This is a genomic window from Escherichia sp. WS33 (genome assembly GCF_046486385.1).
Taxonomy (GTDB): Bacteria; Pseudomonadota; Gammaproteobacteria; order Enterobacterales; family Enterobacteriaceae; genus ECMA0423.
Genome location: NZ_JBJQLJ010000002.1, coordinates 1 through 115,343 on the forward strand (window position 1 = coordinate 1; position 115,343 = coordinate 115,343).

The 115,343-nt window shown below is 48.0% G+C and carries 99 protein-coding genes and 4 pseudogenes (1 of these 103 running past the window's edge); 44 read left to right on the top strand and 59 right to left on the bottom strand.

The features are described 5' to 3' along the window. The 4 genes from ACJHXA_RS02100 to ACJHXA_RS02115 form a co-directional block, all read right to left on the bottom strand. The coding region (locus ACJHXA_RS02100; protein ID WP_001681264.1) for a pyridoxal-dependent decarboxylase at nucleotides 1-421 on the bottom strand (421 nt) is incomplete at its 3' end. Between the two features lie 361 nt (nucleotides 422-782). Beyond that, a complete protein-coding gene (locus tag ACJHXA_RS02105) occupies nucleotides 783-3,566 on the bottom strand; it encodes a M16 family metallopeptidase (protein ID WP_001245018.1) in 2,784 nt (927 codons plus the stop codon). A 56-nt stretch (nucleotides 3,567-3,622) separates the two neighbouring features. Beyond that, entirely contained in the window at nucleotides 3,623-5,995 is a 2,373-nt protein-coding gene (locus ACJHXA_RS02110) for a TonB-dependent receptor plug domain-containing protein (protein ID WP_000832498.1), read from the bottom strand. A gap of 37 nt (nucleotides 5,996-6,032) precedes the next feature. Next, a complete protein-coding gene (locus ACJHXA_RS02115; RefSeq protein WP_283512250.1) occupies nucleotides 6,033-7,718 on the bottom strand; it encodes an ABC transporter ATP-binding protein/permease in 1,686 nt (561 codons plus the stop codon). Between the two features lie 202 nt (nucleotides 7,719-7,920). Here ACJHXA_RS02115 and ACJHXA_RS02120 point away from each other — a divergent pair, with 202 nt between their 5' ends. Beyond that, a complete protein-coding gene (locus ACJHXA_RS02120) occupies nucleotides 7,921-8,043 on the top strand; it encodes a protein YneP (protein WP_120795387.1) in 123 nt (40 codons plus the stop codon). On the opposite strand, the gene ACJHXA_RS02125 is transcribed toward ACJHXA_RS02120, so the two are convergent. From ACJHXA_RS02125 to lsrR, 17 genes and pseudogenes are all read right to left on the bottom strand, one after another. After that, entirely contained in the window at nucleotides 8,009-9,166 is a 1,158-nt protein-coding gene (locus ACJHXA_RS02125) for an anaerobic sulfatase maturase (RefSeq protein ID WP_001299007.1), read from the bottom strand. The genes ACJHXA_RS02120 and ACJHXA_RS02125 overlap by 35 nt on opposite strands. A 51-nt stretch (nucleotides 9,167-9,217) precedes the next feature. Then, nucleotides 9,218-10,900, bottom strand: coding sequence for a sulfatase-like hydrolase/transferase (locus ACJHXA_RS02130; protein ID WP_001295684.1), 1,683 nt, complete (start codon nucleotides 10,898-10,900; stop codon nucleotides 9,218-9,220). A 401-nt stretch (nucleotides 10,901-11,301) separates the two neighbouring features. Further along, nucleotides 11,302-12,063: an acid stress response transcriptional regulator YdeO gene (ydeO, locus tag ACJHXA_RS02135; protein WP_000060480.1), complete on the bottom strand. Its 762-nt coding sequence runs from the start codon at nucleotides 12,061-12,063 to the stop codon at nucleotides 11,302-11,304. Between the two features lie 74 nt (nucleotides 12,064-12,137). Beyond that, nucleotides 12,138-12,335, bottom strand: a complete 198-nt coding sequence (safA, locus tag ACJHXA_RS02140) for a two-component system connector SafA (protein WP_000543389.1) — start codon at nucleotides 12,333-12,335, stop codon at nucleotides 12,138-12,140. Between the two features lie 247 nt (nucleotides 12,336-12,582). Further along, nucleotides 12,583-14,862 carry an acid resistance putative oxidoreductase YdeP gene (ydeP, locus tag ACJHXA_RS02145; protein ID WP_000726700.1) on the bottom strand — a complete coding sequence of 760 codons (2,280 nt, stop codon included), beginning with the start codon at nucleotides 14,860-14,862 and terminating at the stop codon, nucleotides 12,583-12,585. 333 nt (nucleotides 14,863-15,195) lie between these two features. After that, nucleotides 15,196-16,110, bottom strand: coding sequence for a fimbrial protein (locus ACJHXA_RS02150; RefSeq protein WP_000520669.1), 915 nt, complete (start codon nucleotides 16,108-16,110; stop codon nucleotides 15,196-15,198). 58 nt (nucleotides 16,111-16,168) lie between these two features. Beyond that, nucleotides 16,169-16,672, bottom strand: coding sequence for a fimbrial protein (locus ACJHXA_RS02155; RefSeq protein WP_000825461.1), 504 nt, complete (start codon nucleotides 16,670-16,672; stop codon nucleotides 16,169-16,171). 12 nt (nucleotides 16,673-16,684) lie between these two features. After that, nucleotides 16,685-17,215: a fimbrial protein gene (locus ACJHXA_RS02160; RefSeq protein WP_000876784.1), complete on the bottom strand. Its 531-nt coding sequence runs from the start codon at nucleotides 17,213-17,215 to the stop codon at nucleotides 16,685-16,687. A 13-nt stretch (nucleotides 17,216-17,228) separates the two neighbouring features. After that, nucleotides 17,229-19,880, bottom strand: coding sequence for a fimbria/pilus outer membrane usher protein (locus ACJHXA_RS02165; protein WP_039023495.1), 2,652 nt, complete (start codon nucleotides 19,878-19,880; stop codon nucleotides 17,229-17,231). 41 nt (nucleotides 19,881-19,921) lie between these two features. Next, nucleotides 19,922-20,632, bottom strand: a complete 711-nt coding sequence (locus ACJHXA_RS02170) for a fimbria/pilus periplasmic chaperone (RefSeq protein ID WP_001195166.1) — start codon at nucleotides 20,630-20,632, stop codon at nucleotides 19,922-19,924. A 360-nt stretch (nucleotides 20,633-20,992) separates the two neighbouring features. Continuing rightward, nucleotides 20,993-21,556, bottom strand: a complete 564-nt coding sequence (gene fimA, locus ACJHXA_RS02175; RefSeq protein WP_001296758.1) for a type 1 fimbrial major subunit FimA — start codon at nucleotides 21,554-21,556, stop codon at nucleotides 20,993-20,995. A 433-nt stretch (nucleotides 21,557-21,989) separates the two neighbouring features. Then, nucleotides 21,990-22,198: pseudogene (locus tag ACJHXA_RS02180) on the bottom strand (helix-turn-helix domain-containing protein); the annotation flags it as partial. Between the two features lie 311 nt (nucleotides 22,199-22,509). After that, complete coding sequence (hipA, locus tag ACJHXA_RS02185) at nucleotides 22,510-23,832, bottom strand: type II toxin-antitoxin system serine/threonine protein kinase toxin HipA (RefSeq protein WP_001125455.1); 1,323 nt, start codon at nucleotides 23,830-23,832, stop codon at nucleotides 22,510-22,512. Next, nucleotides 23,832-24,098, bottom strand: coding sequence for a type II toxin-antitoxin system antitoxin HipB (hipB, locus tag ACJHXA_RS02190; protein WP_001296726.1), 267 nt, complete (start codon nucleotides 24,096-24,098; stop codon nucleotides 23,832-23,834). Before hipB ends, hipA begins: the two co-directional genes overlap by 1 nt. Nucleotides 24,099-24,306: 208 nt before the next feature. Next, nucleotides 24,307-29,727 (bottom strand): ECSE_1600 family autotransporter, encoded by a 5,421-nt coding sequence (locus tag ACJHXA_RS02195; RefSeq protein ID WP_001315515.1) that lies wholly within the window; start codon nucleotides 29,725-29,727, stop codon nucleotides 24,307-24,309. Nucleotides 29,728-30,257: 530 nt separating this feature from the next. Further along, nucleotides 30,258-31,850, bottom strand: a complete 1,593-nt coding sequence (lsrK, locus tag ACJHXA_RS02200) for an autoinducer-2 kinase (protein ID WP_000113127.1) — start codon at nucleotides 31,848-31,850, stop codon at nucleotides 30,258-30,260. A 78-nt stretch (nucleotides 31,851-31,928) separates the two neighbouring features. Beyond that, the gene (gene lsrR / locus ACJHXA_RS02205) at nucleotides 31,929-32,882 is read right to left on the bottom strand and encodes a transcriptional regulator LsrR (RefSeq protein WP_000154340.1); all 954 of its coding nucleotides are present in this window, start codon (nucleotides 32,880-32,882) and stop codon (nucleotides 31,929-31,931) included. A 248-nt stretch (nucleotides 32,883-33,130) separates the two neighbouring features. Between lsrR and lsrA the strand changes: the two genes are divergently transcribed. Genes lsrA through tam form a run of 7 tightly spaced genes read left to right on the top strand, consistent with a single transcriptional unit; the run spans nucleotide 33,131 to nucleotide 39,745 of the window. Further along, complete coding sequence (lsrA, locus tag ACJHXA_RS02210; RefSeq protein WP_001194881.1) at nucleotides 33,131-34,666, top strand: autoinducer 2 ABC transporter ATP-binding protein LsrA; 1,536 nt, start codon at nucleotides 33,131-33,133, stop codon at nucleotides 34,664-34,666. Further along, nucleotides 34,660-35,688 carry an autoinducer 2 ABC transporter permease LsrC gene (gene lsrC, locus ACJHXA_RS02215; RefSeq protein WP_000911151.1) on the top strand — a complete coding sequence of 343 codons (1,029 nt, stop codon included), beginning with the start codon at nucleotides 34,660-34,662 and terminating at the stop codon, nucleotides 35,686-35,688. Before lsrA ends, lsrC begins: the two co-directional genes overlap by 7 nt. Then, nucleotides 35,688-36,680, top strand: coding sequence for an autoinducer 2 ABC transporter permease LsrD (gene lsrD / locus ACJHXA_RS02220; protein ID WP_039023494.1), 993 nt, complete (start codon nucleotides 35,688-35,690; stop codon nucleotides 36,678-36,680). Before lsrC ends, lsrD begins: the two co-directional genes overlap by 1 nt. A gap of 11 nt (nucleotides 36,681-36,691) precedes the next feature. Beyond that, nucleotides 36,692-37,714, top strand: a complete 1,023-nt coding sequence (gene lsrB / locus ACJHXA_RS02225) for an autoinducer 2 ABC transporter substrate-binding protein LsrB (protein WP_000172479.1) — start codon at nucleotides 36,692-36,694, stop codon at nucleotides 37,712-37,714. 26 nt (nucleotides 37,715-37,740) lie between these two features. Further along, entirely contained in the window at nucleotides 37,741-38,616 is an 876-nt protein-coding gene (gene lsrF / locus ACJHXA_RS02230) for a 3-hydroxy-5-phosphonooxypentane-2,4-dione thiolase (protein WP_000774169.1), read from the top strand. A gap of 23 nt (nucleotides 38,617-38,639) precedes the next feature. Continuing rightward, nucleotides 38,640-38,930: a (4S)-4-hydroxy-5-phosphonooxypentane-2,3-dione isomerase gene (gene lsrG, locus ACJHXA_RS02235; RefSeq protein ID WP_000558520.1), complete on the top strand. Its 291-nt coding sequence runs from the start codon at nucleotides 38,640-38,642 to the stop codon at nucleotides 38,928-38,930. A 56-nt stretch (nucleotides 38,931-38,986) separates the two neighbouring features. Further along, entirely contained in the window at nucleotides 38,987-39,745 is a 759-nt protein-coding gene (gene tam, locus ACJHXA_RS02240; protein WP_001286558.1) for a trans-aconitate 2-methyltransferase, read from the top strand. Nucleotides 39,746-39,748: 3 nt separating this feature from the next. Here tam and ACJHXA_RS02245 read toward each other — a convergent pair whose 3' ends face one another. From ACJHXA_RS02245 to sad, 6 genes and pseudogenes are all read right to left on the bottom strand, one after another. Then, nucleotides 39,749-40,663 carry a bestrophin family protein gene (locus ACJHXA_RS02245; RefSeq protein WP_000637082.1) on the bottom strand — a complete coding sequence of 305 codons (915 nt, stop codon included), beginning with the start codon at nucleotides 40,661-40,663 and terminating at the stop codon, nucleotides 39,749-39,751. 206 nt (nucleotides 40,664-40,869) lie between these two features. Further along, nucleotides 40,870-42,321, bottom strand: coding sequence for a tagaturonate reductase (gene uxaB, locus ACJHXA_RS02250; protein WP_000854624.1), 1,452 nt, complete (start codon nucleotides 42,319-42,321; stop codon nucleotides 40,870-40,872). Between the two features lie 226 nt (nucleotides 42,322-42,547). Further along, nucleotides 42,548-43,965: pseudogene (locus ACJHXA_RS02255) on the bottom strand (diguanylate cyclase domain-containing protein). Between the two features lie 138 nt (nucleotides 43,966-44,103). Beyond that, nucleotides 44,104-44,463 (bottom strand): DUF4186 domain-containing protein, encoded by a 360-nt coding sequence (locus ACJHXA_RS02260; RefSeq protein ID WP_001191027.1) that lies wholly within the window; start codon nucleotides 44,461-44,463, stop codon nucleotides 44,104-44,106. Then, the gene (gene glsB, locus ACJHXA_RS02265) at nucleotides 44,463-45,389 is read right to left on the bottom strand and encodes a glutaminase B (protein WP_000257409.1); all 927 of its coding nucleotides are present in this window, start codon (nucleotides 45,387-45,389) and stop codon (nucleotides 44,463-44,465) included. Before glsB ends, ACJHXA_RS02260 begins: the two co-directional genes overlap by 1 nt. 63 nt (nucleotides 45,390-45,452) lie before the next feature. Next, nucleotides 45,453-46,841, bottom strand: coding sequence for a succinate-semialdehyde dehydrogenase (gene sad, locus ACJHXA_RS02270; RefSeq protein WP_001296740.1), 1,389 nt, complete (start codon nucleotides 46,839-46,841; stop codon nucleotides 45,453-45,455). A 100-nt stretch (nucleotides 46,842-46,941) separates the two neighbouring features. Here sad and ptrR point away from each other — a divergent pair, with 100 nt between their 5' ends. The 3 genes and pseudogenes from ptrR to ydeA all read left to right on the top strand — a co-directional run bounded on the left by ptrR (nucleotide 46,942) and on the right by ydeA (nucleotide 50,355). Beyond that, complete coding sequence (gene ptrR / locus ACJHXA_RS02275; protein ID WP_000366463.1) at nucleotides 46,942-47,823, top strand: putrescine utilization regulator PtrR; 882 nt, start codon at nucleotides 46,942-46,944, stop codon at nucleotides 47,821-47,823. 77 nt (nucleotides 47,824-47,900) lie between these two features. Next, nucleotides 47,901-49,015, top strand: a pseudogene (yneK, locus tag ACJHXA_RS02280) (putative protein YneK). A 149-nt stretch (nucleotides 49,016-49,164) separates the two neighbouring features. Then, nucleotides 49,165-50,355, top strand: coding sequence for an L-arabinose MFS transporter (ydeA, locus tag ACJHXA_RS02285; protein ID WP_000210784.1), 1,191 nt, complete (start codon nucleotides 49,165-49,167; stop codon nucleotides 50,353-50,355). 24 nt (nucleotides 50,356-50,379) lie between these two features. Here ydeA and marC read toward each other — a convergent pair whose 3' ends face one another. Further along, entirely contained in the window at nucleotides 50,380-51,045 is a 666-nt protein-coding gene (gene marC / locus ACJHXA_RS02290) for an NAAT family transporter MarC (protein ID WP_000885033.1), read from the bottom strand. Nucleotides 51,046-51,256: 211 nt separating this feature from the next. On the opposite strand from marC, the gene marR reads away from it, so the two are divergent. The 3 genes from marR to marB are packed head-to-tail and all read left to right on the top strand — an operon-like array spanning nucleotide 51,257 to nucleotide 52,344. Beyond that, nucleotides 51,257-51,691: a multiple antibiotic resistance transcriptional regulator MarR gene (gene marR / locus ACJHXA_RS02295; RefSeq protein ID WP_000843419.1), complete on the top strand. Its 435-nt coding sequence runs from the start codon at nucleotides 51,257-51,259 to the stop codon at nucleotides 51,689-51,691. A 19-nt stretch (nucleotides 51,692-51,710) separates the two neighbouring features. Then, nucleotides 51,711-52,094 (top strand): MDR efflux pump AcrAB transcriptional activator MarA, encoded by a 384-nt coding sequence (gene marA / locus ACJHXA_RS02300; RefSeq protein WP_000091199.1) that lies wholly within the window; start codon nucleotides 51,711-51,713, stop codon nucleotides 52,092-52,094. 31 nt (nucleotides 52,095-52,125) lie between these two features. After that, on the top strand, nucleotides 52,126-52,344 hold the full coding sequence (gene marB / locus ACJHXA_RS02305) for a multiple antibiotic resistance protein MarB (protein WP_000803659.1): 219 nt from the start codon (nucleotides 52,126-52,128) through the stop codon (nucleotides 52,342-52,344). Nucleotides 52,345-52,400: 56 nt separating this feature from the next. Here the strand turns inward: marB and ACJHXA_RS02310 are convergent, their stop codons facing one another. From ACJHXA_RS02310 to ACJHXA_RS02330, 5 genes are all read right to left on the bottom strand, one after another. Further along, nucleotides 52,401-53,840: a 6-phospho-beta-glucosidase gene (locus tag ACJHXA_RS02310; protein WP_000012613.1), complete on the bottom strand. Its 1,440-nt coding sequence runs from the start codon at nucleotides 53,838-53,840 to the stop codon at nucleotides 52,401-52,403. A gap of 24 nt (nucleotides 53,841-53,864) precedes the next feature. Further along, nucleotides 53,865-55,538 (bottom strand): carbohydrate porin, encoded by a 1,674-nt coding sequence (locus tag ACJHXA_RS02315; protein ID WP_001022780.1) that lies wholly within the window; start codon nucleotides 55,536-55,538, stop codon nucleotides 53,865-53,867. Nucleotides 55,539-55,593: 55 nt separating this feature from the next. Further along, a complete protein-coding gene (locus ACJHXA_RS02320; RefSeq protein ID WP_001296721.1) occupies nucleotides 55,594-55,905 on the bottom strand; it encodes a PTS lactose/cellobiose transporter subunit IIA in 312 nt (103 codons plus the stop codon). Between the two features lie 27 nt (nucleotides 55,906-55,932). Beyond that, nucleotides 55,933-57,255 (bottom strand): PTS sugar transporter subunit IIC, encoded by a 1,323-nt coding sequence (locus ACJHXA_RS02325; RefSeq protein WP_000523802.1) that lies wholly within the window; start codon nucleotides 57,253-57,255, stop codon nucleotides 55,933-55,935. Nucleotides 57,256-57,369: 114 nt separating this feature from the next. Beyond that, on the bottom strand, nucleotides 57,370-57,681 hold the full coding sequence (locus ACJHXA_RS02330) for a PTS sugar transporter subunit IIB (protein WP_000722571.1): 312 nt from the start codon (nucleotides 57,679-57,681) through the stop codon (nucleotides 57,370-57,372). Between the two features lie 198 nt (nucleotides 57,682-57,879). Between ACJHXA_RS02330 and ACJHXA_RS02335 the strand changes: the two genes are divergently transcribed. Beyond that, complete coding sequence (locus tag ACJHXA_RS02335) at nucleotides 57,880-58,578, top strand: GntR family transcriptional regulator (RefSeq protein WP_000577184.1); 699 nt, start codon at nucleotides 57,880-57,882, stop codon at nucleotides 58,576-58,578. 44 nt (nucleotides 58,579-58,622) lie between these two features. Here ACJHXA_RS02335 and eamA read toward each other — a convergent pair whose 3' ends face one another. After that, nucleotides 58,623-59,522: an O-acetylserine/cysteine exporter gene (gene eamA, locus ACJHXA_RS02340; RefSeq protein ID WP_000087216.1), complete on the bottom strand. Its 900-nt coding sequence runs from the start codon at nucleotides 59,520-59,522 to the stop codon at nucleotides 58,623-58,625. A 194-nt stretch (nucleotides 59,523-59,716) separates the two neighbouring features. Between eamA and ydeE the strand changes: the two genes are divergently transcribed. The 3 genes from ydeE to mgtT all read left to right on the top strand — a co-directional run bounded on the left by ydeE (nucleotide 59,717) and on the right by mgtT (nucleotide 61,230). Then, nucleotides 59,717-60,904, top strand: coding sequence for an efflux MFS transporter YdeE (gene ydeE / locus ACJHXA_RS02345; RefSeq protein WP_001054189.1), 1,188 nt, complete (start codon nucleotides 59,717-59,719; stop codon nucleotides 60,902-60,904). 126 nt (nucleotides 60,905-61,030) lie between these two features. Further along, nucleotides 61,031-61,126 (top strand): protein MgtS, encoded by a 96-nt coding sequence (gene mgtS, locus ACJHXA_RS02350; RefSeq protein ID WP_000901367.1) that lies wholly within the window; start codon nucleotides 61,031-61,033, stop codon nucleotides 61,124-61,126. Continuing rightward, nucleotides 61,126-61,230, top strand: a complete 105-nt coding sequence (gene mgtT, locus ACJHXA_RS02355) for a protein MgtT (protein WP_211180496.1) — start codon at nucleotides 61,126-61,128, stop codon at nucleotides 61,228-61,230. Before mgtS ends, mgtT begins: the two co-directional genes overlap by 1 nt. 114 nt (nucleotides 61,231-61,344) lie before the next feature. On the opposite strand, the gene dgcZ is transcribed toward mgtT, so the two are convergent. Both dgcZ and ydeI read right to left on the bottom strand, forming a co-directional pair. Continuing rightward, complete coding sequence (dgcZ, locus tag ACJHXA_RS02360) at nucleotides 61,345-62,235, bottom strand: diguanylate cyclase DgcZ (RefSeq protein ID WP_000592826.1); 891 nt, start codon at nucleotides 62,233-62,235, stop codon at nucleotides 61,345-61,347. Nucleotides 62,236-62,489: 254 nt separating this feature from the next. After that, nucleotides 62,490-62,882, bottom strand: coding sequence for a YdeI family stress tolerance OB fold protein (gene ydeI / locus ACJHXA_RS02365; RefSeq protein ID WP_000671731.1), 393 nt, complete (start codon nucleotides 62,880-62,882; stop codon nucleotides 62,490-62,492). A 275-nt stretch (nucleotides 62,883-63,157) separates the two neighbouring features. Here ydeI and ACJHXA_RS02370 point away from each other — a divergent pair, with 275 nt between their 5' ends. Continuing rightward, complete coding sequence (locus ACJHXA_RS02370; RefSeq protein WP_001024561.1) at nucleotides 63,158-63,676, top strand: 2-oxo-tetronate isomerase; 519 nt, start codon at nucleotides 63,158-63,160, stop codon at nucleotides 63,674-63,676. 44 nt (nucleotides 63,677-63,720) lie between these two features. Here ACJHXA_RS02370 and dcp read toward each other — a convergent pair whose 3' ends face one another. Beyond that, a complete protein-coding gene (gene dcp / locus ACJHXA_RS02375) occupies nucleotides 63,721-65,766 on the bottom strand; it encodes a peptidyl-dipeptidase Dcp (protein WP_001299399.1) in 2,046 nt (681 codons plus the stop codon). Between the two features lie 136 nt (nucleotides 65,767-65,902). Between dcp and ydfG the strand changes: the two genes are divergently transcribed. From ydfG to ydfZ, 3 genes are all read left to right on the top strand, one after another. Beyond that, nucleotides 65,903-66,649, top strand: a complete 747-nt coding sequence (gene ydfG, locus ACJHXA_RS02380; protein ID WP_000636571.1) for a bifunctional NADP-dependent 3-hydroxy acid dehydrogenase/3-hydroxypropionate dehydrogenase YdfG — start codon at nucleotides 65,903-65,905, stop codon at nucleotides 66,647-66,649. An 88-nt stretch (nucleotides 66,650-66,737) separates the two neighbouring features. Further along, complete coding sequence (gene rspR, locus ACJHXA_RS02385; RefSeq protein WP_000215549.1) at nucleotides 66,738-67,424, top strand: DNA-binding transcriptional regulator rspR; 687 nt, start codon at nucleotides 66,738-66,740, stop codon at nucleotides 67,422-67,424. 177 nt (nucleotides 67,425-67,601) lie between these two features. After that, on the top strand, nucleotides 67,602-67,805 hold the full coding sequence (ydfZ, locus tag ACJHXA_RS02390) for a putative selenium delivery protein YdfZ (protein WP_000214712.1): 204 nt from the start codon (nucleotides 67,602-67,604) through the stop codon (nucleotides 67,803-67,805). Between the two features lie 35 nt (nucleotides 67,806-67,840). Here the strand turns inward: ydfZ and ACJHXA_RS02395 are convergent, their stop codons facing one another. The 5 genes from ACJHXA_RS02395 to ACJHXA_RS02415 all read right to left on the bottom strand — a co-directional run bounded on the left by ACJHXA_RS02395 (nucleotide 67,841) and on the right by ACJHXA_RS02415 (nucleotide 73,592). Continuing rightward, nucleotides 67,841-69,301, bottom strand: a complete 1,461-nt coding sequence (locus tag ACJHXA_RS02395; RefSeq protein ID WP_000527753.1) for a mannitol dehydrogenase family protein — start codon at nucleotides 69,299-69,301, stop codon at nucleotides 67,841-67,843. A gap of 88 nt (nucleotides 69,302-69,389) precedes the next feature. Next, complete coding sequence (gene ydfJ / locus ACJHXA_RS02400; RefSeq protein ID WP_000151243.1) at nucleotides 69,390-70,757, bottom strand: MHS family MFS transporter YdfJ; 1,368 nt, start codon at nucleotides 70,755-70,757, stop codon at nucleotides 69,390-69,392. 57 nt (nucleotides 70,758-70,814) lie between these two features. Next, nucleotides 70,815-71,834: a Zn-dependent oxidoreductase gene (locus ACJHXA_RS02405; RefSeq protein ID WP_000836064.1), complete on the bottom strand. Its 1,020-nt coding sequence runs from the start codon at nucleotides 71,832-71,834 to the stop codon at nucleotides 70,815-70,817. Nucleotides 71,835-71,845: 11 nt separating this feature from the next. Next, nucleotides 71,846-73,060, bottom strand: coding sequence for a starvation-sensing protein RspA (rspA, locus tag ACJHXA_RS02410; protein ID WP_001295394.1), 1,215 nt, complete (start codon nucleotides 73,058-73,060; stop codon nucleotides 71,846-71,848). Nucleotides 73,061-73,265: 205 nt separating this feature from the next. Then, complete coding sequence (locus ACJHXA_RS02415) at nucleotides 73,266-73,592, bottom strand: YnfA family protein (RefSeq protein ID WP_000598292.1); 327 nt, start codon at nucleotides 73,590-73,592, stop codon at nucleotides 73,266-73,268. 134 nt (nucleotides 73,593-73,726) lie between these two features. On the opposite strand from ACJHXA_RS02415, the gene ACJHXA_RS02420 reads away from it, so the two are divergent. Beyond that, the gene (locus tag ACJHXA_RS02420) at nucleotides 73,727-74,068 is read left to right on the top strand and encodes a DUF1283 family protein (protein WP_000705197.1); all 342 of its coding nucleotides are present in this window, start codon (nucleotides 73,727-73,729) and stop codon (nucleotides 74,066-74,068) included. 34 nt (nucleotides 74,069-74,102) lie between these two features. Further along, nucleotides 74,103-74,663, top strand: coding sequence for a spermidine N1-acetyltransferase (gene speG / locus ACJHXA_RS02425; RefSeq protein ID WP_001138584.1), 561 nt, complete (start codon nucleotides 74,103-74,105; stop codon nucleotides 74,661-74,663). A gap of 2 nt (nucleotides 74,664-74,665) precedes the next feature. Here the strand turns inward: speG and ACJHXA_RS02430 are convergent, their stop codons facing one another. Beyond that, complete coding sequence (locus tag ACJHXA_RS02430; protein ID WP_001321287.1) at nucleotides 74,666-75,376, bottom strand: YnfC family lipoprotein; 711 nt, start codon at nucleotides 75,374-75,376, stop codon at nucleotides 74,666-74,668. Between the two features lie 107 nt (nucleotides 75,377-75,483). Here ACJHXA_RS02430 and ACJHXA_RS02435 point away from each other — a divergent pair, with 107 nt between their 5' ends. The 7 genes from ACJHXA_RS02435 (at nucleotide 75,484) to clcB (ending at nucleotide 84,491) form a co-directional block, all read left to right on the top strand. Beyond that, a complete protein-coding gene (locus ACJHXA_RS02435; protein WP_001295396.1) occupies nucleotides 75,484-75,789 on the top strand; it encodes a DUF1161 domain-containing protein in 306 nt (101 codons plus the stop codon). Nucleotides 75,790-75,987: 198 nt separating this feature from the next. Beyond that, nucleotides 75,988-78,414 (top strand): selenate/tellurate reductase subunit YnfE, encoded by a 2,427-nt coding sequence (gene ynfE, locus ACJHXA_RS02440; RefSeq protein ID WP_000041535.1) that lies wholly within the window; start codon nucleotides 75,988-75,990, stop codon nucleotides 78,412-78,414. Nucleotides 78,415-78,474: 60 nt separating this feature from the next. Continuing rightward, nucleotides 78,475-80,898, top strand: coding sequence for a selenate/tellurate reductase subunit YnfF (gene ynfF / locus ACJHXA_RS02445; protein WP_001340362.1), 2,424 nt, complete (start codon nucleotides 78,475-78,477; stop codon nucleotides 80,896-80,898). A gap of 10 nt (nucleotides 80,899-80,908) precedes the next feature. Beyond that, complete coding sequence (ynfG, locus tag ACJHXA_RS02450) at nucleotides 80,909-81,526, top strand: DMSO reductase like molybdoenzyme iron-sulfur subunit YnfG (RefSeq protein ID WP_000213028.1); 618 nt, start codon at nucleotides 80,909-80,911, stop codon at nucleotides 81,524-81,526. Nucleotide 81,527: 1 nt separating this feature from the next. Next, nucleotides 81,528-82,382, top strand: coding sequence for a selenate reductase membrane anchor subunit YnfH (gene ynfH, locus ACJHXA_RS02455; protein WP_000526492.1), 855 nt, complete (start codon nucleotides 81,528-81,530; stop codon nucleotides 82,380-82,382). 42 nt (nucleotides 82,383-82,424) lie between these two features. Further along, entirely contained in the window at nucleotides 82,425-83,039 is a 615-nt protein-coding gene (dmsD, locus tag ACJHXA_RS02460; RefSeq protein ID WP_000148710.1) for a Tat proofreading chaperone DmsD, read from the top strand. 159 nt (nucleotides 83,040-83,198) lie between these two features. Then, nucleotides 83,199-84,491, top strand: coding sequence for a voltage-gated ClC-type chloride channel ClcB (gene clcB / locus ACJHXA_RS02465; protein WP_103262084.1), 1,293 nt, complete (start codon nucleotides 83,199-83,201; stop codon nucleotides 84,489-84,491). Here clcB and bioD read toward each other — a convergent pair. From bioD to ACJHXA_RS02480, 3 genes are all read right to left on the bottom strand, one after another. Further along, nucleotides 84,444-85,139, bottom strand: a complete 696-nt coding sequence (bioD, locus tag ACJHXA_RS02470) for a dethiobiotin synthase (protein WP_000919226.1) — start codon at nucleotides 85,137-85,139, stop codon at nucleotides 84,444-84,446. The two genes, clcB and bioD, sit on opposite strands and share 48 nt — an antisense overlap. Before the next feature lie 124 nt (nucleotides 85,140-85,263). Next, nucleotides 85,264-86,484 (bottom strand): sugar metabolism global transcriptional regulator Mlc, encoded by a 1,221-nt coding sequence (gene mlc / locus ACJHXA_RS02475; protein WP_000225276.1) that lies wholly within the window; start codon nucleotides 86,482-86,484, stop codon nucleotides 85,264-85,266. 134 nt (nucleotides 86,485-86,618) lie between these two features. After that, nucleotides 86,619-87,512 carry a LysR family transcriptional regulator gene (locus tag ACJHXA_RS02480; RefSeq protein ID WP_039023367.1) on the bottom strand — a complete coding sequence of 298 codons (894 nt, stop codon included), beginning with the start codon at nucleotides 87,510-87,512 and terminating at the stop codon, nucleotides 86,619-86,621. A 106-nt stretch (nucleotides 87,513-87,618) separates the two neighbouring features. Here ACJHXA_RS02480 and ACJHXA_RS02485 point away from each other — a divergent pair, with 106 nt between their 5' ends. Beyond that, nucleotides 87,619-88,872 (top strand): MFS transporter, encoded by a 1,254-nt coding sequence (locus ACJHXA_RS02485; RefSeq protein ID WP_000091840.1) that lies wholly within the window; start codon nucleotides 87,619-87,621, stop codon nucleotides 88,870-88,872. Nucleotides 88,873-88,920: 48 nt separating this feature from the next. Here the strand turns inward: ACJHXA_RS02485 and ACJHXA_RS02490 are convergent, their stop codons facing one another. Next, the gene (locus ACJHXA_RS02490; RefSeq protein WP_001299090.1) at nucleotides 88,921-89,040 is read right to left on the bottom strand and encodes a KPN_01571 family protein; all 120 of its coding nucleotides are present in this window, start codon (nucleotides 89,038-89,040) and stop codon (nucleotides 88,921-88,923) included. Nucleotides 89,041-89,295: 255 nt separating this feature from the next. Between ACJHXA_RS02490 and asr the strand changes: the two genes are divergently transcribed. The 3 genes from asr (at nucleotide 89,296) to ACJHXA_RS02505 (ending at nucleotide 90,701) form a co-directional block, all read left to right on the top strand. Then, entirely contained in the window at nucleotides 89,296-89,604 is a 309-nt protein-coding gene (asr, locus tag ACJHXA_RS02495; RefSeq protein ID WP_001406654.1) for an acid resistance repetitive basic protein Asr, read from the top strand. 92 nt (nucleotides 89,605-89,696) lie between these two features. Then, nucleotides 89,697-89,780 (top strand): hypothetical protein, encoded by an 84-nt coding sequence (locus ACJHXA_RS02500; protein WP_000233090.1) that lies wholly within the window; start codon nucleotides 89,697-89,699, stop codon nucleotides 89,778-89,780. A gap of 99 nt (nucleotides 89,781-89,879) precedes the next feature. Then, entirely contained in the window at nucleotides 89,880-90,701 is an 822-nt protein-coding gene (locus tag ACJHXA_RS02505; RefSeq protein WP_001260840.1) for a trypsin-like serine peptidase, read from the top strand. 38 nt (nucleotides 90,702-90,739) lie between these two features. On the opposite strand, the gene mdtI is transcribed toward ACJHXA_RS02505, so the two are convergent. After that, a complete protein-coding gene (mdtI, locus tag ACJHXA_RS02510) occupies nucleotides 90,740-91,069 on the bottom strand; it encodes a multidrug/spermidine efflux SMR transporter subunit MdtI (protein ID WP_000046661.1) in 330 nt (109 codons plus the stop codon). Continuing rightward, on the bottom strand, nucleotides 91,056-91,421 hold the full coding sequence (gene mdtJ, locus ACJHXA_RS02515) for a multidrug/spermidine efflux SMR transporter subunit MdtJ (RefSeq protein WP_000276149.1): 366 nt from the start codon (nucleotides 91,419-91,421) through the stop codon (nucleotides 91,056-91,058). Before mdtJ ends, mdtI begins: the two co-directional genes overlap by 14 nt. Nucleotides 91,422-91,832: 411 nt before the next feature. Between mdtJ and tqsA the strand changes: the two genes are divergently transcribed. Further along, nucleotides 91,833-92,867, top strand: coding sequence for an AI-2 transporter TqsA (gene tqsA / locus ACJHXA_RS02520; RefSeq protein ID WP_001118241.1), 1,035 nt, complete (start codon nucleotides 91,833-91,835; stop codon nucleotides 92,865-92,867). Between the two features lie 24 nt (nucleotides 92,868-92,891). On the opposite strand, the gene pntB is transcribed toward tqsA, so the two are convergent. Together pntB and pntA are read right to left on the bottom strand one after the other, a co-directional pair. Next, the gene (gene pntB, locus ACJHXA_RS02525) at nucleotides 92,892-94,280 is read right to left on the bottom strand and encodes a Re/Si-specific NAD(P)(+) transhydrogenase subunit beta (RefSeq protein ID WP_000014036.1); all 1,389 of its coding nucleotides are present in this window, start codon (nucleotides 94,278-94,280) and stop codon (nucleotides 92,892-92,894) included. A 10-nt stretch (nucleotides 94,281-94,290) separates the two neighbouring features. Next, complete coding sequence (gene pntA / locus ACJHXA_RS02530) at nucleotides 94,291-95,823, bottom strand: Re/Si-specific NAD(P)(+) transhydrogenase subunit alpha (RefSeq protein ID WP_001295398.1); 1,533 nt, start codon at nucleotides 95,821-95,823, stop codon at nucleotides 94,291-94,293. A gap of 523 nt (nucleotides 95,824-96,346) precedes the next feature. On the opposite strand from pntA, the gene ydgH reads away from it, so the two are divergent. The 3 genes from ydgH to folM all read left to right on the top strand — a co-directional run bounded on the left by ydgH (nucleotide 96,347) and on the right by folM (nucleotide 99,618). Next, nucleotides 96,347-97,291, top strand: coding sequence for a DUF1471 family protein YdgH (gene ydgH / locus ACJHXA_RS02535; protein WP_000769322.1), 945 nt, complete (start codon nucleotides 96,347-96,349; stop codon nucleotides 97,289-97,291). A gap of 185 nt (nucleotides 97,292-97,476) precedes the next feature. Continuing rightward, complete coding sequence (locus ACJHXA_RS02540; RefSeq protein WP_000412379.1) at nucleotides 97,477-98,859, top strand: amino acid permease; 1,383 nt, start codon at nucleotides 97,477-97,479, stop codon at nucleotides 98,857-98,859. A 36-nt stretch (nucleotides 98,860-98,895) separates the two neighbouring features. Then, nucleotides 98,896-99,618, top strand: a complete 723-nt coding sequence (gene folM / locus ACJHXA_RS02545; protein WP_000513678.1) for a dihydromonapterin reductase — start codon at nucleotides 98,896-98,898, stop codon at nucleotides 99,616-99,618. Here the strand turns inward: folM and ACJHXA_RS02550 are convergent. Further along, nucleotides 99,615-99,950: a GlpM family protein gene (locus ACJHXA_RS02550; protein ID WP_000524868.1), complete on the bottom strand. Its 336-nt coding sequence runs from the start codon at nucleotides 99,948-99,950 to the stop codon at nucleotides 99,615-99,617. The two genes, folM and ACJHXA_RS02550, sit on opposite strands and share 4 nt — an antisense overlap. A 128-nt stretch (nucleotides 99,951-100,078) precedes the next feature. Here ACJHXA_RS02550 and rstA point away from each other — a divergent pair, with 128 nt between their 5' ends. The 3 genes from rstA (at nucleotide 100,079) to tus (ending at nucleotide 103,108) form a co-directional block, all read left to right on the top strand. Further along, on the top strand, nucleotides 100,079-100,798 hold the full coding sequence (gene rstA, locus ACJHXA_RS02555; protein WP_001092505.1) for a two-component system response regulator RstA: 720 nt from the start codon (nucleotides 100,079-100,081) through the stop codon (nucleotides 100,796-100,798). Nucleotides 100,799-100,801: 3 nt separating this feature from the next. After that, a complete protein-coding gene (gene rstB, locus ACJHXA_RS02560; protein ID WP_000732487.1) occupies nucleotides 100,802-102,103 on the top strand; it encodes a two-component system sensor histidine kinase RstB in 1,302 nt (433 codons plus the stop codon). Nucleotides 102,104-102,178: 75 nt separating this feature from the next. Continuing rightward, nucleotides 102,179-103,108: a DNA replication terminus site-binding protein gene (tus, locus tag ACJHXA_RS02565; RefSeq protein ID WP_000135186.1), complete on the top strand. Its 930-nt coding sequence runs from the start codon at nucleotides 102,179-102,181 to the stop codon at nucleotides 103,106-103,108. Here tus and fumC read toward each other — a convergent pair. Further along, nucleotides 103,105-104,508 carry a class II fumarate hydratase gene (gene fumC / locus ACJHXA_RS02570; RefSeq protein WP_001099108.1) on the bottom strand — a complete coding sequence of 468 codons (1,404 nt, stop codon included), beginning with the start codon at nucleotides 104,506-104,508 and terminating at the stop codon, nucleotides 103,105-103,107. The two genes, tus and fumC, sit on opposite strands and share 4 nt — an antisense overlap. Nucleotides 104,509-104,650: 142 nt before the next feature. Further along, complete coding sequence (gene fumB, locus ACJHXA_RS02575) at nucleotides 104,651-106,297, bottom strand: class I fumarate hydratase (protein ID WP_000066628.1); 1,647 nt, start codon at nucleotides 106,295-106,297, stop codon at nucleotides 104,651-104,653. 198 nt (nucleotides 106,298-106,495) lie between these two features. Between fumB and manA the strand changes: the two genes are divergently transcribed. Both manA and ACJHXA_RS02585 read left to right on the top strand, forming a co-directional pair. Then, nucleotides 106,496-107,671 (top strand): mannose-6-phosphate isomerase, encoded by a 1,176-nt coding sequence (gene manA / locus ACJHXA_RS02580; RefSeq protein WP_001170701.1) that lies wholly within the window; start codon nucleotides 106,496-106,498, stop codon nucleotides 107,669-107,671. A gap of 100 nt (nucleotides 107,672-107,771) precedes the next feature. After that, nucleotides 107,772-109,280 (top strand): YdgA family protein, encoded by a 1,509-nt coding sequence (locus tag ACJHXA_RS02585; RefSeq protein WP_001043332.1) that lies wholly within the window; start codon nucleotides 107,772-107,774, stop codon nucleotides 109,278-109,280. Between the two features lie 225 nt (nucleotides 109,281-109,505). On the opposite strand, the gene uidC is transcribed toward ACJHXA_RS02585, so the two are convergent. From uidC to hdhA, 5 genes and pseudogenes are all read right to left on the bottom strand, one after another. Next, entirely contained in the window at nucleotides 109,506-110,771 is a 1,266-nt protein-coding gene (gene uidC / locus ACJHXA_RS02590; protein ID WP_001227034.1) for a glucuronide uptake porin UidC, read from the bottom strand. 38 nt (nucleotides 110,772-110,809) lie between these two features. Continuing rightward, nucleotides 110,810-112,183, bottom strand: a complete 1,374-nt coding sequence (uidB, locus tag ACJHXA_RS02595) for a glucuronide transporter (RefSeq protein ID WP_001075858.1) — start codon at nucleotides 112,181-112,183, stop codon at nucleotides 110,810-110,812. Then, nucleotides 112,180-113,990 (bottom strand): annotated as a pseudogene (gene uidA / locus ACJHXA_RS02600) (beta-glucuronidase). Before uidA ends, uidB begins: the two are co-directional and overlap by 4 nt. Nucleotides 113,991-114,378: 388 nt before the next feature. Next, nucleotides 114,379-114,969: a DNA-binding transcriptional regulator UidR gene (uidR, locus tag ACJHXA_RS02605; protein ID WP_000969095.1), complete on the bottom strand. Its 591-nt coding sequence runs from the start codon at nucleotides 114,967-114,969 to the stop codon at nucleotides 114,379-114,381. Nucleotides 114,970-115,197: 228 nt separating this feature from the next. After that, nucleotides 115,198-115,343, bottom strand: the final stretch of a protein-coding gene (gene hdhA, locus ACJHXA_RS02610) for a 7-alpha-hydroxysteroid dehydrogenase (RefSeq protein WP_000483362.1). Its footprint extends 622 nt past the window's final position; only the last 146 of its 768 coding nucleotides appear in the window; its start codon lies off the right edge, out of view; the stop codon is at nucleotides 115,198-115,200.

The following is a 115,343-nucleotide window of genomic DNA, read 5'->3' on the forward strand; positions in this document are numbered from 1 at the left end:
AACGCCATTTCATCGCCATCCCGCCGAGCATACAGGCCTCGGAAGAACCAATGGTGTTGGTGCCAACGGCCTGACCATTTTTCGGCGCAGGCGCATGCCACAGATCGGCAACCATATTTACGCAACGTAGGTCGATGGCTGCGGATTGCGGATATTCTTCTTTGTCGATCCAGTTTTTGTTAATGGATAAATCCATCAATTTGTGGACATTTTCGTCGTCCCAAGTCTGGCAGAAAGTGGCCAGGTTCTGACGAGCGTTGCCATCAAGATATAATTCGTCATTGATAATCTGGAATGCGACATCGTCGCGCATTTCGTGCAGCGGAAAACGTTTTGATTCTGCGATAGTGGAAATAGACTTCGCACCAAAACGTGAATCGAGTAGTTCCGACCTTAAATCCGTTACTTGCTTCTTATCCATTTTAAACTCCTTAAAATGATTGGATCGCATTAAAAAAGTAGGATTTATCGATAAAGTAAGCAAGTGCAAAGGACTCGTGTTTAAATAACAAAATCCTAATGTTATTTATCGTGAGATATTACGCGAATAATATTTTTTCATTGAAAAACAATACAATATGAAATTCTTGGGTGGTGGTAAGGTGTTTTATGCTGTTATTTTTATGCGCATTCTGTGTCTCCTGAATTATCACGTAAAAATCAGACCTTAAAATATCACTATTAGTACTTGATTATTATTTTGAACGCATTTATAAAATTATTACATAAAAATAGCGAATATTGCTAAAATCCCCGCCAACGATGTGTTGACGGGGCTGTTATTATTTTGGCAATAATACTCCGGTATAAGTATTTACCGGATGAGAAAGATATTGTTTAACGGCAGTGTTAACATTCTCTACCGTCATTTGTTTCAACAATTGCTCCTGCTCAGTCCATGCTGCAGGATCGTCATATTGAATAAGACTATTTACAATAGTGTTCGCTAATTGTTGAACGCTACGCTGTTGGATATCGAGGCTGCGCTGAACGTTTTGCTGGTATTCATTCAGTTCTTGCTCACTGATCCCTTTAGCCAGACGCTTAACCATCACTTCATTCGCTAACGTTAACAGTTCATCATGTCGTTCTGGTTGACAAGTAAAAGCCAGCAAATGACTGATATCTTTGGCCTGAGGATCAACCGAGAGGCGAGAAGAAACGCTGTATGCTCCAGATGCCTGTTCACGAATATTAACACGTAGATCTTTTGCCAGTGCGACGTTAAAAGCATCGAGCGCCATACGCGTCGCCAGATTAACAGGTGTCCGGGAATCATAACGCTTCCACTGTGAAACCTGTGCCACAGGTTCATTTTGTTCTTTTACAGTAACCGATGCGTTGTCCGTCGCGCGAGTTAATGGTTTACCTGCGGCTAATGGCGAATCAGAGTGTTTGATTGATCCTAAGTAACGCGTAATTAACGCCACGAGTTTGTCTTCTGAGACATTACCGACAATGACAAACGTGATATCCGCTGGAGATGAAAACAACTGGCGATCGGCAGCCAGCGCATCTGCGGCAGTAAACTGTACAATCTGATTTTCTTGCAGTAATTTCGTGCGGTCATCAGCATAGCGCGTCTCATACATCTGCTGGGCGAATTTCTCCGCTGGACGCTGGTCGAGCGTTTTCAACGCCTGAATTTGAGCATTTTGTAGCGATGCCCAAATATTGTCGTTAATCGTGCTGTGGGTGATTCGCTGGTTAATCAACTGAAAACCAGGTTCAGGGTTATTAGTCCGCGCGCTAACGGAGAGCAACGTATTCATGCCACTGACTTTACTGCTCATGGTTACCGAATTTTCCGCACTCCAGCGTTTCAAGCTGGAAGAGGAGAGCTCACCAACGCCGCTTCCGCTTACTGCTTTATTTGCCAGCGCGATAAGTGATTTTTGCTGCGCAGGGAAACTTAAATCGCCTTTATTCGATACGGCAGTAATTTGTAGCTTTTGCTCTTCACCCGCGGATTTTGCCAGAATAACCCTGGCACCATTGGAAAGTGTTAATGATGTCAGATTCTCAGCCAGCGTTTCTTTGCTGCTAATTTCCGCCTGTGGGTCAGCGTCTACTGTTAACGATAAATTTCTGCCTGGGAAGATGTAAGCCGCCAGCTTTTTGTTGGCGTACTCTTTTTCCAGCGCCAGGATAGCCGCAGGAGACAATGCTTTTTTGGCGGCAAGCTCATTGTTTACCATTTGCTCCCAAAATGCGTCCTGGTTCTTTCTTAACTGCTGCCATTTTTCCGCCAGACTTTGCACGGTAATTTGCTGCCACAGACGTTTCGAAAGTTGATATGTCTCTTCCGGCGACAAGAACGGCGTATTATTTAATGAGCTGGATGCCAGGCGACTGGTCAGCATACGTAAATCACGTTCAGCTTGCTGATCAACCGCATTTTTCAGCCAGGTGAGGCGGGTAGATTTGACATCATCGAGTTCTTCAGCAGAAAAACCATGCTGATCAATGGTTGCCAACTCTGCCATTAATGCATTCGCAGCATCCTGTATATTATCGTCTCGTGCATTTACACGGAAAAACAGCGACTGATAATCGGGTGCAATTTTAACGCTGCGCGCAGTGCCGCCAGAAATAGTCTTCAACTCGCCCGACTGTATGCGTTCCTGCAGACGTTGATTGAACAGCTGAACTAACATGCTCCATTCAGCTTGTTCGACAAAGCTTTGCTCATCGTTCACTTGTACCATTGGCAGGCGATAATAGAGTGCGATGCCGTTCACCCGGTTTTCTTTATCATTAATGATATTAAAGCGCAGGTGGTTTTCGGCTTTTGTCGGCCAGACGCGATTTTCAGCTGCTTTGTTAGCCGGAAGCTTACTTAAATTATCCTTTATCAGCGCCAGCGCTTCTTTACTGTCGATATCGCCGACCACGATAAAGGTCATATTATTTGGTTGATACCAGCGTTGATAAAATTGGCGCAATTGTGCCGGTGTGACCGTGGCGACAGTATCCATCAGGCCGATAGGTTCACGGTCTAAATTACGGGTATTAGCCAGCAGGAAAGGACGGCGCGCCTGAGAGGTGCGCCATTTCGCATCCTGATGGGCACGCCATTCCTCAGTAATTACGCCACGTTCAGCGTCTACTTCGAGTTTTTCAAAGGTTGCGGCATTACTCCATTCACTGAAGATTGCCATCACTTGTTGCAGATTTTGTTTCTGCGTAGTCGGCAAACTCACCTGATACACCGTTTCGTCATAGCTGGTATAGGCATTAACATCGCGACCAAAACGCAGGCCCATTGACTCAAATGTTTCGATGACTTTATTACCCGGCCATGTTTTTGTGCCGTTAAACATCATATGTTCTACAAAATGAGCCACGCCGCGCTCATTGTCTTCTTCCTGCAATGAACCGGTATGAATTTGCAGCCATAAATTTACCTGATCCTTTGGATGAGCATGCGGATAAATCATATATCGCAAGCCATTGCCCAGTTGCCCGGTAATTAACTTTTCATCCTGCGGTAAGGCGGCGGCAATCAGCCGCCCGGGGAGCAACAGAGTTGCCACTAACGTCAGTAAGAAACAGAGGTTTCTCATAATTATCTCCATGCGAAAACCGGGCGAATTTACCCGGTTAAGTAAAATCCGAACTATTAAAATTTCATGCTGACATCAAGCCAGAAAGTACGGCCACTGGCGTAGGTCGCCACACCGGTGTTCGTTGTATCAACAGCGGTTTTGCTATCCAATACATTGAGAATATCGGCACTGATCGTCAGGTTTTGTTGTTTCAGAAATTGTGGCGTCCAGGACAAGCGGGTGTCCCAGGTCAGGCTGCTATCCAGTTTTTCGTCAACATACTGCTTGTAATCTGAATATTCGCTGATGTATTGCGCATTTGTCTTACCCAGGATAATGCGAGCTTTACGCGCTTCTTGCCAGGCCAGCGTATTCGCCCACACCAACCCGCTCGGTTGATGCGTGAAATCCATGTTTAAGGAGATCTTTAATGGGTTATTAAAATCTGCCACTGGAACGCTATCGTAAGAAACCAGATTACCGTCATAAACCACCTGGTTATCACCGGTATTGCTCTCCTCATAACCATTGTTTAACGACAAGTTGCCCTTGCTCTTGATATAGCTAAAGACAATTTGTGGGTTAATATCTACCTGGCGGATATGCAGGGGTTCGGCCAGCTCAAAACTGAGGTTGAACGAATGCGTTTTGGTTTTGCCATCGTTGTTATATTCAGTAATGGTGGTTTTAGTCGCGCTGTCGGTACGACTGCTTTTGCTGATTTGATCATGCGCTTCACGGTAAACATAGTTTGCACGCGCAATAACGTTCTTACCGATTTTCTGCTGCAATCCCATTGCCAGTTCATCGTTATAAGGCGTTTTCAAATCCTGATAACGCGTCAGGGTTTTATTGCCTGATACCGATTCCGTCCAGCTATTGCGGATATCACGTAATCCCATATCAAGAATATTCCCACCATAGTAACGGTTATAACCTGCGGTAATCATTGAGGTTTGATCAGCAAAAATATCCCATTCCGTCATAAAGCGCGGGGAGATATTGTGGTTTGACAGATAGTTGTCATAGTCATACCGCACGCCGGGCATTAATGACACATTACGCCAGCTAATGCGATCCGCCATATACAGTGTGTAGTTGTCAATTCCCAGGCTGCCTTTACCTTTATGGTAAATGGTATGGTTAGTTTTCTTTCCGGCAGCATTAATCACATAGGATTCAGACTGGTTATGGCGTTCAGTCCATGCATCGGAATAGATGTATTCCGCGCCGAAGTAGGGTTGATGCGAAACATTACCCACGGCGAATTTTTGCCAGTCCAGGCGTGTTTTGAAGGTGTAATTATCTACAGCCTGGGAAATGTGTCCTAATCCGCCACGGGTGCAACGCCCTGTAATATCACCATATGTACATGAAAGTTCGGTGTACCAGGTGTCATGATCGTGACGGGTATAATCACTAATATGATCCCAACCAACGGTGGTACGAAGTTTGGCCCATGCGAGCTGCGTATCCATATCCCATGCCAGACCATAGGATTTATTACCCATTTCGCGATCAGACTGCGGGAAGGTGCTGGTATTATAATCACGGCTGGAGCCGGTATATTTTAAGGTTAAATCGTGGGTAAAGCGGTCGCTGGCAAACCAGGTAAATTTGCTCAATGCAGTATCGATAACGTTTTTATACTGTGCCCGACCGGCGACAATGCCGTCATTCGAAACATAATCCGCGCGGGTGATATCAGACTGGCGGCGCGATAAACCGGCGGTAACGCCAAAGTTATCAGCGAGTTCCTGATTAAACGACAAGGTATAAAAGTTCTTTTTAAAATCTGGAGAGTAATAAGTACTTCCTGAAGAACCTTGATTAAATGCGCTCTTGTTATTCTCATCGATATGCGATGTTAACCAGTCCGAACGCGTAGTGCGATAACCCAGTTTCACGCTGCTATCATCAGCGTTGAAGCGTTTGATCTTTGCATCAATTACCCCGCCATTGAAGCGACCGAATTCAACCGGCACAAAACTGTCATAAAGCGTCACATTGTCCAGTAAGCTGACATCAAGATAATACCCCTGTGACATCCCGCTAATATTGGTTGCACTACTGGCATCGGACTCATTCGCTGGGTTCAGGTTATTAGTGGCACTAATACCATCAATCAAATAGGCATTCTGGTAGGGCGACGCACCGTGAATAGAGATTTTCTCCGGGCGAATATCTCCCTGGTTCAACGAGGTACTTTGCGTTGAATCCATGCGTACCGCAGGGTTGGTTCTCAGCAGATCGCTGATATTGCCATTCCCGGTCGGTAAACGCTCGATGCTTTCACTGGTGTAATGCGTGTTGCCGTTTACGGGTACAGGGACAGGAGCATAGACCGTCATCTCTTCAAAAACATGCATGTACATGTTTTTGTCATCGACGGCCTGCGCCACATCAGCGCCACATAAAATGACGCCAGGAATAAGAACTCGCTTCATTTATTTATATCTCCGTACAGCAGGGCTTTTATTGTTTTTATAAAACCGCGCTAATGCCACAAATATCATCGGCCAGGTTCCAGACACCGGGTTGATGTGTAACCATAATGACGCCGCTTGTGGGTAGTTTTTCACGCACTAAACGCAGTAAGCGGATAGCCTCTTGTTCCTCAAGATGAGAGGTAGTTTCGTCAAGAAATATCCATTTCGGACGTCGTAAAATTAATCGTGCCAGGGCGATACGTTGTTTTTCGCCGCTGGAAAGAATATCTCCCCAGCGATCGTGGTCATGAATACGCGCAGCCAATTTCCCCAGACCAACCTGATGCAGTACTTCGCTCAACGATTTATCGTCTACGGGCAGGGGAAGTGCTTTACAAATAATCTCTTTCAGTAAGCCGCTTTTGATTAACGGTGTTTGTGACACATACCAACTGCCATCAGGAGAAGAAATATCACCTTTAAACCACGGCCAGCAGTGGGATAATGTTTTAAGCAGTGTGGTTTTTCCCGCACCAGAGTAGCCTTTCAGTAATAGCCATTTGCCTGGCGAAACATGAAAGTTCAAGTTCTCTAATATGATCTTATTATCAGGCGTACGAATACTCGCATTAGCCACTTGTACCGCATGTTGGCAATTTTTAGGCTTATTCGTAGGGCGCTGTTCAGTGAGTTGATGGAACTCATACAAGCGATCGATAACCGCAGCCAGTTCAGCAAGTTCGTCATATTTATAAATAAACCAGCTTAAATTGTTCGATACTAGCATAAATGCCTGGCGCGATTTCATCAGTCCGCCCAGATTGATCTGCCCGCTAATAAACTGCGGCAATAACAGAAAGTAGGGAAGAACGCTAAGCGAGCGCGAATAAATATTTTGCCAGTAATCAAGCCACCGCTGACGATTCATTAAACGATGCCAGTTCTCTTTAATGGTATGAAAATTGTCGCGCAACTCCTGGCGTTGTAGAGACTCAGCATTGCTTAGCGCAATCAGTTCTGCCTGCTTATTATGCTGCACAAGATTAGTTCGAAATGTCGCTTCGCTACGTTGTTTTTCCACATTAAGCGGACGAATACGTTTACCCACCTTATGGGTAAATAAAGTTCCACCGATCACAATGAGCACGACGGTATAGACCATATACCCCTGGATATTCCATTCTGTTCCACCAACAGTGAATGAGAGCGTACCCGCGCTTTGCCAAAGAATAACGGTAAAGGTGATCAGCATGCTAAGTGACTGGATGAAGCCAAATGAAAGACTGAGCGTTTTGCTGATCAGTAAGAGAATGTCTTCAGCGATACGTTGGTCAGGGTTATCTGTATTTTTATGCTCGCCGTAGATCTGCGTGAAGTAGTAGTTTTTATCTGCAAACCAGCGATTAAGGTAGTAATCTGTTAACCATTCGCGCCAGCGAATAGTCAGTAGTTTAATTAACCATGTTTTGTTTACGGATATTAATACAAAGATCCCCAGCAGGGCAGGGAACCAAAGGACAAGCTGCCAAAGCTTATCGGTTTCTTTCTGGCTTAGCGCATTGAAAAAATCATTATTCCAGTCGTTTAACCAGACCTGAATTTTAACCACGCCAAGGATCATTGCGAGGATAATAATGATTAACAACACTGAAGTTTTATTATTCTTACGCAGCCAAAAGGGCTTCAGCAGACAGAGATACTTTGCTATCAACATACAAAACGTAATGGGAATGGTTATCATTAGCGAAAATTGATTGTGCCATCCAATGATTATCTATGGCAATGATTTACTGATGAAATTTATTTAAGTATCACTTAACAATATGAAATATAAAGAAATATTTCATTTTCATCGGTTATGGTTATGCTATTGATAATCAAGGGTATTGCTAATGCCCTGACGCATACCACGTAAGCCAGGATTTTCGCAAGGGAAGATGATGATGACGAAACACCCGACAGGAATTTATGTCGGGTGCCTTGTTAAGGTCATAAGAAGGAGGCTAAGAATGGAGTTAAAAGAGAGCGTTATTAATTATTCTCCATTTGTTTTGCAACATCCATAATGTGGTAAAGCGGTACTCTGTTCTTAGCTAACTCCACCATGGCGTTCATATAAGGTACCATGGTTGAAAAAAGGATTTTATAACCTTCGCAAAAATAAGAAACAGTCTCATTGTTTACTTTAGTAATACGATGCTTAGGACAACCGCCATTGCAGATAGGTTTATATGCACATTGCTGACATTTCGCTGAAATCCGTTTTTTTTGCGCTGTCAGTTGTACACTGTTCATCGTTTTGAGTTCAGATTTATTAATGTTTCCAATTTTGTACTGTGGATAGACAAAATGGTCGCATTCGTAAATGTCTCCATTACTTTCAACAACCAGATTATCCTTGCAGGACTCCTGGAAAATACAACTTGTATGCCCATTCCCCAAAAAACGGCTGACAAAGCTTTCAAACTGACGAATGAAAATTTCACCCACATCGTTTTTAACCCATTGCATAAAAATGGTTGACATAAACTTGCCATAAGCCGTGGGAGGCACAGAAAAATCAATGATACGGAATGTGTTCTCACTATGACCACTGAAATCAATATTCGGCGTCCCGGTTTCTAGCAATTCGATAAATTGCATATGTTTACTGCCGATAGATTTTAAAAAATGATAAACCTCAAGAGGGTAATGGACATTAACGTTATTAATGACGGTTAACGTATTAAACTCTACTTGATATGATTTCAGACGCTCGATGGCTGCTATCACTTTTGCAAAAGTACCGTTACCTGAATTACTGCGTCTGTAACGGTCATGTAACTCCTGGGGGCCATCGATCGAGATACCAACCAGAAATTCATGTTCTTTGAGAAAGGCACACCATTCATTATTCAATAAAATGCCATTCGTTTGTAATGCATTAAAAATACGTTTTTGGCCTGCATAGCGTTGTTGATAGTGAATAACTTTACGGAAAAAATCCAGGCCAGCCAGAGTGGGTTCACCGCCTTGCCAGGTAAAATAGACCTGATTGCCAGACGCTGCGATATATTGTTTGATGAACTCTTTCAGAGTACTGTCATCCATCCATTTTTCATGAGTAAACTGCGACTCTTTTTCAAGGTAAAAACAGTAATCACATTTGAGATTACATTGAAAACTGGAGGGCTTGGCTGTAACGTGCATCGCTATCTCGCTCAATAAGGCGGCGGAAAATTCCGCCGCATGAAGGTTTAGTTATTTCGCTTCGCTTAGTGCTTTCTTGATATTGTTAAACTTCTCCTGATTTACCTCGCTAAGCGGTGGCTGGCTGCTGTCGATAAACTCTCTTACCACGCCTTGCATCTCTTTAACGACCTGCGGATTGGCGGCGGCAAGGTTATCTTTTTGCTGTAGATCCGTCAGTTTGTAGAGACCTAACTGATTGTTTTCTACTGTATAGACAAGCGAATAATCGTTATTTCTCACCGTATAAGAGAATTGGCTTAAGTCCTCAGTGTTGGGGTTATGCGGGTAATCGTCTGACTGATGGCGAACAAATTTGTGGTAATTATCCCAGAATGGAATATTTTCCTCGTCAAACCAGTGAGAATAAGAGGTTATCCAGGTCAGATTTTTATGTGGCTCGCCTTGTTTCTTATCTTGCAACCAGGGCAGCAAGGAAACGCCATCCAGCTTAAGGTCTTTTGGAATGCTGATATCGGCTGCATCAAGAGCTGTCGGGTAGAAATCCATTGCGGAAATCAGCTTGTCATAATTACCGGGTTGAAGTTTTCCTTTCCACCACATAAACATTGGGGTGTGAGTACCGCCAGGATAGGTCTGACTCTTATAGCCTTTTTGCGCCCCGTTCAGCGGCAGAGGACCATCGATAACCGCACCATTATCGGAGGTAAAGAGAATAATTGTATTGTCATACTGTCCGTTTTTCTTCAGTTGTTCGAGAATGCGTTTTACACCCTGATCAACAGAATAAACGGAAGCGTAGTAGTTATCTGCTGTTTGACTACCGGTATTAAATTGCTTCTGATATTGATCCGGTGCAGGATTATCATTTGGCAGGTGCGGAGCATTATAAGCCAGGTAAAGCATAAATGGCTGGTCAAGTGTTTTGGCACGATCAACAACGCCAATTGCCTCATCGGTTAACTGATCGCTGATATAACCTTTTGCGGGGACACGTTCACGATTTTTGAACAGTGAAGGGGAGTTGTAATATGCCGTTCCTGCAGCGTGGAATCCCATAAAGTAATCAAAGCCACGGTTTTGAGGTTGCCATTCTTCCGCAGAAAATGTGGTGAAGTTGTCATGATAGTCACGCGTTTGTTTATCTTCCGGTACCGGCACATTACTGATTTTTGACAAGTGCCATTTACCTACTGCTGCAGTGTAATAACCATGATTCTGGAATAATTCAGGCAAGAAAGTTTCTGTTAGCGGAATACCATCCTGAGCATCGGTATTGGAATAGACACCAAAGCGGGCGGGAGCTCGACCGGTCATTATTGCGGCACGGGAGGGGCCGGAAACACCGTGTGCCACATAGCCGTTAGTAAACCGTACGCCTTCATCCATTAATGAAAGGAGCGTCGGCGTTGATTTTTGTGCAGCTTCAATGGCTTTATCTATCCCTATTTTGTAGGTATCGACAACTTCACGATTTTCCATTGTTTTTGGGTCAAAAGATCCCTTATCAAAAGGAAGTTGTCCATAACCAAGATCATCCATGGTTAGTACGATAATATTTGGCTTTCCTTTGGTACTGTATTCAGTCGGCGTAAAGTCTGAGAAAGCAACGTTTGTTTTGGTTGCTTTCAGCTTTACATCATCTGCCGCATGAGCAGCAAATGCAGCCATACCAGATGCCAGTATCAAAGATATCGAGGTACTTACGACACTTTTCTTTAATGCAGACTTCATAAATGTTCCTCTTCTTATTGTACTTAATTCCGAAGTAATTTTACGAAGAGAAATAAGTGGATGTAAGTGAAGTTAGTCACATAAAGAGATAGCAGATTTAGCTAAAAAAAGGGAAATAACAGTCCATAAAGCGTTGACATTACTTTCTGTTCTATTAAGTAATTTCTCGCCGATAAACAACTAATTTATTGATATTTAATAAATTATTGCATTTTACTGACAGAATGCCGAATTGAGATCATAAATAATCATGCAACAGGTTATGCAAGTGCATAAATATGTGATGGATGTCACTTATTTATTTCAATAAATATATCGCCTAAAAACAACGCGGGGCAGGGAATGGCTGCCCCATATAATTCTTACGTAGCGTGCGTGGTTGACTACTCGTTAGCAAATAATCAAATAGCTAAAGCACTCATCGTGTTGCCCGTATTCATACCCGTGTGACTTTGACAACGGTACTCCTTAGAAACTCTCTTCGGACTGTTGCCGAAATGTTTGCGGAACGTATAAATAAAATAAGATGTACTGGCATAACCACATTGTTCGGCAATTTTATTGACTGAACCTTCTACGCGTATCAAATTTTTTGCGTGCTGCATTCTGGCATCTAATAGAATCTGTGAGAATGTCGTTTGCTCTTGCTTTAGTTTTTTCTTCAACAGGCTTTCACTGATGTACAGGCAGTCACAAATATCTTTCAGCTTCCATGGGTGCGCCAGCTTCATGTTGACAATATTTCTCACTTTCCCGGAAACGGATAGCACACCGTTAGTTAATAGTGTAATGAAACCTTTGCATGCGGCAAATATAGACAGGCAAGAAAAAAGCAAAAGTTCTGAAAAATTATGATGATTGCGTTCTTCCGAGTTGAGATAAGCAATCATTTCATTAAGCAATCCAGTCGGTACATTTGAAGCACGTAAAAACTTCGCAGGAACAGGCACCGTCACTGTCTGGATGTTAGTGCATTGTAGATATTTTTTAATGGTATTTTCATTAAATCCGATTTCTTTAAAATGCCGCTCATAAGGTTCAAAATGCGTACGAACAGCGTTATCTACCATCAGGATCTCGCCGTCAGAGAAGGCGTAATCTTTATCTAAAATGTTAGCGTTGAAGGCATGATGAATAAATATAACAGAACAAACGAGCGACATTTTATCTCCTTAAAACAATAAAGTTTTTATCGATACTTTTTTAACATTTCATATTTATAATTTGCTGTTTATTTTCAGTCTTGCAAACTATTGATAATGAAATGTGTAAGATCTCTTGCAATGCGACCCATTTCTGAAATGCCCAGCTGATCAATTGCCGAAAAAATGGCTATCAACGTAAGGGTCAGTAATAAGACAACCACAATTACAGACATGATTTCTTTATAGTTGTCTCTTTGCGTGATTTTGTTTTTCACTGTGGTCGCATGCATTTCAAATATGTTTATTAAGCGAATAACGTTAAGCATCGTTAATCAGTATGCTTAATATAACAGGCCGGAGAAAAGAGGAAATAGGACTGGCGCTTCAGTACTGAACGGAGTTTCTTACAGCTGTAGGCAGAAGTTTATATCTTATAGTATGTAGTTTAATTTAATCCATGTGAGCAAATTGCGCGATAATAGTCAATGAGGGATTCTTCTGCTGTGCGGATGACAGCAGAAGAAATGAGAAGAGGCATTAATTTGATGGTTCTAATTCAACCGGAATACTTTTATAGCCAGGAATGCCACTTAATGGATCGTGGTTATCAAGTGTTAGCATGTGATTCGATTCTGGAAAATAGGTCACTAGTGAGCGGTCAGCCATAGGGTAAATGACCACTTTTAATCTATCCATGCGGCGTGAGCTGCGCTTACCGTCTGGCGTAAGCGCAATAAGATTAACTCTTTCGCCGTTTTTTACATGGCAAATTTTAGCTTGTTTAGCACTCATAAAGACCACATCTCGTTGACCGAATACCCCTCGATAGCGATCATCCATACCATAAATCGTCGTGTTGTACTGATCGTGGCTGCGTACTGTCGCCATGACCAGCTTACTGTTAAACGCTGAAGAGGGATCTTCTAACAGCCCTTTGCTGGTAATGAAATTAGCCTTACCTGACTGAGTCATCCAGCGCCTTTCAGCAGCAGCGTTTATCAGGTGAAAACCACCAGGATGTCGGATGCGCTGGTTATAATCGGCGAACTCTGGCAGCACAGCTTCAATGTCATTGCGAATGCGATCATAATCTTCCACCAGATACTCCCAGGCTACCACGCTCTGGGGTAGTGCTGCCTGCGCGATTCCCGCGACCACTGCACACTCTGATTTCAGCATTACACCGGCGGGTTTTAACACGCCACGCGAGGCATGAATCATCGACATTGAATCCTCAACGGTTACCGCCTGCGCACCGCTTTTTTGCATGTCAATCTCGCTACGTCCCAGAACCGGCAGAATATAGCTATGCCGTGCGGTCAGCAGATGAGAGCGGTTAAGCTTAGTGGCTACGTGTACCGCCAGATCTAATTGCGTTAACGGTACAGCGCTCGCTTCCCGATCTGGCATTGCCAGTGCAAAGTTGCCCCCCATGCAGATCAATGCTCGAGCCTGCCCTGTACATATTGCTTGCATGCTGGCAATTGCAGCATGTCCAGGTGCTTGAGGTGGTGTGAAGCCATAGCGCTCACCCAGGCGAGCCAGAAACTCTGCAGACGGTTTCTCGGTGATACCGACGGTTCGGTCGCCCTGTACATTAGAGTGGCCACGTAGTGGGCAGATACCCGCACCAGGCTTGCCAATGTTACCTTTCATCAACAGCAGATTGACCAGTTGCTGTACATTCTGGGTACCATGTTCGTGCTGAGTGATCCCCATTCCGTAACAGATAATGGTTCGTTCGGCAGCGGCATATGCATCAGCCAGTTCGGCGATTTGAGTCTGACTTAATCCAGAAATACGTTCGATATCTTTCCACTCGGAATTGAGAACGTCACGGCGTAGCTCGTCAAAGCCGACGGTATGCGTTTGAATAAATTCGTCATCCAGCAATGAGGGCCGACCTGCGGCGCTTGCAGCATCATCGCGCTCAATTAACAGGCGCATCATCCCCTTGAGCAACGCCATATCACCACCAATGCGCACGTTATAGTAGGCACTGGCCAACTGAGTCTCAGAGTTCGTCAGCATTTCAAACGGGTTTTGCGGTGCAGTAAATCGCTCCAGGCCACGTTCCTGTAGAGGATTGATGGCGATCATTTTCGCTCCCCGTTTCACTAAAGCGCGCAACGAAGTCAGCATGCGAGGGTGGTTTGTACCAGGGTTATGCCCAATGCAAATGACTAAATCGCACTTCTCAAAGTCTTCCAGCAACACGGTCCCTTTACCTACACCGATACTCGCTGCCAAACCCACGCTTGTCGGTTCATGGCACATGTTGGAGCAGTCGGGAAAGTTATTGCTCCCGTATTCACGGGCAAAAAGCTGATAAAGAAAGGCAGCTTCATTGGAAGTGCGGCCCGAAGTATAGAATTCAACCTGATTGGGATCACTATAGCTTTGAAGGCGTGCGCCAATTTCATCGAAAGCTTGTTGCCAGCTTAATGGCTTGTAACAGTCGCTGACGGCATCATATTTCAAAGGCTGAGTGAGTCGCCCCGCAGCCTCAAGCTCGTGGTCTCCCCAGGTAAGTAATGATTGAACCGTATTCTCAGCAAAGAAAGAGGCGTTTACCTGCTTATCCGTGACTTCCCAGGCGATTGCTTTTGCGCCGTTTTCACAAATGTCGAATGACGCACTGTGCTTAGGATCTGGCCATGCACAACCCGGACAGTCAAAGCCCTCTGGCTTATTCATGTCAAACATGGCAATAACATCCTGGCGTATATCCATCTGCTTACGTACTGCATTCGCTACGGATTTAACAGCACCCCAACCACCGGCAGCACCCTGGTAGGATTCAATTTTTTTCTTCATCTACTTATCCTGTGTGGAAATGAATTATTAGGATTTGTAATAGCGATGATGCACAGTACATACAAAGGGATTATCGCCAACATGGATATATAAGAGTAGGGGACTACTCTCTTTCTATTTTTAATCTATTATCGTTAAACAATAGATTAAATACGATAAGGTAAGCATCATCTCTCATAGTGTTTAAATTAACATATTTTTTAATATAAAAAATAAGACTCTGGCTTCAATTGTGCGCGGATTTTCTTACAGGTGTAGGATAATAGCTTTCACAAAATAATTATCCGCGCAATTTTCGTGAATGGAGCGCATAGACTAAGGTCAAAATCACAATTATTCATAGATAAAAGTGACACCAATGACTGACTGGACGGTTCCGGCTGAAACTTTGTTCCCTGTTTGTCCATAGGTTGCGCTTAAACCCAGAGGTACTTTGCTTTTATTTACTGTCCCCAAGGAGACATTTTCTCCCGTAGCCAGTATTTTTCCATTACGCATCAGAGAGACACCCACTCCCGATGCTTTTGTTGCATCTGGTGCTGTGTTAGCAAACACTTGTCGGGCACTGTCAGTGGTGGCACCCGAAAGATAAAATGAGAGCTTTTGTTCGCTTGAGCAATATACGCCAAGGGGTATTTCTGCGCTTCCAGGAAAGTCCGGGAGATCCACGGTGACATTACGACTATCAACGGTGCAGCCGCCTGTTGGCATAACAACATTGTTATTTGAAATAATATTCCACGTAAAATTACGCGGATTTCCGCTTCCTAATGTTGCAATTTTATACATATGAATACGGGCAATGACTTCCCCCGCTTTTATGACAACTCCACCGGCCGCCCCAACTGGGGTAATATAGAGTTTTAACGGTAATGGCATCGGTGTCTTATCACCAATATCCAATACGTTGGTATTTGTCGTCAACGGGAAGGGGTAGGTCACATTATTCCAGTACAGCGATCCTTTATATGACTGTAGGGAGCCTGCGAAAGCTGAGCCTTGTACCAGGTTTATATGATCAGTGTCGTACCAGCCGCCGTAATCATTCCAGCAACTTATATGCTGAGACAAGTCTACAACCAGATTCTGGCCCGGCTGTATTACAGGGTCGAGATTAACATAAACAGAGGTTGTACCTGCTCCAATACTTGACCCGCCATCGACATTACAACTGAAGGCAAAAACTTTGCCTGCCATTAATAGAAGATAAATACCGAACAGGACCTTTATACTGATTGTTTTACCCATGATATATCCTAAGGTTAAAAATTGATTTAAAAAGAAGGCTAAGAAAATCGAATCGACGTTATTGCCAGGTGTAGATCACATTGATTAGCGCCTCGATCGTTCCCTGGCTTGCGTTTCCATTCACCGTGATAGCTCTTGCCTTAAGTGGAAACTGTGCATTACGAGTGATCTCATCAACAATAACCGTTTTGCTATCGCCATTTTTTAACGTCGCATCCTGGTCATCCCTCAGCTCTATCTGAATATTTTCGGCAGTACCTTCATTTTTGTAATAACCCGTATTGTCAGTTGAACCTGTCACGATTGCCGTCACTGCACTTGTTTCAACCGGACAATCGGTTAATGACAAAGTAATATTGTGCCAGCCAGATGCAGAACCAGGTTGTTGCAGATTGCGCGTATAAAGATCCCCGAGATTAACGTTAGCTTCTTTGGTTTGAATAGTGCAGGGTTTAGCGACTACCCGACCATTAACAGTGATAGTGACATCGACGGCCTGGAGAGTTGCTGTGAATAACGCGCAAAACGTAGCTAACAGGAACCTCTTGTGAAGTCTTTTCATATCTGACTCTGATTATTGAAATTCAAGGGTAAAGGTTGCCGAAGCCCTCACCAGTCCCGGATTGACGGACTTCTGAGTTGACTTCAGACGAGCGGAGTAAGGCAAAATATTGTTCTGTTCTGGTACCAGTGGGATCCACTGCATCCCGGCATGAAGGTCATTCAGTTTCACCGGACGCATATTTCCGTCCAGTATTTCTATACCTAAACCGGAGGCCGTATTGCTTCCCTCATCCAGTTTCAACAGAGTATTATTTTCTGCATCCTCAATACCGTTAAATGCAACCCGAACCCCCGTTGTCCCTTTGCTGCATTCACTTAACGTAATCTGAAAAGGGACGGCTGGACTTGTGCTACCGGTCGTTGGAAATTGTCTGGCACTGTTTTTTTGGAGATCTACGGTAAAATTAAGCGAATCCGATGAGACTGTGCAGCCATAATCGAGGACGCGCCCGCTAATTTTAATAACGCTATCTGCGGATAAAGCAGAATAGGTGGTTAACCCCAGACATAAACCGAGGAAAATAACGTTATTGTATTTCATAATCTATTGTTCCTTAGCGACAGATTGCTGTCTGCTGGTTCAGCAAGGTTCCAGGAGAGACTTCAGGAAGCTTGTAATCGACAATACAGTTTGAGTTTTTATCATTGCCCCATGAAACCTGTAATTTCCCTGACTGTGGAAGTCCAGTCAGATAAACCTGACCATTTTCCGCGACAATGCTGCCATTTTTATTCTCTCCGTGAGTGACAATTGCACCGAATGGAACGCTTTTATTACCGTACTTCAACGTCATTAATACTTTCCCGCCGATTTGTGCATTAAATGTTGCTCTGGCAATAGCACCGTGAGTTGGGATGACAGTGACTACGGTTTCATCCAGTTCAACATTATCTGCAAGGGAATTCGCGTTAAGAGCGACACGATTTTCTCTATATTCTGTCGCAAATGGTAATATTGCATAGCCACGCCAGTCGGTATGAATTCCGGTCTGGTTCTCTATTTTGACATTATCAGCGCCAGGAGCCTTAACCAGAACCATTGTGTCGCCCAGCGGCTGTCCAAAGGTGATGCCATCAGCATGAGCAATAATCCCACCACTCATTCCGTAATAAATCTGGCTGCTGTCACCATTCCGACTGTAACCGACATTCGTATTACCGTAAGCTCCACGATAATTAAGAGAACTGTAACCACTGGTGCCAGACGATGTATTACCTCCGTGGGTGTTACCGACCTGAACGCTATAATTCAGGTTATTATCCGGCAGCAGAGTGCCATAAACCCCCGATAGATTGGTCATGCCGCCTTTCAAATCGTTTGACATACTGTAACTGGCGTTTGAATTACGAAATGCCGACTGACTGTCTGTACGCATCCAATGACTGAAGGGAACATTAAGCGTAAAAGCGAGTAAATGATCCCGATCGTTTTGCCATATATTATTGGAATAGCTGTAATTCAGCGAAGTCGTAATATCACCAAACGGCACATTTAATCCAAATGATATTTGCTGGTCGCTGCGTGACGTGTTCCAGTAACTTTGGCGACTGGCACTGAAAAATGTCGTACCGTAATTTCCAAGCTGCTGAGAGATGCTTATTTGTTCCTGACCACGCTTACTGTAGAACAGATTAAAATAATCAATAAATTGTGTCTGCTCATTGGTGTCTCCGGTAGGAGGCTTGACGGTGTAACCACTCATTCGACTGTAGGCACTGTCGGATAAGTTATAAAAACCTTGCGTAGAATAGCGATATCCTGCGACCTGGATATTGGTTCCTGTCTGGTAGAAGGATTTGCTGTAGACGGATTTAACCGATTGCCCACTGTGACGGGTGCCATCTGCAAGTGTCGTATTGGCCTGTGTGATATCGAAAGAAAAGGCACCAAAAAGTCCTAAATCTTTCCCAATACCAAGGTTGAAGGCCTGATAATCTTCTGCAATTTGCATTCCGCCATAAGGTGTCCAGTTTCCTTCCAGACCATGCATCAAGCTACCTTGTATGAACTTGGGAGAGCTTTGCAGGTTATTTCCACTACGATATTCCCCCATGGCAAGCGCATAACGCGTATATCCAGCACGTTGGAGAACCGGAACAGACGAATAAGGAACATATAATGTCTGAATACTGCCGTCTGCCTCTTTTATGGTTACTTGCAGATCACCACCATTGGCCGCAGAGTTGATATCATCAATAGTAAAAGGGCCGGGTGGAACAGTAATCTGATAAACATCGTATCCGTTCTGTTTTACACTCACTTGTGCGGTTCCACGGGCAATACCATGAATCACCGGAGCGAAACCATGTTGGCTATCGGGCAACATCGCTTCTGTTGAATTTATTTTGAGGCCACGAAAGTTCACACTATCAAAAATATCGCCATCGGTATAACTATCACCTACCGTTAACCGTGAGCGTAAGGGAATAATGTCACGTTCAGCCGACGTATTGATATGCTGCCATTTATTGCTGTCAGATGAATTGCTACTCCCACTGTAATAACTCCACGTTGAGTTATCGCGCAGTCGCCAACTACCAATGTTGATGCCACTCTGTAAATTCAAATATGCATAGTTTGATTTTCCTGCATTATGGTTACTACGATTATTAATAGAATTACCATTAAAACTATAGTTTAGAAGCCCAGCATTTATTCCTTCTTCCCACAGATCAGGAGAAACATAGCCGCGAGCCATTCTGCCAACATAAATTTGCGGAACGGAGAGTGACAAATGTTGCTGACCAACATCAAACTCAGTTGATGCGTCGGCCAAACGATCCTGAAGTGGTGTGCATGCGCTGTTGTCCGGCACATGTTTTTCTGCCGAATGTTCTTTATTGTCTAATAACGCTGATTTTTTTATACCAAGACTGACAAGAAGATCTGTACTCAGGCATGGGATGAGTTCTGCATTATTATCATCTGCAATAAAAGTAATATCCCGACTAGTCATAAATTCATCGTTCAAATAAATGTCGACCCGATATGTACCAGGTGGTGCCTCGCGTCCCTTAGTAAAGGCGGATAAATCGACAGATTCAGCAAGATCATTGCTTAAAAACCGTGGATTAAAATAATACTCTGCGTCAACGGGAAATACCGCAGTTGCTAAGCCAAGGGCAATGGTAAGCCGTGCAAAGCGAGGCATTATTAACACCTGATGCATACGATATGCCTTAAATGCGGCACGAATGGCTGTCATTATTAATTCCGATTGAGTTTATTATTAATTAGGTCACTGGCTTACTGCATGGTTGCCTTAATACGCGGAGTTAATGCACCGTAATCATTGATCGTCTGAAAACTGATATCCCCGGTTGCAGCATGCGTGATATCCACCGATACTTCACCTTTTGGCGGCACCATGGTGTTTGGGAGATTGCTATTTCCTGCTTTCATATTTGTTACGGTAATGAAATAGGGCGTTGGATTAATAAGCGTGAGTTTGCTACCGCTGCGACGAAACCGAAGCATTGCAGGCGCTTCTTCAGGTGCCATTGCCAGGTTCGTGGGGCGATAAAACATTTTTATGCGGCTAATAATTGCCAGCTGTAATGTATTCTCATTCTTCTGGTCTTTTTCCATAGCAGGAATAGCTTTAACATTCACCCAGAACAGGCTTTCACGGTCGCCTGGTAACTGATGATTAGTAGCGTTGATTATCCGCAGCGTATTCTCTTTTTTACCTTGCATGGAAAAAAGCGGTGGGGTAATGACAAACTGGGTGTCTTTTTGGTCACCTGCATTTTCTATCCATGACTGAATGAGATAGACACTGGCAGGATCATTATTCGTGACAGGCAATAAAACCTGTTTCTGGTTTGCCGGATAAATTACCCGCGTCGCACCCAGTGCGACAGCTGCGTTGGCAACGGTGCTATGGCAAGCAAAGAGCAATAAAAGTAACACTGTCGCCATAAAGGAAATAGAGTAGGGGGTACGCGTAGTTTGCATCTGATGCATTCTCCATGTGTTAAGAGGATAAGCGGGAAAACCGTTACATCAGACAATCGATTAATGTTGCTAATACATTGGCGAGTCGCCGGGTTTCCAGACTTAATGCGTTTGTAATAAATGTTGGTTCTCTTTTAATAGGAAAACCTTGCTACAAAGTAAATATTTTAAATAACAGTAAGTTTAACTACTGTTGTTTATTGATAGTTTAGATATTATGTGATTTTTCATAGCGCTCCAAATACAAACCATTTCTCATTAAAAATGAGATGAATATTGGTAAATTGCTCGGGTGTGCGTAGCCATGCCACACACACCCTGTTTCAATTTCAGATGACGTATAGCCACCTTAAGATTGAATTATAGATATTGAACTTTGAAGGTCGCATCAGCGTTTGCAGTACCAGCTACGGACTGCCCGAGAGCAATATAACGAGCCTGGAATGGCAGTATATTCGTGCCATCAATCAAGTCGGTTTTAGCACTAAAAGTGGCCCCATCAAGTATTAATACCTCACCCGTACGGTCCAAAATTTGAATACCGACATTTTGGGCAGAGCCTGCCGCTGAACTCTGCAGCGCTAACGTATCGTCATTACTGGTGACAGTAGTACCCAGGAATGCAACAGCTGCATTACTGGAAACATTGGTATCACAATCATTCAGCTTGATATTGAAGCCAACGGCGGAGCTGAGGTCACCCGCTTTAGCCAGGCGAGAAGAACGAACCTGACCCAGCTCAACCGTTTGGTTCATTGATTCTGAATCAATTGCACAAGCGGCATTTACCACTTCACCTTTAAAATGAATAACACCGCCATTAACAGTGGTCGTTACTGATTCATCACCCTCGGCTGCGCTTACCGCAGCAGACGACATCGCCAACACAGAAACGACAATCATACCAACATGTTTGAGTTTCATAATTCTCCAAAATTTATATTTAAGTAGCTGAATAAAGAGAGTTAACAATTAAGTCATTCTGTTATTGCTTATAAAACAAGAATCATTCTTGATTGGTTGTTGCCCTGAGAATATAGTTTCCAGGGTTATTACATTTCACGAAGAACGATAATATCTTTAAATCACAAGGACACCTAATCACAACAAGTTTATTGCTGCACTTGTTGAAGAGAGTATTTGCAAAAACATTTTATGTCGCTAAATAACATGACGATTTCATTATGCATGTTATTTATAAACCGTGACTAAACAGAATATTATTGCGAACAAGGGAAGTGTCAGGAAAGGTCAAGGGCTACTAATGGTTAATATGGCTATAAATCATTAGCTATGGTTAATGTTTGCTTGCTGAAACTAACACCGAATTGCTCTAAACAGATAAGTGCAGGGTTTATTAAAGCTGACCGACAGACTTTCTTAACCTGGTAATATCTCTCTTGGGTGACTCTCCAAACATCCGCGAATATTCCCGACTGAAATGGGATAGCTTTCGTAACCGACAGCATAGGCTGCTGTGGTGACATCGTAATGTTCATTCAGCATCGGTCGCCTGACTTCATTGAGACGTAGCCATTTCTGATACCGGAGTGGACTCATTCCCGCTTGATCCGTCCTTAAATAAGTAACAGCACCCTCTGGTGTTTTCGTATGCAGTGTCTATGCGACAGACACTGCGCTCTTAGCATGGGGCAGGGAATAACCAGGCTATTTCTCCATGCACAGGCCAATTATGAAAGAGGAGAGGCTTAAGTTCTTGAACCCTGAACGAATAACGACTACCAGAAAAGCACTTCGCATCACTCAGACATGATTTAACATAATATACATTATGCGCACCAGTATAAACCAAGGAAGAATCCAGTCGTTGGCGGTCATGATTGTCGTGCTCATTAACAACGACCAAACCCCATATCTCACTTACTACCGTATTCTCGGCTTAACCGTCCATGCAACCTCAACACATTGGTTTCAACTGCCGTCACCACGTTCTCCGGAAAATCTGTCGGTAATGAAGTCTTCACGTTATCCAGTGCTGCCGGAATCATTCTGGCAAAGTCACTTAGGATTTCATGCATCTGCACTTCCGGGAATCTCAGCACCTTTGCTGTCGCCAAAAAATGTCGCGGATAAATTTTATCGATTGCCGTTTTTTTGCCTTTGGATGCGTTAAGCCCCATTGCCAGTTTGAGATCGCTGATGTGTATTCCCGTACCGCCAAGGACCGGAAATGCTGAAATGATGTCGTAAAATGGCGTGAGTCGATAACTGCCGCCAGCCTGAATAAATACGGAGAAGTTTTTTGCATGACCGTCCGTTGCGCCAATCAACCACTGGAAGACCTGGAATTTCATAAAATCATAGCGATCTTTCAGCGCCTCGCTGGACCCCATCAAAAAAGCCATGATCCGCGCGATGCCTGGGCCTCCATCTGATTCATATTTCACCGATGAAGGTAAACCGAATGTCTGACACATATCCTCCTGTGGCAAGCGAAGTAAAACCGTTCGCTCAGCATTCCAACGCCTGTCAAAACGTTCGACCGCTAACGCGCGCACATTTCCCGCTTTAATGATTTCTGCGTCCGGAACATTCAACCCAAGTTCTTTCGCCAGCAGCAGACAGTAATACTCATTATCAACGCTTTGGCTGAGATCGAGCGTCGCATTGGGCTGCCTGATTTCGCCAATCGGTAATTTAATGATGTGCGTCGTCGGCGTTATTCCTTTCGGAATGCACCAGTCATTGCCTATTCTAAGCAGCGCTGTCTTCTCCTGCGCGCCAGCAACCGAGATGCGAAAGTCATTTTCTTCTCTAATCATGCCCAGAGGGATATCTGCTTTATAAGCCGTTAATACTTCTTCAAGCCTGGCTTCAGTAAGCTTTTCCCATGCCATTATCGGGCGCGTTATGGTTTCATTTTCGGGTAATAACGTTACGGCACCAACGCTGTCTCGCCCTATTTCTGACAATAAATCAAACGGTTGTCTGGATTTAGCATGATAACGTTTAACGATCCGGTCACGTACAATCGGGCTATCGGGTAACAGGTTATCGAAGAAGTTAAATACGGCATCTGAGGTGATATTCCCCCTCTGCAATGGCAGCGAAAGTGACAACGGTCTGGCATAACGGCTGGCTAACCACTCCGGTGCATACTTAAAGGTGTGCGCGCCGTTGGCTAACTTCGTTAACTCGCCTACCCGCTGGTTGTTCATCCAAGTGACAAGTTTAGGCATTACCACTCCAGATCTTGCTGTTCTGTTGATTCTGGCGAGGCATTTTTCGTGTCGCATAGTGTCATTGAGAGTTCAAGCGACTGTAAAATCTTAAAAAATGTCGTGAGCGTGGTATTGTCAGGGTTGTTTTCGAAATTGGAAATTGTCGCCTGCTTAATGCCAATTTTTTTCGCCAGCTCGCTCTGCGTCCAGCCATTTTGCTGGCGAACCAGTTTCATTGCATTCGCTAATTGCGTTGGGCTATAGATCTTCTGAAAGCTCATCATGTCATACGTCCACAGCAAATTTATCCGCTTAAGGGGATATTATCAGTTTTATCCTTTAGTGAGGATAAAGTCAATCTGGAAACACATCTTATCCGCTGTACGGGATAAACGCTGCGATATCCGCGATCGCGGATAAAAGGGAGGCTTTAAAGCCTTTGAAGTCGGCAATATTAAGCCGCATGCCATCTCGACATGCGGCTTATACGGTTTACCAGCTATATTTCACTCCCAGCATGCCCTGAGTATCGCTATAGCCTTTATCACCTAGTTGCACACCGACATTCCCCCACAGGCTAAGGTTGTTATTTACTTTCGCCTCAACCCCGGTACGTACTTCACCGAGATTACGCGCACCTTCATGGCCTACGGTTTGACCATTCATCTTCACGGCGTAGACTTTGCTGTTGTTGATCCAATTCGCTTCAATGTAAGGCTGGAACTCACGCTGTTTACCATCGTCACGCTGGTGATGGCTGTTCAGGTAGGTTTTCACCCCAAGTCGCGTTTGCACATTTCCGTCGCCTTCCGTTTCAATGCGCGTTCCGTCTTTCCGGGTATGGTCGGAATCTTTCACACCCATCCAGGTGATTTGCGCCTGTGGCTGGACGTACCAGGTATTCAGCGTCCCTTCGCTGCCGCTAAATGTTCCCGCTTCAAAGGTATACCCACCCTCAACAGAGGCCGTCACACCGCGAGAATCATAGTCGTCAGCAGAACGGTTATCGGAACTGACGCTGTTATCAAACCAGTTATACAGCGCCCAGCTGTCAACATAAGCGCCGGTCTTATTCGCATCGTTCTGATACCAGGTCGCGTACAGCCCAGCGCTGTAACCGCTGATGCGCCCATCCGATTTATAACCCACACGATTACTCTGAGTATTACTGTGCTGATTAGCGTAACCTGCCATCACGCCAAGATGCCAGCGATCCTGCGCGTTGCTACTCCACTGCGCCAAATCGCCGCCTAGCTGCAATACATAGCGGTTAGCCTGAGTATTTAGCTGACCGTCACCGGCCCTTGAACGTTCGTGCCCTCCGACATGACGCATCCACATACTGCTTGCCGACCCCTGAGAATGCAGTGAATCTATATACTGCGGCTCACCCAGACGGTCGTGTAAACGATGGCTAAACAGCGAGTTGGCTGCGGCAATGTTGCTGATATAGCTTCCGGCCTCCGGGCGATAAACTGATGGGCCTTCCGGATCCACAACAGGGGGATTATTGATGGGGTCGGGCGTATCCGCTGGCGTTACGCCGTCCCATTTACTGGTCAGATACCAGTTTTTCTCGTCATTCCCCTTCCCTTTAGCCAGCGTGTAGACGTAAGCCCCAGCTTCGACAGTTCCGGTGGTCAGCGCGAAGTTACCTGCAGAATTACCGCCAACCTCAATGAGTTCAATACCGTTGACCGTTTGTGCACCGACGCCGCCAATGTTATCAACCCGAACGCGAGTGTTCCCTTGGGTATCGCCTTTCACGTTCATTTTATCGGTGGGCGAATTATCGCCGCCCAGCGTCGCGTTGAACGTCATCAGGCCATTGTTTCCGGTATAGTTGCCGTTAACGGTCAGTACATTCCCCGGTTTCCCCCCTTCGCTATTCATTTGAACCGTGCCGCCATTCTCCAGGTTGCCGCCGATTGTGGTTTTAGCGACACGCAGTGTCCCCCCAGGCATAACGTTCACATCACCTGCAGTGGTGACATTTCCCGACATCACACCGCTGTTATGGATATTAATGTGTTGACTTGCCATATTAATGGCAGAGTCGGAACCGAAAGCAATTTCCCCCCCCACGATATCCGTCGTACCCTGATACGCCGCGGAATCGTTGTTAAGAGTCAGGATCCCGGTACCCAGTTTTGTCATATCACCGCTACCGCTGATACTGTGCGTCATCGCCCAGCTACGCTCAGTGGAGATGGTGAGCAGGCCATTATTGATAACGGAAGCATCACCCAGGTTTTTCTGCTCGTTGACGCTGAGCGCGCTGCCTGTATCAATGTTGAATTGCCCCACAAAGCGGCTATTATCGCCATCCAGCTCTACATCTGTCCTGGCGGTTGCGCTCACGATACCCTTCCCGCTTATGCTATTACGCAGTTCGCCAGTCACGTTTTTTAGCGTTAACAGACCGTCATTGGCAATATTTCCTCTGCCTAACCCCTGAGTATTATCGAGGCTGACTTCCGCATTTGGGCTAATGCTGGTTAACGCATTGTAGCGTGCATTAAGCCCCTCGATAGCCAGCGTTCCCCCTGTAACATTCAGGTTTCCGCCACCTGTCAGTTCACCCTGACTGATCCCACCTTTATTTACCGTCAGCGCCCCCTCTTTGAACAAAACAGTCGAACCCATCTGCCCGGTGAATGTCTCTACCGTCTGCGTCGATCCATTAAGATCGACGATGGCCGCGTTGCTGATGTTCAGTTCCCGGGTGTTGCCAAGTGCACCATCCGCATCGGTACGTAATGTCCCCATCTGAACGTAGGTTGCCCCCTGATAGTCGTTCTGACCGTTGGAAAGCGAAACCTGTCGCACCGTATTGATTGCCAGATCCCCTTCACCACCGATTTTTGCCGACATATCGGCCGTTGCGCCATAGGCTCCGCCATGTTCGGCTAACGTCAGCTTTTGCCCACCATGGATGTTCAGCGCTTTCAGCCCATAGTTAACGTACAAACCATCACCTGGTGCGGTCGTGAGGCGGAATCCATAATCACCCTCGGCGACCACCGTTCCGTTTTGCGCAATGTGTAACGTTTTGTCCGCTTCCACCTCGTCGCCCTGTAAATCACGTAACGTTAATGAGCCACCCGACCCAATAACCGTTTGCGCCTTCACCAGTTGAACGCCGACATGGCTATCGTCGTGTTCCAGCAAATTGAGCGTCGTCAGAGGGTTATTCGCCATGGGATCATTCCACGGTTTAGGCACGTCGATAAGCACGTCGCCCGTCCCGTTTACCTGATAGTTACGGCCTTTCCAGGTGTAGTCACCCGCGCCGACAACCAGCGTATCGACGCTGATATATCCCTCTGCAAGCGTCGCAGCAGGAATATCCGTATCGAAAATGAGCGTACCGCCATTCATAGCCAGTCCACCAATGGATTGCTCTCCCACTTTTACCGATGTGGTATTTTCACTGTCAGACTGCAACATCGCGTGAGTAAGCGCAGCGGTGTTGTCGCGTTCCAGAGTGAAGGTACTGTCTTTCAGTTGGGCAACACCGGCGAATTCAGTCCCTGTTGCATGGGTAAAGCCAAACATCTTGTCGTAGGATGACAGCTGCACTCGCATCAAGCCATCGCCTTTGAGCGCATTGGTCAGCGTGTAATCTCCTGCACTGTTCGTTGATGCGAGAATGTCGAGCGTACCGGGGCTTGCAATGGTGACTTCACTCGAACCCATGCCCGTTACCCCATCTGCCGTATGAGACGCAATGGTCAGGAGGCCGTCATTGACCAGCGTTTTACCGCTATAAGTATTCCCTGCATTGAACACCGTATGGCCTGCATCATGGATCACTTTTCCGTCTTTATCGTCACCTGTAATCAGCATATCGACCTGGTAGCCGGCATCACTGTTATTAGTATGATTAAAGACAAAAACACCTTCGCCAGAACCAAACTCTACTTTCGTCGCGTTGGTTATATACCCGGCATCTGCCGCCGCCTCACCGTGAGCTGCACCAATGTTTAGCGTTCCTACAGCAGGTTCAAAAACACCTAAGTAAACTTCTCCACCTTCGACATTCAGCGTGCCGCTATTCGTCAGGGTTAACGTACCCGTACCAGATGTCCCTACGTACATATTGAATGTTTCAAGAAGAGAGTTCTGCCCATCCACCCTCACGTCGCCCTTACTTTTGTCATTGAGAGCTATCTGTGTATCACGCGCTTTAACTATACCTCCGGTGGTAATATTCAGTTCACCCTTGCCTAATACACCGACCTGTAGCAATTGTGCGTTAGTAGATGATGTCTTTAAATTCCAGAGACTGTCCGTTGAAATATTAACTATCCCCTTACCGGAGGCATTTCCTCCGATAAATCCATAGCCCGTTGAATTAAGGGTGGCACCATTACTGACATTTACGATACCGCTACCAAAATTACCGACATTGATACCCACAGTATCGAACGATGATGTCGCATCCATCAGGTTCAGTGTGCCGATACCGCTTGCTTTATCGCCCAAAAAAGTAATATTTTGCGATACGAACTTACCGCCATCGCTAATATTGAGGTTTCCGACGCCCGCAACACCAATGGTGGTATAGACATTCTTATTGACCTCCCACATCCCCCCCGTGGTGATGCTGACATTCCCGACGCCGGTTTCTCCATAACCGAGTGAGCTTCCTCCGTTGCTGACAACAAGCCCCTCATTACTGATATCCATTTCGCCGTGGCCGTCATAACCAAGATTAGTTCCGAGATTAGTGATAACGGAGTTCTTATCCTTAACAGTAATGTTGCCTGTGCCTGTTTCTTTCATCCCCGCAGTGATAATTCCCGAATCTACTTTACCTTCACGCGAGACATTAAGTTCACCGTCGCCAGCATCACCGATATAGATATAGCGGAAAGCTTCGCCCGTTCCGAGGAAATTCCAATGCCCTTTATCGGTCACGTTGACGACACCGTGGGAACCGTCCTGAACGCCCACTAATGAATATTCTTTGTTATTAATTAGTCCATTATTGGAAATATTGAGTGTGCCATTACCGAAATATCCATTATAGAGTCTGCGTACCGTGATGACAGAGTCTTGATCCTGCACATTCAGGGTTCCGATACCGGTAGCATTGCCACCGATAATCGTGTTTTCAGCCGTAATCAGTCCACCCTCGCGAATAGTCGCTTCCCCCGTTCCTTGATTACCAATTTGAAATTCAATTGAGGAATCGTTATTTTTTATTAGCCACTCGCCACCCTTTTCAACGACAACCTGGCCATTACTGCCCGCCTGATAGCCTAAAATGGCGACGATTGAACTCGTGACGTAACCCTTATCCGTAATATTTAATGAGCCCGTACCGTAACTCCCTATTTCGAATAATTCGGTCGTCAGAACAGAGTCCTCTCCCTCAACATTGACCGTCCCGACGCCTCCTGTCGAAGAACCTAATCTTAAATAGCCTCCATCGACGTGACCCTTCTGTTTAATATTCAGCGTCCCCGTTCCGGATTGACCCACATTTAAAGGCCTTGCATTATTTCCGCTATCATACAATCGCCAGGTGCCACCCAAAACATTAACGGTGCCCTCTGAGTCCTCATTAGCGCCAATGACGCTGGTAGTAATAGTGGTTAAGGAGGCATTACCGCCAGCCAAAATATTAAGCACTCCAGTGCCATACCAGCCAACCAGGTAGGCATCATAAGCAACATCAGTATCAATATTGGTAATCTGATCATTATCAACTTCCAGACTTGCACCAGACGCTGAACCGCTTAGTGCCAGCAAAACACCCAGCGTCAATCTACTGAATTTCGTTGTCAGTCCAGAGGATTTACGCAAATTAACCGTCGATGTTTTACCTGCCCTGCGAGTTAATTCCGAGCAGGCCTGAAATACCTGTAGAGTGCAATTCCATATCACGCGATAGATTCTATTCATATAAACGCTCCATATACAAACAATACAGTCACGAAAGAGATGAGTCGTCAGACATTAAAAATGAAACTTATTAAATTGTCAGAGGTCTGTATTGAGTGTTAGTTGGAGGTGGGAAGGTGTCAATTTGGCTAATTTGCTAATGCTTTCGAATTGATAGATTAAAAATTGCATAGTTCTTATTTTATTTAAACATGAACTATGAGTTATTGTTGCTTAATAAGAAAACTGTTTCTTTCAATAGGAAAATTATCATCATCATATTTAACAAAGAATAGCACTAATTGCTAAAAATCGAAGTTTATTAAACCCCTTTTGCATCCATTAGTGTCTTTAGGAATATTCGCTATAAAATAAGGGTTGTGCTTAATGCTTTAAGAAAAATAGCAATTTTCCCTTGAATATAGTACTGGTGATGGAACGATGAATCTGCAAGCTGGCTTTTAACAAGCCAGCTCTAAAAGAAGGGAAATAAGAATAACTATACTCAAAAACTAACAGCCACGGTCATCATGATGTGGCTGTCAATGAAACTATAACCCAGGCGCTTTCCATAACGACGTCGTCAGTCCATGATCAACCAGCCCCAGCTGATCCTGATAAACTGCCTGCCACTTATCGCGTGAATCCTGATAAAGTTCATGCTTTTCCGGGTCTGGTGTGTGCGTCCGTTCCCAGCGAACCAGGCGTTCTCCGGTTTCTGCCATTGATGAAAAAATTCCGGCACCGACGCCAGCTGCAATGGCACATCCTAATGCAGTGGCTTCTTTGACCACCGGAATATTGACGGGTAATCCCGAGACATCAGCGAGAATTTGACTCCATAATTTCCCTTTTGAACCTCCGCCTGCAAAGACTAACGATGAAGGATGAATATTCGAGAAATCAGCAATTTGCTGCAAGTTACACGCTGATACAATCGCCGCATTTTCTTCCAGCGCACGGAACAATGTCGCTTTGTTACATTTATCCGGGTCAATGGACAAGTTAATAAAGGAAGGCGCAGCGTGATACCAGGTTTTAAAGCGCATTCTGTCGGAGAAGATCGGCATTACGCCCCACGACCCAGGCGGCACCCGACTGGCCATCTCTTCCAGCAGCGTATAGGTGTCGATGCCTAAACGTTCGGCAATCAGTTTTTCTTCGGCACAGAAAGCATCGCGGAACCAGCGCATGGTGAGTCCGGTAAAAAAGCTTATAGATTCAGCTTGTACCATGCCAGGAATAACATGAGGATTAACGCGCACGTTCATTTCTGGGTCTGTCACCGGCGCGGCTAAATTTACAACTTGCTGCCAGAATGTGCCGCCAAGAACCGCGGTTTGTGCCGGACGCACAACGCCTAACCCAAGGCAACCAAGCTGCACGTCGCCTCCTCCAACGACCACCGGAGTGCCCGCCTTCAGACCGCAGAGTTCCGCCGCTTGTGAACTTACCACGCCCAGCAATGTGCCGGTTTCTTTGACAGGAGAAAGAATATCGGCACGTAGGCCAGCCATATCCAGCAATGCAGGTTTCCAGTCACGGGTGGTTAGATCAAGAAGTCCCGTGGTGCCAGCGTTAGAGGGATCCACCGCCAGTTCGCCGCTGAGCATATAGGCCAGCCAGTCGCTGATCATGGTGATGGTTGATGCCTGACGGTAAATATCGGAACGATGGTGCGCCAGCCAAAGTAATCTGGGGATGGCACTTAAAGCCAGTGTTTGTCCGGTCGCGCGATAAACTTCGTTTTCAAAGGTATTGTTGTGCAGTTCTTTAAGTTCGCTAACTTCGCGTGCCGCTCTGGCATCCACATTGGCGCAGGCCCAGATCGGGGCTCCTTCATTATTATATAAAACAATGCCTTCACGCATCGAACATGCCGAAACGGCAGCGATATACTCCGGGGCTATGCCGGCGTTGTGCAGCGCCTGGCGCATACACTCACACGCCAGTTGCCAGTTTTTGTTGAGATCAAATTCCATAGAACCAGGAACGTCCGGTACTGCCAGGTGCCGCCACTCCGCCTGTCCCACTGCTATTTGATTGCCTTCCAGGTCGAATATCACAGCCCGAATACTTCCGGTACCTGCATCCAGCGCCATCAGGTAATACTTTGATTCTGAAGGGGTAAAGAGTCGAGCCATTAGATTATCCTCGGCTTATGCGTTCTGTCTGTTCCTCTATACGTTCTCCATCATTCCCGGTAATAAGGTCATGCAAATTTAACTACGTAAAATCGCCGCTGCTGTGTCCTGATCGGTAACCAGTGCGTTGATATAACCGCCTTTCATTGCAGCGGCAATTGCTTCGGCTTTATTTTCTCCCCCTGCCACGCCAACCCGGACGGGTATGGTCTTCAGCGAGCTTAAAGGTAAGCCAATCAGTTCGTTATGTATTTTAATATCCGTGACAACGTCACCTTTTGCATCAAAAAAGTAGCCTAAAATGTCGCCAACCGCCCCTTTTCGACCAATCATTAACTGTTCGCCCTGGCTGATATAACCGGAGCGAATGATCGTCGCGTCGTCCTGTTGACTGACGGCCCCAATGCCGACAATCGCCACATCGGCTGCTTGCGCGGCTAACAGAACATCTTTGACGCAATTTTCATTTTTTAGCGTACGGGCAATGTCAGCGGAGGATGCCCGCAACGGAGCCGGAATAATATTCACACTGCACGCCGCGTTAAGCTGCCCGATACCCGTCATATAAGAACCGACGCCACCGGAGAGCGTGACCAGGCGAATTTGCTGTGACGAAATAAAACCACTTAAGCGTTGCAGCGTATTCATGGTTGCCTCGCCAAAACCAATCGCCAGCATCTGTTGTGGTTGAAGTAAACTCATCAACATATGCGCCGCGCCTATCCCCAGTCGCCCGCCGACATCAGCATCCGCAAGCCCAGGGATCACCCGGACATGTTGCAGCGAAAACTGACGACGTAATTGAGTTTCATATTCCAGACAGCCTTCAAAGCGAGAATTAATCTGTACGCGAATAATGCCGGACTGATGCCCTTTCTCCAGCAAGCGCGACACTTTCAAACGGGTCAGGCCGAGACGATCGCTGATCTCGCTCTGGGTCAGCCCGTCGTGATAGTAAAACCACGCGATCCGCGCGACCTGTTCTTCTTCACACATTCCCTGTTCTGAAATTGCCGAATCGTTGATTGTCATAATTCATTCTTCACTTTGAACATATTTAAATCTTTAATGCAATTGTTCAGTTCTTGCGCATTTATATCTGTGATGGCAGCCACAGTTTGACTCTACGAGCATGAACAAACGCAACCGTGAAAATCAAAATAGCATAAATTGTGATCTATTCGTCGGAAATATGTGCAATGTCCACCTAAGGTTATGAACAAATTAAAAGCAGAAATACATTTGTTCAAAACTCACCTGCAAAACTGAACGGGGGAAATATGCAAACGAGTGATACCCGCGCGTTACCGCTACTTTGCGCCCGCTCGGTTTATAAACAGTATTCAGGGGTCAATGTCCTGAAAGGCATCGATTTTACGTTGCATCAGGGGGAGGTCCACGCCCTGCTCGGCGGCAATGGTGCCGGTAAATCGACGTTAATGAAGATTATTGCCGGTATTACCCCTGCTGATAGCGGTACGCTGGAGATTGGGGGCAACAACTACGCCAGATTAACGCCAGTTCATGCTCATCAGCTGGGCATTTATCTCGTTCCCCAGGAACCGCTGCTTTTCCCAAGCCTGTCGATAAAAGAAAACATCCTGTTTGGGATGGCAAAAAAACAGCTCTCCATGCAAAAAATGAAGAACTTGCTGGCGGCGCTGGGCTGCCAGTTTGATCTGCATAGTCTGGCAGGATCGCTGGATGTCGCCGATCGCCAAATGGTGGAAATCCTCCGCGGGCTGATGCGCGACTCGCGGATTCTGATCCTCGATGAACCTACCGCCTCGCTTACCCCTGCGGAAACCGAACGCTTGTTTAGTCGCTTGCAAGAGCTGCTTGCTACTGGCGTGGGTATTGTTTTTATCTCGCATAAGCTGCCGGAAATTCGCCAGATTGCCGATCGAATTAGCGTGATGCGCGACGGAACCATCGCCTTAAGCGGCAAAACCAGCGAACTGTCTACCGACGACATTATTCAGGCCATCACCCCAGCGGTACGGGAAAAATCGCTCTCTGCCAGCCAAAAATTATGGCTGGAGTTACCTGGTAACCGCCCACAACATGCTGCCGGAACGCCGGTGCTGACACTGGAAAATCTGACCGGCGAAGGTTTCAGGAATGTCAGCCTGACGCTCAATGCCGGAGAAATTCTGGGCCTGGCTGGGCTGGTGGGAGCCGGACGCACAGAACTGGCCGAGACGCTCTATGGTCTGCGTACTTTGCGTGGCGGACGCATTATGCTGAATGGTAAAGAGATCAATAAATTATCCACTGGAGAACGTTTACTGCGCGGTCTGGTTTATCTGCCGGAAGATCGCCAGTCATCCGGACTGAATCTCGATGCTTCGCTGGCCTGGAACGTCTGCGCCCTTACTCATAACCTTCGTGGATTCTGGGCGAAAACCGCGAAAGATAATGCCACCCTGGAACGTTATCGTCGGGCGCTGAATATTAAATTTAACCAACCGGAACAAGCTGCACGGACATTATCCGGTGGCAACCAGCAAAAAATCCTCATTGCCAAATGCCTGGAAGCTTCGCCGCAAGTATTGATTGTCGATGAGCCGACGCGCGGCGTGGATGTCTCGGCACGTAATGATATCTACCAGCTGTTGCGCAGCATCGCCGCACAGAATGTGGCTGTGCTGCTTATCTCCTCTGATCTGGAAGAGATCGAACTGATGGCAGATCGTGTGTATGTGATGCATCAGGGCGAAATTACCCACTCTGCACTGACCGGGCGCGATATTAATGTCGAGACTATTATGCGCGTTGCCTTCGGCGATAGTCAGCGTCAGGAGGCATCATGCTGAAGTTTATTCAGAACAACCGTGAAATCACGGCATTGCTGGCGGTGGTGCTGCTGTTTGTATTCCCCGGTTTTCTCGACCGCCAGTATTTAAGTGTGCAAACGCTGACCATGGTTTATAGCAGCGCGCAAATCCTGATCCTACTGGCAATGGGCGCGACGCTGGTAATGCTTACGCGCAATATTGATGTTTCAGTGGGTTCGATTACCGGAATGTGCGCGGTGCTGTTGGGGATGTTACTGAACGCAGGATATTCACTACCTGTTGCCTGTGTCGCGACTTTACTGCTTGGTTTGCTCGCGGGATTTTTCAACGGTGTCCTGGTCGCGTGGCTAAAGATCCCTGCCATTGTTGCCACCCTTGGCACGTTAGGGTTGTACAGAGGCATCATGTTGCTGTGGACTGGCGGCAAATGGATTGAAGGGTTACCCGCCGAACTGAAAGAGCTCTCCGCACCGCTGCTGTTTGGCGTTTCCGCGATTGGTTGGTTGACGATAATTCTGGTGGCATTTATGGCCTGGCTGCTGGCAAAGACGGCGTTTGGACGCAGTTTTTATGCCACGGGCGATAATTTACAGGGCGCTCGTCAACTGGGTGTTCGTACGGAAGCCATTCGCATTGTGGCATTTTCGTTGAACGGCTGCATGGCGGCACTGGCGGGAATTGTGTTTGCTTCGCAGATTGGTTTTATCCCCAACCAGACCGGTACCGGGCTGGAGATGAAAGCAATTGCAGCCTGCGTGCTGGGCGGCATTAGTTTGCTCGGCGGTTCCGGTGCGATCATTGGTGCGGTACTCGGCGCATGGTTCCTGACGCAGATCGATAGCGTACTGGTGCTGTTGCGCATTCCGGCATGGTGGAACGATTTTATCGCGGGCCTCGTGCTGCTGGCGGTGCTGGTGTTTGATGGACGCCTGCGTTGTGCGCTGGAACGTAATCTACGGCGGCAAAAATATGCCCGCTTTATGACGCCACCGCCATCCGTTAAACCCGCTTCGTCAGGTAAAAATCGGGAGGCCGCATAATGCGTATTCGCTACGGTTGGGAACTGGCTCTTGCCGCACTGCTCGTTATTGAGATTGTCGCATTTGGTGCAATTAACCCGCGGATGTTAGATCTCAATATGTTGCTGTTCAGCACCAGTGACTTTATCTGCATTGGCATTGTCGCCCTACCGCTGACGATGGTGATTGTCAGTGGCGGGATCGATATTTCGTTTGGTTCGACCATCGGCCTCTGCGCCATTGCATTGGGCGTACTGTTTCAAAGTGGTGTGCCGATGCCGCTGGCGATACTCCTGACCTTACTGCTCGGCGCATTGTGCGGGCTGATCAACGCCGGATTAATTATCTATACCAAAGTTAACCCGCTGGTGATTACGCTTGGCACGCTGTATCTGTTTGCCGGAAGCGCTCTGCTGCTTTCCGGTATGGCCGGAGCGACGGGGTACGAAGGTATTGGTGGATTCCCGATGGCGTTTACAGATTTCGCTAACCTGGATGTGCTGGGACTCCCCGTTCCGCTGATTATCTTCCTGATATGTCTCCTCGTTTTCTGGCTCTGGCTGCATAAAACCCATGCCGGACGTAATGTGTTTTTGATTGGGCAAAGCCCGCGCGTGGCGCTTTATAGCGCGATTCCAGTTAACCGCACCTTATGTGCGCTCTATGCCATGACGGGGCTGGCGTCTGCGGTCGCCGCTGTGCTGCTGGTGTCGTATTTTGGTTCAGCACGTTCCGATCTCGGTGCGTCGTTTCTGATGCCCGCCATCACCGCCGTGGTGCTTGGCGGTGCCAATATTTATGGTGGTTCCGGTTCCATTATCGGCACCACCATTGCGGTTTTATTAGTGGGATATTTGCAACAAGGTTTGCAAATGGCAGGAGTGCCAAATCAGGTGTCCAGCGCCCTTTCCGGTGCGCTACTTATCGTCGTTGTCGTAGGTCGTTCCGTTAGCCTGCATCGCCAGCAAATTAAAGAGTGGCTGGCGCGTCGGGCCAATAACCCATTGCCATAAAGGATATCTTCATGACACTTCATCGCTTTAAGAAAATCGCCTTACTTAGCGCTCTTGGCATTGCCGCAATCTCTATGAATGTGCAGGCCGCAGAGCGTATTGCATTTATTCCCAAACTGGTTGGCGTGGGATTTTTTACCAGCGGTGGCAACGGCGCACAACAAGCGGGTAAAGAGCTGAGCGTTGATGTGACCTACGACGGGCCGACAGAACCCAGTGTTTCTGGTCAGGTACAGTTGATTAATAACTTCGTCAATCAAGGTTATAACGCCATTATCGTTTCTGCGGTTTCGCCTGATGGCTTGTGTCCGGCACTGAAACGCGCCATGCAACGTGGTGTGAGAGTGCTGACCTGGGACTCTGATACTAAACCGGAGTGCCGCTCTTACTACATTAATCAGGGAACGCCCGCCCAGTTGGGAGGTATGTTGGTGGATATGGCGGCGCGTCAGGTGAATAAAGACAAAGCCAAAGTCGCGTTTTTCTACTCAAGCCCCACCGTTACGGACCAAAACCAGTGGGTGAAAGAAGCGAAAGCGAAAATCGCCAAAGAGCATCCTGGCTGGGAAATTGTCACTACGCAGTTTGGCTATAACGATGCCACTAAATCATTACAAACCGCAGAAGGAATATTAAAAGCGTATAGCGATCTCGACGCCATTATCGCCCCCGACGCCAACGCCCTGCCCGCTGCCGCACAAGCCGCAGAAAACCTGAAAAATGACAAAGTTGCGATTGTCGGATTCAGTACGCCAAACGTGATGCGTCCATATGTGGAACGCGGCACGGTGAAAGAATTTGGCCTGTGGGATGTGGTTCAGCAAGGCAAAATTTCAGTGTATGTCGCGGATGCATTATTGAAAAAAGGATCAATGAAAACGGGCGACAAGCTGGATATCCAGGGCGTAGGTCAGGTGGAAGTCTCGCCAAACAGCGTTCAGGGCTATGACTACGAAGCGGATGGTAATGGCATCGTACTGTTACCGGAGCGCGTGATATTCAACAAAGAGAATATCGGCAAATACGATTTCTGATGTGCATTACTTAACCGGAGTAAGTTATGGCAGATTTAGACGATATTAAAGATGGTAAAGATTTTCGTACCGATCAACCGCAACAAAATATCCCTTTTATCCTAAAAGGTTGCGGTGCGCTGGATTGGGGAATGCAGTCACGCTTATCGCGGATATTTAATCCGAAAACGGGTAAAACCGTGATGCTGGCCTTTGACCATGGTTATTTTCAGGGGCCGACTACCGGACTTGAACGCATTGATATAAATATCGCCCCGCTGTTTGAACATGCCGATGTATTAATGTGTACGCGCGGCATTTTGCGCAGCGTAGTTCCCCCAGCGACCAATAAGCCGGTGGTACTGCGGGCGTCAGGTGCGAACTCTATTCTGGCGGAATTAAGTAATGAAGCCGTGGCGTTATCGATGGATGACGCCGTGCGCCTGAACAGTTGCGCGGTGGCGGCGCAGGTTTATATCGGCAGCGAATATGAACATCAGTCGATCAAAAATATTATTCAGCTGGTCGATGCCGGAATGAAAGTGGGAATGCCGACCATGGCCGTGACTGGCGTGGGCAAAGATATGGTGCGCGATCAGCGTTATTTCTCGCTCGCGACTCGAATCGCCGCTGAAATGGGGGCGCAAATTATCAAAACCTATTATGTCGAAAAAGGTTTTGAACGGATTGTTGCCGGATGTCCGGTACCCATTGTTATTGCTGGCGGTAAAAAATTACCGGAGCGCGAGGCGCTGGAAATGTGCTGGCAGGCTATCGATCAGGGCGCTTCTGGTGTGGATATGGGGCGTAATATTTTCCAGTCTGACCATCCGGTGGCGATGATGAAAGCCGTACAGGCGGTGGTTCACCATAACGAAACGGCTGATCGGGCATATGAACTCTATCTGAGTGAAAAACAGTAACTGCGGATTTAAGGAGAAGAATTATGCACGTCACACTGGTTGAAATTAACGTTCATGAAGACAAGATTGACGAGTTTATCGAAGTTTTTCGCCAGAACCACCTGGGCTCTGTACAGGAAGAAGGCAATTTGCGCTTCGATGTCTTACAGGACCCAGAAGTGAATTCGCGCTTTTATATCTACGAAGCCTATAAAGATGAAGACGCAGTGGCATTCCATAAAACCACGCCCCACTACAAAACCTGTGTCGCGAAACTGGAATCTTTAATGACCGGGCCGCGTAAAAAACGTCTGTTCAATGGGTTGATGCCGTGAGGCGAATTCATCAGTTTTATCTACAATTGGGGTAACGCGCTGACGGGAGTAAATAAATGTCTGACTGGAACCCCTCTTTATATCTGCACTTTGCCGCTGAACGATCGCGTCCGGCGGTGGAGCTGCTTGCCAGAGTACCGCTGGAGAATATCGAATACGTTGCCGATCTTGGCTGTGGCCCAGGTAACAGCACCGCCCTTCTAAACCAACGTTGGCCTGCTGCCAGGATAACAGGCATCGACTCGTCTCCGGCGATGATTGCTGAAGCGCGCAGTGCTTTGCCAGACTGCCAGTTCGTGGAAGCAGACATCCGCAACTGGCAACCGGTACAGGCACTCGATCTGATTTTTGCTAATGCCTCACTGCAATGGCTGCCCGACCACTACGAATTGTTTCCTCATCTGGTTTCTTTACTTAATCCGCAGGGCGTGCTGGCAGTACAGATGCCAGATAACTGGCTGGAGCCGACCCATGTGCTCATGCGCGAAGTTGCCTGGGAACAAAACTACCCGGATCGCGGGCGTGAGCCGTTGGCTGGCGTTCATGCTTACTACGATATTTTGAGCGAAGCCGGATGTGAGGTCGATATCTGGCGAACCACCTACTATCACCAGATGCCGTCACACCAGGCGATTATCGATTGGGTGACCGCCACTGGATTACGTCCGTGGTTACAGGATCTGACCGAGAGCGAACAGCAGCTTTTTCTTAAGCGCTACCATCAGATGCTGGAAGAGCAGTATCCACTGCAAGAGAACGGACAGATACTGCTGGCATTTCCGCGTCTTTTTATTGTTGCCCGGCGTATGGAGTAAATATCACGTCAGCTGGTAATGACGATCGGGAAGAATTTTTGCTGGAATTTCGGCTTCATCGTTCATCTGTAACAGGTCAATTTCAATAGCGTTGCAGATGGCATCCAGCGGTAAATCATTGTTTTCAGTACCGAACGGATCTTCCAGTTCTTCCGCCAGACAATCCAGCGAAATAAAAGTGTAGGAAATCAGCACAGAGATAAAAGGCGTCATGTAATGCAGGTCCACGACCAGCGCGAACGGCAGCATGATACAAAACAGATAAACGGTACGATGCAAAATCAGGGTGTAGGCAAAGGGAATTGGCGTATAGGCAATGCGCTCGCATCCTGCCAGGACCGCTGAAATATCATTAAGCCGATCGTTGAGGCTAATAAACAGGATATCTGAAAGCTGCCCATTGCGGCGCTGAACCGCCAACCACTCCCCCATTATTAACAAGATACGGTTAGCTGGAGAGTTCGAAGCCAGTACAGGCTGAAGATCTTCAGTCTTGAGATAATGAGCCAGCACTTCCGCCTGTGGCTGTTTGCGTAATGTCATGCGTAAACAGTGGGCGAAGGCGATTTGCAACCGGGCAAACTCCCTTACACTTGCCGAATCCGGCAATGTCGTTTTTACCTCGCGCAGTAACGACCGTGAGGCAATCATCAACTGCCCCCAAAGTTTTCGCGCTTCAACGTAACGGGCGTACCCGGCATTATTACGAAAACCAAGAAAAATGGCGATGGCGACACCGAGAATGCTGAACGGTGCGAGGGTGAATTTGATGCCCAGATGCGTGTACCAGGGCAGCATGAAAATAACAGCGATAGAAAAGAGAAAATTGAGTAGTAAGCGCGATGATATCTTGGATAATACTGAGCCGTGCCAGACAAAAATACGGCGCAGCCAGTGTTGTTGTGGACGAACAATCATGGTTATCTTCAGGCGTGAAAAAGTCGCCCTATTAAACGTGATTACGATCACATTCTCAAGACGCTACTTACAAATTACCTACAAGCTTACAACATTAACAGGCGCTGCATGTGGCATCTGTTAATGATAAAGGCACATAGGATGTTGTAACTAATATAGTGAAATAAGAAACCCGGTCGAAACCGGGTTCAGAAGTAACGGTGTTATTAGCACAACGGACGTACAGCTTCGCGCATCCCTTTTTCAAGAATCGCATCCAGGTCATTAGCAACCTGCTCGACCAGACCAGGCACTTGCGTCAGGTCCTGCTCCCAGTGGTCTTTTTCTGCCAACACAATCGCTACCAGTTCCTGGGTACCGATAACACGGTCACGATGCTGGCTCCAGAGTTGCTGATAACGTTCCAGCCAGTGTGCATCGTCCTGTACCGGATATGTTTCTCCGTTACGCTCACCGCGATAGAAGGCAATCAATGCCGCTAATGCGAAAGTAAGGCGCGCCGGAAGTGTGCCTTTTGCCTTCTGCCCTGCCAGCAGCTGCGGCAGGATGCGGGTGCGGAACTTGGTCATACCGTTGAGCGCGATAGACAGCAGCTGATGCTTAATGTACGGGTTACGGAAACGCCCGGTGACTGCACTGGCGAAAGATTCCAATTCATCACGAGGCAAATCCAGTACCGGAATAATTTCTTCGTAGATAGCTTTTTCAACGAATGCGCAAATTTCAGCATCGTTCATCGCTTCACCTACGGTATCCAGCCCTGCCTGGAACGCCACCGGCACCAGCGCGGTGTGAGCACCGTTGAGGATTGCCACTTTGCGCTCTTTATACGGTTTAATATCGTCAACAATCAGCACGTTGAGTGGATATTTGTCCAGGCGCAGCTCAGTCGCTAAGGATTTCGGCCCCTGAATCACAAACAGGTAAAAGTGTTCAGCGGTGTCGAGGAAACCATCGTGATAACCCAGCTCTTCTTCCAGTTTAGCCACTTCATCGCGCGGATAACCGGTAACGATACGGTCCACCAGCGTAGAACAGAAGCTGTTAGCCTGATCCAGCCATTGAATAAATGCTTCTGGCAGTGCCCACTCTTGCGCATAGCGCAGCACCAGTTCACGCAACGCGTCGCCATTGTAGTCGATCAACTCACACGGGATGATGATCCAACCTTTATCCAGCGCACCGTTGAAATGGCTAAAACGTTCGAACAGCAGACGGGTCAGTTTTGCGGGATAGCTTACCGCTGGCGCGTCATCGAATTTATCGCCCGCATGGTAGCTGATACCCGCTTCGGTGGTGTTAGAGAAAACAAAGCGCATTTCCGGATTGTGCGCCAGTTTCAGGAATTCATCGTATTCACTGTAGACGCTGATTTCACGATTAACAGAGCGAATCAGACGCGCGTCGCTGACCGCTTCCCCCTTCTCATTCAGGCCACGGATAATGGTGGTGTACAGACCATCCTGCGTGCTCAGTGACGGCGGGAATGAAGTTTCAATCGGACGAACAACGACCACGCCAGAATTCAGATCGGTGTGCTCATTCAGGAGATCGATTTGCCAGTCAACAAAGGCGCGCAGGAAGTTACCTTCACCAAACTGAATGATACGTTCTGGATACTGTGCACCGGGAAAATCGCGACGATTTAGTGTTTTCACAATGGGTTCCCTTCTGATTAGTCATACAACCTGTTTGAATTGGTACGACAGGTTAGCAAACTTTAATACGCCGAACCCCTGTTTTGATCAACTCCTGATGATTAATGAGCAGTTTTATGAGAAAAGTGTGGCGCGGATCATGGTTTAATCGAGGAAATACGCCTTTTCCTGGATCATAAAGTGGTAGAACACATTGCATTCAAATCGCGCGGAATGAATAAAGATGTCAGACAACTTCCTCACCGTAACGCATAGTGCTGGTACGGTTGCGCCCATCTTTCTTCGAGCGATACAGACACGTATCGGCTTCGACCATCAATTTATTAAAATCATCGGTCAGCGTTCGGTACGATGCGCGACCACTACCGACGCCAATACTTACCGTGAGATAAAGCGTTTTTTGTTGCCAGGTGAATGGTTGCAGTTCAACGCCTTTACGGATTTTTTCCGCCATTAGCAGACCATCGACAGGATTCACCGACGGCACTGCAACAGCAAATTCTTCGCCGCCCATGCGCGCCACCAGCCCCTTATCACCGACAATCTTCTGAATATGCCGGGCAAACACGCTTAACACTTTATCGCCACATTCATGTCCATAGTTATCGTTAATGCTTTTGAAATAGTCGATATCAAGCAGCATGACCGTCAGATGTTGTGTCTGTTTCAGCGATGGACTTTTCAGCGCCTCATAAAGACCGGACCGTGAGTAAACCTGAGTCAGAAAATCAAAGTCGGCTCGCAGCGCAACTTGCTTCATTAGCGAATTGATCGCTGCCACGCTAAAAGAAACCATAATTGGGCATATCGCCATCGTGGCAATACCGAGACGTGCGGAGAACATTTCCGGAATGGAGAACGGCGAACCGACCGAGATATCAATCACCGAATTTGCCACCAGTACGATTTCCACCGCACCGGTGACAAAGGTCAACAGACATGTTACCTGCGGCGTATAGCGCACTGCACACCAGATTAATGCAGGCAGCGGGAACGCCAGACTCCCCGCTCCGCCAATGACTACCGAGGCAATAACCGACACAATAAGCGCGATGGCGGGCATCATCTGTTCTGCTTTAAAGCGCGGCAGCACTCCAGGAATAGCCAACGTCAGCATACAAGGCACGATCAACACGCCCGTTGAGAATTGCTCACTGAACCAGTCCGCAAGCAAAGGCCAGAAATCCAGACTATCAATACTGACCGAACCAATCGCCCCGACAATAGCGCATAATAATGCGGCAATCAGACAGTAATTAAATAGCCGTAAGGCACTTACTGGCTCATACTTATTTTTCCCCAGACGCTTATCCCGCACGACCAGTAAGGCGACGGTAACAATAAACATCATATTGGAGAAATTGATAACCAGTGAAACCAGTCCCCATTCGGTGGTTATGGCATCATAAACCAGCATCGCCACATAACTGATCGCATAGTAATGCAGTCGATTAAGCCAGACATAGCGGGCAAACACCCCGCCATTACGCCATTCAGCGGCCAGAAAAGAGAAAGTTCGTGAACCAGCCGTAACTCTGCACCAATAAAATAGAACAGCGTGGTTAGCGCAAAAATAGCGATGCTATTACGTAGCAGATGACCTTCCTGGAACAAACGGAAAGTTGAAATGGGGTGTACATGCATTAATTATCTGTCCATACAATTGCGGGTGGCAATTATCTCAACGTAATAAGTAAATTCACATAAAGGATAGCATGTTCGCTAACAGCGGCGGCAAATAAAGGTACCCTGGGAATGCTATTTTATCGTTTTCCGCAATTCTCATGGCTGATTCATCTGTACAACCAGCCAGTGATAGATTACCGCCACGATATAACGTTGTTGTTCTTCGCTTAACGAAACACCCTGCGGAATGTTATGCCACTTAGCCAGACAACCGCGACAGCAGGTCGCGGTGGCGTGCTGAGCGATAAACACCGGATGCCCGCGCATGGGGGTTTGCTTACCGTCATTAGCCGGTAATGCCGGAGCAAGACGTTTAGCGACAAAATCCGCCGCATGTTGTTCGATGACTGGCGCGCCTTTCTCCAGGCAATACTGACGCTCTTTCATGCCCAGACGAAAGCGAGAGCGAAATTTTGAACGGGATAAACGCGCGAAGAGTGGATCGAGAGACTGCATTAATAAACCGAACGCCCTAACTGTTTCGTCAATTGTTCAAGGACGGCGATACCCGCAAGCGAGTTACCTGCATCATCCAGTTCCGGACTCCAGACTGCGATGGCCATTTCATGCGGAACAATCGCCACAATACCGCCACCAACGCCAGATTTCGCCGGTAGTCCCACCCGCCAGGCAAACTCCCCCGCGTTCTGGTACATACCACTGGTCGCCATCAGCGCGTTAATTTGCCGCGCCTGCATTGGCGTCACCACAGGTTCATCAATATGAATAGCTTTCCCCTGATTAGCCAGAAAGACAAACGTCCGGGCCAGCTCTACACAGCTCATTTTCAGAGCGCAGTAATGAAAGTAGTTTTGCAGAACGGTTGTCACGTCATGATGGAAATTGCCAAACGACTTCATCAGCCAGGCGATAGCCGCATTTCGCGCGGAATGTTCAAATTCGGAACGCGCTACCACCGTATCGTATGAAATATCAGACACACCGCTTAAGCCGCGCACGACTTCCAGCATACGTTGCCGTGGTGCGCTTAGTCGCCCTTGCAACATATCGCAGACCACCAGCGCACCGGCATTAATGAACGGATTACGCGGAATACCCTGTTCCATTTCCAGTTGCACTAAAGAATTGAACGGTGATCCAGACGGATCTTTGCCGACGCGTTGCCAGATTTCCTCTTCGGAGTAATGACGCATGGCGACAACGAGACTCAGCACTTTGGAAATAGACTGAATGGAAAAACGTTCTTGCGCGTCTCCGGCCTGAAAAAGCTGTCCGTCAACGGTACAGATAGCAATCCCCAATCGGGAACCGTCTACTGTAGCCAGCGCCGGAATATAATCCGCGACTTTACCCTGACCAATGAGCGGCCGCACTTGCCGCAAGATGTTTTCTAAAATTGCATTATCCATGGCGACTGCCACTTTCTACTCCTGGACCGCAGGTCTGAAAAGACCTGCGAGTATATCAGAGCTGAATATGTCGCGTCAGATCCGGTCTTTCCACACCGTCTGGATATTACAGAATTCGTGTAAGCCGAAATGGGAAAGCTCACGACCAAAGCCACTCTTTTTCACGCCACCAAAGGCCACTCGCGCGTCGCTGGCACAATAACCATTGATAAACACCCCACCGCATTCCAGACGTGCCGCCATCTGTCTGGCCTGTGTTTCGTCGGTGGTAAAAATGGTCGCTGAAAGGCCGAACTCACTATCATTAGCCAGTTCCAGCGCATGTTCTGCATCTTTCGCAACGGTGATTGCCGCAACAGGGCCAAACATTTCTTCCCGAAACGCGGTCATTTCTGGGGTAACATTCGCCAGAACCGTTGGCGGATAGTAGTTACCTGCCCCAGCCATCTTTTCCCCGCCCAGTAACAAACGCGCACCCTGCGCCAGGGTTTTCTCCACCTGATGATGCAGCTCATCACGTAAATCAAAACGAGCCATTGGTCCGAGAGCGTTCTCTTCATCACGGGGATCGCCCATTTTCAAGGCTGCCGCAGCTGCCACAAAACGTTCGGTAAATGCAGAAGCAATTCCCTCTTCGATAATAAAGCGTTTTGCCGCTGCACAAACCTGTCCGGTATTCTGATAACGTCCGGCTACCGCCGCTTTAACCGCCAGTTCCAGATCGGCATCGTTAAGCACAATAAATGGATCCGAACCGCCCAGTTCCAGTACGCATTTTTTCAGTGCCGCTCCAGCCTGTGCGCCAATAGCCGCTCCCGCACGAACACTTCCGGTCACCGTGACAGCAGCAATGCGCGAATCTTTAATCATTTGACTGACACCGTCGTTGTCGGCATTCAGCCAGCCATATACGCCTTGCGGGATTCCCGCATCTTTAAACACCTGGGCAATGAGCTGAGCACAGCCCATCACATTCGGCGCATGTTTAAGTAAGTAGCCGTTACCTGCAAGAATGATGGGAACCGCGCCACGCATCACCTGCCATAACGGAAAATTCCACGGCATAATCGCCAGAATCGTCCCCAACGGTCGATACTCAATAACTGCCTGCTGATTTTCCACCAGCGTAGGTTCCGCCTTCAGCATTGCCGGACCATGTTCTGCATACCAGTCACACAAATTCGCCGATTTCGCCACTTCAGCGCGCGCCTGATTGATTGGTTTGCCCATTTCACGGGTGATCATTTGCGCCATTTCTTCGCTACGGGCGCGCAGAGCCTTACCGATACCACGCAGTTTTTCAGCACGATAATCTATATTTGTCTCGCGCCAGTCGCGAAAGCCTGCTGCCGCCAGCTGAAGTGCGTTTTCGATATCGTTAGCGCCAGCCCACGGCAGCACAGAAAGTTGTTCACCCGTGGCAGGATTTATTGAAATTGCATGAGTTGCCGGAGTAATGGTCATCGGGGTATCTCCTTTATGAGTCATGGTATGAAGATACGCAGATTTACTCTTGCTTTAAAATGAATAATATTAAGCCACTTATTCACGAATCGAGAATATTATGGATCTGACACAACTGGAGATGTTCAACGCGGTTGCCGAAGCTGGCAGCATAACCCAGGCAGCAGCAATAGTGCATCGCGTGCCGTCGAATCTCACTACCCGTCTACGCCAGCTGGAAACAGAACTGGGGGTAGATCTGTTTATTCGCGAGAATCAGCGTTTACGTCTCTCTCCTGCCGGGCATAACTTTTTACGCTATAGCCAACAAATTCTCGCGTTAGTGGATGAAGCGCGGAGCGTTGTCGCTGGCGATGAGCCGCAAGGTTTATTTTCTCTTGGTTCGCTGGAAAGCACCGCAGCAGTGCGCATTCCGGCCACGCTGGCGGAATTCAACCATCGTTATCCCAAAATTCAGTTTTCACTTTCCACCGGCCCTTCCGGCACTATGCTGGAAGGAGTGCTGGAGGGAAAACTGAATGCGGCATTTATTGATGGGCCCATTAACCATACTGCCATTGACGGGATACCGGTATACCGCGAGGAGCTGATGATCGTCACGCCACAAGGTCATGCGCCAGTAATCCGCGCCAGTCAGGTTAACGGCAGTAACATTTATGCCTTCCGCGCCAATTGTTCGTATCGTCGCCACTTCGAGAGCTGGTTTCATGCTGACGGTGCCGCTCCGGGAACTATTCACGAGATGGAGTCGTATCACGGGATGTTGGCCTGTGTGGTCGCAGGAGCAGGCATTGCGCTTATTCCACGCTCTATGCTGGAAAGTATGCCGGGGCATCACCAGGTTGAAGCGTGGCCGTTAGCTGAGCAATGGCGTTGGTTAACAACCTGGCTGGTCTGGCGTCGTGGTGCGAAAACGCGTCCGCTTGAGGCATTTATTCAACTACTGGATGTGCCTGACTCGGCAAAACAGGGTTACCAATGAGCTATTTTTGATAGTTCTTGCAGCTCAAATGCCCTATATAGTGATGTTCCGATGACTTATGACTATATGGGGCAAATATGGTTACGCCAGTAAGCATCAGCAATTATATATCTCTTCCTGATGATTTTCCCGCTCGTAATATTGCACCTCAGGTAAAAGAAGTTTTAAAGGATTTTATTGATGCACTCAGTACCATAATATGTGATGAAGAGTGGCGCACGTCTTTAAACATCAACTCAGCCACAAAAAAGATATTTAATAACCTTGATAACTTATCATATATTCAGAGGACTTCTTTCCGGGGTAACGACACGCTATACAATGAAAAGGTTCAGTTTAAACTCACTTATCCCGTCAAGAATGGAAGACACAAAGAAAATATTGAATTTCAGGTAGTAATAAATTTAAGCCCTATTTATTTAGATAATTTTCGCCATGATGGAGAAATTAATATTTTTTGCGCTCCCAACCCAAAGCCTGTCACTATGGGGCGCGTATTTCAGACCGGCGTCGAGCGTGTGCCCTTTCTGTTTCTGAATGATTTTATTGAACAATTTCCGATGATCAACCCTGGCGCTCCCATCAAAAGAGCGCATACACCACATATTGAACCCCTGCCTCCGGATCACCATACCGCTGCAGATTACTTACGCCAGTTTGATTTGCTTGTCCTGAATTTTATCTCTCGCGGTAATTTTGTCATACTCCCCCGATTATGGAATAACTCTGAGGTTCACAGATGGTTCGTCAATAAAGATCCTAACTTGAACACCGCCATTCTCGACATAACGGACAGCGAATTAAAAGAGGATTTATTGCAAAGCCTGATGGATTCATTAGGTTCTAACAAACATGTACTACCCGAAGTCTGCATCTGCTTTTTATCCCTTTTAGCAGAACAAGAATCTCCTCATTTTCAGGACTTTTTTTTATTTTTCGCCAATATGTTATTGCACTATCACCAATTTATGAATCCCAATGAAAGTGATCTGAATGACGTGTTGATGCCAGCATCATTAAGTGATGATAAAATTATCAAACATATGGCGCGCAGGACCCTCAAACTGTTTGTAAAAATGAAACGCCGCCAAAAGTTACTCACGAAGACCTGGTGAAAAACAGGCCTCGCTCCCCTGTCAGACCACCTATACCCGCAATCGCCAAAACGCCAGACCTCCCTGAACGTCATTAAACCGTGATGTTACCGACTCTCTGACGCGGAACAGAATCAGCGTCAGAGAAACGGAAAACGCGATCCAGATCACAAATGCATTGTATTCACATCATTAACCGTTTTAAGATCATTTCATCACTTTTTCGCAACTCACCCGATAATCTGTTATGACAACAAACACTGTTTCCCGCAAAGTGGCGTGGCTACGGGTCGTTACGCTGGCAGTCGCCGCCTTCATCTTCAACACCACCGAATTTGTCCCTGTTGGCCTGCTCTCTGACATTGCGCAAAGTTTTCACATGCAAACCGCTCAGGTCGGCATTATGTTGACCATTTATGCATGGGTAGTGGCGCTAATGTCATTGCCTTTTATGTTAATGACCAGCCAGGTTGAACGGCGCAAATTACTGATCTGCCTGTTTGTGGTGTTTATTGCCAGCCATGTACTGTCGTTTTTATCGTGGAGCTTTACCGTTCTGGTGATCAGTCGCATTGGTGTGGCTTTTGCGCATGCGATTTTCTGGTCGATTACGGCGTCTCTGGCGATCCGTATGGCTCCGGCCGGGAAGCGAGCACAGGCATTGAGTTTAATTGCCACCGGTACAGCACTGGCGATGGTCTTAGGTTTACCTCTCGGGCGTATTGTGGGCCAGTATTTCGGTTGGCGAATGACCTTCTTCGCGATTGGTATTGCGGCGCTTATCACCCTTTTGTGCCTGATTAAGTTACTTCCCTTACTGCCCAGTGAGCATTCCGGTTCATTGAAAAGCCTCCCGCTATTGTTCCGCCGCCCGGCATTGATGAGCATTTATTTGTTAACTGTGGTGGTTGTCACCGCCCATTACACGGCATACAGCTATATCGAGCCTTTTGTGCAAAACATTGCGGGATTCAGCGCCAACTTTGCCACGGCATTACTGTTATTACTCGGTGGTGCGGGCATTATTGGCAGCGTAATTTTCGGTAAACTGGGTAATCAGTATGCGTCTGCGTTGGTAAGTACGGCGATTGCGCTGTTGCTGGTGTGCCTGGCACTGCTGCTACCTGCGGCGAACAGTGAAATACACCTCGGGGTGCTGAGTATTTTCTGGGGGATCGCGATGATGATCATCGGGCTTGGTATGCAGGTTAAAGTGCTGGCGCTGGCACCAGATGCCACCGACGTCGCGATGGCGCTATTCTCCGGGATATTTAATATTGGAATCGGGGCGGGTGCGTTGGTAGGTAATCAGGTGAGTCTGCACTGGTCAATGTCGATGATTGGTTATGTGGGCGCGGTGCCTGCTTTTGCCGCGTTAATTTGGTCAATCATTATATTTCGCCGCTGGCCAGTGACACTCGAAGAACAGACGCAATAGTTGAAAGGCCCATTCGGGCCTTTTTTAATGATACGTTTTAATGATTTCCAGGATGCCGTTAATAATAAACTGCACACCCATACATACCAGCAGGAATCCCATCAGACGGGAGATCGCTTCAATGCCACCCTTGCCCACCAGCCGCATAATTGCGCCGGAGCTGCGTAGGCTTCCCCACAAAATAACCGCAACCAGGAAAAAGATCAGCGGCGGCGCAACCATCAGTACCCAATCAGCGAAGGTTGAACTCTGACGCACTGTGGACGCCGAGCTAATAATCATCGCTATGGTTCCCGGACCGGCGGTACTTGGCATTGCCAGTGGTACAAAGGCAATATTGGCACTCGGTTCATCTTCCAGCTCTTCCGACTTGCTTTTCGCCTCCGGTGAATCAATCGCTTTCTGTTGCGGAAAAAGCATCCGAAAACCGATAAACGCGACGATTAAGCCGCCTGCAATTCGCAGACCGGGAATCGAAATGCCAAATGTATCCATCACCAGTTGCCCGGCGTAATACGCCACCATCATGATGGCAAATACGTACACCGAGGCCATCAACGACTGACGATTACGTTCGGCACTGTTCATGTTGCCTGCCAGACCAAGAAATAGCGCGACAGTTGTTAATGGGTTAGCTAACGGCAGCAACACCACCAGCCCCAGGCCAATTGCTTTAAACAAATCTAACATTGGTGGTTGTTATCCTGTGTATCTGGGTTATCAGCGAAAAGTATAAGGGGTAAACAAGGATAAAGTGTCACTCTTTAGCTAGCCTTACATCGCATTGAACAAAACTTGAACCGATTTAGCAAAACGTGGCATCGGTCAATTCATTCATTTGACTTATACTTGCCTGGGCAATATTATCCCCTGCAACTAATTACTTGCCAGGGCAACTAATGTGAAAAGTACCAGCGATCTGTTCAATGAAATTATTCCATTGGGTCGCTTAATCCATATGGTTAATCAGAAGAAAGATCGTCTGCTTAACGAGTATCTGTCTCCGCTGGATATTACCGCGGCACAGTTTAAGGTGCTCTGCTCTATCCGCTGCGCGGCGTGTATTACTCCGGTTGAACTGAAAAAAGTGTTGTCGGTCGACCTGGGAGCACTCACCCGTATGCTGGATCGCCTGGTCTGTAAAGGCTGGGTTGAAAGGTTGCCGAACCCGAATGATAAGCGCGGCGTACTGGTAAAACTTACCACCAGCGGCGCGGCAATATGTGAACAATGCCATCAATTAGTTGGCCAGGACCTGCACCAAGAATTAACAAAAAACCTGACGGCGGACGAAGTGGCAACACTTGAGCATTTGCTTAAGAAAGTCCTGCCGTAAACAAAAAAGAGGTATGACGATGTCCAGACGCAATACTGACGCTATTACCATTCATAGCATTTTGGACTGGATCGAGGACAACCTGGAATCGCCACTGTCACTGGAGAAAGTGTCAGAGCGTTCAGGTTACTCTAAATGGCACCTGCAACGGATGTTTAAAAAAGAAACCGGTCATTCATTAGGCCAATACATCCGCAGCCGTAAGATGACGGAAATCGCGCAAAAGCTGAAGGAAAGTAACGAGCCGATACTCTATCTGGCAGAACGATATGGCTTCGAGTCGCAACAAACTCTGACCCGAACCTTCAAAAATTACTTTGATGTTCCGCCGCATAAATACCGGATGACCAATATGCAGGGCGAATCGCGCTTTTTACATCCATTAAATCATTACAACAGCTAGTTGATAACGTGACAACGTCACTGAGGCTATCATGAAACCACTTTCATCCGCAATAGCAGCTGCGCTTATTCTCTTTTCCGCGCAGGGCGTTGCGGAACAAACCACGCAGCCAGTTGTTACTTCTTGTGCCAATGTCGTGGTTGTTCCCCCATCGCAGGAACAACCACCGTTTGATTTAAATCACATGGGTACTGGCAGTGATAAGTCGGATGCGCTCGGCGTGCCCTATTATAATCAACACGCTATGTAGTTATTGTCAGGCTCTGATCACAGAGCCTGACATCTCCGTAATATCTTCCTCAAGTCTCAAATATTTTCGCCATTGTTGGCGATGAGATCCCGATACCAGTAAAACGACGCTTTACGTATCCGTTCCAGCGTTCCCTTCCCTTCGTTGTCTTTATCGACATAAATCATTCCGTAGCGCTTTTTCATTTCCCCTGTTCCGGCAGAAACCAGGTCAATGCAGCCCCACGGGGTGTAGCCAATTAAGTCAACACCATCTTCAACTACGGCTTTTTTCATTTCCCGAATATGGGAAGCAAAGTAATCAATGCGATAGTGATCGTTCACCGTGCCGTCAGCTTGTCTCTGGTCAACCGCACCAAATCCATTTTCGACAATAAACAGCGGCAACTGGAAATGATCCCAGAACCAGTTGAGTGAATAACGTAGCCCTGCCGGATCAATTTGCCATCCCCATTCGGATGTATCGATATAAGGGTTGCTGACCAAATCTCGTGGTTCAACATAATCCAGTTGCGGGTTATCGGGCGAAAATTGTGTCGTAAAAGACATGTAGTAGCTAAAGCCGATAAAGTCGACACAACCACTGGCAAGAATCGCGTTATCTTCTGGTGTGATATCGAGGTTGAATCCTTTCCTGGCAAAGTAATTCAGCATATGTTGCGCATAATATCCACGAGCATGAACATCAGTAAACCAGTAACGACGATGCATTGCTTTCGTGGCCATCATCATATCGTTGGGTGCACACGTCAGAGGATAGATGGGACACATGGCGATCATACAGCCAATGTTAAATTCAGGATTGATCGATTTTCCAGTCTGTACCGCCAGGGCACTGGCAACTAACTCGTAATGTACCGCCTGGTACATTATTTGTTCGCGCTCATTGATATCTTCCTCTGGCGAATACAAGATACCGGAATTAGTAAATGGACACAGGCTTTCGCTGAAATTCACCTGATTATTGATTTCGTTAAACGTCATCCAGTACTTTACTTTTTCTTTATAGCGCGTGAAGACCGTTGATGCGAAGCGGATAAAAAAGTCGATCAGTTTACGGTTTCGCCAGCCACCATATTTTGTCACCAGATGATAAGGCATCTCAAAATGTGAAAGCGTCACCACAGGTTCCATTCCCTGCTTAAGGCATTCATCGAACAGATCATCATAAAATTGTAAACCCTCTTCATTCGGCTCCTGTTCGTCACCTTGCGGAAAGATTCGTGTCCAGGCAATGGAAGTTCGAAAGCATTTGAATCCCATCTCGGCAAATAACTGAATATCTGTTTTATAGCGATGATAAAAATCAATTGCTTCATGATTGGGATAATTAAGCCCGTCGATAACGCCTTCTGTCACTTCACGCGGCACCCCGTGAGCGCCAGCAGTCATCACATCAGCGATGCTGATGCCTTTTCCTCCTTCATTCCAGCCACCTTCCAACTGATGCGCGGCTACCGCACCGCCCCATAAAAAACCTTTTTTAAATCCTGACATACACAACTCCTTAACTAAAATAGATTACCACCAGACTTCCGCCTGGATGCCGGCCATAAACTCGTCTTTGCTGTTCTCATTAAACTTAAAATTCGATAATTCGTTATCCAGAATATTGATATACGTTCCATAGAAGCGAATTTCTGGTCGTGAACCTAAAATGCTTTCACCCACTTTCAATGCATGCCAGAGTGTCGTTTTATAAGCCGATTCATTTAGTGTTACACCCTGCTGAGTTTTGTTCTGTTGCTTAAACCAGCCTAATTCAAGCCCCGTCTGATTCCATGTATTCCAGATCCAAGCCGGTCTTATTACAGTGCGAATACTGTCAAAATCACTATGAGCACCACTTTCATAACTATAAACATCTTCGCCGTGAGAATAGACAAGCGCGTTAGCCATAATAATATTGTCAGTAAGATACATCTCGCCCTGAGAGATTAAACGCCAGGCGATCCCATTGGTATGATCACCATAGTAATAGCGATCATGCGCCATCGTATTACTGGCATCTGAGAAACTGGCAAAACTGCTGGCATAGGAATTATTGGCAACCTGTAACGTAAATTCATTAAACGTATCGCGTTGCAGGTTTTGCCGTAAAACAGAAGTCAGCATCCAGCTATCTTTCATTTCAAAATAACTGTTGTCATTTTCGTTATCTTGTTGTTGATCCGTTTTATTAGGTGCGGAATATTTAGCCATTAATGATAATGTCGCATCATCCCATAACGGGATATTGCGATAACGAACATCCACAGAATTGGTATTCATCTGGCTGGTACGCGAAAAATCACGAGAGTAAACATCGACATCATCACGGCTTAAGGACATATCAAACAGCCCTACACCAAGTGCCCAGTTTTCAATCCCCACACCCGCGGCGACATCCGTGGTTAAGGTTTTCCAGTCCAGCATCTGGATCTCATATTGCGGGAGTTTATGTTTGCCGACCCAGAAGTCTGCCTCTGGTGCGAAGGGTAAAAAACCTCGCGTTGTCAGGTAAATATCGCTGAACTGCATGATATTTTCATTGGCACTGTCACCAAACCAGGCATCGTTATACTGCTCACCCACGTTGCCATCATAGGTAACGACCGCATTTGCCGTTTTACCGTCCTGATTATAAACACGCTGATTTAAGGTCAGGTCAAACCAACCGCTCATCTCATTACCAAAACGTCCCAGAGAACCCGCTGCATAAGTTTGTGGTGAGCCGTGATTACCAGTACCCCAGCCTGAGCGGAAGTACCCCTGATAGCTGAACCCAATATCATCCTTTATATATTTACTGATATCTTTCAGGGTCACGCTTTCGATAGTGGTTTTGTCGCCTTTACTTTCAATAACGGCAACTTGCTGCGATCCATTTATAGTATGCGCTGCGGCAGACGAGTTCTGTTCACCGTTTTCATTTTTGATGTTATCAGCGACGGGAGATGTCGCTGATATTTCAGCAAGCGAGGCTGATTTATATTTGTTTTCCGTGATGCTTTTTTGTAAGGTCGAAAGTCGGGATTTATATACTCCCAGTTCATTCTGTGTTGCTTTCAGCTCTTGTTTATTTTGCGACAATTCATTTTCAAGCAATTCAAGGCGCTGCTCTATGGTTAATTTTGTTGCCATCGCGTTCAATGGAAACAATGCTGTAATAATAGAAAAAGACAAAAGGCTGACGTTAAGCGTCTTTATATTCATGACTTATCCTTAAGAGTATAATAATTTCCTCCAGCTATCGCACTGGAGGAAAAAATCAGGCATGGAGTTCTTTTCTTAATGAAATAATTTCCCTGGCTAAATCCTGGCATAATATTGCATTCATCAAATGATCCTGTGCATGAATCAGAATTAAATTAACTTTTATTTTGCCACAGCCTTCATCCTGACTAATTAATGCGGTCTGAATCTTATGTGCCTGAAGACAGGCAGATTCAGAACTGGCCATTAGCTGAGTTGCGCCCTGCCAGTCTTTTTGCCCGGCACAACGTATGGCTTCCATCGCGTCAGAACGTGCCTGCCCCGCGTTGACCAGTAACTCCATAACAAGTTCTTCATCTGCAAACATCACAATCTCCTTCCTGGGTAAATGGAATTATCCGTTAGTTGTCATGTTATTGACTTTGTTGGCGGCAATAACAAAAGGTAAATAGATCATTGTCGCCACACCTAAACATAAAAAACCAACCAGTAAAGCCAGCCAGTTCCCCCCGGTTCCGAGGAAAGCAATTAAAGGTCCGGGCGTAGTCCAGGGCACGGCATAAGCAACCGGTGGAATAATTTCCATCGAAACAAAGAAGTAACCAATGGCACAGTTAACAATGGGAACCATAATAAACGGCACCATCATGATGGGGTTAAGTACAATAGGAAGGCCAAACATTATCGGTTCATTGATATTGAAAATACCGGGGATAAATGACATTTTTGCCAGATCACGGTATTCCGCACGCTTAGAAGCGATAAAAATAGCCAACAATAACCCCAACGTCATACCTGAACCGCCGCAGTTGGCGAATGCATCATTAATAGAAGTCCAGGTAATCGGATATGGCGCGCCCCAGGTAGTGCCATGTTGAGCGGCCCAGGAGAGATTCTCCAGATTAGCCTCAGAAAAAACGGTTTCTCGAATTGCCGATGTGGTATTAGGTCCGTGGATCCCCAGCACCCACAGGAAATTACCCACAGCCCCCAGGATAATTACCGCAAAGATATTCGTTCCCATATGTTTGAGCGGCGTCTGGATTAATGTGTAAATAAGATCGTTTAGTCCTGCCGGGGATATCAGTGTCAGGCAATAATTAAGTGCGGAAAAGAACACCATGACAAAAAATATTGGCAATAAAACTTTAAATGAACGCGCTACCGCAGGCGGTACAGCTGCCGGCATCGTTATGGTGATTTTTGGGTTTCGAGCTAAGCGACAAAATATTTCACTGGTGATCAATGCAACGATAACAGCAACAAACAACCCCTGCGCGCCGAGATATTTGGTCGTCAGGAATGCTTGCCCATCTATCATCTGATATGGCGTATAAACAATAAAAAATGCTCCTATTGCCGTTAATCCGCATAAAAGATCATCTTGCTCATAGCTAATCGCCATATTCCTGGCGACCAGGAAAGCAATCATAATTGACATGATATTTACAGAACCATTCATTACCGGAGTAAAAATAGCTTGTGCTTTTTCAAGGTTGGGGAAAATGCTATTCAGATGCAGTAATCCGGCAATAAAACCGTCTGGCGATAATATGGCAAAGTTAATTAATATAATTAATGAACTTGCCATGATAATTGGAAACGTAAAAACGAATCCATCTCTCACCGCTGCAACATGTTTTTGTGAGTTTAACTTGATAGCAACTGGAACAAGAAAACGTTCCATTCCACGTTCGAATGAGGCCATTAATCCCATTTTTTTATACCTGTTGTTTTGGATATTTATACATCCCAATAAAGCATGTATGCCATATCCATTTTATGATGTGTGAAAAGTTAGTTCAGGTAATAGTTTAATAATATTAGATTCTTACTCTTGCAGTAGTTTCATCGCAAATTCAAGAACTGCCTGTCCGTTCATGGTGCCGTAGTCTTTCATCTCGATAACGGCTACAGGCATTTTCCCCTGTGCAACGGCTTCAATCTCTGGTTTCTGAAAGCGAACTTGCGGGCCAAGTAAAACAACGTCAACTTCGTTATTTTTAATTTTCCCTTTAGCCTCTGCAATCGCCAATGCGGAAATATTAACTTCAAGTGAAATAGCGTTAGCATGATCAATCATACGTTTAACCAGCATACTGGTTGACATGCCCGCAGCGCAAACTAACAATATTTTTTTCATATTTTCCCTTACTGGTATATAACAGATTACATTGTTTAAATATCATATCCCGCAGTAGCTATACGTCCTGGTACATTGATCACAGTAATACAGTGATAAAGTTGTTCAACATCAGGGTGATTATTAAACGACTCGGCCATACGATAAACCAATCAGGACTCAACTCCTTGTTTTCAATGGCTCTTAAAAGGTGCAAAAGTGATTTTTCAAAAGATTGCCCGCTTACTTAAATCCGAAATCAATGGCAATTCATGGCATGTTGGTGATTTGTTGCCGTCAGAAGCGGAACTCGCTGTTCGTTATAATGTTTCGCGTAATACCCTGCGTAAGGCATTATCCTTGCTGGAAGGCGAAGGAATTATTCACAGAAAGCATGGTTCAGGAACATACATTCAAAAAAAGAATTTTGTTGCACACATTGATCACATGAACAGTTTCAGTGAAATTGCGCATAAAAGCGGCAAAGAGGCAGGGAGTCAGATTATGAAATTTGAAGTGCAGGATGCTTCACCCACTATTGCGACTGAGCTGAATTTAGTGACTGGTGAGCAGGTTTATTACATAAAGAGACTGCGATTCATTGAGGATAATGCAGCACAATTAGAAGAAACGTGGATGTCAGTAGCACGTTTTCCTGATTTAACCGTGTCACATATGCAAAAATCCAAATTTTCATATATTGAGAATGAATGCGGGATCAAAATCATTGGCACCTTTGAAACTTTCTCCCCTACTTTTCCTACCCCAGAAATCGCCAGTATTTTACGGATCAGCCCACGGGATCCCATACTTAAAATTCAGACCCAGGCTGTGGACAGTAACTCTATTCCGCTGGATTATTCGTTACTTTACAGCAATATTTTCGAGTTCCAGGTAAAGTACTTTTTCCCGCGATAAAAGCAGACGCACAGAGTGCTGACATCACATTCTGTGCGTATGGTTTAGCCTCTAACCTTTACCGCTTTACGCCACCGCAAGCCAAATACATTGATATACAGCCCGGTCATAATGAGCACCGCACCTAAAAATTGCAGACCCGTTAAGCGTTCATCCAACAATAGTGCCGCACTTGCCAGTCCGACTACGGGCACCAGTAACGATAACGGTGCAACCCGCCAGGTTTCATAGCGTCCCAGTAACGTCCCCCAGATCCCATAACCAACAATTGTCGCCACAAACGCCAGATACATCAGCGACAAGATGGTGGTCATATCAATAGTAACCAGACTGTGAATCATGGATGCGGAACCATCGAGAATCAGCGAGGCAACAAAGAAGGGAATGATTGGGATTAAAGCGCTCCAGATTACCAGCGACATCACCGCCGGACGCGTTGAGTGCGACATGATCTTTTTATTGAAGATGTTGCCACACGCCCAACTAAATGCTGCAGCCAGGGTCAACATAAAGCCGAGCATCGCCACATGCTGACCGTTCAGACTATCTTCGATTAACACCAGTACGCCAAAAATCGCTAAGGCGATCCCCGCCAATTGTTTGCCATGCAATCGCTCCCCGAAAGTAAACGCGCCAAGCACGATAGTAAAAAACGCCTGTGCCTGTAACACCAGCGAAGCCAGTCCAGCAGGCATACCGAAGTTAATGGCACAAAAAAGAAAAGCAAACTGCGCAAAACTGATGGTTAATCCATACCCCAGCAGCAAATTCAGTGGTACTTTCGGTCGTGCGACAAAAAAGATAGCCGGAAAAGCGACCAGCATAAAGCGCAAACCGGCCAGCATCAGCGGTGGCATGTTATGAAGCCCCACTTTGATGACCACAAAATTTAGCCCCCATACGACCACTACCAGTAGCGCCAACACCCCATCTTTTCGCGACATTCTACCGCCTCTGAATTTCATCTTTTGTAAGCAATCAACTTAGCTGAATTTACTTTTCTTTAACAGTTGATTCGTTAGTCGCCGGTTACGACGGCATTAATGCGCAAATAAGTCGCTATACTTCGGATTTTTGCCATGCTATTTCTTTACATCTCTAAAACAAAACATAACGAAACGCACTGCCGGACAGACAAATGAACTTATCCCTACGACGCTCTACCAGCGCCCTTCTTGCCTCGTCGTTGTTATTAACCATCGGACGCGGCGCTACGCTGCCATTTATGACCATTTACTTGAGTCGCCAGTACAGCCTGAGTGTCGATCTAATCGGTTATGCGATGACAATTGCGCTCACTATTGGCGTCGTTTTTAGCCTCGGTTTTGGTATCCTGGCGGATAAGTTCGACAAGAAACGCTATATGTTACTGGCAATTACCGCCTTCGCCAGCGGTTTTATTGCCATTCCTTTAGTGAATAACGTAACGCTGGTGGTGCTCTTTTTTGCCCTCATTAACTGCGCCTATTCTGTTTTTGCTACCGTGCTGAAAGCCTGGTTTGCCGACAATCTTTCGTCCACCAGCAAAACGAAAATCTTCTCAATCAACTACACCATGCTAAACATTGGCTGGACCATCGGTCCGCCGCTCGGCACGCTGTTGGTGATGCAGAGCATCAATCTGCCCTTCTGGCTGGCAGCTATCTGTTCCGCGTTTCCCATGCTTTTCATTCAAATTTGGGTAAAGCGCAGCGAGAAAATCATCGCCACGGAAACAGGCAGTGTCTGGTCGCCGAAAGTTTTATTACAAGATAAAGCACTGTTGTGGTTTACCTGCTCTGGTTTTCTGGCTTCTTTTGTAAGCGGCGCATTTGCTTCATGCATTTCACAATATGTGATGGTGATTGCTGATGGGGATTTTGCCGAAAAGGTGGTCGCGGTTGTTCTTCCGGTGAATGCTGCCATGGTGGTTACGTTGCAATATTCCGTGGGCCGCCGACTTAACCCGGCTAACATCCGCGCGCTGATGACAGCAGGCACCCTATGTTTCGTCATCGGTCTGGTCGGTTTTATTTTTTCCGGCAACAGCCTGCTATTGTGGGGTATGTCAGCTGCGGTATTTACTGTCGGTGAAATCATTTATGCGCCGGGCGAGTATATGTTGATTGACCATATTGCGCCGCCAGGAATGAAAGCCAGCTATTTTTCCGCCCAGTCTTTAGGCTGGCTTGGTGCCGCGATTAACCCATTAGTGAGTGGCGTAGTGCTAACCAGCCTGCCGCCTTCCTCGCTGTTTGTCATCTTAGCGTTGGTGATCATTGCTGCGTGGGTGCTGATGTTAAAAGGGATTCGTGCAAGACCGTGGGGGCAGCCCGCGCTTTGTTGATTTAAGTCGAACACAATAAAAATTTAATTCAGCCTTCGTTTAGGTTACCTCTGCTAATATCTTTCTCATTGAGATGAAAATTAAGGTAAGCGAGGAAACACACCACACCATAAACGGAGGCAAATAATGCTGGGTAATATGAATGTTTTTATGGCCGTACTGGGAATAATTTTATTTTCTGGTTTTCTGGCCGCGTATTTCAGCCACAAATGGGATGACTAATGAACGGAGATAATCCCTCACCTAACCGGCCCCTTGTTACAGTTGTGTACAAGGGGCCTGATTTTTATGACGGCGAAAAAAAACCGCCAGTAAACCGGCGGTGAATGCTTGCATGGATAGATTTGTGTTTTGCTTTTACGCTAACAGGCATTTTCCTGCACTGATAACGGATCGTTGACACAGTAGCATCAGTTTTCTCAATGAATGTTAAACGGAGCTTAAACTCGGTTAATCACATTTTGTTCGTCAATAAACATGCAGCGATTTCTTCCGGTTTGCTTACCCTCATACATTGCCCGGTCTGCTCTTCCAATGACCACATCCAGAGGCTCTTCAGGAAATGCGCGACTCACACCTGCTGTCACGGTAATGTTGATATGCCCTTCAGAATGTGTGATGGCATGGTTATCGACTAACTGGCAAATTCTGACACCTGCACGACATGCTTCTTCATCATTAGCCGCTTTGACAATAATGATAAATTCTTCGCCCCCGTAGCGATAAACCGTTTCGTAATCACGCGTCCAACTGGCTAAGTAAGTTGCCAGGGTGCGTAATACTACATCGCCGATTAAATGCCCGTAGGTATCATTAACCAATTTAAATCGGTCAATATCCAACAACATTAAATAAAGATTCAGAGGCTCAGTGTTGCGTAACTGATGATCAAAGGATTCATCAAGAACCCGACGCCCCGGCAATCCCGTCAAAACATCCATATTGCTACGGATCGTCAGCAAATAAATTTTGTAATCGGTTAATGCCGCAGTAAAAGAAAGCAACCCCTCCTGAAAGGCGTCGAAATGCGCGTCCTGCCAGTGATTTTCAACAATAGCCAGCATTAATTCCCGACCACAGTTATGCATATGTTGATGGGCAGAATCCATTAGCCGAACGTAAGGTAATTCATCGTTATCGAGTGGCCCCAGATGATCAATCCACCGACCAAACTGGCACAGTCCATAAGAATGGTTATCCGTTATTTCTGGCTTACTGGCATCTCTCGCGACCACGCTGTGAAACATACTCACCAGCCACTGGTAGTGGGCATCGATAGCCTTATTGAGATTTAACAAGATGGCATCAATTTCCGTTGTCTTCTTGATCATTGCCACTCCTTTTTCACAGTTCCTTGTGCGCGCTATTCTAACGAGAGAAAAGCAAAATTACGTCAATATTTTCATAGAAATCCGAAGTTAGGAGTCATCTCTGAGATAACATTGTGATTTAAAACAAAATCAGCGGATAAAAAAGTGTTTAATTCTGTAAATCACCTCTGCATTATCGTAAATAAAAGGATGACAAATAGCATAACCCAATACCCTAATGGCCCAGTAGTTCAGGCCATCAGGCTAATTTATTTTTATTTCTGCAAATGAGTGACCCGAACGACGGCCGGCGCGCTTTTCTTATCCAGACTGCCGCTAATGTTGATCATCTGGTCCGGCTGAACTTCTCGTCCATCAAAGACGGCCGCAGGAATAACGACATTAATTTCACCGCTCTTATCGCGAAAAACGTAACGGTCCTCTCCTTTGTGAGAAATCAAATTACCGCGTAGTGAAACCGAAGCGCCATCGTGCATGTTTTTTGCGAAATCAACGGTCATTTTTTTTGCATCATCGGTTCCGCGATAGCCATCTTCTATTGCATGAGGCGGCGGTGGCGCTGCATCCTGTTTTAAACCGCCCTGGTCATCTGCCAACGCATAAGGCATGACAAGAAAACTTGCTAATACAATGGCCTGAAATTTCATACTAACTCCTTAATTGCGTTTGGTTTGACTTATTAAGTCTGGTTGCTATTTTTATAATTGCCAAATAAGAATACTGCCAATTGTTATAAGGCATTTAAAATCAGCCCACTAGCTGTCAAATATTCAGAGAATTTAACTCACTAAAGTTAAGAAGATTGAAGAGTCTTAAACATATTTTCAGAATAATCGGATTTATATGTTTGAAAATTATTATATTTGACGAGCATACAGAAAAAGCAAATCACCTTTACATATAATAGCGTGGACAAAAAACAGTGAACATTAATAAAGATAAAATTGTACAACTCGCAGATACCGACACTATTGAAAACCTGACATCCGCGTTGAGTCAAAGACTTATCGCGGATCAATTACGCTTAACTACCGCCGAATCATGCACCGGCGGTAAGTTGGCTAGCGCCCTGTGTGCAGCTGAAGATACACCCAAATTTTACGGTGCAGGCTTTGTTACTTTCACCGATCAGGCAAAGATGAAAATCCTCAGCGTAAGCCAGCAATCTCTTGAACGATATTCTGCGGTGAGTGAGAAAGTGGCAGCAGAAATGGCAACAGGTGCCATAGAGCGTGCGGATGCTGATGTCAGTATTGCCATTACCGGCTACGGCGGACCGGAGGGCGGTGAAGATGGTACGCCAGCGGGTACCGTCTGGTTCGCGTGGCATATTAAAGGCCAGACCTACACTGCGGTTATGCATTTTGCTGGCGACTGCGAAACGGTATTAGCTTTAGCGGTGAGGTTTGCCCTCGTCCAGCTGCTGCAATTACTGCTATAACCAGGCTGGCCTGGCGATATCTCCAGGCCAGCCATTGGTGGTGTTTATATGTTCAAGCCACGATGTTGCAGCATCGGCATAATTTGAGGAGCCTTACCGCGCCATTGTCGATACAGGCGTTCCAGATCTTCGCTGTTACCTCTGGAAAGGATCGCCTCGCGAAAACGCTGCCCATTTTCACGCGTTAATCCGCCCTGCTCAACAAACCACTGGTAACCATCATCGGCCAACATTTGCGTCCACAGATAAGCGTAATAACCTGCAGCATATCCGCCACCAAAAATATGGGCGAAATAACTGCTGCGATAGCGTGGCGGTATAGCAGGAAGATCCATATTTTCCGCCACCAGCGCCCGCAATTCAAAATCATCGACATCCTGCATTGCTTCGTTTTCTTCCAGGCAATGCCAGCGCATATCGAGAAGTGCGGCGCTAAGCAGTTCGCTCATCTCATACCCTTTGTTGAACAGGCTGGCATTACGCATTTTCTGTTGCAGTTCGTCAGGCATTGCTGCCCCGCTCTGATAATGCCGGGCGTAGCGAGCGAATACCTGCGGATGCGTTGCCCAGTGTTCGTTGATTTGCGACGGAAATTCGACAAAATCACGCGGCGTGTTGGTGCCGGAAAGCGTGGCATAACGCTGGCGGGCAAAAAGGCCGTGCAGCGTATGACCAAATTCATGGAATAAGGTTATTACATCATCCCAGAGTAACAACGCAGGCTCACCGGCAGCGGGTTTCTGATAATTGCAAACGTTATAAATTACCGGATGCGTTTCATTAAGCGTTGATTGCTCAACAAAATTGCCCATCCATGCACCGCCGCTTTTTGAATCACGGGCGAAGAAATCACCGTAAAATAACGCCAGTCCCACGCCATTATGATCAAAAATTTCCCACACACGAACGTCAGGATGGTAGACAGGAATATCAAAACGTTCGACAAACTTAATACCGAAGAGCTGATTCGCGGTCCAGAATACACCTTCATTCAACACCGTGTTTAATTCAAAATATGGCTTGAGCTGCGCCTCATCAAGATCAAATTTCTCCCGCCGTACCTGTTCGGCATAAAATGCCCAGTCCCACGGCTGCGCGCTAAACCCGCCTTGCTGCTTATCGATAACCGCCTGTATGGAGGCTAATTCATCGCTAGCACGTTGACGCGCCGCTGGAACAATTTCCCGCATAAAGTTGAGTGCTGCTTCAGGTGTTTTTGCCATCTGATCGGCGATTTTCCATGCGGCATAATGAGGAAAACCAAGCAGTTTCGCCTGCTGTGCGCGAATCTCTACCAGACGTTGAATGATAGCGCGGGTATCATTGCCATCATTTTTTTCCGCTCGCGTCCAGCCCGCAATAAACAGTTTTTCACGCGTCGCACGATCGCGCATTTCGGCAAGCGCCGGTTGTTGGGTGGTATTCAGCAGCGGAATCAGCCATTTGTTATCCAGACCTTTCTCGCGAGCCGCCTCTGCCGCCAGCGCAATCTCTTGCTCACTCATTCCTGCCAGCTGCGCGATATCGTTCACAACCAGACCGCCGGATTTATTTGCTGCAAGTAACCGCTGGTTAAACTGGCTGGTCAGGGTCGCAGCTTCTGTATTCAGTACTTTTAATTTTGCTTTATCAGCTTGCGCAAGTTTGGCTCCGGCAAGGACAAAACGTTGATGAATAACCTCCACCAGGCGGATGGATTCACTATCAAGCCCCAGGGATTCACGGCGCTGCCAGACAGCATCTACCCGCGCGAATAATTCACCGTTCAGATAGATATCATTAGCCAGTTCCGCCAGTTCAGCGGAAAACTGTTCATCAAGACGCTGTAATTCATCATTGGTATGCGCCGCAGTCATCGCAAAAAAGACGCTGGTAACGCGGGTAAGTAATTCTCCGCTTTGTTCCAGTGCCAGAATAGTATTGTTGAAATCAGGCGTTTGCGGGTTAAGCGCGATGGCAGCAATTTCTGCCCGCTTTTGCTGCATTCCCTCATCGAATGCCGGGCGATAGTGATGATTGGCAATTTGATCAAAATGAGGAGCCAGATACGGCAGTGTGCTTTGCACAAGGAAAGGATTCATTGTTGTCATTTTCTTCTCCTGAACGCGAGGTGTTCCATAGCGTAGGCTTACTGATAACGTAGTGCAATCTTGCAAACCAGTATTACCCGCTCTTAAGCATCACGTGCTATGTTATTGACACACAAAAGCGTTGAGGAACAGTGAGATGATCGTTTTAGTAACTGGAGCAACGGCAGGTTTTGGTGAATGCATTACTCGTCGTTTTATTCAACAAGGGCATAAAGTTATCGCCACTGGCCGTCGCCAGGAGCGGTTGCAGGAGTTAAAAGACGAACTGGGAGATAATCTGTATATCGCCCAACTGGACGTTCGCAACCGCGCCGCTATTGAAGAGATGCTGGCATCGCTTCCTGCCGAGTGGTGCAATATTGATATCCTGGTAAATAATGCCGGCTTGGCGTTGGGCATGGAGCCTGCGCATAAAGCCAGCGTTGAAGACTGGGAAACGATGATTGATACCAACAACAAAGGCCTGGTATATATGACGCGCGCCGTCTTACCGGGTATGGTTGAACGTAATCATGGTCATATTATTAACATTGGCTCAACGGCAGGTAGCTGGCCGTATGCCGGTGGTAACGTTTACGGTGCGACGAAAGCGTTTGTTCGTCAGTTTAGCCTGAATCTGCGTACGGATCTGCATGGTACGGCGGTGCGCGTCACCGACATCGAACCGGGTCTGGTGGGTGGCACCGAGTTTTCCAATGTCCGCTTTAAAGGCGATGACGGTAAAGCGGAAAAAACCTATCAAAATACCGTTGCATTGACGCCAGAAGATGTCAGCGAAGCCGTCTGGTGGGTGTCAACGCTGCCTGCTCACGTCAATATCAATACCCTGGAAATGATGCCGGTTACCCAAAGCTATGCCGGACTGAATGTCCACCGTCAGTAATTTTTATACCCGGCGTAACTGCCGGGTTATTGCTTGTCACAAAAAAGTGGTAGACTCATGCAGTTAACTCACTCACAAGCAAGAACGAATGACCGTCGAAACGCAACTTAATCCCACACAGCCTGTCAATCAGCAGATTTATCGTATTCTTCGTCGCGACATTGTCCATTGCCTGATTGCACCAGGCACACCGTTGTCGGAAAAAGAAGTTTCTGTTCGTTTCAATGTGTCACGCCAGCCGGTTCGTGAAGCCTTTATTAAACTGGCGGAAAACGGCCTGATTCAAATTCGTCCGCAGCGTGGCAGCTACGTCAACAAAATTTCCATGGCCCAGGTGCGAAACGGCAGTTTTATCCGTCAGGCCATTGAGTGCGCGGTGGCGCGTCGGGCGGCGAGCATGATTACCGAAAGCCAGTGCTACCAACTGGAACAAAATCTTCACCAGCAACGCATTGCCATTGAGCGCAAGCAACTGGATGATTTTTTTGAACTTGATGACAACTTCCATCAACTCCTGACGCAGATTGCCGACTGTCAACTGGCGTGGGATACCATTGAGAACCTGAAAGCGACCGTTGATCGCGTGCGCTATATGAGTTTCGACCATGTTTCTCCACCAGAAATGCTGTTACGCCAGCATCTTGATATTTTCTCTGCCCTGCAAAAACGTGATGGCGATGCGGTAGAACGTGCAATGACGCAACATTTGCAGGAAATCAGCGAATCCGTGCGCCAGATCCGCCAGGAAAACAGCGACTGGTTTAGCGAAGAGTAATTCATTTACTCTCATCCCATCCGGGATGAGAGGCTTTTCCCCCCGCCTTACGGCTCATGCATGCATCAAAAAAGATGTGAGCTTGATCAAAAACAAAAAATATTTCACTCGACAGGAGTATTTATATTGCGCCCGTTACGTGGGCTTCGACTGTAAATCAGAAAGGAGAAAACACCTATGACGACCTACGATCGTAACCGTAACGCAATCACCACTGGCAGCCGTGTTATGGTTAGCGGCACCGGTCACACTGGCAAGATCCTGTCGATTGATACTGAAGGTCTGACCGCTGAGCAAATCCGCCGCGGAAAAACCGTAGTTGTTGAAGGTTGTGAAGAGAAACTGGCACCTCTGGACCTGATTCGTCTCGGCATGAACTAAGTGTGTGAATGCCGCCGATGGCGGCATTGCTTTTTTTACTTCACGGAATATTTCGCCACGGTCGCTTTCGCGCCATGCGCTAATAAAGACAAGTACGCTTCCGTCACTTTTGCAGTAAACAAGCTATTGTCTGGCAAATCATCACCAAAGATTGCCTTAATCGCCAGCAATGACTGGACGCGCGCTTTCCCTTCGGCACTACTTTGTACAGCCTTCTGAATAACAGGTAACAGTGGGTCACTGATTTCTATCGGATTTCCCTGTTCATCAACACCACCGACATAACGCATCCAACCCGCGACGCCCAGCGCCAGCAGATCGAACTTGCTGTCATGCGCCAGATGCCAGCGAACAGAATCCAACATCCGCTGTGGCAATTTCTGGCTACCATCCATCGCAATCTGCCAGGTTCGATGACGTAACGCCGGGTTGCTATAGCGTGCAATTAATCGGTTAGCGTAATCTTGCAAATCAACGCCCTGCACTTTCAGCGTCGGCGCTTGTTCCTGCAACATCAAGCCATACGCCGCATAACGATAATGTTCATCTTCCATGCAGTCATTAATGTGCTGATATCCAGCAAGATAACCCAAATACGCCAGGAATGAATGACTGCCGTTGAGCATGCGCAACTTCATCTCTTCATAAGGCAGCACATCACTAACCAGTTCGGCTCCCGCTTTTTCCCATTCTGGACGTCCGGCAACAAAGTTATCTTCTATTACCCACTGGCGGAAAGGTTCACAGGCAACGCCCGCAGGATCGCCCACACCGGTAAGTTGTTCGATTTTCGCCAGCGTATCCTCTGTCACTGCGGGCACAATACGGTCCACCATTGTTGATGGGAAAGTCACGTTATCTTCGATCCATTGTGCCAGTTTTACATCAACAGCTTTCGCGTATGAAGTGACAACGTCACGCATAACATGACCGTTTTCTGGCATGTTGTCACATGACATGACGGTAAATGCGGGAAGTCCTGCCGCTTTACGGCGGGCCAGCGCCTCAACAATTACCCCTGTTGCTGTTTTCGGCTGGTGGGGATTTTGCACGTCGGCAGCGACCATCGGGTGATCGAGCATTAACTGTCCGGTCGCCGGAGAGTGGAAATACCCTTTTTCGGTGATTGTCAGAGAGACAATCGCGATTTGCGGTTCACACATCGCAGCCAACACGGTTTCTAAGCCATCCATCTGTACGTGCAAGGCTTTTTTAACGACGCCAACGACGCGAGCCGTCCACGCATCGGCCGACATTTCCGCAACGGTATAAAGATTATCTTGCTGTTGTAAATCGGCAATTTGCTGTTCGCCGCCGATTAAGTTGACCTCATAATATCCCCAGTCACTGAAATGTTCTGTAGCAAGAATATCGGCATACACGCCCTGATGCGCACGGTGAAATGCACCAAAGCCTAAATGAATAATTCTTGGGGCCAGGTTATTACGATCATAAACAGGGAGTGTCGCTTTTGCTGATAACAAATTATTTCCCATAACAATTCCTTAAATTTAAATATGGCAAGCTATATGTTTTGTTATATGAATAAAAATCCCCTCTCCGGTAAGAGAAGGGATTGAGGGTTTACAGACTTCTGGAAGGTTGCGCAGCTCTTACAACACGCGGTTGATCTTCCGCAGCGTCTTCCAGCGCACTTAAATCACGGTCTTTCACCTCTGGCATTTTCAGCGCAGAGATTAAACCAATTACTGAATATGCCATGATCATAATGGCGATCGGATACCAGGATTCCGTCATGGTGCAGAAAATACCCGCCAGGATAGGACCAAAACCGGAAGCGATAAGACCACCAATTTCTTTTGAAATAGCCATCCGGGTAAAGCGGTTTTTACAGCCGAACATTTCTGCCATGGTAATGTTTTCCAGAGCAAATAATCCCAGCACCGCACAGTTATGAATCACAATCAGTGCAACCATAATGGTGCTCGGGGCATAGCTTTTATCTACGATGATAGAAAGCATTGGCCACGCCAGCACAATCGCAGAGGTATTCATAATAATATACGGGATCCGGCGACCAATTTTATCGGATAACCAACCAAGGAACGGAATGGTCATAAAGCCGAGAATCGAACTGATCATCAATGCATCTGTTGGAATTGCTTTGTTAAACAATAACGTCTGTACTAAATAGCCTGCAAGGAAAGTCTGAATTAAACCGGAGTTACCCGCCTGACCAAAACGCAGCCCTGTTGCCAGCCAGAAGGATTTGCTCTGGAACATGCTACCAGCAGGTGCAGGTTTTGCTGTCGGTTGGTTGCTGTCGTTAACCTTCTCAAAGACCGGGCTTTCTTTCAGATTCATACGCAACCAGATAGCAAAGACCATCACGACAACGCTCGCCAGGAACGGTATACGCCATCCCCACGCCAGCAGTTCCTCTTTACTGAGAATGAAGAACATAAAGGCCCAGATTGCCGTTGCGCTTAAGGTTCCGCAGTTAGTTCCCATAGCCACAAATGAGGAGATAATTCCGCGCTTACCTTTTGGCGCATATTCCGCCAGCATCGTACCGGCACCGGAAATTTCCGCACCTGCACCCAATCCCTGAATAATACGCAGCGTCACCAGCAAGATGGGTGCAAAAACACCAATCTGTGCATAGGTCGGTAACACTCCAATTAAGGTGGTACAGATCCCCATCATGGTGATGGTAATAAAGAGCACTTTTTTACGCCCTATTCTGTCGCCCATTTTGCCGAAAATAAATGCTCCGACAATACGCGCCACATAACCTGCACCATAGGTTCCCATTGCCAGAATTAACGCCATTGCCGTTGATGATTCAGGAAAAAATATTTCATGAAACACTAACGCTGCGCCGAGCGAATATAACTGGAAATCCATAAATTCAAGCGCAGTGCCCAGCCATCCCGATACTGCTGCTTTCACCAAATCCTTAGTGCTTCTTTCATGTTTTTCTATTGTCATAATGGTTATCTCTAAAAAAGAGGTAAGATGCGTACTACTTACTCGCCGTTATTGGTATTATTCAGAAAAAGTGAGTAAGACTTTGCAGCAATGTTTTTGATCCTGTTCAAATAAACTAATGGCATCAGCAACATGCTGGAAATCAAACGTATGGGTAATTAATTTTTCTGGTTTAATTAACCCTTTACTTAACCAGTCGATAACAACCGGAAATTTATTTGCATTTAAGCGTGAAGAGAAAATAGAGAGTTCTTTTCCGGTAATTCCTTGCTGAATCACTTCAGACGGTTCACTGGAGAAGCCCATCAATACAATACGTGCCGCTGGAGAAGCCAGCGTTACGGCCTCTTTCAGGATAGAAGGATGACAAGCCGCATCGATAATTAATGTCGGCTTGATGCCTTTTTCAGCGAAAATCTCGCCAAGCGGTGTCTGGCTGTTATTGATCGCCCAGTCTGCCCCGCTCTCTTTCGCTTTTTCCAGTCGTTCATCAATGCGATCGGCAACAATCACATTTTTAACGTTATAGACGCCTTTTAATACCTGAACGATCGTCAGGCCGATTGGACCGGCACCATAAACCAGAACGGTATCATTTTCAGTCGGTTGACCATGTCCGGTTACGTTAGCCGCAATGGTAAAAGGTTCGATCATTACCGCATATTGATCGGCCACTGCTTCAGGAATTTTCCACGCATTTTTTGCCGGAACCACGGCATATTCACTGAAACCACCGTCAGCGTGCACACCTAATACAGCCAGTGTCGTACAAACGTTCGGTTTACCTATAGAGCACGGATAGCAATGCCCACAGCTGACCACCGGATCGACTGCAACACGTTCACCGACTCTGGCGCTTTCCACGCCTTCACCCACTGCATCAATGACGCCAAAGAATTCATGACCAATGACGCGCGGATATTTCGCAAAAGGATTATGCCCACGATAAATATGGCTATCTGAACCACAAATTCCGGCAAGTTTCACTTTTACTCGAACTTCACCCGCTGACGGGGTGGGTATTTCACGTTCGACAATCGCCAGTTGATTCGGTTTTTCAATTAATATGCTTTTCATTATCTTACTCCTTACCAGTTCCACAGCGTGCCATCTTCCAGACGTGCGACTGGTAGATAAGCAGGTTCATAGGGATATTTCGCCGCCAGCTTTTCATCGAATTCGATGCCAAGACCCGGTTTGTCTCCCGGATGCATATAGCCGTTATCGAAAGTCCAGTTGTGCGGGAAGACTTCGAGCATTTGTTCGGAATAACCCATGTATTCCTGGACACCGAAATTGGGGACCCACAGATCAAAGTGCAGCGCTGCAGCCATGCAGACTGGTGACAAATCGGAAGGACCGTGTGAGCCAGTACGTACCTGATACAGCGAAGCAAAATCGGCAATCCGGCGCATACCGGTAATTCCGCCTGCATGGGTCAGCGTGGTGCGGATATAATCGATGAGTTGCTCTTCAATCAGTTGTTTGCAGTCCCAGATGCTGTTGAAGACTTCACCCACTGCGATGGGTGTGACGGTATGTTGGCGAATGAGACGGAAGCATTCCTGGTTTTCTGCAGGCGTCGGGTCTTCCATCCAGAACATGCGATAATCTTCAATGCTTTTACCAAAGCGCGCCGCTTCAATAGGCGTTAAGCGATGGTGCATGTCATGCAGCAAATGTTCATTAAAACCAAACTTGTTACGTACCGCGTCAAACAATTTCGGCATGAAATCGAGGTATTTCTCCGTCGACCACAGCTGCTCTTCCGGCCACTGTCCTTTGGTTGCGGGTTCATAAGCCAGACCTTTACCTTTCGACATGCCGTAGGTGGTTTTCATACCAGGGATTCCGCACTGCACGCGGATGGCTTTGAATCCCAGCTCCTGATGACGGGCATAATCATCCAGAGCTTCATCAATACTGTGACCGGTGGTATGGCAATAAACCATCACCCCTTCACGAGACGCGCCGCCGAGTAACTGGTAAAGCGGCATGTTGGCAGCTTTGGCTTTAATATCCCACAGCGCCATATCAACCGCTGAAATGGCCGACATCGTAACCGGACCGCGACGCCAGTAAGCACCTTTATAGAAAAACTGCCAGATATCTTCGATACGGTGCGCATCGCGACCAATAAGCTGCGGACAAAGGTGATCCTGCAAATAAGAGGCCACGGAAAGCTCACGTCCATTGAGGGTGGCATCCCCAAGGCCCGTAATACCGTCCTCAGTGGTGATTTTTAATGTGACGAAATTACGCCCCGGACAGGTAACAAAAACTTCAGCCTTTACGATCTTCATGTTCGATTCCTTGCATCGCTTGTCGTGATGCATGAAATCTACGCAACTGAGCTACTACCATACAAGTATAAAGATCGAAAAAAGCCGGAGTGATCACAAAAAAAGGCGTATATTTGCGCTGTGAATGGTTGACAAAAGATGAAATAGAATACCTTTTGTCAGCTGACACTTCCTCTTATCTTATTGATAAAATGGATTTATGTTCCTACGTGCGCCCCCAGCCCGCAACAATGATCAACATGCCGCAAAGCGCAATCAACGCACCCGTCCAGTCATAAAGAGTCAGTTTCACGCCATCCACAACGCGCAGCCACATCAACGCCGTGCAGACATAAACGCCACCATAAGCCGCGTAAACACGCCCACTCGCCGCTGGATGCAACGTTAACAACCAGACAAACAGCGCCAGTGAAATCCCCGCCGGAAGCAACAGCCAGATACTGGCGTTTCGTTTTAACCACAACCAGGGCAGAAAGCATCCAATAATTTCACACAGCGCAGTAGCAAAAAATAGTAACGTTGTTTTAATCATCTTTGTCACTTATTGACATCATGTATAGTTATAGGGCGACATAATATCATCAATATAAACACCCTCCTGGTACGTTTTGCGTTCGCAGTGGATGGTGTAGAATCTCCTTTAATCATTCATACAGGGAATGAATTATGAAAATCACTCTCAGCAAACGAATCGGCCTGCTCGCTTTTCTGCTGCCTTGCGCACTGGCACTGAGCACAACTGTTCATGCCGAAACTAACAAACTGGTGATTGAGTCTGGCGACAGTGCACAAAGCCGCCAGCACGCCGCTATGGAAAAAGAGCAATGGAATGACACGCGCAATCTGCGTCAGAAAGTGAATAAACGCACTGAAAAAGAGTGGGATAAAGCCGACGCCGCTTTTGATAACCGCGATAAATGTGAGCAAAGCGCCAACATCAATGCCTACTGGGAGCCAAATACTTTGCGCTGCCTGGACCGTCGAACTGGCCGCGTTATTACCCCCTAACCTGTTATTGATTTAAGGAATGTAAGGACACGTTATGCCAAGCGCCCACAGTGTTAAGCTACGCCCGCTGGAGCGTGAAGATTTACGCTATGTACATCAACTCGACAATAACGCCAGTGTGATGCGTTACTGGTTTGAGGAACCCTACGAAGCCTTTGTTGAACTCTCTGATCTGTATGATAAGCATATTCACGATCAGAGCGAACGACGCTTTGTGGTGGAATGTGACGGCGAAAAAGCCGGTCTGGTGGAGCTGGTGGAAATTAACCATGTACATCGCCGGGCAGAATTTCAGATAATTATCTCCCCGGAGTATCAGGGGAAAGGTCTGGCAACCCGTGCCGCCAAATTAGCAATGGACTATGGCTTCACCGTTCTCAATCTCTATAAGCTGTATCTGATCGTCGATAAAGAGAATGAAAAAGCGATTCACATTTACCGCAAGCTTGGCTTTACGGTTGAAGGTGAATTGATGCACGAGTTCTTTATTAATGGTCAATATCGTAATGCCATTCGCATGTGTATATTCCAGCATCAGTATCTGGCAGAGCACAAAACACCGGGTCAGACTCTCCTGAAGCCGACCGCACAATAGCATTAATAATAATCGATCGTATTTTTGATGGTGTAAACCCGTTCGACGGCGGGTTTTACTCCTTCATCAACAATGATCAGCTGACAGTCCACCGGATTGGCGTGACTGTCATATTCACAGCTCTGTTTTACATTACCAACTCGTTGATTATTCAGTAAAGTAACCGCTGTGTAATCTAATTTTTTGATCGGATCCGTTGATGGCGTGGCGCTGACAGATAATGTTTTGTCGTTACTTTTCGTGGTTTTACCCAGCGGATAACCCTGATCATCATAGCGATATTCCATCTGCATTTGTTTGCTGCTGGCTTTAATCACGAAGCCATTATCATCGGTTTCCCAACTCACCCCGGCAGAAGGTAATTCTGCTAGCTGGCATTTTCCCTGTAAACGTACTCTCTTCTCCAGCGTCTCGGCATCACGGTAATAATTGGCGTCCAGTACCAGAGCGACCACGGTATTATTTTCCAGATCCAGTAATTCGAGTGAATCAAAACAGCCTTCTTCCGACAAAGTCCCAGAAACACGTTTCGTCACTTCACCTTGCTCATCCATTAATGTCTGAGTGAAATCTTTTACCGGACCACGCAGCGGATCAAAATCGAATTCATTAGAGAAACTGGCCATCTCAGGGGTAAATGAAAGTGTTACCTCTGTGCGGTCACATCCTGTGAGGAATATCGCGAGTAAGCATGGTAGTAATTTGTATTTCACAACAGTCACCAGAGAGTAGAGATGATTCTCAATCATAGTAGCAAATACAGTACTTTACACGTTAAATGCTATGCTTAAAGAAGTTATCTTCGCGTAAGGAGCTTATGATGAAACTCTCAACCTGCTGTGCCGCGCTTCTGCTCGCCCTCGCCTCACCCGCGGTACTCGCCGCGCCGGGATCCTGTGAGCGCATACAGAGCGATATATCACAGCGCATTATCAATAATGGCGTACCCGAAAGCAGCTTCACGTTAAGTATTGTACCCAATGACCAGGTTGATCAGCCTGATTCCCAGGTCGTCGGGCATTGTGCTAATGATACGCATAAAATTCTCTACACCCGCACCACCAGCGGTAACGTCTCTGCTCCCGCGCAGTCTACCCAGGATGGCGCGCCTGCCGAACCGCAGTAATACATTATCGACTGAACGCCGGATACGACACATCCGGCGATTTGAACATACAACATAATCCCACCTTATTACTCATACCCTTCTATTGATATGGATTAATAATTCTTAACCCAAAATGGGTAGACTCCCTCTATTGTTAGCGCGCTAAATATTCAATATATAAACATTTATATAACGATAAAGAACAGGGAGTGAGTTATGTCCAAAAATGACCGAATGGTGGGCATCAGCCGCAGAACACTCGTTAAATCAACCGCGATAGGTTCTCTGGCGCTGGCTGCAGGCGGTTTTTCTTTACCGTTCACCCTGCGCAGTGCAGCGGCAGCGGTACAACAGGCCAGCGAAAAAGTGATCTGGGGTGCCTGTTCCGTCAACTGTGGTAGCCGCTGTGCACTTCGTCTACATGTTAAAGATAATGAAGTGACCTGGGTGGAAACTGACAATACCGGCAGCGATGAGTACGGCAACCATCAGGTACGCGCCTGTTTGCGCGGTCGCTCCATCCGCCGGCGTATTAATCATCCCGATCGCTTGAATTACCCAATGAAACGCGTGGGTACACGCGGTGAAGGCAAATTCGAACGGATTAGCTGGGATGAAGCCCTGGATACTATCGCCAGTAGCCTGAAAAAAACCGTCGAACAATATGGCAATGAGGCTGTATATATTCAGTACTCTTCGGGGATTGTTGGCGGCAATATGACCCGCTCTTCGCCATCAGCCTCGGCGGTCAAACGCCTGATGAACTGCTACGGCGGTTCACTCAATCAGTATGGCTCCTACAGCACCGCGCAAATTTCCTGTGCCATGCCCTACACCTACGGCAGTAATGATGGCAACAGCACCACGGATATTGAAAACAGCAAGCTGGTCGTGATGTTTGGTAACAACCCGGCAGAAACCCGCATGAGCGGCGGTGGCATCACTTATCTTCTTGAAAAAGCGCGCGAGAAATCGAACGCCAAAATGATTGTTATCGATCCGCGATATACCGATACGGCTGCTGGTCGTGAAGATGAATGGCTCCCTATTCGCCCGGGCACCGATGCCGCGCTGGTTGCGGGTATTGCCTGGGTATTGATTAACGAAAATCTCGTTGATCAACCTTTTCTCGATAAATACTGCGTCGGCTATGACGAAAAAACCTTACCCGCAGATGCACCCAAAAATGGTCACTATAAAGCCTATATTCTTGGTGAAGGTGATGATAACACAGCGAAAACGCCGCAGTGGGCTTCGCAAATTACCGGTATCCCGGTAGACCGTATCATCAAACTGGCGCGTGAAATTGGCACAGCAAAACCCGCTTATATCTGCCAGGGCTGGGGGCCGCAACGCCAGGCAAACGGCGAACTGACTGCACGCGCTATTGCTATGTTACCTATTTTGACGGGCAATGTCGGCATCAGCGGCGGAAATAGTGGCGCGCGTGAATCGACCTATACCATTACCATAGAACGCCTGCCGGTGCTGGATAATCCGGTCAAAACGTCAATCTCCTGCTTCAGCTGGACAGATGCTATCGATCATGGTCCGCAAATGACGGCAATCCGCGACGGCGTCCGCGGCAAAGATAAACTGGATGTGCCCATTAAGTTCATCTGGAACTACGCGGGAAATACCCTCGTTAATCAGCATTCTGACATCAACAAAACGCATGAAATTCTGCAAGACGAATCGAAATGCGAAATGATTGTGGTCATCGAAAACTTTATGACCTCATCGGCAAAATATGCCGACATTCTGCTGCCAGACCTGATGACCGTTGAGCAGGAAGATATTATTCCTAACGACTACGCCGGTAACATGGGATATCTCATTTTCCTCCAGCCAGTCACCAGCGAAAAATTCGAACGTAAACCGATTTACTGGATCCTGAGTGAAGTCGCGAAACGTCTTGGACCTGACGTCTATCAAAAGTTCACTGAAGGTCGCACGCAGGAACAATGGTTACAACATCTGTACGCCAAAATGCTTGCCAAAGATCCGGCGTTACCGTCTTACGACGAACTGAAAAAAATGGGTATCTATAAGCGTAAAGATCCCAATGGTCATTTTGTCGCCTACAAAGCATTTCGTGACGACCCCGAGGCAAATCCACTTAAAACACCTTCCGGTAAGATTGAAATTTATTCCAGCAAGCTGGCGGAAATTGCCCGTACCTGGGAACTGGAAAAAGATGAAGTGATAAGCCCACTGCCAGTTTATGCCTCTACCTTTGAAGGCTGGGACTCCCCTGAACGTAGAACCTTCCCACTTCAACTGTTTGGTTTCCATTACAAATCCCGTACTCACTCGACCTACGGCAATATTGATCTCCTGAAGGCTGCCTGCCGTCAGGAGGTGTGGATCAACCCTATAGATGCGCAGAAACGTGGGATTGCCAACGGCGATATGGTGCGGGTGTTTAACCATCGTGGCGAAGTTCGGCTACCAGCCAAAGTGACACCACGCATTCTCCCTGGGGTTAGCGCTATGGGCCAGGGAGCCTGGCACGAGGCCAATATGTCTGGCGATAAAATCGACCATGGCGGCTGTGTGAATACGCTAACCACTCTGCGCCCTTCACCACTGGCGAAGGGAAACCCGCAGCACACTAATCTGGTCGAGATCGAAAAAATATAACCCACGACAACCATAAATTCTGGCATGACATTTTGTTTGAAAAGCAATAAGTGAGTAATGATGAAAATCCATACCACAGAGGCGCTCATGAAGGCTGAAATCAGCCGTAGAAGTCTGATGAAAACCTCCGCACTTGGCAGTCTTGCGCTGGCAAGCAGTGCTTTCACTCTGCCATTTTCTCAAATGGTCCGGGCGGCAGAGGCTCCGGTAGAAGAGAAAGCGGTCTGGAGTTCCTGCACCGTTAACTGCGGGAGCCGCTGTCTGTTACGTTTGCATGTGAAAGATGACACCGTGTACTGGGTGGAGTCTGATACGACAGGTGACGACGTCTACGGTAATCATCAGGTTCGCGCGTGTTTACGCGGGCGCTCTATCCGCCGACGGATGAATCATCCTGATAGGTTGAAATATCCCATGAAGCGCGTCGGCAAGCGCGGTGAAGGTAAATTTGAACGGATAAGTTGGGACGAAGCCCTGGATACCATCAGTGATAATCTTCGGCGGATCCTAAAAGATTACGGCAATGAGGCTGTACATGTCCTGTACGGAACAGGCGTAGATGGCGGAAACATCACCAACTCAAACGTCCCGTACCGTCTGATGAACTCTTGCGGTGGTTTTCTCAGTCGCTATGGCAGCTACAGTACCGCACAGATCAGTGCCGCAATGAGTTATATGTTCGGTGCCAATGATGGCAACAGCCCGGATGATATCGCCAATACGAAACTGGTCGTTATGTTCGGAAATAACCCGGCAGAAACGCGGATGAGCGGCGGTGGTGTCACTTACTACGTCGAGCAAGCCCGCGAACGTTCAAACGCACGCATGATCGTCATCGATCCACGTTATAACGACACAGCTGCCGGGCGTGAAGATGAATGGCTGCCCATTCGCCCAGGCACCGATGGCGCACTGGCCTGTGCGATTGCCTGGGTACTGATTACTGAAAACATGGTCGATCAGCCATTTCTCGACAAATATTGTGTTGGTTACGATGAAAAAACGCTGCCCGCCAACGCACCACGTAACGCGCATTATAAAGCCTATATTCTGGGCGAAGGGCCTGACGGCATAGCTAAAACGCCGGAATGGGCAGCAAAAATCACCAGCATCCCGGCAGAAAAAATTATCCAGTTGGCACGAGAGATCGGTTCAGCAAAACCTGCTTATATTTGTCAGGGTTGGGGGCCACAACGACATTCCAACGGCGAGCAAACGTCCCGCGCTATTGCCATGCTTTCCGTTCTCACCGGTAACGTCGGCATAAACGGCGGCAACTCAGGTGTACGCGAAGGTAGCTGGGATCTGGGGGTAGAATGGTTCCCGATGCTTGAGAATCCTGTTAAAACGCAGATTTCCGTCTTTACATGGACAGATGCCATCGACCATGGTACGGAAATGACCGCGACCCGTGATGGTGTTCGTGGAAAAGAAAAACTGGATGTCCCCATCAAGTTTTTATGGTGCTACGCCAGTAACACATTGATCAATCAACATGGCGACATCAATCACACCCATGAGGTGCTTCAGGATGACAGCAAGTGCGAGATGATTGTTGGCATTGACCACTTCATGACGGCCTCGGCTAAGTATTGCGATATCCTGTTGCCCGACCTGATGCCAACAGAGCAAGAAGACCTTATCTCTCATGAATCTGCAGGGAATATGGGCTATGTGATCCTCGCCCAACCCGCAACCTCAGCAAAATTTGAACGCAAACCCATCTACTGGATGCTGAGTGAAGTCGCCAAACGCTTAGGACCAGACGTTTATCAAACCTTTACTGAAGGTCGCAGTCAGCATGAATGGATCAAATATCTCCATGCGAAAACGAAGGAACGTAACCCTGAGATGCCCGACTACGAGGAGATGAAAACGACCGGGATCTTTAAGAAAAAATGCCCGGAAGAACACTACGTCGCTTTCCGCGCATTCCGTGAAGATCCACAGGCAAACCCGTTGAAAACACCTTCGGGGAAAATCGAAATTTATTCGGAACGACTGGCGAAGATTGCAGATACCTGGGAATTGAAAAAAGATGAAATTATTCATCCCCTTCCTGCGTATACCCCAGGTTTTGATGGCTGGGACGATCCCCTGCGGAAAACCTATCCACTGCAGTTAACGGGCTTCCACTACAAAGCGCGTACCCACTCCAGCTACGGCAATATTGATGTGTTACAGCAGGCCTGCCCACAAGAGGTGTGGATCAACCCCATTGATGCTCAGGCACGCGGTATCCGTCATGGCGATACCGTGCGGGTATTTAACAATAATGGAGAAATGCTGATTGCCGCAAAAGTGACTCCGCGTATTCTGCCTGGCGTTACCGCCATCGGGCAAGGTGCGTGGCTTAAAGCGGATATGTTTGGTGACCGGGTCGATCACGGCGGCAGTATCAATATTCTGACCTCTCACCGCCCTTCACCGCTGGCAAAGGGAAACCCGTCGCACAGCAATCTTGTCCAGATCGAAAAGGTTTAAGGAGTAGCCCATGACCACACAATATGGATTTTTTATCGATTCCAGCCGCTGTACTGGCTGTAAAACCTGCGAACTGGCGTGCAAAGATTTTAAAGATCTTGGCCCGGAAGTCAGTTTCCGCCGTATTTATGAATACGCTGGCGGCGACTGGCAGGAAGATAATGGCGTCTGGCACCAGAACGTGTTCGCTTATTATCTCTCCATCTCCTGTAACCATTGCGATGACCCCGCATGTACAAAAGTCTGCCCCAGCGGCGCAATGCATAAGCGTGAAGATGGCTTTGTGGTGGTTGATGAAGATGTTTGTATCGGCTGCCGCTACTGCCACATGGCTTGTCCGTACGGCGCGCCACAGTACAATGCTGAAAAAGGGCACATGACGAAGTGCGATGGTTGTTATTCGCGCGTCGCCGAGGGGAAACAACCCATATGTGTCGAATCCTGCCCGCTGCGTGCACTTGAGTTCGGTCCAATTGAAGAGCTGCGCCAGAAGCACGGCACTCTGGCTGCCGTCGCGCCACTGCCGCGCGCGCATTTCACAAAACCCAATATCGTTATCAAACCTAACGCCAACAGCCGCCCGACCGGCGATACCACTGGTTATCTGGCTAATCCGGAGGAAGTGTAAAATGGGAAATGGATGGCATGAGTGGCCACTGGTTATCTTTACCGTATTGGGTCAATGCGTAGTAGGCGCGCTGATTGTTAGCGGAATTGGCTGGTTCGCCGCCAAAAATGACGCAGACCGTCAGCGTATTGTCCGTGGCATGTTTTTCCTCTGGCTGTTGATGGGCATCGGGTTTATTGCCTCTGTCATGCACCTGGGATCGCCACTGCGAGCGTTTAACTCGCTGAATCGAATCGGAGCTTCTGGTCTGAGTAACGAGATTGCTGCCGGTTCCATATTTTTTGCCGTTGGCGGACTATGGTGGCTGGTGGCGGTCATCGGTAAAATGCCGCAAGCGTTGGGGAAACTCTGGTTACTTGTCAGCATGGCGCTCGGCGTCATTTTCGTCTGGATGATGACCTGCGTGTATCAAATCGACACCGTGCCAACCTGGCATAACGGTTACACTACGCTGGCTTTCTTCCTGACGGTATTGTTGAGCGGTCCAATACTTGCTGCCGCAATTCTGCGGGCAGCTCGCGTTACATTTAATACCACACCATTTGCCATCATTAGCGTTTTGGCGCTGATCGCTTGTGCCGGGGTGATTGTGCTGCAAGGTTTGTCTCTGGCGTCTATTCACTCATCCGTGCAACAAGCCAGCGCACTGGTACCAGATTACGCCTCCTTACAGGTCTGGCGTGTGGTATTGTTATGCGCAGGTCTTGGATGCTGGCTTTGCCCGCTCATTCGTCGCCGTGAACCTCACGTTGCCGGACTTATTCTGGGGCTAATCCTCATACTTGGCGGTGAGATGATCGGGCGTGTGCTCTTTTATGGCCTGCACATGACAGTAGGAATGGCTATTGCAGGTTAACAAATTGGTGCGGGGCAACCCGCACATTTCAGGATGTTAGGAATGACCCATTTTTCACAGCAAGATAATTTTTCTGTCGCGGCGCGCGTGTTGGGCGCGCTGTTTTATTACGCTCCAGAGAGTGCGGAAGCCGCACCTCTGGTTGCGGTACTCACCAGTGACGGCTGGGAAACTCAGTGGCCTCTACCAGAAGCGTCATTAGCGCCGCTGGTGACGGCTTTTCAGACACAGTGTGAAGAGACTCACGCCCAGGCCTGGCAGCGTTTGTTTGTCGGCCCGTGGGCACTGCCGTCTCCGCCGTGGGGGTCGGTCTGGCTGGATCGCGAATCTGTGCTGTTTGGCGATTCAACATTGGCACTTCGTCAGTGGATGCGCGAGAAAGGCATTCAGTTTGAAATGAAGCAAAACGAACCGGAAGATCATTTTGGTTCACTGCTGTTGATGGCTGCGTGGTTGGCGGAAAATGGTCGCCAGACAGAATGCGAAGAATTGCTGGCATGGCACCTTTTTCCGTGGTCAACACGTTTTCTTGATGTTTTTATCGAAAAAGCAGAACACCCTTTCTACCGTGCACTGGGTGAACTGGCTCGCTTAACGCTGGCGCAATGGCAATCACAACTGTTAATTCCTGTCGCGGTTAAACCGCTGTTTCGATAGGATCACCGTAATATTGCCGGATGGTGACGATTACGCGCAATCCGGCAATAATAGGTTACAGTGTCACGTTTTTTTTATCTCTTAAAGCACGCACTGCTTTTGCGGCTGGCCTCTTTTGCCGCAAAATAGTCGCCCGTGTTTCATTGCCCATTTCTGCTCATGCATCATCTACACATCTATCCGGATCTGCGCACTATGTTCCGCCGTCTGCTTATCGCAACAGTCGTCGGTATTCTCGCGGCCTTTGCCGTTGCCGGGTTTCGTCATGCGATGCTGCTACTGGAGTGGTTGTTCCTCAATAATGACTCCGGCAGTCTGGTCAATGCAGCGACAAACCTTTCCCCCTGGCGACGGTTGCTAACTCCGGCGCTCGGCGGACTGGCGGCGGGTTTGTTGCTGATGGGCTGGCAGAAATTTACCCAACAACGCCCTCATGCGCCGACCGATTACATGGAAGCGTTGCAAACCGATGGACAGTTCGATTACGCAGCAAGCCTGGTTAAATCGCTTGCCTCTCTGCTGGTAGTAACCAGCGGCAGTGCAATTGGTCGCGAAGGTGCGATGATTCTTTTAGCTGCCCTTGCCGCCTCCTGTTTTGCCCAACGTTTTACGCCACGCCAGGAGTGGAAATTATGGATCGCCTGTGGGGCCGCGGCGGGAATGGCTGCGGCCTATCGTGCCCCGCTTGCTGGCAGTTTATTTATAGCCGAAGTGCTGTTTGGCACTATGATGTTGGCCTCTCTCGGCCCGGTGATTATTTCCGCCGTCGTGGCATTGCTGGTTAGCAATCTGATTAATCATAGCGACGCGTTACTCTACAACGTACAACTCTCAGTGACGGTTCAGGCTCGTGACTATGCGCTGATTATCAGTACAGGTGTGCTGGCAGGTCTGTGCGGACCACTGTTGTTAACGTTAATGAACGCCTGTCATCGTGGATTTGTGAGTCTCAAACTTGCGCCGCCCTGGCAACTGGCACTAGGCGGGTTGATCGTGGGTCTGCTTTCCCTGTTCACACCTGCAGTGTGGGGCAACGGCTATAGCACCGTACAATCCTTTTTAACCGCCCCACCACTGTTAATGATCATTGCCGGGATCTTCCTTTGTAAACTGTGTGCCGTGCTGGCGAGTAGCGGTTCCGGCGCACCCGGTGGTGTCTTTACACCGACGCTATTTATCGGTCTTGCCATTGGCATGTTGTATGATCGTAGCCTGGGATTATGGTTCCCTGATGGCGAAGAAATTACGCTTTTACTCGGATTGACCGGGATGGCGACACTGTTGGCGGCAACCACGCACGCGCCGATTATGTCGACGTTGATGATATGTGAAATGACCGGGGAGTATCAGCTACTCCCCGGTTTATTGATTGCCTGCGTCATTGCGTCGGTAATTTCGCGGACGTTACACCGTGACTCTATCTACCGCCAGCACACTGCGCAGCATAGCTAAGCGGATGTATTGCCCCAGTTCTCGCTGTTCGGCGCGCGGCAGATAAGGCAGTTCACCAATGAGCGGTGCCGGAAGTTTTTTACCCAGCACATCAATGATTTCCGCATAATGCGCCAGTCCTGGGTTGATTCGGTTAGCCACCCAGCCAATGAGCGGCAGCCCGTCGTTGGCAATCGCCTGAGCTGTTAGCAGTGCATGGTTAATGCAACCTTCCTGAATACCGACAACCATCAACACCGGCAACTGTTCCTGCACCACCCATTCAGAGAGTGGACGCAAATCATTCATCAGACTGCGCCAGCCGCCAGTCCCTTCTACCACGACATGATCGACTTTATCGGTCAGGTTTGCCAGGCCGTTTGAAATGAGGGTGTAATTGATTGGGCAACTGTGCGCCACGCTACTTTCTTCTTCGCTTAACGCGATAGGATTAACTGCTTCATAAGGCAGTTCGATGGTTGAAACACTCTGCAACACCAGGGCATCTTTATTACGCAGCCCTTCGGGTGTCTCTTTGCTCCCCTTCGCTACGGGTTTATATCCCGCAACCGTTTTTCCCTGGGAGGCTAACGCTTGTAGCAATGCGCGGGAAACCACCGTTTTCCCTACAGAAGTGTCTGTACCGGTAATAAAGAAACGCTTCAGCATCACTAACTCCACCGTTATGCTTCACAAATATAAACCAGGAAAATAATTAACCTTGAAAGTCTAAGTTATGCTTTCCTGGCCCAAATTGAGATAGCGCAAATTTTGGTAGAACAGTTAAAAAATGTTAACCCTGCAACAGACGAATCAACAAAGAACCGTTATACATCGCGTCTTTTACCAGTGCAGCGCCTGCCATCGTGCCCTGGTTAGAAAACTGAGTACTCTCAACGCTGATGTGCTGACTATACGCAGGAAGGGCCTGCTGACGGATGCTGTCTGAGATGACCGGGAAGAGGATATCTGCCGCTTTACTTAACGGTGAGCCAATCAGTATTTTTTGTGGGTTAAATAAATTCACCATGATGGCAAGAATGCGCCCTACATGCGCGCCCACCCCGGTAATGATGTCTTTTGCCAGCAGATCGCCGCGCAATGCCGCCTGACACAATGAGTCCACGGTTAACGGTTGTCCATGTAACATCGAGCTCATGGATTGATTAAGACGCAGCTGTGCCAGCTCAAGAATACTGTCCACACTGGCGATGGTTTCGAGGCAGCCGTGATTCCCGCAATAACAGCGTTTCCCATACGGGTCGACCTGTGTGTGGCCTATTTCCACGAGACTACTGCTGCCTGCGTGTAGCAGATGACCATCGGTAATGACGCCCGCCCCCACGTTGTGATCGATAACCACCTGAATCACATCGCGCGCCCCGCGTGAGGCACCAAACAAGGCCTCTGCCATCGTCCATGCGCTGATATCATGCTGAATATAAACCGGAACGCCGGTATGCTGCTCCAGAGCCTCGCCGAGCGGCATCTCTTTTACATCCTCGTAGAACGGCATGCGATGTACAATGCCATTTTCCGTATCAATAATTCCCGGCAGGGTTATGGCAATCGAAGTTAGACGCTCAAGTTTTTTCTGGTGGCGGATAAAAAACTGATCGATATGGGAAATGATACGATCCAGCAATGGCGAGTCATCTTTTAACGCCAGTTCCTGCGACTCTTCCACCACCAGTTTGCTGCTCAGATCGCGCAGAGCAAGGAAAATCTCCCCGCGACTAATGCGCAGAGAAAGATAGTGCCAGGCTTCAGTTTCAACCACCAGCCCCACCGCCGGACGGCCACGGTTCCCCGCTTCTTTGATTTCCAGCTCTTGCACCAGGTGTGCTTCGAGCATCTCACGGACAATTTTAGTGATACTGGCAGGAGCCAGTTGCGCCAGACGGGAAAGATCGATACGCGAGACTGGACCAAGCTGATCAATCAGGCGATAAACCGCGCCCGCGTTGGTCTGCTTTATTTGATCAATGTGCCCAGGCTGGTTTTCAGCAACCACCGCATACTCCCTATATTTTCGCGCTCCGAAATAATCTGTAGGCTATGGTGAAGCACTTCAATACGTGTCGTCAAATTTTTACTTAGGCATGTGATTAACAGCACATTTTTCGGGCTTTTTCGCTGAAATTTCCCTCACCTGAGAGCATTCAGCAGATGAATACAAAAGTTTCGCGCAGCTGGACTTTGTTCATGATGTTTCGGCCAGACCAACCACATTTCAGAAACCGCATCCTCTTCTGCAATCGGCACCCAGCGCATTTCGTTGAGCTGAACACGTTTAAATGACGCAGGCAAAATTGAAACACCCAGACCGGCGGAAACCAGACCGATGATGGTCATTGCCTCGCCCACCTCCTGAGTGATGACGGGCGTCAAATGGTAACGTCGCATCAGCCCGAGAATATCGTCATACAGCCCTGTCCCGACGTGCGGATCAAAAAAGACGAAGGGTTCTTTCGCCAGTTCAGCCAGCGTTACATTCGGGTTATTTGCCAGGGGATGATCGTGCGGGATCATCGCCATAAGCGGTTCATGGACGATGACTGCGTGTTCAAGCGTCTCCGGTAACGCTGTGTTACGCAGCAATCCCATATCCAGCGTTCCTTCAATGAGCGGAGCGATTTGCTCACGAGTGTTCATTTCGCGGGTTTGTAAATGGACATCGGGATAATCACGGCGAAACAGCGATAACGTATCGGACACCGCCCGAATAAAAGGAGCGGACGAAGTAAAACCAATGCGCAACTCCCCCGCTTCCCCCTGATGCAGTCTTTCAGCGCGAGCGGCAGCGTCATCTACCATAGACAGGATTTGCCGACTATCTGCAAGAAACTGTTTTCCTGCTGCCGTCAGCAATACACTGCGATTAGTTCGTGCCAGCAGTCGGGCACCAATTTGTTGCTCCAGTGCCTGAATCTGCTGACTTAGCGGTGGTTGCGAAATATTCAGGCGGGCAGCGGCGCGCCCGAAATGCAGCTCTTCCGCAACAGCAACAAAGTAACGCAGATGACGAAGTTCAATATTCATATTTAAAACATCTTATTTGAGATTATTAATATATTAGACAGAACAATTCGATTTTCCTAACCTATGTATAAGCCTGATCCACAGGCATATTTAGCAAGGATTTCAAGTGAGCCGTACTACAACTGTTGATGGCGCTCCGGCAAGCGACACTGACAAGCAAAGCATTTCTCAGCCAAATCAATTTATTAAACGCGGTACGCCGCAATTTATGCGCGTCACCCTGGCGCTGTTCTCTGCCGGACTGGCAACATTTGCACTTCTCTATTGTGTGCAGCCTATCCTTCCGGTGCTTTCGCAGGAGTTTGGCTTAACGCCCGCGAACAGTAGTATTTCACTGTCCATTTCCACGGCGATGTTGGCTATTGGTTTGCTGTTTACTGGCCCCCTATCCGATGCCATTGGTCGCAAACCAGTGATGGTCACGGCGCTACTGTTGGCCTCCATTTGTACGTTACTTTCGACAATGATGACCAGCTGGCACGGCATTTTGATTATGCGCGCCTTGATTGGGCTTTCGTTAAGTGGCGTGGCAGCTGTTGGCATGACTTATCTTAGCGAGGAAATCCACCCCAGTTTCGTGGCCTTTTCGATGGGGTTGTATATCAGCGGCAACTCAATTGGCGGCATGAGCGGACGCTTAATTAGTGGTGTCTTCACGGACTTTTTCAACTGGCGAATTGCTCTGGCGGCAATCGGTTGTTTCGCGCTGGCCTCGGCGTTGATGTTCTGGAAAATCCTTCCGGAATCACGCCATTTTCGCCCGACTTCGCTGCGCCCTAAGACGTTATTTATCAACTTTCGTCTGCACTGGCGTGACCGGGGATTACCGTTATTGTTCGCAGAAGGCTTTTTGCTGATGGGGTCGTTCGTCACGCTGTTTAATTACATCGGCTATCGGTTGATGCTTTCCCCCTGGCATGTCAGTCAGGCCGTGGTTGGCTTATTATCGCTGGCTTATTTGACCGGTACATGGAGCTCACCTAAAGCCGGAACCATGACCACCCGCTACGGGCGCGGTCCGGTGATGTTGTTTTCGACGGGGGTTATGCTGTTTGGTTTACTGATGACCTTATTCAGCTCGCTGTGGCTGATCTTTGCCGGAATGTTACTCTTCTCAGCAGGATTCTTCGCAGCCCACTCAGTTGCCAGCAGCTGGATTGGCCCCCGCGCAAAACGCGCTAAAGGCCAGGCCTCCTCGCTGTATCTGTTCAGTTACTATCTGGGGTCGAGTATTGCCGGGACGCTGGGTGGTGTTTTCTGGCATAACTATGGCTGGAACGGCGTCGGCGCATTTATTGCTCTGATGCTGGTCATTGCTCTGCTGGTCGGGACGCGTTTGCATCGTCGTCTGCACGCCTGAAAAATAAGCCCGGACTGCGGTAACTACACGTCCGGACTTATTGCTTGCTCAAACCAACGTTAATAGCCATCCTAAAATAGACGAAGCGCCAGCCAATTCCCGCAGCGCGTCTAGCGTCATCAGGATTATAAGTACCCAAATAAACGGATTCATTTTGCTGTGTGTCATTTATTACTGATGCGCAGTTATTCTACCGCTTTGTAAGTAGTAAAATAGTTAACCCGATCAAGACTACTATTATTGGTAGCTAAATTTCCCTTAAGTCACAATACGTTATTATCAATGCTGTAATTTATTCAGCGTTTGTACATATCGTTACACGCTGAAACCAACCACTCACGGAAGTCTGCCATTCCCAGGGATATAGTTATTTCAACGGCCCCGCAGTGGGGTTAAATGAAAAAACAAATTGAGGGTATGACAATGAAAAAAGTATTAGGTCTGGTTGTTGCCGCTGCTATGGGTCTGTCTTCTGCCGCCTTTGCTGCAGAGACTGCGACCACACCTGCTCCGACTGCGACGACCACCAAAGCAGCGCCGGCGAAAACTACACATCATAAAAAACAGCATAAAGCAGCACCTGCCCAGAAAGCGCAGGCGGCTAAAAAGCATCATAAAAATACGAAAGCTGAACAGAAAGCCCCTGAACAAAAAGCGCAGGCAGCGAAGAAACACGCCGGGAAACACAGCCATCAGCAACCGGCAAAACCTGCTGCACAACCCGCAGCGTAAGTTTTCAACAGTAATGCTGGCGCGCCCCCTCGCGCCTGAAAATTACGGTGCTAAGCGGGTAACGTTTAGCACCGCCTTTAGCGGAGGGTAGTATGGTGGGCCGTTATCGCTTTGAGTTCATTCTTATCATCCTTATTTTATGCGCACTGATTGCCGCCCGTTTTTATCTTTCCTGACTGTAGTTATCTGATTTTACTCCCACTTTCATCCCGTCCCGTCTATAGTATTTATGAGGGTTTGCTTTTAATAATCATAATTACCCACCAGAGTGTGATATGCGTACAACCATTGCTGTAGTGTTGGGTGCAATTAGTTTGACGTCTGCTTTTGTGTTTGCAGATAAACCAGACGTTGCCAAATCGGCAAACGATGAGGTCAGCACCCTGTTTTTTGGTCATGATGATCGTGTGCCAGTGAATGACACGACCCAATCACCGTGGGATGCGGTTGGGCAACTGGAAACGGCCAGCGGCAATTTATGTACGGCGACGCTGATTGCACCCAATCTGGCATTAACGGCAGGACACTGTTTATTGACGCCGCCTAAGGGTAAAGCGGATAAGGCGGTAGCGCTGCGTTTTGTGTCAAATAAAGGTCTTTGGCGCTATGACATCCACGACATAGAAGGCCGCGTTGATCCGACACTGGGAAAGCGGTTAAAAGCAGATGGGGATGGTTGGATTGTTCCTCCCGCAGCTGCACCATGGGACTTCGGCTTGATTGTGCTGCGTAATCCCCCTTCTGGCATTACACCGTTGCCGTTATTTGAGGGAGATAAAGCCGCGCTTACTGCCGCATTAAAATCGGCTGGTCGTAAAGTGACTCAGGCGGGATATCCTGAAGATCATCTCGATACGTTATACAGTCATCAAAACTGTGAAGTGACTGGCTGGGCGCAAACGTCGGTGATGTCACATCAGTGCGATACCTTGCCGGGTGACAGCGGTTCGCCTCTGATGTTGCATACCGATGACGGCTGGCAATTAATTGGGGTGCAAAGTTCGGCTCCTGCCGCGAAAGATCGCTGGCGCGCCGATAACCGGGCCATTTCTGTTACCGGTTTTCGCGACAAGCTGGATCAACTGTCGCAAAAATAATGTTCAAACGCTGCCCGACAGTGCGGGCAGCGTGTTCATCAGGCAAGTTTCACCATGATCATTCCAGCCAACAGCAAGACCAGGCCAATCCAGCCTTTACGATTTAACCGTTGACCAAACAAGATCCAACCTGCGGCTAACGTGGCGGCAATACCAAACCCGCCCCACAATGCATAAGCGACAGACAAGTCGATCCCTTTTACGGCCTGAGAAAGCGCACTAAAGGCAGCCAGCACCGCCGCCAGGGAGAGCAAGCCAAATATTTTGCGACGAAAGCCGTCAGAAAATTTCAAAAAGACGTTAGCAACGATTTCCAGCACGATTGCCAATGCCAGCCAGGCGGCGTGAACCCATTCAAACTGCGCCATGGTTCACCTCCAGTTCAGGTTTACGCGCTTTACGGGTACCTGATTTGATCAACACAATCCCGGCAACCAGGGTGGTTAACCCGGCAATTTTCATCAGCGATAAACTTTCGTCGAATAACAAAACGCTAAACAAGGTAATAAATAAAATACCGATACCTTCCCACAGCGCATAAGCTACGCCTAAGGCGATCTTTTTAACGGCGAAAGAGAGAAATATATACGACAGAGAAATCATCACCAGCATTAAAATAAAGCCGCCATTTCCCTCACTGACGCTCGCCCATTTCATTGACAGCGTACCGGTAATTTCTGTAGCAATAGCCAGGCCTAATAAAATCCAATAAATATACATGGTCCTTCTCCTGCAAGAGAATTATTTTAATTTTCGCTTAATTCAGCGAAACCAAAGTAAAGTGGTCAAGCCCCGCGCATAGGGCAAGCTTAGGCAGAAGAAAGGACTAAAGCGCGTTGCGCCAGTGCTGCTCACCTACGAGCAAGATAGTGGATGAGGTACGAAGATGGGTAAATGTTGAAAATAACGTCCTGAACAAATTGTCCATAATATTACAATTATCCGCAGTGTTGCTTCTCGTCATCGCGGATGATAATTGTCCTCGGTAGTTGAACACGCCTGATTTGTATCATAGCTTAAGAATTAACTCAAAATATTTTCACTTCTTTACCTGAGCGGTTTGATTTTCGTTATGATGACGGAGCGAAAAAGACATTATTATTAGCAAAGGAAGAAAAAACGGGGACAAGCATGGCAAAGCCGATCATCACGCTCAATGGCCTAAAAATCGTCATTATGTTGGGAATGCTGGTCATTATTCTCTGCGGTATCCGTTTTGCCGCCGAGATCATCGTGCCGTTTATTCTCGCATTATTTATTGCTGTTATTCTTAACCCGCTGGTGCAACACATGGTCCGCTGGCGAGTGCCGCGTGTACTGGCGGTGTCGATTTTGATGACCATCATCGTGATGGCGATGGTGTTGCTATTAGCTTATCTGGGTTCCGCGCTCAACGAGTTGACGCGGACGTTACCGCAATATCGCAACTCTATTATGACGCCGCTGCAAGCTCTTGAGCCGTTGTTGCAACGCGTAGGGATTGACGTCTCAGTTGACCAGCTGGCGCATTACATTGATCCGAACGCGGCGATGACGTTGCTCACCAACTTATTGACGCAGTTATCTAATGCCATGTCATCAATATTTTTATTGCTGCTGACGGTGCTGTTTATGCTGCTCGAAGTGCCACAATTGCCCGGAAAATTTCAGCAAATGATGGCGCGTCCGGTTGAAGGGATGGCGGCGATTCAACGTGCAATTGACAGTGTTTCTCATTATCTGGTGCTGAAAACAGCCATCAGCATCATCACCGGCCTGGTCGCCTGGGCGATGCTCGCCGCACTCGATGTTCGCTTCGCTTTTGTCTGGGGATTGCTGGCCTTTGCGCTCAATTACATCCCTAATATTGGTTCAGTTCTCGCGGCAATCCCCCCTATCGCTCAGGTACTGGTGTTTAATGGCTTCTACGAAGCGTTGCTGGTGCTGGCGGGATATCTGCTGATTAATCTGGTCTTCGGCAATATTCTGGAGCCGCGCATCATGGGACGTGGGCTGGGGCTTTCCACATTGGTGGTATTTTTGTCGTTGATTTTTTGGGGATGGTTGTTAGGACCGGTGGGTATGCTGCTTTCCGTGCCGTTAACAATTATTGTCAAAATTGCGCTTGAACAAACAGCGGGAGGTCAAAGCATCGCCGTTCTGTTAAGCGATCTCAATAAAGAGTGACGGCCTCCGCAGAGGCCGTCAGGGTTACAGAGCTTTCAGGATTGCATCCACGCTGGCTTTGGCGTCACCAAACAGCATGTGGGTGTTTTCCTTGAAGAACAGCGGGTTTTGCACACCAGCATAGCCAGTGTTCATCGAACGTTTAAAGACAATCACGTTCTGCGCTTTCCACACTTCCAGCACAGGCATACCAGCAATAGGACTCTTCGGATCATCCTGCGCCGCCGGGTTAACCGTATCGTTAGCACCAATCACCAGTACGGTATCGGTATCAGCAAAGTCATCGTTGATCTCGTCCATTTCCAGCACGATGTCATACGGTACTTTTGCTTCAGCCAGCAATACGTTCATATGTCCAGGCAAACGCCCCGCAACCGGGTGGATACCGAAACGCACGTTGATACCACGAGCGCGCAGTTTCTCGGTAATTTCAGCGACAGGATATTGCGCCTGCGCGACTGCCATGCCGTACCCCGGAGTAATGATCACTGAATGGGAGTTTTTCAGCAGTTCCGCTGTCTCTTCTGCGGTGATTTCGCGGTGCTCGCCCACTTCCTGATCATCGCCAGTAGAAGAGCCGTCGGTGCCGAAACCACCCGCAATAACGCTGATAAAGGAACGGTTCATCGCCTTACACATAATGTAAGAAAGGATAGCCCCCGAAGAACCGACCAGCGCACCGGTCACAATCAGCAGGTCGTTGCTGAGCATAAAGCCCGCAGCCGCAGCCGCCCAGCCGGAGTACGAGTTCAGCATCGACACCACCACTGGCATATCTGCACCACCGATGGAGGCGACTAAATGCCAGCCGAATACCAGCGCAATGGCGGTCATTATTAGCAATGCCAGCACTTGCAGGCCGACGCTGTCCGTGCGAACAAATACAATCAGCAGCAGGAAGGAAACGACCAGAGCCGCCAGGTTCATTTTGTGACGGTTTGGCAGCATCAACGGTTTAGACGAAATCTTGCCACACAGTTTGCCGAACGCCACCACCGAACCCGTGAACGTTACCGCCCCGATGAAGATACCGAGGAACACTTCCGTCAGGTGAATATTGACCAGAATCGGTGCCATTCCCGCGTCATGATGCAGATAGCTGTTAAAGCCAACCAGCACTGCCGCCAGACCCACGAAGCTGTGCAGGATCGCCACCAGTTCTGGCATTTCGGTCATTTCAACTTTCTTCGCCAGACGGATACCAATTGCCCCACCAATGACCATCGCCAGCAAGATCCAGCCAACATTACCCGTATCCGGTCCAAAAATGGTTGCGATTAACGCAATCGCCATCCCGGCGATACCGAAGTTGTTACCCTGGCGAGACGTTTCATGTTTCGAAAGACCGGCCAGACTGAAGATAAACAGGATCGCGGCAACAATGTATGCAGCTGTAACTAATCCTCCAGACATATGTTACCCCTTAATTTTTGCGGAACATTTTCAGCATGCGCTGAGTCACGGTGAAGCCACCGAAAATATTAATACTGGCTATAAGCACCGCGATAAAACTAAGGAAGCTAACCCAGCCGCCCTGGCCAATCTGCAACAGTGCTCCGACAACAATAATCCCTGAAATCGCGTTGGTGACCGACATCAACGGTGTATGCAGCGCATGCGATACATTCCACACCACGTAATAACCGACAACGCAGGCCAGCGCGAAAACGGTGAAGTGCCCAAGAAACTCTTTCGGCGCAACGCTTGCCAGCCAACCGAAAAGGATGATTGCCAGCGCCATCAATGCGTATTTACGCCACGGTGAGCAGGCACATTTTTCCTCAGTTTTCACTTCCGGTGCCGCTTTTTGTGCCGCCTGCGGCTGAGCTGATACCTGAATCGGCGGTGCCGGCCAGGTAATTTCGCCCGCACGGATCACGGTCACGCCGCGAATCACCACATCATCAAAATCAACAGTGATATTGCCGTCTTTCTCTTTGCACAACAGTTTCAGCAGATTAACGAGGTTAGTACCGTAAAGCTGTGAGGATTGCGTCGGCAGACGGCCCGGAAGATCGGTATAACCAATCACTTTGACACCATTTTCCGTAGTGAAGATTTCACCCGGCACGGTGTATTCACAGTTGCCACCGTTTTGGGCTGCCAGGTCGACAATCACACTGCCCGCCTTCATGGAGTCAACCATTTCACGGGTAATTAGCTTCGGCGCTGGTTTGCCTGGAATAAGCGCGGTGGTGACAATGATATCGACCTCTTTTGCCTGGGCGGCAAAGAGTTCCATTTCCGCTTTGATGAACGCGTCCGACATCACTTTGGCATAGCCATCGCCGCTGCCCGCTTCCTCTTTAAAATCCAGCTCGAGGAATTCCGCGCCCATACTTTGAACTTGTTCTTTCACTTCCGGGCGGGTGTCGAATGCACGCACAATCGCGCCGAGACTGTTTGCTGCGCCAATGGCGGCCAGACCTGCAACACCCGCACCAATCACCATCACTTTTGCCGGTGGCACTTTCCCGGCCGCAGTAATTTGCCCGGTAAAGAAGCGCCCAAATTCATGTGCCGCTTCAACAATGGCGCGATAACCGGCGATGTTCGCCATCGAGCTTAGTGCGTCCAGCGATTGTGCGCGTGAGATACGCGGCACAGAATCCATCGCCATCACGGTCACGTTACGTTCCGCAAGTTTTTGCATTAATTCCGGATTCTGCGCAGGCCAGATAAAACTCACCAGCGTTGTCCCAGGATTCAGTAACGCAATTTCATCATCTAACGGCGCATTGACCTTCAGAATGATCTCTGACTGCCAGACGCTATTCCCTTCTACAATTTCAGCGCCCGCTTGCACAAACGCTTTATCGTCAAAACTTGCCAGTTGACCCGCGCCGCTCTCTACCGCGACGGTAAAACCCAGTTTCAGCAGCTGTTCCACTGTTTTTGGCGTTGCTGCAACACGGGTTTCATTGGTTAACCGTTCTCTTGGTATGCCAATTCGCATGATATTCCCTTCCATCGGTTTTATTGATGATGGTTTGCCTGTGTCAGGAGCCACACAAGCCGCTCATGTACGAGCTAAATGTTACTCCGTTAAAATAAATTAGTAACAAACGCCCTATAACGTACTGAAAATTATGCCTGTGATCTAGCGCCAAAAATCAGTATTTCGGCGTGAACTCGCAAAATATTAACGATTCAGCCGTGATAGTGGGATAAACACCTTAGAACGCCGGATAAAGACTGATAATTGTCTTCGACGGTCGGGTAAAACGAGACATCGCCCCGGCACGAATCACTACTTAACATTAAATTAACTTATACAATTCAGTTGCTTCAGTAGTAATGATGCTGATACGGCTGTTTTTTAAGCATAGACGGTCATTTGAGCAGGATTAAAATTGGCTTAAGGAATGTGATATGAAAAATGACGCAGACAGTTACACCGTTTAAATGCAATAATCAGCCACGTTTCTCGTTAATAACAATACCAGTACCTGGTTTGCGCAAGGCGAAGGATTATTTTTATGAAGCTTAAGAACACCCTCCTGGCGTCGGCACTGCTTTCTGCTACGGCATTCTCCGTTAACGCAGCAACAGAACTGACACCGGAGCAAGCGGCAGCGGTTAAACCTTTTGACCGTGTAGTGGTTACCGGTCGTTTTAATGCTATTGGCGAAGCGGTGAAAGCCGTTTCTCGTCGCGCAGATAAAGAAGGTGCCGCCTCTTTTTATGTTGTCGACACTTCTGATTTTGGTAACAGCGGTAACTGGCGTGTGGTCGCTGACCTCTATAAAGCCGATGCTGAAAAAGCAGAAGAAACAAGTAATCGCGTAATTAACGGTGTTGTCGAACTGCCGAAAGATCAGGCTGTTCTGATTGAACCGTTTGACACGGTCACCGTCCAGGGCTTCTATCGTAGCCAGCCAGAAGTCAATGATGCCATCACCAAAGCAGCAAAAGCGAAAGGTGCCTACTCTTTCTACATTGTTCGTCAAATCGATGCCAACCAGGGCGGCAACCAGCGTATTACTGCATTCATCTATAAAAAAGATGCTAAGAAACGTATCGTCCAGAGCCCGGATGTGATCCCGGCAGATTCCGAAGCAGGACGTGCAGCTCTGGCTGCCGGTGGCGAAGCCGCGAAGAAAGTTGAGATCCCAGGTGTTGCGACTACCGCATCACCAAGTTCTGAAGTCGGTCGTTTCTTTGAAACCCAGTCATCAAAAGGCGGACGTTACACTGTCACTCTTCCTGACGGCACTAAAGTCGAAGAACTGAACAAAGCGACAGCAGCGATGATGGTCCCGTTCGACAGCATCAAATTCTCTGGCAACTACGGCAACATGACCGAAGTCTCCTATCAGGTTGCGAAACGTGCCGCGAAGAAAGGTGCTAAGTATTACCACATCACCCGCCAGTGGCAGGAACGTGGTAATAACCTGACCGTCAGCGCAGATCTGTATAAATAACTATTCAGTTACTCCTATAAGGCGGCTTGATGCCGCCTTTCGCATTTTTAGTCACAAATTTCCCCGCGACCATTGCATGCAGACACATCTCTTCGTAAAATCCCGCGCTTCAGTGGCAAACTCCATTTTTATGCGTTTTGCCCTAATATTTATTCTTCTTATCACGTTTTAATCACTGGATATCGATGGAAAAGAAACTGGGACTGAGCGCACTCACCGCGCTGGTATTAAGCTCAATGCTGGGCGCGGGTGTTTTCAGTCTGCCGCAAAATATGGCGGCAGTTGCCAGCCCGGCAGCACTGCTCATCGGCTGGGGTATTACTGGCGCTGGCATTTTATTGCTGGCCTTTGCCATGCTGATCCTCACGCGCATTCGTCCCGAACTTGACGGCGGTATCTTTACCTATGCCCGCGAAGGGTTTGGCGAGCTAATCGGCTTTTGTTCCGCATGGGGATACTGGCTGTGCGCAGTCATCGCCAACGTCTCCTATCTGGTGATCGTTTTTTCCGCGTTAAGCTTTTTTACGGACACGCCGGAATTGCGCCTGTTCGGCGATGGTAATACCTGGCAATCGATAGTCGGTGCATCGGCTTTATTGTGGATTGTTCACTTTTTGATCCTGCGCGGGGTGCAAACCGCTGCCAGCATTAACCTGGTGGCGACACTGGCAAAATTGTTGCCGCTGGGTCTGTTTGTTGTGCTGGCGATGATGATGTTCAAACTGGATACCTTCAAGCTCGACTTCACCGGACTTGCACTTGGCGTACCCGTGTGGGAACAGGTGAAAAACACCATGCTGATCACCCTGTGGGTTTTCATTGGTGTGGAAGGTGCCGTGGTTGTTTCTGCGCGTGCGCGTAATAAACGTGATGTTGGCAAAGCGACACTGCTGGCGGTTCTCTCCGCTCTGGGCGTTTACTTGCTGGTAACGCTGCTTTCGCTGGGCGTGGTGGCACGTCCTGAACTGGCTGAAATTCGTAACCCGTCAATGGCCGGTCTGATGGTGGAAATGATGGGACCATGGGGCGAAATCATCATCGCTGCCGGTTTGATCGTTTCCGTTTGCGGCGCGTACTTAAGCTGGACCATCATGGCGGCAGAAGTTCCGTTCCTGGCTGCCACTCATAAAGCATTCCCACGCATTTTTGCGCGCCAGAACGCACAAGCTGCGCCATCCGCCTCGCTGTGGTTGACCAACATCTGCGTGCAAATTTGTCTGGTACTCATCTGGCTGACCGGTTCCGATTACAACACGTTGCTGACCATCGCCTCAGAAATGATTCTGGTGCCCTATTTCCTGGTCGGCGCGTTCTTGCTGAAAATCGCAACCCGTCCACTGCATAAAGCGGTAGGTGTCGGTGCCTGCATTTATGGCTTATGGTTATTGTATGCCTCTGGTCCAATGCACTTGCTGTTATCCGTTGTTCTGTATGCGCCGGGGCTGCTGGTTTTCCTGTATGCGCGCAAAACGCATACACATGATAATGTACTGAACCGTCAGGAAATGGTGCTGATTGGCATGCTGTTAATTGCCTCAGTTCCGGCGACCTGGATGCTGGTGGGATAACGTTCATCCCATCGTTGGATAGCAAAGGAGATAACGATGGGTAAAGCCCAGCCCTTGCCAATATTAATTACTGGCGGAGGTCGTCGCATCGGCCTCGCCCTCGCATGGCATTTCATTAATCAAAAGCAACCGGTGATTGTCAGCTATCGGACACACTATCCAGCCATTGATGGACTGATTAATGCAGGTGCGCAGTGTATTCAGGCTGATTTTTCGACCAACGACGGTGTGATGGCGTTTGCCGATGAAGTACTAAAAAGCACCCATGGTCTGCGTGCTATTTTGCATAACGCCAGTGCGTGGATGGCGGAAAAACCGGGTGCGCCACTGGCCGACGTACTGGCTTGCATGATGCAGATCCACGTTAATACCCCATACCTGCTCAACCATGCGCTGGAAAGATTACTGCGTGGGCACGGACACGCCGCCAGCGATATCATTCACTTTACCGATTATGTGGTGGAGCGCGGTAGCGACAAACATATTGCGTATGCTGCAAGCAAAGCGGCACTGGATAATATGACCCGCTCGTTTGCCCGCAAGCTGGCACCGGAAGTGAAAGTGAATTCTATTGCGCCATCGCTGATCCTGTTTAATGAACATGATGATGCCGAATATCGACAACAGGCGCTGAATAAATCACTGATGAAAACCGCTCCTGGCGAGAAAGAAGTGATCGACCTGGTCGATTACTTACTTACCAGTTGTTTTGTCACCGGACGCAGTTTCCCACTTGATGGCGGTCGTCATCTGCGTTAATGCAGCTTTATCCAGCATATAATCAACACCCATGCGCTTATCCCCCAACACGCAACAGAACCAACAAAAGCGGCGGGCAAGCGCATCATTCCGGTGAAATACCACAGCGACACCAGGTAAACAAAATAGGGAATAATCGACCACATACTAAAAATGATGGTTGCGCGTAAGGCTTCAATGCCGCGTTCGCTGGCAACAATATAATGCGCGATAAGCGCAAAGGTCGGGAAAAGTGGAATCAGCCCGGCGATATAATAATTTTTCGTTTTTGCTAAAACACCAATCAACAGCACTACCAGCGCACCGAGCGCGGCTTTGATTACCAGCCCCATTTTTTTACCTTAACACTTCCATAACAAGTCATCAGTAGAATACCTGATGAAAACTTGTTTAGAAACGATTGATAGTAAGTAAAAACAGCGCGGTGTATTGTGACGTTTTTATATCTACCGTGAATGTTATGAACACTATCGTATTTGTGGAAGATGATGCGGAAGTCGGTTCACTGATTGCCGCGTACCTGGCAAAACATGATATGCAGGTTACCGTAGAGCCGCGCGGCGACCAGGCCGAAGAAACCATTTTGCGAGAAAATCCGGATTTGGTGTTACTCGACATCATGCTACCAGGCAAGGACGGCATGACCATTTGTCGTGATTTACGCGCAAAGTGGTCTGGACCGATTGTTCTTCTAACCTCTCTCGATAGCGATATGAACCACATCCTGGCACTGGAAATGGGTGCCTGCGACTATATTCTCAAAACGACGCCCCCTGCTGTTTTGCTAGCGCGTTTACGTTTGCATTTGCGTCAGAATGAGCAAGCCACACTGAGCAAAGGTCTTCAGGAAACGTCTCTGACTCCCTACAAAGCCCTGAATTTCGGCACGTTGACCATCGATCCCATCAACCGCGTAGTCACCCTGGCTAACACTGAAATCTCGCTCTCGACAGCTGATTTCGAATTATTGTGGGAATTAGCTACCCATGCCGGGCAAATCATGGACCGCGATGCATTGCTGAAAAATTTACGCGGCGTCAGTTATGACGGACTGGATCGTAGCGTGGACGTGGCTATTTCGCGGTTAAGAAAAAAACTGCTCGATAACGCCGCAGAACCTTATCGCATTAAAACTGTGCGTAACAAAGGCTATCTTTTTGCGCCTCATGCATGGGAATAAGCGATGAAAAAACTGTTTATCCAGTTTTACCTGTTATTGTTTGTCTGCTTCCTTGTGATGTCTCTGCTGGTTGGGTTGGTGTACAAATTTACCGCCGAACGCGCGGGCAAACAGTCGCTGGATGATTTGATGAACAGTTCGCTGTATCTGATGCGCAGCGAATTGCGTGAGATCCCCCCACACGACTGGGGTAAGACGCTGAAAGAGATGGATTTAAATCTCTCTTTCGATCTGCGTGTCGAGCCATTGAGTAAATACCATCTTGATGATATTTCCATGCACCGACTGCGTGGCGGCGAAATTGTCGCCCTGGACGATCAGTACACGTTTTTGCAGCGTATCCCGCGCAGCCACTACGTGCTGGCAGTTGGTCCTGTTCCTTATCTTTATTATCTCCATCAGATGCGATTGCTGGATATCGCCCTGATCGCTTTTATTGCTATTTCCCTCGCCTTTCCGGTGTTTATCTGGATGCGTCCGCACTGGCAGGATATGTTAAAACTGGAAGCAGCGGCGCAACGATTTGGCGATGGGCATCTCAATGAGCGTATCCACTTTGATGAGGGTTCGAGCTTTGAACGACTTGGTATCGCATTTAACCAGATGGCGGACAATATCAACGCCTTGATTGCCAGCAAAAAACAGCTTATTGACGGTATCGCTCACGAACTGCGAACACCGTTAGTGCGCCTGCGTTATCGACTGGAGATGAGCGATAACCTGAGCGCCGCCGAATCCCAGGCGTTGAATCGTGATATCAGTCAACTTGAAGCTTTAATTGAAGAGCTGCTGACTTATGCCCGACTCGATCGCCCACAAAACGAGCTTCATCTTAGCGAACCAGACCTGCCGTTGTGGCTGTCAACGCATCTGGCAGACATTCAGGCAGTAACGCCCGATAAAACGGTACGGATTAAAACGCTCGCGCAAGGCCATTATGCGGCGTTGGATATGCGCTTAATGGAGCGCGTGCTGGATAATTTGCTCAATAACGCCCTGCGGTACTGCCATTCAACGGTTGAAACCAGCCTGCTACTGTCGGGGAATAGAGCGACATTAATTGTTGAGGATGATGGCCCAGGGATTGCCCCAGAAAACCGCGAACATATCTTTGAACCTTTTGTTCGCCTCGATCCCAGCCGGGATCGCTCAACCGGCGGCTGCGGGCTGGGGCTGGCAATTGTCCACTCTATAGCACTGGCAATGGGCGGTACGGTTAATTGTGACACCAGCGAACTGGGTGGTGCTCGCTTCTCGTTTAGCTGGCCGTTATGGCATAACATCCCGCAATTTACCTCTGCCTGACACTACGCGCACGATGGTCAAGTCACCACGACTGTGCTATAAAATAAGTATGTTGTAACTAAAGTGGTTAATATTATGGCGCGTTACGATCTCGTAGACCGACTCAACACTACCTTTCGCCAGATGGAACAAGAGCTGGCTACATTTGCCGCTCATCTTGAGCAACACAAGCTATTGGTTGCCCGCGTGTTCTCTTTGCCGGAGGTAAAAAAAGAGGATGAGCATAATCCGCTTAATCGTATTGAGGTAAAACAACATCTCGGCAACGACGCGCAGTCGCTGGCGTTGCGTCATTTCCGCCATTTATTTATTCAACAACAGTCCGAAAATCGCAGCAGCAAGGCCGCTGTCCGTCTGCCTGGCGTGTTGTGTTACCAGGTCGATAACCTTTCGCAAGCAGCGTTGGTCAGTCATATTCAGCACATCAATAAACTCAAGACCACGTTCGAGCATATCGTCACGGTTGAATCAGAACTCCCCACCGCGGCACGTTTTGAATGGGTGCATCGTCATTTGCCGGGGCTGATCACCCTTAATGCTTACCGCACGCTCACCGTTCTGCACGACCCCGCCACTTTACGCTTTGGTTGGGCTAATAAACATATCATTAAGAATTTGCATCGTGATGAAGTCCTGGCACAGCTGGAAAAAAGCCTGAAATCACCACGCAGTGTCGCACCGTGGACGCGCGAGGAGTGGCAAAGAAAACTGGAGCGAGAGTATCAGGATATCGCTGCCCTGCCACAGAACGCGAAGTTAAAAATCAAACGTCCGGTGAAGGTGCAGCCGATTGCCCGCGTCTGGTACAAAGGAGATCAAAAACAAGTCCAACACGCCTGCCCTACACCACTGATTGCACTGATTAATCGGGATAATGGCGCGGGCGTGCCGGACGTTGGTGAGTTGTTAAATTACGATGCCGACAATGTGCAGCACCGTTATAAACCACAGGCGCAGCCGCTTCGTTTGATCATTCCACGGCTGCACCTGTATGTTGCAGATTAACGCCCGGCTTTCATACTGCCGACCATCTGTTCTGGCCGTACCCAGCTGTCAAACTCGGCTTCGCTAAGATACCCCAGCGCAAGGGCCGCAGCTTTTAAGGTCAGCCCTTCTTTATGCGCTTTTTTGGCGATCTCCGCGGCTTTGTCATAACCAATGTGGGTGTTAAGCGCAGTCACCAGCATCAGCGATTCATTGAGTAATTGATTGATTCGCTCACGATTCGGTTCAATACCCACTGCGCAGTGTTTGTTAAAACTTTCCATGCCATCTGCCAGCAAGCGCACCGATTGCAGGAAATTGTGGATCACCATTGGACGGAAGACGTTCAGTTCAAAGTTACCGGAAGCGCCCCCCATGTTGATCGCCACGTCGTTCCCCATCACCTGACAGCAGAGCATGGTTAATGCCTCACACTGTGTTGGATTCACTTTCCCCGGCATGATTGAGCTGCCCGGCTCATTTTCCGGGATTGAGATTTCACCAATTCCGCAGCGCGGGCCAGAGGCCAGCCAGCGGACATCATTGGCGATTTTCATCAGTGACACAGCCAACCCTTTCAACGCGCCGTGCGCCTGAACCAGGGCATCACAGGTCGCCAGCGCTTCAAATTTGTTCGGCGCGGTAACAAACGGTGCACAGGTAATGACTGCCAGTTCATCTGCTACGCGACGCGCATACTCCGGATGGGTATTTAGTCCAGTACCCACCGCTGTACCGCCAAGAGCCAGTTCCGCTACGTGAGGCAGGCTGTATTCGATATGTTTGAGATTATGCTCGAGCATCGCTACCCAGCCGGAAATCTCCTGCCCTAGTGTTAGCGGCGTGGCGTCCTGCAAGTGGGTTCGACCGATTTTGACGATATCGGCAAATGCACGCGATTTTTCACTCAGTGTCTGTGTCAGGGTTTTAAGCTGCGGAATGAGTTGCTTGCGCAGCGCCAGCAGCGCCGCAACGTGCATCGCCGTCGGAAAGACATCGTTGGAACTTTGGCTTTTGTTCACGTCGTCGTTAGGGTGAACTTTACGTTCCATCCCGCGCACGCCGCCGAGTAATTCACTGGCCCGGTTAGCCAGCACTTCGTTCATGTTCATGTTACTTTGCGTGCCGGAGCCGGTCTGCCAGATAGCCAGCGGGAATTCGTCGTCATGCTGTCCTGCCAGTACTTCATCCGCCGCCTGCCGAATGGCGCTCGCTTTCTCTTCAGACAACAAGCCTAAATCTTCATTAACTTTTGCCGCTGCGCGCTTGGTTAGCGCCAGCGCATGAATCAGTGAGGTGGGCATTTTCTCCGTCGAAATGCGGAAATGCTCCAGCGAGCGTTGAGTTTGTGCGCCCCACAGCTTATCTGCCGGGACATCAATCGCCCCCATCGAATCTTTTTCGCTGCGTACTGTATTCATGGCCTGCTCCTCACCTGTTTAATTTTTTCTTTCTGTTTTGCTTTCGTTAAGCAACTTTTAGCTCACTTATTATTTACTATTTGATAACAAATGTTTGGTTTTTCGTGCCATGTAAAAAAACCGCCCCGAAGGGCGGCTCTGTTTATTTCACACAGCGAGTGCACTGTGTGAGTTGTATCTGCTGGAAGAAGTCATTTCCTTTATCATCCACAAGGATAAACGCCGGGAAATCTTCCACTTCAATTTTCCAGATGGCTTCCATTCCCAGTTCCGGATATTCAACACATTCCAGGCTCTTAATACTTCCCTGCGCCAATACAGCGGCCGGACCACCGATACTGCCAAGGTAGAAGCCGCCGTGTTTTTTACAGGCATCCGTCACCTGCTGGCTGCGGTTGCCTTTCGCCAGCATGATCATACTTCCGCCCTGCGCTTGCAGTTGATCGACATAAGAATCCATCCGTCCGGCGGTCGTTGGGCCAAGAGAACCGGAGGCATAACCTTCCGGCGTTTTGGCCGGACCCGCGTAGTAAATCGGATGATCTTTAATGTACTGCGGCAGCCCTTCACCGTTATCCATCCGCTCTTTCAGTTTGGCGTGAGCAATATCACGACCGACGATAATCGTGCCGTTAAGCGATAAGCGTGTAGAAACGGGATACTGCGACAACTGTGCGAGGATCTCTTTCATCGGACGGTTAAGGTCAACGCGCACCGCTTCGCCTTCTCCCGCTTTACGCAGCTCTTCAGGGATATATTTACCTGGATTATGTTCCAGTTTTTCGATCCAGATCCCCTGACGGTTGATCTTCGCTTTGATATTACGGTCAGCAGAGCAGGAAACACCCATACCAACCGGACAGGATGCGCCGTGACGTGGCAGGCGAATCACGCGTATGTCGTGAGCGAAGTATTTACCACCAAACTGCGCACCCAGACCGAGATTTTGCGCTTCGATCAGCAATTCTTTTTCCAGTTCCACATCGCGGAATGCCTGACCGTGCTCATTCCCTTCCGTTGGCAGTTCGTCATAGTATTTAGCGGAAGCCAGTTTCACTGTTTTAAGGTTAGTTTCTGCAGAAGTTCCACCAATTACGAACGCAATATGATACGGAGGACAGGCCGCCGTACCCAGCGTGCGCATCTTCTCAACCAGGTAATTTTTCAGTTTCCCCGGCGTTAGTAACGCTTTGGTTTCCTGATAGAGATACGTCTTGTTTGCCGAACCACCACCTTTGGCGATACAGAGGAATTTGTACTCGTCGCCATCAACGGCATAAAGATCGATCTGCGCTGGCAGATTGGTGCCGGTATTCACCTCTTTATACATATCCAGCGGCGCGTTTTGCGAGTAGCGCAAATTATCTTCGATATAAGTGTTATAGACACCGCGCGCCAGCGCCGCTTCATCACAGCCACCGGTCCATACACGCTGCCCTTTTTTACCAACAATAATCGCAGTGCCGGTATCCTGACAGGTTGGCAGAACACCTTTCGCCGCGATGTCGGAGTTGCGCAGGAATTGCAGCGCCACATATTTATCATTTTCGCTGGCTTCCGGGTCACGCAGAATGTCGGCCACCTGTTGTTGGTGAGCCGGACGCAGCATAAATGACGCATCATGAAATGCCTGACGCGCCAACAGAGTTAACGCTTCGGGTGCGACTTTCAAAATCTCCTGCCCTTCAAATTCAGATACGCTAACGTGTTCGCTGGTTAGCAGGTAATACTCAGTATCATCTTTTTTGAGTGGAAAAGGAGCCTGATAATGAAAGGGTTTGTTTGACATTGTTCTCTCACTTACTGCCTGGTTTGGTTATGCTCTGGGCGGGTGTTCCGTTGCCCTGTTAAAAGCGAGTAACAATATCCTACACACTTTTTTAACAAAAACTGAGACTAGTACGACTTTTTGCGGCTCCAGGTTACTTCCCGTAGGATTCTTGCTTTAATAGCGGGATTAATTTCCACATTAAAACAGGGATTGATCATGCAAAAACTCATTAACTCAGTGCAAAACTATGCCTGGGGCAGCAAAACGGCGTTGACTGAACTTTATGGTATGGAAAATCCGTCCAGCCAGCCGATGGCCGAGCTGTGGATGGGCGCACATCCGAAAAGCAGTTCACGGGTGCAGAATGCCGCCGGAGATATCGTTTCACTGCGTGATGTGATTGAGAGTAATAAATCGACTCTGCTCGGAGAGGCCGTTGCCAAACGCTTTGGCGAACTGCCTTTCCTGTTCAAAGTATTATGCGCAGCACAGCCGCTCTCCATTCAGGTTCATCCAAACAAACGCAATTCTGAAATCGGTTTTGCCAAAGAAAATGCCGCAGGTATCCCGATGGATGCCGCCGAGCGTAACTATAAAGATCCTAACCACAAGCCGGAGCTGGTTTTTGCGCTGACGCCTTTCCTTGCGATGAACGCGTTTCGTGAGTTTTCCGAGATTGTCTCCCTACTCCAGCCAGTCGCAGGTGCACATCCGGCAATTGCTCACTTTTTACAACAGCCTAATGCCGAACGTTTAAGCGAACTGTTCGCCAGCCTGTTGAATATGCAGGGTGAAGAAAAATCCCGCGCGCTGGCGATTTTAAAATCGGCGCTCGACAGTCAGCAGGGTGAACCGTGGCAAACGATTCGTTTAATTTCTGAATTTTACCCGGAAGACAGCGGCCTGTTCTCCCCGCTGTTACTGAATGTGGTGAAATTGAATCCTGGCGAAGCGATGTTCCTGTTCGCTGAAACACCGCACGCTTACCTGCAAGGCGTGGCGCTGGAAGTGATGGCGAACTCCGATAACGTGCTGCGTGCGGGTCTGACGCCTAAGTACATTGATATTCCGGAACTGGTTGCCAATGTGAAATTCGAAGCCAAACCGGCTAACCAGTTGTTGACCCAGCCGGTGAAACAAGGTGCAGAACTGGACTTCCCGATTCCAGTGGATGATTTTGCCTTCTCGCTGCATGACCTTAGTGATAAAGAAACCACCATTAGCCAGCAGAGTGCCGCCATTTTGTTCTGCGTCGAAGGCGATGCAACGTTGTGGAAAGGTTCTCAGCAGTTACAGCTTAAACCGGGTGAATCAGCGTTTATTGCCGCCAACGAATCACCGGTGACTGTCAAAGGCCACGGCCGTTTAGCGCGTGTTTACAACAAGCTGTAAGAGCTTACTGAAAAAATTAACATCTCTTGCTAAGCTTATTAAAGGCTTATAACACCTTCAGGCGGCCAGTCCGCCTGATTTCATTTTATGGATAATCATTATGAATAAATCGCTGGTAGCGGTAGGCGTCATTGTTGCGCTAGGCGTAGTCTGGACAGGCGGCGCATGGTATACAGGCAAGAAGATTGAAACCCATCTCGAAGACATGGTCGCGCAGGCGAACGCGCAACTCAAACTGACAGCTCCTGAATCCAACCTGGAAGTGAGTTATCAAAACTATCATCGCGGCGTATTCAGCAGCCAGTTGCAACTGTTGGTGAAACCCATTGCCGGGAAAGAAAATCCGTGGATTAAAAGCGGTCAGAGCGTCATCTTCAACGAATCGGTTGATCATGGTCCCTTCCCGCTTGCCCAGCTTAAAAAACTGAACCTGATCCCGTCGATGGCATCAATTCAAACCACGCTGGTTAATAACGAAGTAAGCAAACCACTGTTTGATATGGCAAAAGGTGAAACGCCTTTTGAGATTAACTCGCGCATTGGTTACAGCGGTGATTCCAGTTCCGATATTTCGCTCAAGCCACTGAATTACGAGCAAAAGGATGAAAAAGTCGCCTTTAGCGGCGGCGAGTTCCAGTTAAATGCGGACAGAGACGGCAAAGCTATCTCCCTTTCCGGGGAGGCGCAAAGTGGTCGGATAGACGCAGTTAACGAATACAACCAGAAAGTGCAGTTGACCTTTAATAATCTGAAAACCGACGGTTCCAGCACGCTGGCAAGTTTTGGTGAGCGCGTAGGAAACCAAAAACTGTCACTGGAAAAAATGACCATTTCGGTGGAAGGCAAAGAACTGGCACTGCTGGAAGGCATGGAGATCAGCGGTAAATCGGATCTGGTCAATGATGGTAAAACGATCAATAGCCAACTGGATTACTCGCTAAACAGCCTGAAGGTACAGAATCAGGATCTGGGCAGCGGCAAGCTGACTTTAAAAGTCGGCCAGATTGATGGTGAAGCCTGGCATCAGTTTAGCCAGCAATATAACGCGCAAACTCAGGCGCTGCTGGCACAGCCAGAAATTGCCAACAATCCCGCACTTTATCAGGAGAAAGTGACGGAAGCCTTCTTTAGCGCCCTGCCGCTGATGTTGAAAGGCGATCCGGTGATTACTATCGCACCGCTAAGCTGGAAAAACAGTCAGGGTGAAAGTGCGCTGAATCTGTCGCTGTTCCTGAAAGATCCGGCAACGACTAAAGAAGCGCCGCAAACGCTGGCGCAGGAAGTGGACCGCTCGGTTAAATCTCTGGATGCGAAACTGACCATTCCGGTGGATATGGCAACTGAGTTTATGACTCAGGTAGCGAAGCTGGAAGGTTATCAGGAAGATCAAGCGAAAAAACTGGCGAAACAGCAAGTTGAAGGTGCATCAGCAATGGGGCAGATGTTCCGTCTGACCACCTTGCAGGACAATACCATCACCACCAGCCTGCAATATGCTAACGGTCAGATAACGTTAAATGGGCAGAAAATGTCGTTAGAAGATTTTGTTGGCATGTTTGCGATGCCAGCTCTTAACGTTCCGGCTGTACCGGCAATTCCGCAGCAGTAATTCACGACCAAAACGCCGGAGAATTTTCACTCCGGCGTTTTCATCTGAAAACAAACCAGAGATTGCCTGATGCGCTACGCTTATCAGGCCTACCTTTACCTGCAACACTTTGAATTTATGAGTTTTTGTAGGCTGGATAAGGCGTTTACGCCGCATCCGGCATAAAAAACGCGCACTTTGTCAACAATCTGAAACGCCGGAGGTTTTTCTCTCCGGCGTTATTTCTTACTTCAGCATAAAGTCATACTGAATACTCATTTTCACATCCCAGTAATTCAGGCGATCGCCCAGCGCACTGCCATCGCGCTTTTCCCGCCCTTTATCGGCAGCAAGAAAGAAATTCATCCCTTGTAACGGCCCTTCGCTGACCCGATAGTTCATACCACCTAAGATACCCGCGCCTTCAATCCGCACATCTCGTTTACTGGATTCATAGCCGCGAGTCACAATCGGTGCAAATGTCAGTGTAAATTGCGGCGTTAAACGATAGTTGACGCCCAATTGCCAGGACTGCATTCCTTCACGGTTACGATCAAGACTTAATGAAAAGGGATAGCCAATGTCGGTATCCACCACGGCACCATTCATTGCATGGCGCAAATAACCACCACTGCCAAATACGCTTCCCCACGGCGCATTCCAGGTCACTTGTCCACTAACCAACGCCGTATCATTGGGCTGGCTGGTATTACGACTTAAACCTTCGAGTTGCGCGTAAAAGCCGAGCAACTCCCCTTTCAACGTATAATTCGGGTCGAGCGGTATGCCTTTCTCGAGAATACTTTGTATCTGATTGGAAACATCTTTCTGTACCGATCCCCCCAGAGAATAGCGACTGGTATCATCATGCCAACTGGCGGCTAAAAAAGAACGTGCGCGATGTTTATCGTATTTTCCCGTCTGGCTGTTATACACCCCTTCATCACGAATACCGGTTGTTGAATCGGTCCATAAAAATACTCGTGAACGCCACATTCCCCACAGATCAATATTTGGCGTTAACGCCCAATAACCTAATGCTCCTTCAGAAACTGTCGGTAATGTACGTTGCGAACTGCCAGCCATTAACGGAATACGATAAGGTAAGCTACCGTAACTATAATCCGTCCCGAAGCGACCTAATTTAAGCAGGCTATTTTCACTGGGTTTTATTTTTACTGCCCCTAGGGCAAAGCCAAAACTTTTATCACCATCAAGATACCACCGGGTACTCATATCAGCACGAGCACCTAATTTATAAACATAATACGCCCCGCCTTCAACGCCAATAATATTGGAATAATAACCACTATTGAAATCGAGCAATCCTCCCTGTACCCATGCGTAAATATCTCTTCCCGCGCCAGCACTGGGCTTATCAGCCCTGCGCAATTCGTTTTTCAGTCTGATGCGTAGTCCCGCTTCATCGTCAGCCAGTTGCGCCGCATAAGCAGAGGTAAGGCCAGAGGCAGCCGTCAGGCAAATAACGGCCATGGCCACTATTTTTCTCATAGTTGCACCTTTGATGTTCTGATTATTTTTATTGAATATTAATTAGTGATATCGCTGATTAATTGCTGCTGCACTTTTTTACGATTATCAATTTCAACCACGATTTCTTTGAATTTTTTATCCGTGAGCGGATAAAACCAGATAATAACGAATGCCAGTAGCATAAATCCGCAAGGTACTAAGGCAATTGATGTGCGGATGCCCATAATAACTTCCGGCGTTTGCACCTGATTGGCGATATATCCGCTTAATCCCAAAATAAAGGCAGGAATTGAACCTCCGATTGCCTGACCGCATTTACGGGTAAATGAGAATAGTGAATAGGTGAGCCCTTCAATTCGCACGCCGGTCAGGTATTCACCGTATTCTACGGTATCAGCTTCCAGTGCCCACATCACAGTCATAGTAACGCCCTGACCAATTGAAGCGATGGCCAACGCAACCAACGCCACCGGCAGTGACCAGACGGAAACCCAGAAGAATAGCAGATAACCGCAGGTTCCCAGCAAAGCGCCAATCAGGAAGGTATTCTTTTTACCGATCCTCGCGACCATCCCCGGCACCAGCGGTGCCGATGCCACAGTACCGACCAGGTTTTGCACCAGTACCAGCACAGTAAACAGCCCGGTATCATTTAACACATAGCGCACGTAGAACAACGACGAGGCGCTAACCGCGAAGGTCGAAATCAGCACACACAGCGCACCGATGCACAACATAAACAGCGGGCGATTCCGTTTCAGGGTTTGCAGACTGATCTTCAATGACGGCTGCGCCACGATACGTACCACATTCTCACGCGTCGATTTGAAGCAGATGAAGTAAAGCACCATTCCGGCAATCGCCAGCACAATCGTCCAGAAATGGTATACCGACACCATCTCTTCCGGGCTGGAGTTCTTAATGCTCGGTCCTATCAGAAATGCCAGGCAGACAAAGGTTAATGAAGCGGCAATCCCGCGAGCCGCGCCCAGACGGGCGCGGGATTGTGGTTGTTGGGTCATCGCGGTAGCAAGTGAACCATAAGGAATATTCACCAGGCTGTAGCAAAGCCCGAGGCCCATGTAGGTCAAATATGCATACACCACTTTGCTACCATGGCTCCAGTCGGTCGGCACCCAGAATACCAGCACGCTGAAGATCATTAACGGCGCAGTACCGAAGAGTAAAAACGGGCGGAATTTTCCCCAGCGGGTATTCACACTGTCCACCACTCGTCCGGCAAAGACGTCGGCGAAGGCATCGAATACCCGCACCAGTAACAGCATGGTGCCCGCCGCAGCGGCACCGACGCCAGCGACGTCGGTGTAGTAACTCAATAGGAAGAGCGCCCCCATTGCGAAGGCGAAGTTATTGGCGACGTCACCGAGGCTGTAGCCGACGATGGTGCGCCAGGAGAGTTGTTGATTCATTGTTTGCCTCCCTGCTGCGGTTTTTCACCGAAGTTCATGCCAGTCCAGCGTTTTTGCAGCAGAAAAGCCGCCGACTTCGGTTTGCGGTCGCGAGTGAAGATCCCTTTCTTGTTACCGCCAACGCGCAATATGCCTTGCGAGGTCGCAAAATCGGCGAAATTCCATACCTGTTCACCGACGACGGCGCTGACGCGATCAAAGACGCGGTGATACATATCCAGCCATGCACACTGATACTCTTCACTCCACATGTCGGTGTACATTGAGTGCAGCCCGGCTAACGTATCCACGCCGTATTCGGTGATGATAATCGGCTGATGCAGTTTCTCCTGCCAGGCAGAAGTTCTTTTTCCAGTACCTTCTCTGCCGTTTCCAAATCGCCGCTTTGGACATACCATCCGTAATAACGGTTCAGGCACAGCACATCAAAGAGATCGCTGATGGTATCGGTGTGAGCGTCGCAGAACATTACATTGACGCAGGTGATCGGACGCGTCGGGTCGAGTTTACGCGTTGCTTCCGCCAGTGGCGCGAAATATTCCCGTGCACCTTGCGGACGGGTATCCGGTTCGTTGGCAATACTCCACATCACCACGCTTGGGTGGTTTTTGTCACGCGCTATCAGCTCTTTAATCGCCTGTAAGTGCGCTTGCTGAGTTTCCCCGTTGACTGCCTCTTCGCTGTACAGTTCTTTCGGCTTGTTGCCCGCTTCGAAACCAATGCCTAAAGAGAGGTTAAAGCCGACAGCAGCAGTTTCATCAATCACCACGATGCCATGTTCATCTGCCCAGTCGAGCATCTCTTCAGCGTAAGGGTAATGCGAGGTACGGTAGGAGTTGGCCCCAATCCAGTCCATTAATGCGTGGTCGTGCACCATCAGCACGTTATCGAATCCTTTGCCACGCAAGTCCGCATCTTCATGACGACCAAAGCCAGTAAAGTAGAACGGTTTGTGGTTAATCAGGAACTGTTCGCCCTTCACTGCCACTGACCGGATGCCGACGCGAAGCGGGTAGATATCACACTCTGTCTGGCTTTTGGCTGTGACGCACAGTTCATAGAGATAACCTTCACCCGGTTGCCAGAGGTGCGGATTCACCACTTGCAAAGTCCCGCTAGTGCCTTGTCCAGTTGCAACCACCTGTTGATCCGCATCACGCAGTTCAACGCTGACATCACCATTGGCCACCACCTGCCAGTCAACAGACGCGTGGTTACAGTCTTGCGCGACATGCGTCACCACGGTGATATCGTCCACCCAGGTGTTCGGCGTGGTGTAGAGCATTACGCTGCGATGGATCCCGGCATAGTTAAAGAAATCATGGAAGTAAGACTGCTTTTTCTTGCCGTTTTCGTCGGTAATCACCATTCCCGGCGGGATAGTCTGCCAGTTCAGTTCGTTGTTCACACAAACGGTGATACGTACACTTTTCCCGGCAATAACATACGGCGTGACATCGGCTTCAAATGGCGTATAGCCGCCCTGATGCTCCATCACTTCCTGATTATTGACCCACACTTTGCCGTAATGAGTGACCGCATCGAAACGCAGCACGATACGCTGGCCTGCCCAACCTTTCGGTATAAAGACTTCGCGCTGATACCAGACGTTGCCCGCATAATTACGAATATCTGCATCGGCGAACTGATCGTTAAAACTGCCTGGCACAGCAATTGCCCGGCTTTCTTGTAACGCGCTTTCCCACCAACGCTGATCAATTCCACAGTTTTCGCGATCCAGACTGAATGCCCACAGGCCGTCGAGTTTTTTGATTTCACGGGTTGGGGTTTCTACAGGACGTAACATAAGGGACTCCTCATTAAGATAAAAATACTGGTCAACCTTTAATCTGATTAGTTAACCAATTCTGTGTTGCACACAGTTATCTGTGAGAAACCCATGGAAGAGAAATGGAAATAAAAAGAACTGACACCGCGATCAAAAAACCAAAAACTGCAATACCCACAGCGTGATATTGATCGCATTAATCTTTAAAACGGCGTTGACAGAAGCCATAAAATAAGCAACCGAACGTTCGTTCGAGTATATTGGGAACGATAAACTCTCATGACATATGGCTACGGTGAATATTTTTGGGGGGGAATTCTCCGATCCCGGCTAGATTGTATTTTGTACAGGGAAATTAAAGTATGAAACGCGGGCACAGTTATCACCAGCCCGCGAAATGAGAGGATCAGGATGCGGTTAAGATACCGCCAATCATCGCGCGTAATCCCTGAGCAAACGACGCTTCACGCGCCAGATCTTCCGCTTCGATATCGGCCAGTACACCGTAGGTCAGATCCAGCAGTAAACGTGAAGTCATTGACGTGTTGATGTCTGGGCTTATCTCGCCTTTTTGCTGGGCATCACGCATCCGCTGGGCAACAAATTCAGTGATCGTCATATGCTTATTTTTAAGCATGGCGGCGACCTGTGGGTTACGCATCCCTTCCGCCATAATTTCGACCACCAGCGCCCGTTGCCCAAAGGCTTCATGGGTGAGAGAGACAATAGACTCGACCATATAGTCAACAAAATGAATCCCTTCAATCGGTTCCCGGAAACGGGCCAGCGCCCTCTCCTGGTCCTGTAAGATAATCGCCTGAATCAAGGCTTCTTTGGAGATGAAATGGTGATAGAGCGTCCCGGGACTAATGGCGCAGGATTTACAGATGGCTTTCATCGAGGCACTGTGAAATCCATTTTCTGAAAAAATCTCTCTGGCAGCATTGAGGATCCGGGTCCGTGTCGGTTGTGCTTCAGTCTGCATGTTATCCATCATTAAACCATTATAGTTAGCGTGAATAACTAGTTTACCGCGTTGTCAGGTGAGCGCCTATCATTGCTGTTGAATAGTGCGAAGGCACACTCTATTCGTATGCTTTTCATCCATCTATTGGTTAACCAATAGCCGTGATTTGGCTGCCAGTTGTTTAGCAGAGACGTTGATGAATTGCACACGCTATCCCGGTAAACAACACATACGGCTGTTTACCGGTTCGTTAGTGTATTAATTGAGCTCCTGTACCCCACCACCGGAGACGGTGAGAATTTGTCCGCTTACCCAGCTGGCTGCAGGCGAGCAAAGGAACAGCGCCGCGTTAGCAATATCTTGCGGTTGGCCCAGACGTCTGATCGGCGTGTGCTGTAACATTT

Excerpts from the sequence above, each read along its gene's own strand:
- marC (WP_000885033.1), bottom strand. The coding sequence starts at position 51,045 with ATGTTAGATTTGTTTAAAGCAATTGGCCTGGGGCTGGTGGTGTTGCTG.
- ydgH (WP_000769322.1), top strand. The coding sequence starts at position 96,347 with ATGAAGCTTAAGAACACCCTCCTGGCGTCGGCACTGCTTTCTGCTACG.
- ACJHXA_RS02105 (WP_001245018.1), bottom strand. The coding sequence starts at position 3,566 with ATGAGAAACCTCTGTTTCTTACTGACGTTAGTGGCAACTCTGTTGCTC.
- ACJHXA_RS02195 (WP_001315515.1), bottom strand. The coding sequence starts at position 29,727 with ATGAATAGAATCTATCGCGTGATATGGAATTGCACTCTACAGGTATTT.
- uidB (WP_001075858.1), bottom strand. The coding sequence starts at position 112,183 with ATGAATCAACAACTCTCCTGGCGCACCATCGTCGGCTACAGCCTCGGT.
- manA (WP_001170701.1), top strand. The coding sequence starts at position 106,496 with ATGCAAAAACTCATTAACTCAGTGCAAAACTATGCCTGGGGCAGCAAA.
- ACJHXA_RS02315 (WP_001022780.1), bottom strand. The coding sequence starts at position 55,538 with ATGAATATAAAGACGCTTAACGTCAGCCTTTTGTCTTTTTCTATTATT.
- lsrC (WP_000911151.1), top strand. The coding sequence starts at position 34,660 with ATGCTGAAGTTTATTCAGAACAACCGTGAAATCACGGCATTGCTGGCG.
- ACJHXA_RS02585 (WP_001043332.1), top strand. The coding sequence starts at position 107,772 with ATGAATAAATCGCTGGTAGCGGTAGGCGTCATTGTTGCGCTAGGCGTA.
- ACJHXA_RS02490 (WP_001299090.1), bottom strand. The coding sequence starts at position 89,040 with ATGACACACAGCAAAATGAATCCGTTTATTTGGGTACTTATAATCCTG.
- marA (WP_000091199.1), top strand. The coding sequence starts at position 51,711 with ATGTCCAGACGCAATACTGACGCTATTACCATTCATAGCATTTTGGAC.
- ACJHXA_RS02160 (WP_000876784.1), bottom strand. The coding sequence starts at position 17,215 with ATGAAATACAATAACGTTATTTTCCTCGGTTTATGTCTGGGGTTAACC.
- ACJHXA_RS02395 (WP_000527753.1), bottom strand. The coding sequence starts at position 69,301 with ATGGGAAATAATTTGTTATCAGCAAAAGCGACACTCCCTGTTTATGAT.
- ACJHXA_RS02120 (WP_120795387.1), top strand. The coding sequence starts at position 7,921 with ATGACGAAACACCCGACAGGAATTTATGTCGGGTGCCTTGTTAAGGTC.
- ACJHXA_RS02405 (WP_000836064.1), bottom strand. The coding sequence starts at position 71,834 with ATGAAAAGCATATTAATTGAAAAACCGAATCAACTGGCGATTGTCGAA.
- ACJHXA_RS02310 (WP_000012613.1), bottom strand. The coding sequence starts at position 53,840 with ATGTCAGGATTTAAAAAAGGTTTTTTATGGGGCGGTGCGGTAGCCGCG.
- rstB (WP_000732487.1), top strand. The coding sequence starts at position 100,802 with ATGAAAAAACTGTTTATCCAGTTTTACCTGTTATTGTTTGTCTGCTTC.
- mdtI (WP_000046661.1), bottom strand. The coding sequence starts at position 91,069 with ATGGCGCAGTTTGAATGGGTTCACGCCGCCTGGCTGGCATTGGCAATC.
- ACJHXA_RS02325 (WP_000523802.1), bottom strand. The coding sequence starts at position 57,255 with ATGGGATTAATGGCCTCATTCGAACGTGGAATGGAACGTTTTCTTGTT.
- tam (WP_001286558.1), top strand. The coding sequence starts at position 38,987 with ATGTCTGACTGGAACCCCTCTTTATATCTGCACTTTGCCGCTGAACGA.
- rspA (WP_001295394.1), bottom strand. The coding sequence starts at position 73,060 with ATGAAGATCGTAAAGGCTGAAGTTTTTGTTACCTGTCCGGGGCGTAAT.
- pntA (WP_001295398.1), bottom strand. The coding sequence starts at position 95,823 with ATGCGAATTGGCATACCAAGAGAACGGTTAACCAATGAAACCCGTGTT.
- ACJHXA_RS02505 (WP_001260840.1), top strand. The coding sequence starts at position 89,880 with ATGCGTACAACCATTGCTGTAGTGTTGGGTGCAATTAGTTTGACGTCT.
- ydeO (WP_000060480.1), bottom strand. The coding sequence starts at position 12,063 with ATGTCGCTCGTTTGTTCTGTTATATTTATTCATCATGCCTTCAACGCT.
- mgtS (WP_000901367.1), top strand. The coding sequence starts at position 61,031 with ATGCTGGGTAATATGAATGTTTTTATGGCCGTACTGGGAATAATTTTA.
- speG (WP_001138584.1), top strand. The coding sequence starts at position 74,103 with ATGCCAAGCGCCCACAGTGTTAAGCTACGCCCGCTGGAGCGTGAAGAT.
- bioD (WP_000919226.1), bottom strand. The coding sequence starts at position 85,139 with ATGCTGAAGCGTTTCTTTATTACCGGTACAGACACTTCTGTAGGGAAA.
- tus (WP_000135186.1), top strand. The coding sequence starts at position 102,179 with ATGGCGCGTTACGATCTCGTAGACCGACTCAACACTACCTTTCGCCAG.
- ACJHXA_RS02155 (WP_000825461.1), bottom strand. The coding sequence starts at position 16,672 with ATGAAAAGACTTCACAAGAGGTTCCTGTTAGCTACGTTTTGCGCGTTA.
- lsrK (WP_000113127.1), bottom strand. The coding sequence starts at position 31,850 with ATGGCTCGACTCTTTACCCCTTCAGAATCAAAGTATTACCTGATGGCG.
- safA (WP_000543389.1), bottom strand. The coding sequence starts at position 12,335 with ATGCATGCGACCACAGTGAAAAACAAAATCACGCAAAGAGACAACTAT.
- fumB (WP_000066628.1), bottom strand. The coding sequence starts at position 106,297 with ATGTCAAACAAACCCTTTCATTATCAGGCTCCTTTTCCACTCAAAAAA.
- marB (WP_000803659.1), top strand. The coding sequence starts at position 52,126 with ATGAAACCACTTTCATCCGCAATAGCAGCTGCGCTTATTCTCTTTTCC.
- dmsD (WP_000148710.1), top strand. The coding sequence starts at position 82,425 with ATGACCCATTTTTCACAGCAAGATAATTTTTCTGTCGCGGCGCGCGTG.
- ptrR (WP_000366463.1), top strand. The coding sequence starts at position 46,942 with ATGGATCTGACACAACTGGAGATGTTCAACGCGGTTGCCGAAGCTGGC.
- asr (WP_001406654.1), top strand. The coding sequence starts at position 89,296 with ATGAAAAAAGTATTAGGTCTGGTTGTTGCCGCTGCTATGGGTCTGTCT.
- ACJHXA_RS02165 (WP_039023495.1), bottom strand. The coding sequence starts at position 19,880 with ATGACAGCCATTCGTGCCGCATTTAAGGCATATCGTATGCATCAGGTG.
- uidC (WP_001227034.1), bottom strand. The coding sequence starts at position 110,771 with ATGAGAAAAATAGTGGCCATGGCCGTTATTTGCCTGACGGCTGCCTCT.
- ydfG (WP_000636571.1), top strand. The coding sequence starts at position 65,903 with ATGATCGTTTTAGTAACTGGAGCAACGGCAGGTTTTGGTGAATGCATT.
- ACJHXA_RS02260 (WP_001191027.1), bottom strand. The coding sequence starts at position 44,463 with ATGCAGTCTCTCGATCCACTCTTCGCGCGTTTATCCCGTTCAAAATTT.
- ynfF (WP_001340362.1), top strand. The coding sequence starts at position 78,475 with ATGAAAATCCATACCACAGAGGCGCTCATGAAGGCTGAAATCAGCCGT.
- ydeE (WP_001054189.1), top strand. The coding sequence starts at position 59,717 with ATGAACTTATCCCTACGACGCTCTACCAGCGCCCTTCTTGCCTCGTCG.
- ydfJ (WP_000151243.1), bottom strand. The coding sequence starts at position 70,757 with ATGACAATAGAAAAACATGAAAGAAGCACTAAGGATTTGGTGAAAGCA.
- ACJHXA_RS02420 (WP_000705197.1), top strand. The coding sequence starts at position 73,727 with ATGAAAATCACTCTCAGCAAACGAATCGGCCTGCTCGCTTTTCTGCTG.
- ACJHXA_RS02500 (WP_000233090.1), top strand. The coding sequence starts at position 89,697 with ATGGTGGGCCGTTATCGCTTTGAGTTCATTCTTATCATCCTTATTTTA.
- ynfE (WP_000041535.1), top strand. The coding sequence starts at position 75,988 with ATGTCCAAAAATGACCGAATGGTGGGCATCAGCCGCAGAACACTCGTT.
- ACJHXA_RS02540 (WP_000412379.1), top strand. The coding sequence starts at position 97,477 with ATGGAAAAGAAACTGGGACTGAGCGCACTCACCGCGCTGGTATTAAGC.
- dgcZ (WP_000592826.1), bottom strand. The coding sequence starts at position 62,235 with ATGATCAAGAAGACAACGGAAATTGATGCCATCTTGTTAAATCTCAAT.
- ACJHXA_RS02480 (WP_039023367.1), bottom strand. The coding sequence starts at position 87,512 with ATGAATATTGAACTTCGTCATCTGCGTTACTTTGTTGCTGTTGCGGAA.
- ACJHXA_RS02245 (WP_000637082.1), bottom strand. The coding sequence starts at position 40,663 with ATGATTGTTCGTCCACAACAACACTGGCTGCGCCGTATTTTTGTCTGG.
- fumC (WP_001099108.1), bottom strand. The coding sequence starts at position 104,508 with ATGAATACAGTACGCAGCGAAAAAGATTCGATGGGGGCGATTGATGTC.
- ACJHXA_RS02550 (WP_000524868.1), bottom strand. The coding sequence starts at position 99,950 with ATGGGGCTGGTAATCAAAGCCGCGCTCGGTGCGCTGGTAGTGCTGTTG.
- ydeI (WP_000671731.1), bottom strand. The coding sequence starts at position 62,882 with ATGAAATTTCAGGCCATTGTATTAGCAAGTTTTCTTGTCATGCCTTAT.
- ACJHXA_RS02115 (WP_283512250.1), bottom strand. The coding sequence starts at position 7,718 with ATGATAACCATTCCCATTACGTTTTGTATGTTGATAGCAAAGTATCTC.
- ACJHXA_RS02170 (WP_001195166.1), bottom strand. The coding sequence starts at position 20,632 with ATGCAAACTACGCGTACCCCCTACTCTATTTCCTTTATGGCGACAGTG.
- pntB (WP_000014036.1), bottom strand. The coding sequence starts at position 94,280 with ATGTCTGGAGGATTAGTTACAGCTGCATACATTGTTGCCGCGATCCTG.
- ACJHXA_RS02150 (WP_000520669.1), bottom strand. The coding sequence starts at position 16,110 with ATGGGTAAAACAATCAGTATAAAGGTCCTGTTCGGTATTTATCTTCTA.
- dcp (WP_001299399.1), bottom strand. The coding sequence starts at position 65,766 with ATGACAACAATGAATCCTTTCCTTGTGCAAAGCACACTGCCGTATCTG.
- uidR (WP_000969095.1), bottom strand. The coding sequence starts at position 114,969 with ATGATGGATAACATGCAGACTGAAGCACAACCGACACGGACCCGGATC.
- sad (WP_001296740.1), bottom strand. The coding sequence starts at position 46,841 with ATGACCATTACTCCGGCAACTCATGCAATTTCAATAAATCCTGCCACG.
- ACJHXA_RS02110 (WP_000832498.1), bottom strand. The coding sequence starts at position 5,995 with ATGAAGCGAGTTCTTATTCCTGGCGTCATTTTATGTGGCGCTGATGTG.
- lsrG (WP_000558520.1), top strand. The coding sequence starts at position 38,640 with ATGCACGTCACACTGGTTGAAATTAACGTTCATGAAGACAAGATTGAC.
- hipB (WP_001296726.1), bottom strand. The coding sequence starts at position 24,098 with ATGATGAGCTTTCAGAAGATCTATAGCCCAACGCAATTAGCGAATGCA.
- ACJHXA_RS02320 (WP_001296721.1), bottom strand. The coding sequence starts at position 55,905 with ATGTTTGCAGATGAAGAACTTGTTATGGAGTTACTGGTCAACGCGGGG.
- rspR (WP_000215549.1), top strand. The coding sequence starts at position 66,738 with ATGACCGTCGAAACGCAACTTAATCCCACACAGCCTGTCAATCAGCAG.
- lsrD (WP_039023494.1), top strand. The coding sequence starts at position 35,688 with ATGCGTATTCGCTACGGTTGGGAACTGGCTCTTGCCGCACTGCTCGTT.
- clcB (WP_103262084.1), top strand. The coding sequence starts at position 83,199 with ATGCATCATCTACACATCTATCCGGATCTGCGCACTATGTTCCGCCGT.
- tqsA (WP_001118241.1), top strand. The coding sequence starts at position 91,833 with ATGGCAAAGCCGATCATCACGCTCAATGGCCTAAAAATCGTCATTATG.
- ydeP (WP_000726700.1), bottom strand. The coding sequence starts at position 14,862 with ATGAAGAAAAAAATTGAATCCTACCAGGGTGCTGCCGGTGGTTGGGGT.
- ydfZ (WP_000214712.1), top strand. The coding sequence starts at position 67,602 with ATGACGACCTACGATCGTAACCGTAACGCAATCACCACTGGCAGCCGT.
- folM (WP_000513678.1), top strand. The coding sequence starts at position 98,896 with ATGGGTAAAGCCCAGCCCTTGCCAATATTAATTACTGGCGGAGGTCGT.
- ydeA (WP_000210784.1), top strand. The coding sequence starts at position 49,165 with ATGACAACAAACACTGTTTCCCGCAAAGTGGCGTGGCTACGGGTCGTT.
- lsrF (WP_000774169.1), top strand. The coding sequence starts at position 37,741 with ATGGCAGATTTAGACGATATTAAAGATGGTAAAGATTTTCGTACCGAT.
- ynfH (WP_000526492.1), top strand. The coding sequence starts at position 81,528 with ATGGGAAATGGATGGCATGAGTGGCCACTGGTTATCTTTACCGTATTG.
- ACJHXA_RS02125 (WP_001299007.1), bottom strand. The coding sequence starts at position 9,166 with ATGCACGTTACAGCCAAGCCCTCCAGTTTTCAATGTAATCTCAAATGT.
- mdtJ (WP_000276149.1), bottom strand. The coding sequence starts at position 91,421 with ATGTATATTTATTGGATTTTATTAGGCCTGGCTATTGCTACAGAAATT.
- eamA (WP_000087216.1), bottom strand. The coding sequence starts at position 59,522 with ATGTCGCGAAAAGATGGGGTGTTGGCGCTACTGGTAGTGGTCGTATGG.
- lsrB (WP_000172479.1), top strand. The coding sequence starts at position 36,692 with ATGACACTTCATCGCTTTAAGAAAATCGCCTTACTTAGCGCTCTTGGC.
- lsrA (WP_001194881.1), top strand. The coding sequence starts at position 33,131 with ATGCAAACGAGTGATACCCGCGCGTTACCGCTACTTTGCGCCCGCTCG.
- ACJHXA_RS02130 (WP_001295684.1), bottom strand. The coding sequence starts at position 10,900 with ATGAAGTCTGCATTAAAGAAAAGTGTCGTAAGTACCTCGATATCTTTG.
- ynfG (WP_000213028.1), top strand. The coding sequence starts at position 80,909 with ATGACCACACAATATGGATTTTTTATCGATTCCAGCCGCTGTACTGGC.
- ACJHXA_RS02330 (WP_000722571.1), bottom strand. The coding sequence starts at position 57,681 with ATGAAAAAAATATTGTTAGTTTGCGCTGCGGGCATGTCAACCAGTATG.
- hipA (WP_001125455.1), bottom strand. The coding sequence starts at position 23,832 with ATGCCTAAACTTGTCACTTGGATGAACAACCAGCGGGTAGGCGAGTTA.
- rstA (WP_001092505.1), top strand. The coding sequence starts at position 100,079 with ATGAACACTATCGTATTTGTGGAAGATGATGCGGAAGTCGGTTCACTG.
- fimA (WP_001296758.1), bottom strand. The coding sequence starts at position 21,556 with ATGAAACTCAAACATGTTGGTATGATTGTCGTTTCTGTGTTGGCGATG.
- mgtT (WP_211180496.1), top strand. The coding sequence starts at position 61,126 with ATGAACGGAGATAATCCCTCACCTAACCGGCCCCTTGTTACAGTTGTG.
- ACJHXA_RS02435 (WP_001295396.1), top strand. The coding sequence starts at position 75,484 with ATGAAACTCTCAACCTGCTGTGCCGCGCTTCTGCTCGCCCTCGCCTCA.
- lsrR (WP_000154340.1), bottom strand. The coding sequence starts at position 32,882 with ATGACAATCAACGATTCGGCAATTTCAGAACAGGGAATGTGTGAAGAA.
- ACJHXA_RS02415 (WP_000598292.1), bottom strand. The coding sequence starts at position 73,592 with ATGATTAAAACAACGTTACTATTTTTTGCTACTGCGCTGTGTGAAATT.